This window comes from Gilliamella sp. wkB7 (assembly GCF_001693435.1).
In the GTDB taxonomy this organism is placed as follows: domain Bacteria; phylum Pseudomonadota; class Gammaproteobacteria; order Enterobacterales; family Orbaceae; genus Gilliamella; species Gilliamella apicola_N.
In genome coordinates this window covers 230,686-346,028 of sequence record NZ_CM004509.1, presented here as the reverse complement: position 1 = coordinate 346,028, position 115,343 = coordinate 230,686, and the positions used below count along the sequence as shown (strand labels likewise).

Below are 115,343 nucleotides of genomic sequence, written 5' to 3'. Positions count from 1 at the left end.
CTAAAAGAATCCGTGAAGTAATTTTAAAGTGATTATAAATTAAAACTAAATAAACAATTCAATTATTAGTTACAAAACTTGCAAACTGTATTCAATTAATCAAAGAAAACTTTTTTCAGTTATCTGTGTAATTTAGGATTATTATTAATAAGTGTTATGACTAATTCTCACATTAACTCATACGGCGCTAAAATTAACTCTCATCTTATCGATATCGTTTTATCATGTTGTTTAAGGGGCATACCGAAAGAAAATCAACGAGAGTACATAAACGATTAAAAAGAAAAATATAATTCAGAGATTAAATCACTATATGTTTTTTTGTAAAAATTATTCAGGAGTCTATACCGTTTCAATGTTAATTCTAAATCCATTTTATTATTAAAATTGAAATGTTTTATACATGAAGACAGTCTATTTAGATTATAAAGAATTGTTTTTACTTTTAAGAAGATTAATCGAAAGCAGATTCGTTGATGATTCTAATTTTAAAAGATTTTTTATCTAACTTAACTAACTTTTTTACAGTTAAATAAAAAACCGCTTGATAGTTGGGTATCAGGTGGTTTGATTCAATTTTATAAAGTTAAATACTTTCTTAGAATAAAGCGCGTTATCAAAAAACTCCGTTATTATTGAGGGGGGTGATTTTTTCTACGTTTCTTTGAGTTACGTTCCAATGTTCTACTATATTTATGCATTTTCAATGCAAAATATTATTCATTAATTGATAAAAAAATAATAGATTGATTCAAATGTTATTAGATGTAAAGAGCATTATTAACCGCTTTCTATCAATGATGAAGTAGGGCGGATAGCAAATCAAAACTATCATGAATCATCTCATCATAAAGTGATTTATTTTCTTTATAAACGACGCTGATATTGATTAATCCTTCTAATATCACCATTAGTTGGTTGGTTAAAGTTGTCCGTTGTGGCGTTTTGGGCAGTTGGTCATGGATCAGTTTGCGGATAAATTCTTTATGCTCAATCACCAGTTGTTGTACAGCTTTATCGTTATGAATTTCTTCTTTAGCTCTAACAAATAAGCAGCCATTAAAATCGTCTTGATTAAACCAATCGAGATGCCATTTGAATATTTGCATAATTGACTCATAGTGATCAAGATCAGCAATTGCTTCAGTGAGTTTTTGTTTAAAACGTGAATCTCTTATTTTCAATATTTCAAAAATTAAATTATCTTTATTACCAAAATATTTATATAGCGTTGTTTTAGAACAACCTGATTGATCTCTAATTTCATCAACCCCAACATTGCCAAATCCTTTTTGATAAAAGAGTTGCTCGGCGGTGTCCGCTATTAATTTAGATGTTTTTTTCATTTTTTATCCAAAGTGTTTGATATGTGAACAGATCTGTACTAATATAAAAAGTGAACAGAGTTGTTCATTTTTAGTTTTGCACTCTTACTTTCACTCCTCGAATAGGATAAAGAATAATGAAATCATTTTTTTTCAGCAAGGAAAAGTTGCCGCCAAAGCCCAAAAATATTGAATTATTACAGAGCTTAATTGGTGGTTTTGTTTCTATATTGTTTCTTATTGGTTTTAGTCAGTTAACTCATTACACCTTTATAATGGCGCCTTTTGGGGCAAGTTGCGTAATTTTGTTTGCGGTATCTCAATCACCATTAGCTCAACCCAGAAATGTCATTTTTGGGCATTTAATTGCTGCTTTTGTTGGATTAGTTTTTCTTAAACTATTTGGTAGTAATATCATTATTGCAGCATTAGCAGTTGGAATTGCAATTGTTTCTATGCAATATTTTCGAACGGTACATCCACCTGCGGGTGCTAATCCTTTAGTCATTTTATTAACTGCAGATAAAATAGATTACGATTTTAGTTTTCTATTATTTCCGGTATTATCTGGATCAGTAATATTGGTTATGATTGCTTATTTGATTAATAATCTTTTCAATAAAACTCATTGGCCTATCTATTGGTTGGCTTTATTTAATAGAAAAAAAGAATCTTAACCTTTCCATAATGATTTAATTATTAAAAATAAAATTAAAATTCTTTAATTAAATTTAAATGATTTTTTATTATTATAAATAGAGTCAATAATATATTTATGGTATGCGATGGTTGCTTACCATAAAATTTTTTAAAGTTTTCTGTTCTATCCAAGTAATTTTTGATGATGTTATGCTTAAAAGAGGTTAATTTTCGCGATCTGCTATTTTAATAACACACTGTTTATCTAAGTAAATAGCTCTAGAATGTACAATAATAAGTTTTAATGTGGGATATCAAGATCGTCATAGACAATTTTTATCTTTAACCATTTCATCAATAGACGACAAAATAACGTTGATATTAAAACCAATCGCTAAAAAAGGGTTTTGATAAATATTTTCTTGACCGATAGGGTATCATTTTCAAGTAATAATCATAAGAAATAGAGGTTATTATATTGATTATTAATATTAAAATAATTAAATATGGTCTTAAAATTTTTTCTTTATCATTTAAGAAATCGATAGTTTTTATTATTCACATTTTTTTTAAATCGGATTTAGAGTAAACTAATATTGCTTTCATTAAAGTTCAAGTCACTATCCAAAAATTAATAATCATTTATTTCCAATAGATAAAAATTTAGTTTGCTCCTGATACTTATTTTTTAACTGTCATTTATCTGCTTATACCTTGTTGCAAAACTTTTTATAGATTTTAAACGGATATATTCTGGGAGGTTAGAAATGTATTTACTTGAAATGGCACCAAAATTTTTAGTTGCTCTTATCATTTTACTTATTTACGTCAAATTATCGGGCAAAAGCCAAATAGCCCCTATGTCACAATTGGATCAAGTTGGTAGTATGGTTATTGGTGCATTAGTTGGGGGAGCACTTCTTAATTCTAATGTTTCAACATATCAATCCGCGGGTTTAATTATTATTTGGGCAGGGCTGCTTTTATTAGTTCGACTCATTAAATCTAAAAATTCACGATTAAGAGATGCCATTGATGGAGAACCGATTCAACTTGTTAAAAATGGTCACTTAATTAGTGACAACTTTATTAAAGCCAATTTACCCGTTAGGGATTTTGAGACGCTCATCAATATTCAAGGTATTTGTGCTTTTAATGAATTGAAACAGGTTTGGTATGAATTAAATGGTTCACTAACAATTATCAAAAAAGGGGATAAAGATATTGCTGTGCTGGTGATTGAAAATGGGACGATTAGTAAAGATAATCTTGAACAGTTACATAAAAGCGAGACATGGCTTAAGCATGAAATCAAAAAACAAGGATATGATGATATCAAGGATATTTTTTGTGCTGAATGGTTTGATAATAAATTACTGGTTTATCCTTATGACGATGTTCGCAAAAAAAGTAAAGCTCATCAATCATAAAAAATTATTTCATAAAAGAAAAGAAGAGGGAACAGACATTTCCCTCTGATTAAGATCATCGAAGTTGACTATCTTTGCTACCACGACGGTTATATAGACTCGCTGATTTGGCTATTTGTTTATCAATTTCTTGTTGACATGACAAACAATATTGTACGCCAGGCAGCGCCTCTCGTCTTGCTTGGGCAATAGCATCGCCACACTCAACACAAAAATGAGCGCTAATAGTCCCATGTTTTAATTGTCTTCTTGCCATTTCGATAGCATCTTTAATAGTGCCTTCGATTTGTTGATTAACAGCATCATCAGATGCCCATCCACTTGCCATAAAATAGACCTCCTAAAACTGTAACGCTATAGTGAAAATATGGTGTTTTTTTGATCTATTTCAAGTAATATGATTTACGTATAATTAAAAAAGCATGACTCGAACGTGTTGATACAGAATAAAAGTGAATGAATTTGTCAAAAATCATTTAATCAGGAGATTATTATGCAACAATATGAACAAGCAACATTTGCCGGTGGCTGTTTTTGGTGTATGGTAAAACCCTTTGATCAGTATGAAGGCGTGATAAACGTGGTATCAGGTTATACAGGCGGACATGTTGAAAATCCAACTTATCGACAAGTTTGTTCGGGCGCAACAGGTCATACCGAAGCTATACAAATAACGTTTGACCCTAAAGTCATTAGCTACAAAAAATTGCTTGACATCTTTTGGCAGCAAATTGATCCTACTGATGCTCAAGGTCAATTTGCTGATCGAGGCGATTCTTATCGACCTGCCATATTTTATCATAATGAATTTCAACATAAGCAAGCTTTAGCATCAAAGCAAACCCTGCAAGAAAGTGGGCGATTTAGCAAACCAATAGAGGTGGCAATTGAACCCGCGGTAACATTTTATCCGGCAGAAGATTATCATCAAAATTATTACATAAAACAACCTTTACATTATAATGAGTATTATCAACGATCAGGGCGAAGCCAGTTTATTGCTCAGCATTGGCCCAAAAATAGATAGGATACATAGTTTATGGAAAACTACCCAGAGTATAATAGCAAACAAAAATGGCTCCACTGGTTAACTTTCATACTGGTGTTTTTGGAATTTATCTTGCTAACATTTAAAGTGACTCTGTCACAGTACTTGGGGGGGATGTTTATGATTTATCTATTTCATAAATCATTTGGTGTAGTGATCGTTATGTTAACAATTTTGCGTTTCATTGTTATCACGGAAGAAGGTATGCCCGATGTTTTACCGAAAGATCGAAAATTCCAGCGCATTTTGTCAAAATCAACGCAAGGATTTTTCTATATTTTGTTGATAACTGTACCTTTATCTGGCTACTTAATGAGTAGCCGTTCACTCAATATATTTGGCATCATTTCGCTTCCCGCAATTGATATGACAAATAAAATGTATCAATTGTTTCATGTTATACACAAAGTAAGTTCATATTTATTAGCTGTTTTATTTATTTTACATATAGTAGGTGTTTCATATCATTATTTTTGGATTAAGGATAAAGTTCTACAATCAATGTTAAAAGGAAATTAGTTGTCATCGATGACTCTTAAATAAATTAAATAGGTTAGGTGATTTATGAATAATACATTAAAAGAAAAAGCGATATCACGATTAACACCCATGCAGTACTATGTAACACAACAAAATGGTACCGAACCACCACACGAAAATGAATTCAATGATAATCATCAAGAAGGGTTGTATGTCGATGTTGTATCAGGCGAACCGTTATTTACTTCATTTGATAAATTCGATTCAGGATGTGGTTGGCCAAGTTTTTCTAAATCGATAAATAACGATAACATAATTGAAAAAGCTGATCATAGTCATGGTATGAATCGTGTCGAAGTACGTTCAGCAAAAGCCGATTCTCATCTTGGGCATGTATTTAATGATGGTCCTAAAGCGTTGGGTGGCTTACGTTATTGTATTAACTCAGCAGCCTTACGTTTTATACCGAAAGAAGAACTTGCGTCAGCCGGTTATGGGCAATATTTGAATCTTTTTAAAAGTACTTAATGCATCCGTTCAATACTAAAATTGTTTAGGCTGCATTAAGTATCTATTATTTAAATTTTGACTGTTTAAATAAACTGATTATCACTATTTTTAGTAAATTCTAATGTTAGTGTTATCATCAATTAACCATTCTTAATTATTTAATAAAGAATGCCTTTATATGATTTTAACTATTTAATCATCTGTTTATTTAAAACACATCAGTATACATAAGTATGCTTAATTTTTTCTTTTAAACAAAATATAGCTAATCAAAAGAAATACTAAGCTAGTTACCATCGATCCGATTATAGGATATATCCCTATTACAATGCTGGCTTGAGCAAATAGGTTATCAGCGATATAGAAGATAAATCCAAAGCTGATACCAATAATTACTCTCACTCCCATTGATACGCTACGCAGTGGACCAAAAATAAAAGACAACGCAAGTAGCATCATAACCGCCACCGAAAGTGGTTTGATTAACTTCTTCCAAAAAAGTAAATCATAATTTTTAGTATCTTGACCTGAGCTTTTTAAATATTGCGAATATTTGTATAGTCCAGAAGCAGAAAGAGAGTCGGGATCAAACGCCACAATGCTTAATTTGTCAGGGGTAATATTGGTTTTCCACTCCATCGTAAGAACATTGCTAGTCTGAATCTTATCGAATTGAGTTAAATCGCTTTTTTCAATTTGCGATAATGTCCAAACGTTCTCATTGAATATACCCTTATCAGCATGGGTTATTGACAATAATTTATTGTTATCTACTGAATAGATATCAATGTTTGATATTGAGCTATCACCATTAACATGACCGATATAGACATAATCATTGCCATCTTTCGCCCATAGGCTGCCTTGTTGTGCCAGTAATGAACTGCCATAGAGTTTTTCTGAACGCATATTTCGTGCAGTTTGCTCACTAACAGGCGCAACCCATTCACCAATAGCCATAGTGATAAGTACTAGCGGTAATGCTGTTTTCATTACCGCTAAGGCAATTTTGAAACGGCTGAATCCTGCCGTTTCCATCACTATCAGCTCACTACGAGATGCTAACATGCCCAATCCAATTAAAGCACCAAGTAAAGCAGCCATTGGAAAAAATACTTCTAAATCTTTCGGCACCATTAATAAGGAATAGATACCCACAGCAAAAGCATCGTAGTCAACTTTTATCTTTCTAAGTTGATCAATGAAACGGATTATGCCTGATAAGCTGATTAATAAAAACAGGCTAATCCCAATAGTACTTATAATAGTTTTACCAATATAGCGATCTAAAATCGAAAACATCCTTTTCTCCTTTATGATGCAATATATTTTAAACGAAGTTTACGCATAAATAAGTTATCCCAACAATTTAAAATTATGGCAAGAATAAAATACCCTAGATTAATGATATAAAACCATAAGGCCGGATCTAAACGTCCCTTACCTGCATTAGCTTTAATTGAACTGGCTAATAGAAAATAGACCAAATAGAGCAACAATGCAGGAAGAATTTGTGCTAATCGTCCTTGTCTAGGATTCGATACGCTAAGAGGAATAACTAAAAATGCCATGAGAGGAACAGAAATAATAAGTGTTAACCGCCAATAAAACTCGGCTTCTGCTTTTGGTGTTTTTGTTTTATATAAATCTATTAAACCAAGTTGTTGAACATCAATTTTTTCATCACTATTTGAGTCAAGTTCTTTAGGTTTAATAATTCCCATATAATTATGAAAATTTGATATACGAAAATCTTTTAGTTGCGCAGTCCCTTCGTAGCGATTCGCATCTTCAAGTGTGATAATTTGATTACCTTCTGCATCATTGCTAGTCTTCCCCTTATTGGCGATAATAATTGAAGGTCGCTGATTGTTCGTAGGATTAATTTTAGCAATAAATACATTTTCTAAATTATTTTTATCGACATCACCAATATAAATCACTGAATTTCCATCTGGCGTTTGTTGAAATTGACCCGCTAACAGACCTGCTAAACTTGGATTGATTTTGGCATTTTCAACTAACAGGTCTTGTTTTAAGCTTGACCAAGGTCCAAACCAAAGACAATTAATTGTGGTTAACGCGCAAGTGAATATGCAAAGAAAAAAGACTACTTGATAGTTTAAATTCTTTTTCACACCACAGGCATGCATGGCTACCATCTCACTATCCGAATATAAACGTCCAAAGGTCACTAAAACACCCAAAAACAAGCTTAATGGCAAAATCAAATCAGCCATATTTGATACGCCTAATACTAGCAAAGGCATGATTAAATCACGTGGAATATTTCCTTCTATGGCACTAGATAAAATTCTAATTAACTTTTGAGAAAAGAAAATTAGCAATAATATAAATAATATTGCACCTTGTGTTTTTAATGTTTCTTTCACTAAATATCGACGAATTATCACATTTTACCTATCTTCAAGTTTTATAAATGGGACTATTATAATAGGATTTGCTTTGTTTAGTTATCTTTTTGTTGCTATCGCTAAATGAACGGATAGAATGTTACTCATCATCATAAATTTCATAAAAAGAGAATATCTATGGAAATTTTAATCAAAAATAGTACTTCAATTACAAAACCAAAATCAGAATGTTTAGTTATTACCGTAAATTCAGAAAAAAACCAATCAGATACAGTAAAAGAAATTGATCAGGTGACTAATGGCTTAGTCAGTCAACTGATCAAATCCGGTGATATCAGTGGCGAACTTGGTAAAACCACTTTTTTATATTCCTGTTCATCAGAATTAAAACAAGAACTTTTATTTGTTGGTTGTGGAAAATTGAAAGAATTTGACATCAACCAATCGAAACAAGTTATTGAGGCAGTAGCCAAAGAATTATTGGCAAAAAAAGTCAAAAGTGTGAATTGGGATTTGTTGACAGTTAAATCATCAGTAAATACTGAAATTGTTAAGCAACTTCCACAAATTATCAATAATATGACCTATTGTTTTGATCAATTCAAATCCAAAAAGTCTCCAATTCCAGATTTGAACAAAATTACCCTAATTTTTAATGATAAAAAGCAAAGTGAATCTTTAACAAACGTTTTATTACAAGGTCAAATTATTGCTGATGCAATTAGCACCACAAAGACAATCGCCAATATGCCTTCAAATGTTTGCAACGCGCAATATTTAGCTGATCAGGCTAAGCAATTAGGTAAAAAGCACTCATCTTTAAAAGTTTCATGCTTAGGTGAAAAAGAGTTAGCTAAACTAAATATGAATGCTTATTTAGCGGTAGGTCGTGGTTCTGCAAATGAATCGATAATGACAATCATCGAATATTATGGTGCAAAAGATAAAAAAGCCCAGCCTTATGTGTTTGTGGGTAAAGGTTTAACATTCGATTCAGGTGGTATTTCAATTAAACCTTCTGCCGGTATGGATGAAATGAAATATGATATGTGCGGAGCCGCAACCGTTTATGGTGTTATGCAGGCAGTCGCTGAGCTTAAACTACCTATTAATGTCGTAGGGGTAATGGCAGGATGTGAAAATATGCCTGATGGCAATAGCTATCGACCAGGTGATATTTTGACGACTATGTCGGGCACTACGGTCGAAGTTATTAATACCGATGCGGAAGGGCGCTTAGTATTATGTGATGCTTTAACCTATGTTGAACGTTATAAACCAAAAACTGTTATTGATATTGCAACCTTAACTGGTGCATGCATTGTTGCATTAGGTCACCACTATACAGGGGTGATGGGTAACAACAAAAATTTAGTTAATGAATTAGTGTTAGCATCCAATAATGCGGGCGATAAAGCATGGGAATTACCGATTGATAATGATTTCCAAGAGCAGATTAAGTCAACTTGTGCAGACATTGTCAATGCAGGCGGTCGTGATGGTGGAACAATTACCGCAGCGTGTTTCTTATCACGGTTTACCGAAAAATATCACTGGGCGCATTTAGACATTGCGGGTACAGCTTGGCAATCGGGTGCTAAGAAAGGTGCGACAGGTCGCCCAGTTGCGATGTTGATTGAATACTTATTAACACAATAGGTTGATCATTCATTTATATGAAAAAAGTGATTTTTTATCTTTTAGAAAACCAAAAACCGGCGAGTGAATCAGGTGTTTTATACCATGAAAAGCTCGCTTGTGAAAAAATTGCTGAAATCTGGCAAATGAATAAAAGAATCTTAGTTGCTTGCCAAGATCAACAACAAGCTGAACGTATAGATGAATACCTTTGGCAGCTCGATACCGACCATTTTGTACCACATAATTTAGCTGGTGAAGGTATGAAAGGCGGTTCGCCTGTCGAAATTTGTTGGCCACAAAAACGCAGTAATGGCAATCGGCATGTATTAGTTAATTTGCAAGAACAGTTTCCTGAATTTGCCGCAGTGTATTCTGATATTGTTGATTTTGTACCAGTAGACGAAAGATTAAAAGAGTTGGCAAGAACAAGGTATAAATTATATAAAGAAGCTGGATTCAATTTAAAAACTGTACCCGTGCCTTGCGAGTGATTTTATACCATTGCGAAATAATATAAAGGCAATGGTATAAACTTTTTAAATTTGGTAATGGATCGATATTACGCTTGGTTAATGCGGTGATGAAAAGCTAAAAAAATATTTTATTGGTTATAGGCAAAGCAAGTTTATTCTCTTTTGGAGTCTATAGAAAAGCTCTAAAATTATTTAATAGAGGTAAATTTCATCTCATCTCAACACAACAGAGTAATAATTGCCGATAAATTATAAATATTATTAATTTTATTAGAATTAATCTGATTGAATATCAGGCGGATTAGGCTATAATGCGATCTTTTTAAAAAAAGATATAATAGTAATGATTATCGGTTTTATAGGTGCAGGTAAAGTTGGTTGTACATTAGCAAAGTACTTTTCATTGTGTGGCTTTAGTATTGCTGGTTTTTATAGTCGATCTTATGAGCATGCACAAGAAGCGAGTGATTTTACGCAAAGCAAAGCTTATTCATCACTTGGTGATTTAGTTAACGATTGTGATTGCATCTTTGTTACTGTATCTGATAGTCAAATATTAGTTGTTTGGCAAGAACTTTGTCAATTACCTATTGCAAACAAATGGATAGGTCACTGTAGTGGTTTATTAACATCCCATATCTTTAGCCAAAATAAGATTGTTCACCCTTTTGCTTTTTCATTACATCCTTTATATGCCATTTATGATCGGTTTGGTTGCTATTCTGCCATGCCTGGTGTCTCTTTTACACTTGAAGCCAATCCACATGTTATTTCTCAATTGCAAGCTTTGTTTACCCCTTTAAAAAATCCTTTGGCAATTCTTTCTGCCAGTAAAAAACCTCTTTATCATGCGGCTTGTGTAATGCTAAGTAATCAAGTCATTGCCTTAGTGCAAATAGGAATAGAATTACTGAATCAATGTGAGTTCAATAGTGAATTTAGTGAACAAGCATGGCATCCGTTATTTTTAGGTAATGCCAATAATACCTGTAAGCTAGGGGTGATTAATGCTTTAACGGGACCGATTGAGCGTGGTGATATTGATACTATCAAACAACATATAATGGCTATGCCAAACGAATTAAGACCGATATATAAACAATTATCAACTATTTTACTTAATATTAGTCGACAAAAACATCCGAATAACGATTATCGACAACTGGAATTGGAGCTGTTTTCGTGAAAAAAACTATTTTAACCTTACAACAACGCAAAGAAAATCAACAAAAAATCACCATGCTAACGGCGTATGATTATACAACTGCCAAGCTTATGGATGAAAGTGGGGTCGATTGTTTACTTGTTGGTGACTCTTTAGGAATGGTCATGCTGGGCTACGAAAGTACAGTATCAGTTACTATGGAAGATATGATTCATCATTCGAAAGCAGTGGCAAAAGCGGCTAAAACAGCTTTTGTTATTACGGATTTACCATTCATGTCTTATCATACCTCCGTCTATGATGCTGTCTATAATGCAGGACGATTAATTCAAGAGGGTCAGGCGCAAGCTGTAAAACTTGAAGGAGGACAAGCGTTTTACGAACACATTAAAATGATTGCTCAAGCTTCGATTCCCGTTATTGCTCATATCGGTTTAATGCCGCAATCTGTTTTAGCCTTAGGCGGTTATAAAGTTCAAGGTAAAGATTATCAAAACGCAAAAAATATTGTACTCGACGCTTTAGCCGTTGAACAAGCTGGTGCGACGGCCATTTTATTAGAATGCGTTCCTGCCAAACTGGCTAAATTTATTACTGAGCTTGTCAATATTCCAACTATAGGTATTGGAGCGGGTACCGGATGTGATGGACAAGTCTTGGTTTATCAAGACATGCTGTCAATGTATGATGGCGTATCTTCAAAATTTGTTAAATCCTTTGCACCAATCGGGGAACAAATGAAAAAGGCGTTTGGTGATTATTGCCAAGAAGTCAAACAACAACAATACCCTGCATCGATTCATGAATTTGCAATGGATGATGAAATTATTCAAAATCTGAAAAGTGAATTTTTGAATAGCAAAAAAGGATAAAATAATGAAAGTAGTAACAACGATTAAAGAGGTGCGTGAACAAGTTAACGCTTGGCGACAGGCAGGTAATAGTATAGGTTTAGTTCCGACAATGGGATTTTTACATGAAGGCCATCAAAGCTTGATGCAAGCTGCTAAACAAGATAATCAAAAAGTTATTGTGACTATTTTTGTCAATCCTATTCAATTTGGCCCTTCAGAAGATCTTGCCAGTTATCCACGAGATTTAGAACGAGATAAAATTGCTTGTGAACAGATGAGCGTCGATCTGATTTTCTGCCCAGACGCAAGTGAAATGTATCCCCCTAATTTTAATAGTTATGTTGATGTAAATGGATTGACAGAAGCTTTATGTGGCAAAAGACGCCCAGGCCATTTTAAAGGCGTTTGTACGGTTGTGACCAAATTATTCAATATTGCTCAACCGGATCGAGCCTACTTTGGACAAAAAGATGCCCAACAATTAGCGGTAATTAAACGTATGGTAACGGATCTGAATTTTAATATTGAAATCATCGGTTGTCCTATTGTACGAGAATCAGATGGACTGGCTAAAAGTTCCCGTAATAGTTATTTGTCTGAAAGTGAAAGAACTGCTGCGGTCTGTCTTTACCAAGCAATTGAATGTGCAAAAGCTATGATTCATAAAGGTGAAAAATCAGTTAGTGTGATTACCCAAACCATGCAAGAGTTGATCGGTAAACAACCTTTGGCAAAGGTTGATTATATTGAGTTTGTCGATTTAGCTACATTAAAATCGATTGATTTACTTGCACAAGACAGTTTATGTGCTTTAGCGGTTTATATTGGTAACACACGGTTAATCGATAATTTTATTTATCAACATGATTAATTTAACTATAAATTTAAACTTTATAAATTAAAGCCGCTTTTTAATAAGCGGTTTTTTATATCAATTATCAATCTGATAAAGTTTTAATCATATATTAAATCAACGAGTTTATTACTCTGCTAATTTATTGTTTGGCTATTTTCCTGTAGAATATAAGGTATTTTTATGCCTTGAATTAGGATTTATTCATCAATTATGAAAAATACGACTTATAATCCACAAGAAATTGAACAACCTATCTATAAACATTGGGAAGAAAGCGGTTATTTCAAACCCAATGGCGATAAATCGCAACCAAGTTACTGCATTGCCATTCCACCTCCGAATGTAACAGGAAGTTTACATATGGGGCATGCATTTCAACAAACCATCATGGATGCATTGATTCGTTATCATCGTATGCAGGGTAACAATACCCTTTGGCAATCAGGTACGGATCATGCTGGTATTGCTACTCAAATGGTTGTTGAACGTAAAATTGCCGCTGAGGAAAACAAAACTCGTCATGATTACGGTCGTGAAGCATTTATTGATAAAATTTGGCAATGGAAAGCAGAGTCAGGCGGTAGTATTACTAAACAAATGCGTCGATTAGGTGATTCTGTTGATTGGGATCGTGAACGATTTACTATGGACGAAGGTCTATCCAATGCCGTAAAAGAAGTGTTTGTAAGATTATATCAAGAAGATTTGATTTATCGTGGTAAACGTCTAGTAAACTGGGATCCTAAACTTCGTACCGCCATATCAGATCTTGAGGTCGAAAACCGAGAAGTCAAAGGCTCAATGTGGTATTTACGCTATCCACTTGCTGATGGAGCTAAAACAGCAGAAGGCAAAGATTATTTAGTTGTTGCCACAACTCGACCAGAAACACTATTAGGCGATACAGGTATTGCAGTTAATCCAGAGGATCCACGTTATAAAGATTTAGTTGGTAAATATGTCATATTACCATTTGTAAATCGTCGTATTCCGATTATTGGTGATGAACATGCCGATATGACTAAAGGTACTGGTTGCGTAAAAATCACTCCTGCCCATGATTTTAATGACTACGAAGTAGGGCGTCGTCACCAATTACCGATGATCAATATTTTCACTTTTGATGGTGATATTCGTACACAAGCGGAAGTATTTGATACCAATGGCGAAGCATGCACTCTTTATGCAACAGAAATTCCAGCAGAATTCCAAAATCTAGAACGCTTTGCAGCGCGTAAAGCCATTGTTGCTCAATGTGAAGCATTAGATATACTCGAAAAAATTGAGCCACATGATCTTACTATTCCTTATGGCGATCGTGGCGGAGTGGTTATTGAGCCTATGTTGACTGACCAATGGTATGTTTGTGCCAAAGTACTTGCTGAACCCGCTATTGATGCAGTAAAAAATGGTGACATCCAATTTGTACCAAAACAGTACGAAAATATGTATTTTTCTTGGATGAATGACATTCAAGATTGGTGTATTTCTCGTCAATTATGGTGGGGGCATCGAATTCCTGCTTGGTATGATAACCAAGGTAATGTTTATGTAGGACGTAACGAAGCAGAAGTACGACGCGAGAATAACCTAGCTGACGACATAGAATTATCACAAGATGAAGATGTACTTGATACTTGGTTCTCATCTGCACTATGGACATTTTCAACCTTAGGTTGGCCAGAAAATACCGATGATTTAGCGACCTTTCATCCAACTAATGTATTAGTAACAGGGTTTGATATTATTTTCTTCTGGGTAGCCAGAATGATTATGATGACGATGCACTTTATCAAAGATGAGCATGGTAAACCACAAGTACCATTTAAAACTGTATATGTTACAGGGTTAATTCGTGATGAAGAAGGGCAAAAAATGTCTAAATCTAAAGGTAACGTAATTGATCCTTTAGATATGATTGATGGTATTTCATTAGCCGATCTGTTAAAAAAACGTACTGGCAATATGATGCAACCACAGTTGGCTGAAAAAATTGCTAAACGGACTGAAAAGCAATTTCCAAATGGTATTGAAGCCCACGGTACAGATGCACTACGCTTTACTTTAGCAGCACTGGCTTCAACTGGGCGTGATATTAACTGGGATTTAAAACGCTTAGAAGGTTATCGTAACTTCTGTAACAAATTATGGAATGCCAGCCGTTACGTATTAATGAATACTGAAGAACATGATTGTGGTTTTAAAGGCGGGGATTTAGATTATTCACTATCAGACAAATGGATCTTAGCAGAATTTAACCAAACCGTTAAAGCTTATCGTGAAGCATTTGACACTTATCGCTTCGATTTAGCTGCTAATATTTTATATGAGTTTACTTGGAATCAATTCTGTGACTGGTATTTAGAACTTACTAAGTCAGTATTAGCTAATGGCGAACAATCTGCACAACGTGCTGCTCGTCATACGTTGGTGACCGTTCTGGAAGCGTTATTGCGCCTTGCACATCCAATTATTCCGTTTATCACTGAAGCAATTTGGCAAAATGTGAAAGGGCTAATGCATATTAAAGCTGACACAATTATGCTACAGCCAATGCCAGCATTTGATGAAAAATATATTAATGAAGAAGCGGTTGCTGATATTAATTGGATTAAAGATGCTGTTATTGCTGTGCGTAATATCCGTGCTGAAATGAACATTGCACCGAGTAAGCCATTACAATTATTGATTCGCCAAGCTTCACCGACAGTTCATCGTGTTGTAAGTGATAATATTACTTTTATTAAAACGTTGGCTAGACTTTCTGAAATTGTCTTGCTTGATGAAGGTGAAAATGGTCCGTTGTCTGTAACTAAATTGGTTGATGGGGCAGAGCTACTTATACCAATGGCGGGATTAATTAATAAAGAAGATGAATTAGCTCGTCTTGAAAAAGAGATTGCTCGCATTGAGGGAGAAATAGCCCGTATTGCAAATAAATTATCAAACGCTAGTTTTGTTGACAAAGCACCTGCTGCGGTGGTTGCTAAAGAAAAGGAAAAACAGCAAGGTTACATTGATGATAAAGCAAAACTGCAAGAGCAGTATGTAGCAATTAAGAATCTATAATCTCAATATATAAAATCTCTCGTTAATTTTATTAGCGAGAGATTTTTTATTCAGCAAAGGCCTAAAATTTATAACCTACACCAAACATTGCAACCCATGGGTCTAATTTATATTTAGCTGTTACTTTAGTATTTCCTAAATGCGTTGTTGCTTTAGTTTCAATATCAATATAACGTACTTGTGCATTAATGAGCCAATTTTCATTAATAGAATAGTCTGCACCAATTTGTGCCGCTAAGCCCCAAGAGCTATCAAGGTCTAAACCATGGAATCCTGCTTTTTTAGCTTGTCCGCTGAGTTTTTCATCAAAGAAGAAAGTATAGTTTACCCCAACACCCACATACGGTTGAAATTCAAATTTCGAATCAAGAGGGTACCAAACAGCACTTAATGTAGGTGGTAAGTGTTTAATTTTACCAAGGTGAGCGCCAGCCAAGCCAGTTGAATTACCGCCGCCGAGTTTAACTTGATGGCTAAATGGTGTTGCTCCTAACAGTTCAATACCGATATTATCCGTAATCATATATTGAAAATTTAAACCAAGTTGAGTGTCATTATCGGCTTTGGCTTTTAAATCACTTTTTGCCCCACCCACTTTCACATGATCACTTTTATCTTTTGGATGAACATAGACAGGCCCACCACGGACTATTATTTCATTCGCTTGATGTGCATAAGCCATTGAACTTGCTAATCCCATTGAAATGAGCATTGCAACCGAGGATATTTTCATTTTTGTCTCCTAATACTATCTTATAACCTATAATTTAATGATTTTGAATTAGGCGTTTAATTAATTTTATTAACTAATTGTCAATTCATACTGTTATTTATGTCATATTAAGTTAATTAAAGAATTGGTTGGATAACAATAAATTCTTTAATTTTATGATAATATCACATTTAATTTGATAAATCTGAGATTTAGCTCAAAATTTATGTAAAATCTATGGCTTGCATTAATCTTAAAGGTTAGATATAATAGAAAGAATATTTTAGTGGGTTGTTAGCTCAGTCGGTAGAGCAGTTGACTCTTAATCAATTGGTCGCGGGTTCGATCCCCTCACAACCCACCATTAAAAATCATCCTATTCAGTGATATTCAAGAGTTAGTAGCTATCTAGTTTACTTATCATTTAAAAATAATACAGATATAAAAAATATAGATATAAAACTCTAGCAGGTTTTAATAATATACCTTATAAGCTTACCAAATTGAACAATTCAAGCTTTTAAACCTGATTTATTGAAAGTTAGGAATAAGACTATCGTTTTAAACAATTGTGGGTATTAGCATGAATTCATATCTTCTTCTTTTTCTAGCTATTATTTGTGAAGTGATTGCAACTTCTTCATTAAAGTTATCCAATGGCTTTACTCATTTGGTTTTTTCAATCATTACTATCATTGGATACAGTGCTTCTTTTTATGTACTTTCTTTAGCATTAAAAACTATTCCTGTCGGAATTGCTTATGCGATCTGGTCTGGCATAGGAATTGTTCTTATTAGTTTAATTGCTTGGATTTTTATGAAACAGACTTTAGATCTTGCTGCTTTAATAGGTATGGGATTTATTATGTTTGGCGTTGTCATCATTAATCTCTTTTCGAAAGTAGCAGCGCATTAGAATATAAAAAATATTCGTTAAAAGACACATTATTTAGTTTGGATCTCTTTATTTCATGTAATTATCCGGCCAATTATTTCATATTGGTAATATGACTATTTCGACTTGTGTAGGATAAAAAATTAGGATATTTACTTTAATTTTTTTCGTGGAAAATTGCTTTTTTTATTCTGAAAAAGACAATACAGGATTAATAATAAACTTTTCTTTAAATCGTATTGCATCATAAAACAGAAATTATCAGTATGTTATTTATTACATCGATAAAATTTAAACTAGGACTTTTGATCATTATTCAAATTGAATTAATTTTTCTAGCTGTCTGAATGTAAAATTGTCACTTATCTATCGTACTTAACGTTTAGGGTTAAAGCATTTGTAAAATCTTTTTTATTTTTGTGGCAATTTATTTTTACTAATAACTATTTTTAATCGTCTAATTTCATTAAGCAACTTAGAAATATCTTGTTGTGCATGTGCAATAAAATCATGCTTGGCATCTGTTGCATCAATCAGTTTGATATCTTTGTTTCGTTATTGTTCTTTTCCAATCCTGATAAAATTGTTACTACTACAATGGACATAACCCGCCAAATCCGCTTGCCCTGTAGGTTAGGTTACATTGTCACTCCTTTTTTGTATTTGATTTAATTCACTTTCTGAAAAAGTGCTAATTTGTGATATTAACTGCTTAGCAAACACAGGATAGTTTTGAGCAACTTCTGGATCATCAATGTTTTTACATCGATTTATAAACTGTTCGATTAAAAAAGAATTATTTAAATCATGCAACAATTCAGTCATTCTGCGATAGATAATCTCATCGTAATAATTGAGATCATCAATATAATTAATTAGTAATAAATTAGCGATTTTTTGATTAATATATTGATTATTTTTGTTTTTCATTAATATTTTATGTGCAATAACACTTTGTTCGTCATTGCCTTCTAAAGCAATATTAATAAGAGTGGATAGTAACTGGCTTAATTGATCATCATTCAATCCATCATCATGGATTAATGTTAATGCGTATGTTTGTTGTGATGAAGAATTGAGAGCGATTTGTAGTTGTATAAAAAAATCAGGACATTGTCGAAAATTCTGTTTCGCAATCAATAAATTTTGTTGAGCCTGATTTAAAGCAAGCCATTCATGGGCATTTGCAAGATATTTTTGCCTCAGTTTTCTTATTTCTGACGTTATCTCAAAGCAATCCTCTAGTGGTTCATCGGGTAATGCCCAATAATCAATAAGTTGCCAATGCTGAGCATAATCGTTATAAAGGATATTTAATACTTGGTGAATAATAGGTTGATTTTGATTAGGATCAGCGGTGAATAAATCATTACAAATATCGATACATAAATTCATTAATATGTGTTTTTGAAATGTTGAGTAATTATTATGAAGATATGCAGACAAATATTTAGCTAACCATTGCGGTGTTCGATATTCGTTCGCTAATTCATATTCCCAATCCTGTCCATTACCGAGTGGTACTTTTAAATCTTGGCACAGTTTTTCTAATTCATTCATAATTATGACTCAACATGATCGTTTAGCTGAATTTTTTCACATAAATTGATACTAAATTTAGGTAAAAATGAGTTGTATTAATATCCGAATTTCATAGCGTTAGTTCATCTCTTTTATTATAAAAAAACAATTTCAGCTCTATCCACCTAAGCCATTGAAATTTTTTTTATTTTAATTCTTATAACAGGTTCATTATCATCTATCATAGGGTTAATCTTGTCGTAGACTAACCACATCGAGCCTAAAATAAAATATGCATTTTATCGTTTTTCGATAATTTATTTATTTTATCGAAATAGAACTGATAACGTTAGCAGATTATAAACTCTTTTTATGTTTTAAGATCTACAAAAAAGCTCGGCTTAAGTATATACTCTTTATCAATTTAATTAGTTTAACATGGTAAGTTTTTGTTATGCGTAATTCAATTAGCCTTATTTGTTTTCATCAATTTGTAAAGGATCATTGAGTATGATTTTAGGTAATATTAATCATTTGGATTTAATCCCATATTTACCCACCAAAATTAAGCAATCAATCGAATATATTAAAGATAATGTTAACAGCAATACGCCAGTAGGACGTTATGATATTGATGGCGATAATATGTTTTTTATGGTGTCTGATAGCACTTTGCGACATATTCATGAGGCTAATCCTGAGTTTCATAAAAAATACCTTGATGTACAAATCGTATTGGAAGGGCAGGAGGGAATGGCAGTAAGCACCTTACCGCCCCACACTAAGGTGTTAGACGACAAATTAGCAGATAATGATATCGCTTTTATCGAAACACCCCCAGAAGAAACCATGTTAATATTACAGTCGAACGATTTTATCGTATTTTTACCCAACGAAGTTCACAAACCGCTCTGTACTATCAATAATAAGATTACAACGGTTCGTAAAGTTGTGGTTAAAATCGCATTGGATTATTTATAATTAGGTCAAGGATATAGGTACAATATGACTTTAAATATCGCTGTTATTGGCGAATGTATGATTGAATTGTCGATGAAACAAGATTCGACAACACGAAGTTTTGGTGGAGATACACTTAATACTTCTGTCTATTTATCACGTTTATTGCAAGGTAAAGACTTTGCAATTCACTATGTAACTGGATTAGGCACCGATCCTTTTAGCCAAGAGATGGTTGATAGTTGGCAAAAAGAGCATATTAAAACTGATTTAGTACAAAGAATGTCAGATAAGATGCCAGGACTTTACTCAATTGTCACAGATGATCAGGGGGAGCGTTCTTTTTATTACTGGCGTAATGATGCAGCAGCTAAGTTTTGGTTAAAAACCGCCGAAACAGACAAGGTAACCGAACAGATTGCTCAATGTGATTATATTTATTTAAGTGGTATCAGTATTGCAATTTTAGATGCGGAAAGTATTCTTAAATTATTAGATCTTTTAAAAAGAGTTAAAGCTAATGGTGGTAAGGTTATTTTTGATAATAACTTCCGTCCACGTTTATGGAGCAGCCTTGATTTAGCTCAAAGTGTTTACAGCGATATTCTGAATTTCACTGATATAGCATTTTTAACGCTTGATGATGAAGATTTGTTATGGGGTAAATTGCCTTATGAGCAAGTAATTGAGCGTACTAAAAACTTTGGCGTAACTGAAATCATTATCAAACGAGGTAGCGATAGCTGCATTGTTGATTGTGCTGAAGGTCGCTTTGAGGTGCCAGCTAATAAAATCGCTAAAGATAAAGTTATCGATACAACCGCAGCAGGGGATTCATTTAGTGCAGGTTATCTTGGTGCACGCTTAAGTGGGCGAGATCCTTCACAATCTGCATTACAAGGCCATTTAGTTGCAGGCACGGTCATTCAATATCGTGGTGCGATTATTCCTTTAGATGCAACTCCAAAACTAATTGATTAATATAAATGACTAAAAACGGTCGCTAAAGACCGTTTTTATTTCAGCAAATAATCTTGTCAAAAAGTTTCAGGTTAACTATACGTTTGAGTATATAATAGCAAATAATGTGTTCTATTATATATGTGGTATATTTAATCGATTATTACTGGTATAATATACAGTTTATTTCTAATTCATTTCGTTTAAAACACACAAGAAGAGATCTATGTCAATCAAAGATATCGATATTCGTGGTGCGCGAACGCACAATCTAAAAAATATTAATGTTACTATTCCAAGAGATAAGCTGGTTGTAATAACGGGTCTTTCGGGATCAGGTAAATCTTCGTTAGCATTTGATACTCTCTATGCTGAAGGGCAACGACGTTATGTTGAGTCATTATCGGCTTATGCACGTCAATTTTTATCATTGATGGAAAAACCCGATGTTGATCATATTGAAGGTTTATCACCAGCGATTTCGATTGAGCAAAAATCAACTTCGCACAATCCTCGTTCAACAGTGGGAACAATTACCGAAATTTATGATTATTTGCGCCTGCTTTTCGCTCGAATTGGCGAACCACGCTGCCCGAAACATGATTTACCGTTAGCCGCTCAAACGGTATCACAAATGGTTGATAGTATCATGGCATTACCGGCTGAAAACCGTTATATGCTACTAGCACCCGTTGTGACTGAGCGTAAAGGTGAATTTGTTAAATTATTTGAACAATTATCAGCGAGTGGTTATATTCGAGTCAGGGTTGATGGTGATGTCTATGATCTGTCTGATCCGCCGACACTTGAACTGCAAAAAAAGCATACTATTGAAGTGGTCGTTGACCGTTTTCGTATTCGTGATGATTTAAAACTGCGCCTAGCGGAATCAATAGAAACAGTACTTTCTATTACTAATGGGATTGTAAAAGTTGCCAATTTGGATGATCCACAAGCTGAAGAACATCTGTTTTCGGCTAATTTTGCTTGTCCAATTTGTGGTTACAGTATTTCAGAACTTGAGCCAAGATTATTCTCATTTAATAATCCAGCGGGTGCTTGCCCAGAATGTGATGGTCTTGGTGTACAACAATATTTTGACGCCAAACGCATCGTTCAAATGCCTGAAGTTTCGTTAGCCGCAGGTGCGATCAAAGGTTGGGATCGTCGTAATTTTTACTATTTTCAGATGTTAAAATCACTGGCTGAACACTATAAATTCGATATAGATCAACCATACGAAAAATTACCTGAAAAAGTGAAAGATATTCTATTAAATGGATCAGGTAAAACCGAAATTCAATTTACCTATTCAAATGATCGTGGTGATGTTGTTAAACGCGTTCATCCATTTGAAGGCATTATTAATAATTTAGCGCGACGTTACAAAGAAACTGAATCACAGACCATTCGTGAAGAGTTAGCTAAATATATCAGTAATCGTCCTTGTCCTTGTTGTCATGGCTCAAGGTTATGTACAACAGCAAGACATGTATTTATTAATGATACTAATCTGCCAACTATTAGTGATTTAAGTACTCAACAAGCAAAAGACTTTTTTGACAAGTTATCATTAACAGGACAGCGAGCACAAATAGCTGAAAAGATCTTAAAAGAGATCAACGACCGCTTGCAGTTTTTAATCAATGTTGGGCTCAATTATTTAACGCTTTCACGTTCTGCTGAAACTTTATCAGGTGGTGAAGCACAACGTATCCGATTAGCTAGCCAAATCGGTGCGGGATTAGTTGGAGTAATGTATGTTCTTGATGAACCTTCTATCGGTTTACATCAACGTGATAATACCCGACTTATTGATACATTAACGCATTTACGTGATTTAGGTAATACCGTTATTGTCGTTGAACACGATGAAGAAGCCATTTTAGCGGCAGATTATGTTATCGATATCGGGCCTGGTGCAGGTGTACATGGTGGTGAAGTCGTTGCACAAGGAACCCCTAAACAAATTATGACTAGTAAAACATCATTAACGGGTCAATATTTGTCAGGGAAACAAAAAATTGAAATCCCTGCTAATCGTACAAAAGTCGATAAGACAAAAATGTTATCGCTCATTGGTGCAACTGGTAACAATCTTAAAGATGTGACATTAAATATTCCTGTTGGACTCTTTACTTGTATTACTGGGGTATCAGGATCAGGTAAATCGACATTAATTAATGATACTCTATACCCATTGGCACAAAATGAACTCAATGGTGCAGAAAAAAGTGACATAGCGCCTTATAAAGCTATTGAAGGGTTGGACTATTTTGATAAAGTCATTGCGATTGATCAAAGTCCTATTGGGCGCACACCTCGCTCAAACCCAGCTACTTATACGGGATTTTTTACTTCTATTCGTGAGCTTTATGCTGGTGTGCCTGAAGCCCGAGCTCGAGGTTACAATCCTGGACGATTTAGTTTTAATGTTAAAGGTGGTCGCTGTGAAGCTTGTCAAGGTGATGGTTTAATAAAAGTTGAAATGCACTTTTTACCAGATATTTATGTACCTTGTGATCAGTGTCATGGTGCACGCTATAATCGTGAAACGCTTGAAATTAAATATAAAGGCAAATCAATTAATGAAATTTTAAATATGACGGTTGAAGAAGGTCGTGAATTCTTCGATGCTGTACCAATGATTGCCCGCAAATTGCAGACGTTGATTGATGTAGGATTGGCTTATATTACCATTGGTCAATCTGCCACAACATTATCGGGTGGTGAAGCTCAGCGAGTAAAACTTGCCAAAGAGCTATCTAAGCGCGATACTGGTAGCACTTTGTATATCTTAGATGAGCCGACCACAGGTTTACATTTCGCTGATGTAAAACAATTACTTGCACAACTTCACTCACTCCGCGATAAAGGTAATACTATCGTAGTGATTGAACATAATTTAGATGTGGTTAAAACGGCAGACTGGATTGTCGATTTAGGCCCTGAAGGGGGCAATGGTGGTGGTGAAATCATTGCAGAAGGTACGCCAGAAGAGGTCTCAAAATCGAAAAAATCGTATACGGGTCAATATTTAAAACCGTTACTTGAGAAACAGTAATGTAAACCAACGTTATTGTTATTACCTAAAAAGTGAACCAAGGAGAGCATTTTGACATTACAAATATTATTGATGATCATCATCGCTTATTTATCTGGTTCACTTTCTGGCGCTTTGATCGTCAGTCGAATGATGCATTTGCGCAATCCATTGGAGTATGGTTCACATAATCCTGGAGCGACCAATATGTTACGAATCAATGGTAAGCTTCCAGCAATGCTTGTACTAGTGTTTGATATGTTAAAAGGTACAATACCTGTTTATATTGCTTATCGGATCGGTATTTCACCTTTTTTCCTTGGTATGGTGGGCATTGCAGCATGCCTTGGGCACATTTTCCCTTGTTTTTTTGGCTTTCATGGAGGAAAAGGGGTCGCAACAGCATTAGGCATGATGATGCCAATAGGTTTAGATTTCACTGGCTGCTTTATTTTGACTTGGTTATTGGCATTATTAGTAACAGGTTATTCATCCGTTGCATCAATAGTTGGATTTCTTTTTGCCCCGTTGTATGTTTGGCTATTTAAACCAGAATTGACCTTACCCGTTACAATGCTCTCATGTGTTATTATAATTCGCCACAGTAGTAATATTATGCGACTTTTTAAAGGGGAGGAACCCAAAAGTTTGTATTTAAAAGGCAAAAATAAACATTGAAATTATTGTTAATCAGCATTTGGTAACGTTTTCTTTATTTTTGTCATTTTATCTCAATGGTTTTTCATCACAATAGATAATTAAATTGAAATAATAACGTATTTCTTGTTTTATAGATTTTTGAAACAAGGTATCATTAATACTAAATAAAATAGATGGTAACAAAATAGATTCATGCAAATTAGCCCATTATTAGACTCTCTCATGGAAGCATTACGTTGTTTACCTGGGGTTGGTCCCAAATCCGCACAAAGAATGGCTTTTCATTTATTACAACGCAATCGACAAGGTGGTATTAAATTAGCTCATGAACTTCATGAAGCGATGATTAATATTGGTCACTGTAATGAGTGTCGAACCTTTACTGAACAAGAAACTTGTACAATTTGTGCCAATGTTCGACGCCAAAGTAGTGGACAACTTTGCGTAGTTGAAACGCCCGCTGATATTGTTGCTATTGAGCAAACAGGTCAGTATAGTGGACGTTATTTTGTCTTGTTAGGTCACCTATCACCATTAGATGGCATTGGTCCAAGTGATATCGGTCTGGATTTATTGAAAAAAAAATTAGCATCAGAAGCGATTAATGAAGTGATTTTAGCGACTAATCCAACTGTTGAGGGGGATGCTACTGCTAATTATATCGCGCAAATGTGCGGTGAATTTAACGTTGTGGCAACAAGAATCGCCCACGGCGTACCTGTTGGTGGTGAGCTTGAAATGGTTGATGGTACAACCTTATCGCACTCATTTGTTGGCCGCCAAAAAATTGAATTTTAAATTGGTGATCTATAAAGTTCCTTATGGGTTACCTAAATAATTATCAATAAAATGTTTAGCTGGTTCGATAGAAAAGATAAAAGAGGAAATATATGAAGTATAAAGCTGTTGCGTTTGATATGGATGGTACCTTATTAACAACTGATCGACTTGTGTTACCTGAAACGGCCGAAATGATCAAAAAAATCAGTTCAAAAGGGGTAAAAGTTATACTAGTATCTGGTCGTCACCATAGTGTTATTTATCCTTACTATTATCAACTTCAATTATCGACACCAGCGATCTGTTGTAACGGCACCTATTTATATGATTTTGAAAAACAACAATCATTAGCAGCCAAACCAATGACCAAAGAGCAGGCTAAAACGCTACTTAACCTAGTTCATCAATATGGTATACATACCTTAATTTATACCGATAGAGTAATGACATATGAAGTGCTTGATGACCATCTTGAAGGATTTTTTAAATGGGTTCACTCATTACCAGATTATTTACAGCCTGAAATCGACAAAGTAGAGAGCTTTGAAAAGGTTATTGAAGAAGCTAAAGCCGTATACAAATTTGCAACCAGTAGTCACAACATTCCAGTGTTACAAGAGTTTTCAAAGGCAGTTGACGCGCTTGGATGTTTTTCATGTGAATGGTCTTGGTCTAATCGTGCCGATGTTGCCATAAAAGGCAATACAAAAGGTAATGGTCTAAGTCATTGGGCAGCGCTTGAGAACATCGATCTAAGCGAAATTGTTGCTTTTGGTGATAGTTATAACGATATTAGTATGTTATCTATTGCTGGATTAGGAATTGCGATGGGTAATGCCGATGAAGAAGTCAAAGCCAAAGCCAGCTATGCCATAGGTGATAATAATAGTCCGAGTATAGCAGCAGAACTAGAAAAACTGTTTTTATAATTAATACGCCGTGTTTGAAATTCTATATCAAGATAATGACTTAATTGCGATAAACAAGCCAAGTGGTTGGCTTGTGCATCGCAGTTGGTTAGATAAGCATGAAACTGTAGTGGTTATGCAAACATTGCGTGACCAAATTGGTCAACATGTGTTTCCTGTACATAGGCTTGATAGGCCTACTTCTGGGGTATTACTCTTTGCACTATCAAGTGAAATTGCTCGTTTAATGTCTGAACAATTTGCAACAAAGCAAATTGAAAAAACATATCATGCCATTGTGCGTGGTTATGTTGAAGGTGAAGCTGTTATTGATTATCCATTAGTTGAAGAACTCGACAAAATTGCGGATAAATTTGCAGACACCAATAAACCCGCTCAAGAAGCAGTTACGGCTTATCGAGGAATTAGTAAAATTGAAGTTCCAATAAAAGTGGGTAAATTTGATACTGCTCGATACAGTTTTGTTGAATTAAAACCTAAAACTGGCCGTAAACATCAATTACGCCGTCATATGAAACACATTTTCCATCCTATTTTAGGTGACAGTAAACATGGCGATTTACATCAAAACCGTGCTTTTGCCGAATTTTTCTCGATAAAACGACTAATGTTGCATGCCAGTAAGTTACAAATCACTCATCCAATTAGTCATAAAACAATTACCATAGAAGCCAGTTTAGATCAGCAATGGCAAGATATCCTTTTGAAATTTATTTAATAATATCATATTTTCATTAAAGTTAGCTTGCAAATAATTTTAGACATAGTATGATTTTGACACTTTCTTTTGATTTCTCTGTTTAAGAGAAAGTAAGCTATTAACCGAATTTATAACAATACGATTGGAAATAAAAATGAAATTATTAGTGAAATTTTTTAGTGTTTTTTTATTAGCACTTATGATAACAGCATGCTCTTCGCAAGAAGATGGACCGGAAGGCGCTGCCAAAGAATTTATGTCTGCTATGTATAAAGGCGATCTTGATAAAGTTACTAGTTTGCTTTACTTTCCTGAAGAGAAGGATTCTTCTGATATGATGTTAATGGAAGGTATGGTAAAAAGCAAAATGAAAATAGCTGTCGATCAAGCTGCTGAGCTTGGCAAAAAGCATGGTGGGGTTGATAAAATTGAATGTACTCTTGTTAACTATACCAATGAAGAAAAAACACAAGCAAAAGTTCTAGCTACTACTTATTTCAAAGATGGTACTAAAGATGAAGTACATGGTGCAACAACTGTTATAAAAGTTAATGGTAAATGGCTAGTAGCATTTAAAATTTAAATAGATAGTATATATTGATTGATATAATTGATAATAAAAGGGCAAAATAGTTTTGCCCTTTTATATTTTGGAAATTACTTTAATGAAAGTTTATCGTTTTATTCCTATTATTTTTGTTCTATTACTCAATTTAGTTTGGGCTGATGAAAGGGAGCAATTTACGCATCAACATGATAATTTATCTTATAACATCAAAGTCGGAGATTGGATTTTTAGAAAAGGCGTACAAGTAGATAGTCTAATTGCTCATCAATTTAGTGGAGGTAAATTTTCCCATATTGGGATGGTGGTATCAATCAACCCAGATATCAAAATTATTCATGCCACTACTAGTGATGATGAAAATTATCCTAATCAAGTCATTATTTCAAGTTTTGATGAATTTATCACACCAGAACTCGCTGAAAAATATGCGATAGCAAGACCCAATTTTTTATCTGAAATTCAAAACCAACAAATCGCTAATGAGCTTTTAACTAAACAAGGACAAGCTTTTGTTTTAGCTTCTCGCGAGGAACCTCATTTATATTGTACAACATTGCTTTATGACGCGATTATAAAGTACCAGCCAGACTTTTCTCTTCAATGGCAGCATACTCAATTCCCTTTCTTTAGCGGTGATTATCTATTCCCGAGTGCTTTTGCTAATCATCCTGATATTACTTGGATCTATCACTATCCAACCTTAAATTGAGATATATTTTAAAAGCAAAATAAAATGACAACCCATTGAATATTAATCGAATAAACTTTGACCGCGCTTAATACTTGGATTACACTAAGTATAAGATTTATTACTAACTAGATTCATTATGATCCCTAGACTATCAAACTCACCTCAACTTGATGAGGTTACAAAAACATATTTAATTGCTCTCAAAGAATCTGGCTTTACCGGTGATATAGCAAGCGATTATGCTTCGTGTTTGACTATGGCAACGGATAACAGTATTTATCAGTTAATGCCGCAAGCGATATTGTTTCCTCGTTCAACTGAGGATGTTCAATTAATAACGCATTTAGCCAATCAAGACACCTTTCAAACTTTAAAGTTTACACCACGAGGGGGTGGTACCGGAACAAATGGGCAATCTTTAAATAAGGGCATCGTGGTTGATCTTTCTCGTTATATGAATCGAATTTTAGAGGTCAATATTGATGAGGGTTGGGTAAAAGTTGAAGCAGGGGTGATTAAAGATCAACTTAATGAATATTTAAAACAGTACGATTACTTTTTTGCACCCGAATTATCTACCAGTAATCGAGCTACGATTGGTGGAATGATAAATACCGATGCCTCAGGACAAGGCTCGATGGTTTATGGAAAAACATCCAATCATGTTTTAAGCGTTAAAGCTGTATTAGTTAATGGTGAGATTCTTGAAACAAACAAAAAAAGTATTGCAGAAGTTGAGAATCTGACTAATGATTCAACGATTTACCGCACGGTTTATGAATATTGCAAAAATCATCGCCAACTTATTTTAAATAAATTCCCAAAATTAAATCGCTTTTTAACAGGTTATGATCTGAAAAATGTCTTCAATGATAATTTAACCGAATTTGACTTAACGCGCATTCTTACCGGTAGTGAGGGTTCATTAGCCTTTATTACCGAAGCTAAATTAAATATCATCCCCAAACCAAAATATCGTTTTTTAATGAATATTAAATACGATTCTTTTCAATCCGCATTAAGTAATGCCGCCTTTTTAGTAAATGCTGAAGCATTGTCTGTTGAAACAGTGGATTCAAAAGTTTTAGGACTCGCTAAAGAAGATATTATCTGGCAATCAATTAAAGAGTTAATTACCGATGTTATCGGGCATGATATGCAAGGTATCAATATTGTTGAGTTTGCAGGTAATGATTATGAGTTGACTAAAGGTAAACTCGATAACTTAAGTAAGCAAATTGACAAACTTATGATAAATCATTCCTTAGGTATCATCGGTTATCAAACCTGTGAAAACTTAGATGAAATTGAGAAGATCTATGCAATGCGAAAAAAAGCGGTGGGACTACTCGGTAATGCTAAAGGAACGCGTAAACCGATTCCTTTTGTTGAAGATACATGTGTGCCTCCGAAACATTTAGCAGAATATATAACTGAATTTCGTGCTTTACTTGATAGTTATCATTTGTCTTATGGCATGTTTGGGCATGTTGATTCGGGCGTATTGCATGTTCGCCCAGCTCTGGATATGTGCATTCCTGAACAAGAAAAGCTGATGAAAACTATTTCTGATCAAGTTGTCGCTTTAACTGCTAAATATGGCGGATTACTATGGGGTGAACACGGTAAAGGGTTTCGTAGTGAATACAGTCCTGCTTTTTTTGGTGAAGAGTTATATCAAGGTTTAAGAACAATTAAAACTGCTTTTGATCCCCATAATCGTTTAAATCCGGGAAAAATTTGCCCACCTTTAGGTGTTGATGAGGGCATGTTAACCGTCGATTCTACCACACGGGGCTTTTATGATCGCCAAATTCCATTAAGTGTTAAAGAAGTTTTTCACGGAGCAACAGAATGTAATGGTAATGGTCTCTGTTTCAATTTTGATGTGAATAGTCCCATGTGTCCATCGATGAAGTTATCAGGTAATCGAGTTTATTCACCAAAAGGCCGAGCAACCTTAGTGCGCGAATGGCTACGCTTAATGATTCAATCAGGCATGACAGAACAAGAACTTAATTCGTTATTACCAACAAAACACAGTACGTTAGTTGCATTTGCTAAGAAAATAGCTAATACCGTTAAAGCAAAATTTGGAGAATATGACTTTTCACATGATGTAAAAGATTCAATGAATCATTGTTTGTCATGTAAAGCATGTTCAACACAATGTCCGATTAAGATTGATGTACCTGATTTCAAAGCGCGTTTTTTGCAGTTATATCACACCCGTTATTTAAGACCTGTGCGCGATTACTTGGTGGGAAATATTGAGTCTTACCTGCCTTTAATGGCAAAAGCACCACGTTTTTTTAATTTTTTTATGAAAATGCCCGTCACAGAATATGTGACTAATAAAACCGTAGGTATGGCCAGTTTACCTATGTTGTCTGTGCCAACATTAAAAAAACAATTGGTTGGTCATAACACTGCAAATATCAAACTTGAACAACTACAGAAACTTTCACAAGAGGAGCGCGCTAAGTATGTACTTGTCGTTCAAGATCCATTTACCAGCTATTATGATGCCAAAGTGGTCTATGATTTTGTCTGTCTGATCGAAACGTTAGGATATAAACCCGTCGTTTTACCATTTGTACCCAATGGTAAAGCTCAACATATAAAAGGTTTTTTAAAGCAATTTGCCAAGACGGCACAAACAGCTGCGCAACTATTATCACAAATTGCTCAATTGGGTATACCTATGGTCGGGGTCGATCCTGCATTGGTACTTTGCTATCGAGATGAATATAAACTTATACTTCAAGATAAAGTCCTTGATTTTAAGGTATTGCTTTCACATGAATGGTTAACTAATATCGCTGACCACTTGCCAAACAGCACACAATTAAAAACAACCGATAGAGAAAAATGGTATTTGCTAGGGCATTGTAGCGAAACGACGCAATTACCCGCCAGTAATCAGCAGTGGCAACAGATTTTTAAACAGTTTGGTACTGATTTACAACCAATCCGAGTAGGGTGTTGTGGTATGGCGGGCACTTATGGGCATGAAGTTAATAATCTTACCGCATCAAAACAGTTATATGAGTTATCTTGGCAACAAGCATTGACCAACTATCCTAAAGAACGTTGTTTGACAACAGGCTACTCGTGCCGTAGTCAGGTGAAACGATTTGATAAGTTTATTATGAAGCATCCGATCCAAGCATTACTCACCATGATGCAAATAAATTAACAATAATCGGGTTAGACAAAAAACGATCAGCTTAAAAAAAGCGCAAATTATTTGCGCTTTTAAAAGAATAATTGCAATAAGTTGTTATTCTAAATAAAGGTCTTGCATGGTTTTAAAATCTTGATCTGTAAAACCTAACTCTTGCTTAATGTAATTTGCTGGTGAGCCAGCCACTTTTTTCATTGTATCAAGAATTTCCATCATAAAACTGACGCGGGTATCGATTAAACTCAATAAATAACCGAGTACATCTTCATCATCGGTAATCTTACGATAGGCAGCCATTTTGATTTTATTTCGCTCTAAACGATTATCATGAGTCAGCATATAATCATAAATAATATCGGATTCAGATACACCTAACATAATTTGGATCAATAATACACCATATCCCGTTCTATCTTTACCGCCTCGACAATGTTGAAGACTTGGGCTGTTGTCGGCATCTAAAACAGCCTTTAACATTTGTCGATAAGCATTTTTAGATTTTTCACTTAACACAAAGTTACGATATTGTTCAAGCACTTGTATGCCTTCACCATTAACTAATTCTCGAGGGATATCTCTTAATACACTTTCAATCAATGCTTGATCTTCATTACTTGGGTCAGCTGCAAATTGAGCTGCAAGTTCCGCCGTTTGAGCTGATGCATCTAAATGAAATGTCTGTTTTTCCCCAATGGATGAATTAGGACTGGTTTTAATTTCGTTAGCACTGCGATAATCAATAATTGTTTTAATATTTAATGCCGTAATATATTGTTGTGCATCGGGTTTTAAACCATGAAGATGATTGGAACGATATAATTGTCCCCATTTAACACGTTTACCGTTCGCACCAACATAACCACCAAAATCTCGGAAATTATTCAAACCTGTTATTGGTAACGTTCTTTCACCAAATATTAAGGGTGATTGACCTTCCTTTTCTAAAATGAAATAAATACGCTTTTTAGCTTGTAACGGATCATCAAAAATCACCGGACTTTGTACATTTTTGCCAATCAATGTTTTAGTTTGGGTATGGGCATTAGCCTCTTGAGTCCAATAAAGATCAACGGATTGTTGATCTAATGAATCAAATGTTATGACGATTTGTCCTTGATTATTACGCACTGCTGATACAGCTTCTTTATTTTGTTTTTCCATCGTTTTTTACCTAATTAATGTAGTATACCCAACATCGAAAGAATCACTCCAATCACCATTACTGCTATAATTAATGAAACAGTATATTTTCCTTGGAATTTTCTGACTAAATAAAACACACCTAAAGCAAAAAGGATAGTCAATAAATTTGGCATGACTTTATCAAACATTTCTTGTACTTTGATTGACTGTTCACCAACTTCTATTAATAGGGGCGTTGAAACTTTAACGGTCGTGGCAATGAGGGAGCCGAGCACCATCACCCCCACCACATTGGCTAAATTACTAATTCTTTGAATGATATTTGAATTTTTAGATTGTTCGATAAGATCAACCCCTTTATTGTAGCCGTAATGAACAAAGAAATATTTGGTGAAAATATTGACTAAATTATAAATAAAGAACATCAATATCGGTCCAATTACATTACCTTGTAAAGCAAAAGCTGCGCCGATACTTCCGCAAATAGGCATCCAAGTGAATTTTAATAAGCTATCGCCCAATCCAGCAAAAGGTCCCATCAAACCCGCTTTTAACGAAATTACCGCATCTTTTTCTTCTTCTGTGGTTTTTTCTTCCATTGCAGCCGTAACACCCAATATCAATGCACCTGCGTTAACTTGGGTATTAAAAAACTCAAAGTGACGTTTCATGGCACGGATGCGTGTTTCTTTATCGGCATCTTTATAAAGTCGATCTAAAATAGGGATCATGCAATGCGCAAAACCGATAGTTTGTAATTTTTCATAATTAAAAGAAAAAGGTATGGTTTGTATACGCCAAAAGACACTATTGAGATCTTTTTTGGTAATTTTCTTTTCGTTATTCATAGATCATACTCCTCTTCAACTGCACTATTATTTACTGTAGATTTATCCTCTGTGTTATTACTTGAATTTTCATTCTTTTTACCAGCCATAAACGCCATGTCATATAAAACCGCAAACGCCAGTGCAATGAAAGTAATTGGGATAATAGGTAATTTAAGATAACTGGTTAATACAAAACCGAGTAAAAAGAAAAACCACATGGTGCCTTTTAATAGCATGAGTAATAAAATACAGATACCCACAGCAGGAATTAATTTTGACGCAACGCCCATACCTGTAATGATATCTTTTGGAATCGCATCTAAAATGGTTTTGATTAAATCACTACCAAAATAGATTGCTAAGAAACAAGGTACAGCACGAATCAGGAACCAAACCGGTGTAGAAAAGTAATGAACTTTGACCAATCCCTTATAACTACCATTTTGAATACTTTTTTCTGCCAATGGATTTAGAAAACAAGCAAAAGATCGCCAAACAATCAATAACTGCTGGCAAAGTATTGAAACAGGAAGCGCTAATGCGACACCTGCAGCAATTCCACCTTCAGTTGCAATGCCGAGTGAAACACCAATTATCGAACCTGCAACAATATCAGGTGCGGAATAGGCACCTACATTACCAATACCCATCCACATAAGCTCAAGAGTGGCACTGATTGCAAGTCCTTGAACCAGATCGCCCATAATAATGCCAGCTATCGTTCCTGTTAATAATGGCCGACGTAGCATTTGTGGACCAACATCATCTAATGAACAGATCCCCGCCCAAATGGCGACAAGAATAGCCTGTGTTAACATAGGTTAACCTCCAAATATAATTAATAAATAGATAATTAAGATTAATTAATCAGTGTTTTGAGTAAAACAACGGGATCTTTGGGAACCATTTGAATCTCAACAATCACATTTTTTTCAATTAGATTTTTGAATGCTTGTTCTTCTTCTGGCGTAACGGAAACCGCTCTTGATAATTGATGACGTCCTTCTTGCATGCGCATTCCGCCAACGTTGAGCTTTTCAAGCTCTAATCCTCCTGATACCAGCGCATCGACATCAATGCTGTTGGTAAATAACAACATAGTGCGTTTTTTGATAGGTGTTTTTTTGAGAATTTCAATAAATTGTTGAACGCCAAATACTAAGACTTTTAATTCTGGTGGGGCAGACATGGTTAATACCGATTGTTGAACTTTATCGTTGGCAACTTTATCGTTAATCACTAGAACCTGTTCAATATTATAATTTTTTACCCAAGTAGTGATAACTTGTCCGTGAATAAGACGATCGTCGATTCTTGCTACATTAATTGGCATATTGTTCTCCTTACAAATCAGTAGATTGTTCTCGTTGAGAATTTAGTACTTGTGCAACGTCAACACAGCTTTGCGGAAAAACTTCTTCAATGGCAGATTTAACGTCGTTAAGTGATCCTTCTCGATTATTTAAAACTTCAAGTAATACGGGAATATTGAACCCACTAAATAGCAATACATCACCATGTTGAATTAATAGTTCACCGGCAAGATTACATGGCGTACCGCCCATAATATCAACGAGAATAATGACACCGTCACCTTTATTCAGACTCTGATAATTTTCAGCCATCTGCTGACGTAGATTATCAATATTGCTATCAACTAAGACCGATATTACTTTAATATCTTGTTGTTGCCCCATAAGCATCTGGGCACATTCAAGCGCACCTTGAGCAAAAGGACCATGACTGGCTAAAATAATGGGTAATTGTCGTACCATTTTTAACTTCCTTTATCCAAACTACATTTAACAAAATGTAATAATGTTACTTTAAATTAATAAATATTTAGTAATAAAATTACATCTAAGTGTCAATTAAGTCATCTTTTTTTTTAAGATTTTTAGGAATTTGTGAACTTGATCATGTTTAACTTAAAAAATCCTTGAATAACATAATGTTGTATTCATGATTTGAAAGGTTAAAATAATTTAATAAGAAAGGGAATATGACAGCATTAAAGCCTAATGAGTAAAAAACGCTAATGTATCTTTGAGTAGAAATTAAAAAAATATCTTTTAAAACCGTTAGTTATGATGAGGATATTTACGTTTTTCGCGACTTTGAGTCTGCTCAAGCAAATGTTCATCATATTTTCGGATGAATAAATTGGTCAATAACATATTCATAACCGATATTTGCGAAATTTTAGAACGAATTGGAATCAGTCGTGAAGCATGCTCCATCGAGGTAGTATGTAACACAATGTTTGCTAATAAAGATATCTGGCTTTGCCCCATTTTTGTGATTGCAATAGAGGGCACTTTTAAACTTTCGGCAAGTTTTAATAACTCCACACATTCTGGCGTTTCACCTGAATGTGAAATAATAATGATCAAATCATTTTTACCGAGCGTACTAACAATATTTCGACTAATATGCGAATCAAAATGGCAGTTGACATCTTTTTTAATTTTAATGAGTTGATACTCCAACTCTTTTCCAACTAAACCGCTACTGCCCACCCCAAAAATAACGATCTTGTTACTCGCTATAATCAAATCAATGGCGTTATCCAATGCGTTAAGGTTTACGATTGAATGGGTATCATCGATAGAGGATTTTTCCATAGCCTGAACTTTTCTATTCACATCTTGCAAGGTATCATTAAGATTAATGTCATCTTGTAAGATGTCCGTACTCAATTTTTGTGGTGATGATGAAATAAGATCAACTTTAAAATCGCTAAATCCACTATAACCGAGTTTATTACATAACCTTAAAATAGTACTGGTACTAACATAATTAAGCTTAGCTAATGTTTGAATACTCATATTTTTTACTGCTTGAGAATGGCTTATAATGTACTGCGCAACCTCTAATTCTTTTACCGACAGGTCATTTTTTACTTCCCTGAGTTTCAAATTAATCATAGCTCACCTCGAAATTGAAATACCTGAATGTCAGTATAGTAAATAAGTTCAAAAATTGAAAAATATTTTAAATTGCACACAAAGAAGGTAATAATCAACCTTGATTCAATTATTTAAACAATTAATTAAAACAATGATATTAAAATAGCAGAATTGATTAAGTACTTATCTAAAATTTATTCGGTTTATTATTAATTTAGAATAGGGAAAATAAACGATAACTTAAAGGAAAGTGAATGATAATGATGTGTTATTTTGAGAAGGTTATGGAGGCGCGTCCCGGAGTCGAACCGAGGTAGACGGATTTGCAATCCGCAGCATGGCCACTCTGCCAACGCGCCGTAGTGCTCTGTCTCAACAGGTGGCAAATAGTAGCATTGGCTTTATTAATCGTCAAGGCTTAATAGACTATAATTACAGCAGTCATAATAAATTGATTTAAAATGATGCATTTTTCTTGTAAAAAAGTTTCAGGTCATGCATGTGTTTCAGTAAAAAATCGATTTTAGGTCACAATTACTTGATATAAATTGAGTACAAAATAATTAATAAAAGTCGTAAAATCAAAATTTGATTTAAGTGGTGTAAACAAACAATGAACCCTTAGTACCATTGAGAGGAAAGCGATCGCTTATTAAACGTGCTAATTATCAAAAATTTGACTCTAGTCAGATCTAATTTTTAATCCGACTTGTTCTTATAAGCTTTTACTTGAGATGGAAAGTGTTAGGAAAATAGAGCGATAGTCAATTAACTATAACGTTAAACGATAAGAGATGCATCATATTCATCAATAATTTTTTATAGGTTTAATGTTAATTATTGAATTAATCAGATTTATCATTTTACATTCGCCTATTTCTTTATGAATGATTAAACTTTATTGACTGTTTGTCAGAATTTTATAAAAAAGAAACGGTATAGACTCCTGAATAATTTTTACAGATTTAATGTTAATTATTTAATATAATTGAATTTATCATTTAATATTTGGTTATCTATTTATGATTAATTAACCCTTATTTACTGTTTGTCAGAATTTTATAAAAAAAGAAACGGTATAGACTCCTGAATAATTTTTACAGATTTGGTGTTAATTATCTAATATAATTTAATTTATTATTTAGTCTTTGTTTATCTATTTATGAATGATAAAAATTTTATTTACTGTTTATCAGAATTTTATAAAAAATGAAACGGTATAGACTCTTGAATAATTTTTACAGGTTTAATGTTAATTGTTTGATATAATTGAATTTATCATTTAACATTCGTTTATCTATTCATAAATAATTAAACTTTATTGACTGTTTATTGGATTTAATAAAATGAACTTTTCGGAATCGATAAAGGGGTATTTTGTCATAAAGTGTAAGGTTATGCTTAGATTTCAGAAAAAAATAAATTTAAGTAAAACAGTATATTCTTTGTTCAACTTGAATGAATTAGTATTTCAACGCTTCTAAAATCAATTTAAATACATTTGAATGACCTTTTTGGCTTGGGTAATAGATATAAAATGGTTCGTAAGTCATGGCAAAATCGGCTAATAATTCCACTAATGTTCCTTCTGCTAATTCTTTTTCTACTTCTAGCCGACCCACCCAAGTAATACCTAAACCATCTAATGCCGCCTGTTTACGGAGATGATTATTAAAAATTAATTGTGATGAAGGATGATAAATTAGAGTATTACCATTATCGTTAAATTCCCATGATAATTCTGCACCATGATGAGAAGAGATTCTTAATCCTATTAATTTATGATGATCTAAATCATTAATATGCTCGGGTTTTGTTGTATTTTTTAAATAATCTGGGCTGGCAACCAATGCCATTTTTAACGGCTCTGATATTTTTACTGCAACCATATCTTTAGCAAGATCGTCACCGATACGGCAGCCCATATCAAAACCTTGTTCAACAATATCGACCCAGCTATTGTCAGCTTGAATTTCAACTTTTATTTGAGGATATTGAGTTAAAAAATAGCGCAATTTAGGATAGAGAATCATTTCTACCGCAAGACTGGTCGAATTAATTCTGATTGTTCCCGACGGCGTTTCAAGAAAATTCGCTAAGGCATTAACTTCGTCATTAATCGATTTGAATAAGGGTGCAACTTGCTTAAATAACTGTTCGCCAGCTTCGGTTAATGACATACTGCGGGTGGTACGATTAAATAATCGTAAATCAAGACGGCTCTCTAAATTACGCATACTATGGCTCAGTGCCGAGGGTGAAATTTGTAAAGATTTGGCCGCTTTTACAAAACTGCCCGCTTGGGCTATCGTTATAAAGTAATTTAGTTCATTAAAGTTATGCATATTGGGTTGGATTAATGAATTTTATTCATCATACTATAAATCAATACCCTGTTTATCTCAATAAAATTACTGTTTAAAATCAGTTTATAAAAACATTGTGATCGTTTTTTTGAAGCAATCGTTTACCTAAGTCAATTTAGCAGCAAGAAAGGAGGAAGTTATGGATTACATTAAACTTGGCACGTCGAACATTGAAGTGTCGCGATTTTGTTTAGGGTGTATGAGTTTTGGCGATCCAGCCAGTCAAATGCATGCATGGACACTTGATCCTGATCAAAGTGAAGCGATTATTAAACACGCTCTTGATTTAGGCATTAATTTTATTGATACCGCAAATACTTATTCAGCTGGTACCAGTGAAGAATATGTAGGACGAGCAATTAAAAGAAACATTGCCCGCGATAAAGTTATTATTGCAACCAAAGTTTATTTTAATGAAGGTCATCTTTCCAAAAAAGCGATCGAGACAGAGATCAATGGATCACTTAAACGCCTTGGCACTGATTATGTAGATTTATATATTATCCACCGTTTTGACTATAGCACGCCGATAGACGAAACAATGGAAGCGTTGCATAATTTGGTTAAAGCAGGAAAAGTCCGTGCATTAGGTGCGTCCGCAATGTATGGTTATCAATTTCATAATATGCAATTAGCTGCCCAACAAAACCACTGGACACAGTTTGTATCGATGCAAAATCATTATAATTTATTGTATCGGGAAGATGAACGTGAGCTCATTCCTGTTTGCAAGCAATTTAATGTTTCATTAACGCCATATAGCCCTTTAGCGGCAGGCAGATTGTCTCGTTTAGAGTGGAAAGCTGACACATTACGCAGTAAAACTGATAAGGTCGCTATCTCTAAATACGACGGTACCCAAAATACCGATGCCAATATTGTAAAAAGAGTTCATGAAATTGCCGAAAAATATAATGTAACTATGACACAAGTGGCTTTAGCATGGCAGTTTGCTAAAGGAGTTGCTTCACCAATCATTGGTGCAACTAAAACGCAATATCTTGACGACGCAGTAGGGGCATTGAAAGTTAAATTAACGCAAGAAGATGTTACTTATCTTGAGGAACTTTACATACCACATCGTATTGTGGGTGCTTTATAACTCGAATTAGGTGATTGAAATTATTACCCTTAAAATGGTTTGATATCATTTTAGGGGTAATTGTCAAAAAGCTTGAGAATAGCCTTAAGGTTTAACTCTATCTTACTTTTAATTAAATCAATATCGGTTAAATTTTAACTTGATATCAAGCCATCAAATTCAATTTAGAAAAATTTACCAGCAATTCTATAACAAAATGAAATAATTAATTTTTAATTTTGTTACGAAAATTACTCATCTTATGTCCTACTGATTTGAAAGAGTGATCATTTATCTCAGTACTATTTCGAGTTTCTTCAAACTTAACTATTTTCTATTAAATTTTGTTCGCATATAGCCAATTTGCATAATGATATAATTTTTTTGTATTAAACGATTGCTACGCTAGTCACTATAATGTTAGTGGTAAGAATAATAAATATTATTTAGATATATTTAATATACTCAAATTTAAGGATTAATGATGCGAAGGATTTTTAATTTAGCCATTTTAATGTTGAGCGGTTTATTTTTGTTTGGTTGTGAACAAAAATCAAATCCAGAACAAGCCAATAAAACTGACAAAAAAGAGATCGTTGTTGGTTTACCGCCGAGTATGCACAATATTTTGATGGAGCGAGTGGTAAAACCAGAATTAGAACAAAAAGGTTATACGGTAAAACTGGTTAATTTTAGTTCTTTAAGAGATTCGAATACTGCGTTAGTTGAAGGTAGTATTGATATGAATGCAGCTCAGCATCAAGCGTATTTAGATGTTTATAATAAAGAAACGAATAACGACTTAGTATCATTAGTCCATATTCCATCTATTTCGGCTGCGCTGTTTTCACAGTCGCATCGGTCCGTTAATGAGATTGCCCCAAATCAAATAATTGCTATTCCTAATGATCCCTCTAATACCGCTAGGGCGCTGTTATTGTTGCAAAAATTAAATTGGATCACACTTAAACCAGACACAAAATCGGGTACGGCAAATATTAATGACATTGCTGAAAATAAGTATGACTTAAAATTTAGATTGTTATTATCAGAAATCATACCCAGAACGTTAGGTGAAGTAGATTATGCCATTATGCCAGGAGGTGTAGCATGGTTAAGTAAGATACCCGCTAATAATGTTTTATTTCAAGAACAGTTATCCCCTAATTTGGAATTAATGGTCGTTGTAAAAAAAGAGAATTTAAATACGGCATGGGCTAAAGAGGTTAAAGCGCTTTATCAGTCGGATGCTTTAAAAAGATTTATTAACGAAGATTCTGATGCTAAAGGTCGATTTATTTGGCCCCAACAGTAGATTGCATTATTTAATTTTTTGCAGGAATAACGTTATTATTGATAGAAAAATATTTACTTAATCAGTTATTGTATATATTTAAAGGATAATGATTATATTCAGTTAGTTATCTCTGTAACTAATTAGATAAACTGTGATTCGAAGTAGGTCTTTATTAATATTAATACTAAAATTTGCCCACATTAATAATGATTTTAATACGTTGAAGAATATAAAATATACTTTACTTGTTACTTGGTGTTTGAGCTTGGTGGGCTGCTTTGAAAGTAGTTCACTTGATCGTTGGATAGATAACCAGGCAATTAATGAAATTAAATTAACTATTGATGGCAATGAATTAACTATTCCAGCACAATCAGGCATAGAATATAAATTTGATTATGGCAAACACACTTTAACTTATAATAATGATTCACTAAACTTTATTGTAAAACCCGCTAAATTTGGCACAACAAGCTTTATTAATTCTACGCAAAGTAATTATTTTATCAATACTGTCGTTTATTCAACTTCAAATGTGAGTCAGGAAGAGTATGATAAAATTTCACAAAAAGAGCTCAAAAATCTTTCTGTTATGGTTGATGGTGAACAAGCAGAAATAGAACTTCCAACTGTCGAGATTAATGATGTATTCATCAATAAAATGGATACTTATTGGGATTATTCGTTTGATGAACCTTTTCCTAAAAAGTTATCTCAAAAGTTAAATTTACCTAAAGACTCGTATTACTTCGAAGACAAAAGAAAACTGTATCGAGAAATGGATTTTCTTGATTATTTGAAAAATGATGGGGAGGACGAAGCAATCAGCTTCCCTTATTAACCCAAAAAATTCACCGAAATTATCAAAAATGTATTTCCAAATATTGATTTAACAGCTGTAAAATGTGAAGCTGGTCAAACGTACATGAAAGAATTATTAAATGACTGGCATCATTTATTCATACTGAAAGGTGGAGATTTTGCAAGTACTTATAATAAACTGACATCAAATGAAGCAAGTTATCATAAAGCGTTGACAGAAATTACTGATGCTATTCATGATATCCCTGATGTGCATTTTTTGGTAATTAAATCATAATGCACTGATAATTTGGGAATTGTTTAAACGATATTCTTAATTCATTAGTCATAGATAGGCATAATGTTATTTGTAATCGTATTATGCCTGAATATTTTTCTTACGTTTCTTCTTTTATTTTATGTAATGATTACTCATTAAATTTTTAAAAATGTGTTATATAAAAAATGAAAAAATTAAGACAAGCAATCAATCAACAATCAAATAATAGTATGATAAATTTTTTGTTTTTTATTAGCTAGAACCATTAAGTAACATTATAACTTTGTAAGTAATTGTGTTATAATTTACACTATCTTTTAACAATCTTAACAAAATAATGCGATGAAAAAAATCAAATCTACTTTAACTCTTATTTGTAGTTTAACTTTAGTTGGCTGTTTCGACTCTACTTTCAGCAATAGTTCTGTTGATCGCTGGATTGACAATCCTACTGCAAACGAAATAAAAGTAACTATCGATGATAAAGAACTCACCATTCCTGCAAAATCTGGCATTAAATATGCTTTTGAGTATGGCAAACACACTTTAAAATATAATGGTGATTCACTTACTTTCATGGCAAAACCTGCAATATCAAACAATACTGGATTTATTAATCCAACACAAAGTAATTATATTTTGTTAACAACCTACTATACCAACAGTGATGAAGTCTATGATCGATTGATTAAGCCTTACCTTAAACTTATTCAAGTTTCCGTAAACGGTGAACCCGCAGAGATGGAATTACCAATACAAATTTTTAATGATGTATTTATCGAAAAAAATGGTAATTCTTGGGATTATTCAGTCGATGAAGAACTACCTGATTCCGTAACGGTTCGAGGTGAGAACCAATATCAAGCACAAAAGCGTAAAATATACCGCGAAGATGATTTTCTTGATACCATAAATTCAGAAGATATCGATGAAAAAGTGAGTCTTCCTTATACGCCTAAAAAGTTTTCTGAAATCAAGAAACATGTATTACCAACTATTGATTTAGATAAAATTGAATGTCAAGAAGGACGAGAGTTTCTGGTATCACAACTTCAAGATTGGAATAAATTTTTTACCACTAAGGGCAGTGAATCAGGTGATACCTATAAACAGTTAACTTCACACGAAACTTTCAAGAAAAAACATTCACTATGTTCTGGTCAAGACCCGAAACATACTTACCAATTCGCGACCAGAGAAATTGAAGACGCAATGGATAATTTGAGACAAATAAATTTCTTTGTTACCGAATAGGTGAATCTTTATTTAATAGACCAAAGCGATTATTAAATACCTAATAAAGTTTCATAAGAACTTACTAAGTGGGCATAAAATCAGTTTAATTTTATGCCCGTATTTTTTACTCCTATTTAATCTCATGCAACGATAAAATTGTTTAGTCATTTTTTACTTCACAAGATATTCTGTAATTTAATGCCTTAAGTGAAGGTTCGGTAAGACAACCAATCATGCGTAATTCAAATAAAATTATTGAGCTATATCACACAAATTATAAAAAAAGATTTATTTATAAATCATTCAAGATAATATCTATCAAATGTGTAAATAAATGAAAGGAATATTGTATGAGTAAAACTAAATTAAAATTAGCCGCTATTATCGGTGCTATAATTCTTAGCTCTTCGACGGCTTTTGCTTCACTTGAGGATGCAAAAGATTTAAAAATCATTAGCTATAATGTCTATAATGGCATGAAATTGGATGAGTCAGAAGGAAAACAAAAATTTATTGATTGGGCGAAAATGCAAGATGCTGATATTATTGCTTGGCAAGAAATGAATTTTTTTACTCGTGAAAAACTTGAAAAATTTGCTGCAAGTTATGGTCACAATTATGCGGTATTATTAAAAGAAGCACCAGATGATCCTGCCTCTTTCCCTGTTGCGATCACGTCAAAATACCCAATTGTGAATGTAAATAAAGTCGTTGATAATTTATGGCATGGCGCCTTATATGCGGATGTGGGTAATTATCATTTTGTAATAACCCATATGAACCCATTTTGGACGTCAAAAAGAATAGATGAGATCAACTTGATTATTGATTCAATCAAATACAGTACAGATCCAAAAGGTAAATGGATTATTGCTGGCGATTTAAATTCATTCTCCCCAGCAGACAAAACGGAATATGACAACAGCAAATTATTGGAAGATATCAAAGATAAACAAAAGAAACGACCAATCTTAGATAATCTTGTGAATGGTCAATTGAGTTATACGGTACAACAAAATTTATTGGATGCGGGTTATATTGATGCTTTAAAACTGAAAAACAAACAATTTATTTCAACCGCACCGACTAAAGTATTTTATGATCAGGCATCAACGCCATTGCGATATGATTATATTTATGTTTCTCCGAAACTTAAAAAAGATGTCATTGATGTTAAAGTTTTAAAAGATGAATTCACTGATACCTATTCCGATCACTATCCAGTACAAATGATCATTCATAATGAATAAGATCAATATTACTTAACTACTTAACTACTTAACTACTTAATTAATAAGCCATGCTGTAATAGTATGGCTTTTTTATATTCATCAATTTTAATGCTAAAAGTAAGGTTGTGATAAAACTCTCAAAAACAAAATGTAATTTAAAGTAATATTACTGTTTAGCAATTTTAACTCGGTAAATCTTTTTAAAGGATAAATAACGATGAAAAAAAATTTTTGGGTAGTTAGTTTGATTGGTCTGTTTTCACTGTGTTTTAATGTTTATGCTGATGAAGATCTGGTAAAAACACAATATCAAAGTTCGCCTAATAAAGTCTATGCCGAAGGTAAACAACCGCAAATAACGGTGGCTAATTACAATATTGCTGGTGGACTTAGGAAGCATAAAGTGGATCTAGATTTAGTCGCTAATGCCATTAAAGCCATGAATGCTGATATTGTTACACTTGAAGAAGTCGATCAAAAAACCTCTCGCAGTGATGGTTTGGATCAGGCAAAAGTTTTAGCTGAAAAAACTGGAATGCATTATGTTTTTGGTAAAGCGACTGAAATGAAAGGGGGAAATTACGGCAATGCAATTTTGTCTAAGCACCCAATCGAAAAAAATAAAGTTTTTTTATTGCCATCGGGTTCTTTCGAGCAAAGGTCACTTATGCTTAGCAAGATTAATGTTCCTGGATTTGATTCTCCTATTTATATCTTCAATAGTCATTTTGATTGGCATGAAGAAGATGAAGTGAGAATGTCACAAGCTCGATTTATTAATAGCATCGTTTTTGATGATCTTGATTTAGATGATGAGTTTCCTAATTTAGCAACGGGAATTATGATCTTGCTAGGTGACTTTAATTCTGTTGAAAGTGACAGGGTGATTAAAGAACTTGATAAATATTGGAATCGAGTTAAAAAAGATGGCGTTGATACACGTACTTGGCCAGCGGGTAATCCTGGATTAGATCTTGATCACATATTTACCAGTCGTAACCAAGTCTGGAGTGTAGAGCAATTAACCATACCTAATGATGGTAATGAGTGGAACGGTATTAAATGGCCATTAGTCAGTGATCATATACCTGTTATCGCTAAGCTAAAATTATTAGAACAATAATGAATGGGCGGTATGCCCATTTTTTATAAATAAAAGAATAACCAATTTAATCGCCAAGTTTAGCAATGAAATGTATGTAAAATAATTCACTCACCAATTCAATAAGCGTTTGGGTCACAATTACCGCTGGTAATAAAGGGATTGCGTTAGGTATAGCAAGAGCTAAAGGAAGTATTACCAGTGCATTTCGTGTGCCAGCACTAAATGCTATAGAGCGACTTGCACAACTAGGCAGATGAAATAGCTTGGCTATCCTCCAACCGAGTAATGGTGCAATGATGGCAAAAATCACATAATAAGGTATCACAATCAAAGCGGTTGCTGCGGCGTTTTCAAGTTGCGGTACAATGGCGATGATCACCACAAATAATGTGAGTGCCGTTGCAGGAACTGGCATTAAATTTAGATATTGGGCAACGGTCGAGCCAATTTGATTACGCTTAGCATAATATTGAACAATAGTAGCCAAAATAAATGGCACTAGTATTAACTCAATAAAAGCATGAATAAACGGAGCAAGTTGAATTAGGCTTTTAACTTCATCCCCAATAAATAAGCCTAGATAAATTGGTAATAGTAAAATTTGCATGAATAAGAGAATTGGCGTTGACATCATCAACGATTTTGCATCGGCTTTCCCAAGATGCGAAAAAGTGACAACGTAATCAATGCATGGTGCAAGCAAAACAAATAATACGCCCAGTTTTATCAAAGGATCATGAGGTAAAAATAAAGCTAATATGCCAACAAACAGCGGAATTATCACAAAATTAGTGATTAATAAGGCTGCAATAAATCGCCCATAGAGTAGAAATCTTTTGAATTCAGTAATAGGAACTTGTAGAAAAGTGACAAATAACATAAACGCAAGCACTGGATTTATCACTATGACTAATACACTCGTACCTTGTATACAAAAAGCTAAAATAATGGCAACGACAATCGTCACAAAGTAAAGGGTAATTTGTTGTTTTTCTAATAATTCTTTGATAGTTGGCATATCAATGATAGATTTTTATTTAAAGAAGATTGTTTTACAGCTTAACAGAAAAGTAGATGTTTATCTTCATACTCATTGGTAAAGTATAGTTTGTTCGTTTTCAACTTCATTAACAGATATTTTTTACTCGTGATTATTTGTTACTGAAAAAGTTTCAACTCAAAATGATTATTATGAAAATCCATGAGGTTAAGCAAATTAACTTAATTAAAAATTTTAAACAGAAAGCACTAACTCATTTAAAAAACTCAATATTGTGAATCTCATCACATTGCACAATAAAAGTGAGCATATTCCTGAAATGATTAAATGCTTCCGTTTTTAATTACTCTTTTCTTTCCTAACTGTAAGTTAATTAAATTAAATTTACTCAATCTGGGATTTATCACGCCACATTTAATATTTCGTTTTGTTAAAACCAAAAGTATTTATTGAGGAATATGAACAAAGTAGAAACTGCTATCACGATCACAATTTATTTTTTCTAACCCGTTTATACTACTTATTGAATTTGTTAATCTTTTTCTTAAGTTTTGTTATCGAAAGTGAGGTAGTAATGAAAAAATGTATGAAAAATTGGATAACTGTGGGGATATTGTCCACTCTGTGTTTACCTATCCATTCTGTTTGGGCTAAGGATTATCAATTGTCTGGGAAGAATACGACTATTAAAATTTCGGATAGTGATAATCAAAAAAGTATTACTTCCTTAGATTTTATTAATGCTAAAAATAGTGATCAAATCAAGGTGAACACCTTGTTTGAAATTACACTGAGCTCGGGCAAAAAATTGACGGATAAAGATTTTCAATTAAAAACATTAAAACAAAATGATAATAATTTAACGTTAACCTATACTGGTCATGATCTTAATGTTGAAACGTTATTAAATTTGAATGATGATAATCATTTTGCGAGTTTTGAACTGCAAATCACCCCTAAAACTAAATCACTTTCAATGACGGCTATTTCTTTGATGCCATTTCATTCACAAGCACCTTTTGTTTATGGTTCTGTGGTGAGTTCACCCATTATTAGTGATACCTTTTTTATCATTCCTGAAAATCCGCTAACAAATACCGTTGCTTATGAAGGGGGCGTTTCGCAAAAAATTCCTCAGGAAATTCCTTTACAAGCAAATCATACTTTAAGTTATAAAACCTATATCGGTACTTTTGAAACAGGTCAGTTAAGACGCCATGTTAACCAATTTATTAATTATGTGCGTGAACGCCCTTATGCACCTTATTTACACTATAATTCTTGGCTTGATATTGGTTTTTTTAATCCTTATACCGAAAAAGAAGCATTACTACGCATCGATCAGTATGGAAAAGAATTGGTAGAAAAACGTCATGTTAAGCTCGATGGTTACCTATTTGATGATGGTTGGGATAACTTAAAAGGTAACTGGGGATTTGGCAGTAATTTTCCTGATGAATTTAATAAACTAAAAAGTGCTTCGGAAAAATATCATGCTGCATTGGGTATATGGTTGTCACCATGGGGTGGGTATAACATACCACGCGATACTCGTGTTAAAAATGCATCTGAATTTGGTTATGAAACAATGGATGGCAAATTGGCACTATCAGGACCTAAATATTATGCCAATTTTCATAAACGTATTATTGAGTTAATTAATCAGCAAAATATCAGTATGTTTAAACTTGATGGCACAGGTAATGCTGATAAGGTTATTGCAGGTAGTGAATTCACCAGTGATTTTGATGCTGCTATACATCTAATTAAAGATATGCGCAGTGCTAATCCTAATTTGTATGTCAATCTAACAACCGGTACACAAGCCACACCATCTTGGTTGTTTTATGCTGATTCCATCTGGCGGGGAGGTGATGATGTTAACTACTATGGTCCAGGTACAAAAGTTCAGCAATGGTTGACTTATCGTGATGCGGAAACCTATCGTTCAATTATTATGAAAGGTCCTTTATTTCCATTAAATTCGTTAATGTTACATGGCATTGTCTATGCTAAACAGGCCAAACATCTACAAAAAGAGAGCGACACTGATTTTGCTGATCAAGTTTGGAGTTATTTTGCAACGGGTACTCAACTGCAAGAAATGTATATAACTCCTGAATTACTTTCAACTACAAATTGGGATACTTTGGCTAAAGCCGCTATCTGGGCGCGTGATAATCAACATGTATTATTTGATACACATTGGATTGGGCAAGATCCTACCAAATTAGCAGTTTATGGTTGGGCAGGTTGGTCAAGTGATAAATCAATTATTACGTTACGTAATCCGTCTGATAAACAGCAAGTTTACTATCTTGATTTACAAAATGATTTAGAACTACCTACCAATGCCGTTCAACATTTTCAAATCAATATTGATTATATAAGTAAATCTCATGCAGATAAACCAGCCAAAATTGACAAAACTGCAATGATAACATTAGCTCCATTTGAGACAGTGATCATGTCTTTAACGCCTCAGTAATCATAAAACACCTTACCTTACTTTGTTAAGGTAAGGTGTTATCTTTAAGCGATTAAATAGAGTATTAATTAAACTTGAAGAATTAGTAATTAAATAATATTAGATACATTAGATTATCAACAATCGTTAATAACAAATTTATATACATCGACAACCTAGAAACATCCTACAACGATTTGATTACACTCAACAAAGAGTGAACAGCCATTTATATTCTTTAAAAAAGTTTGGCTAGAAAACAAAGTGAATAAAATAAAAAACTCACAATTTGCCTATTAAATTGGCAGATTATTCAGTTATCTTTAATCAGACAAGTTAACTTCAGCTTTTCTTCTGGCAAGGTAGATAGCTTTATGATTATCATTAGCCCACTTGATAAGCATATTCATTGGTTTTAAAAACGATTGTCCTAAATCGGACAAAGCATATTCAACACGGGGAGGGGCTTCGGCATAAATGGTTCGAATAATATAACCATCTTTTTCGAGTTTTTTTAATGTTCGCGAAAGCATTTGCCGAGAAATATCATTAATTTCTTTATGCAAAACACTAAAACGTATTGTTCGGTTTTCAAGGGTTTTTAAAATTAATAAGCTCCATTGGTCACCGATTCTATCAAGCACATCACGAATCGGACAGGGATGATCAAATTGGATCGACGTATCATCAAATAGTTTGGTCATTTTAACTCTATTTTCTAGTAATAATTAGATAAGTCACACCGATGTGACCTAGTTACATTCAGGTTACTTATTGTTTTAGTTCAATTTTATTGTTACCATTTAATAAGTCTACATTATAGACTAATAAAAATTGATTGCACAGATTATTGAGTTTAATTGACTATTTAGGAGTGGATATGAGTATATTAAAAAACAGTATTGTAGCAATATCATTATTATTTATAACAACTGGTGCAATTGCCAATGAAAAACCAACTCGTGATATTGCCCAAGAAGAAAAGAATAAAACATTGGTAGTTAATTTTTATAATGATTTCTTTAATAAACATCAAATAAGTAAAGCAATAAATAGTCTTACTGAGGATTATAAACAGCATAATCCTTATGTTCCAGATGGTCGAGAGGCAGTTGTTACTTACTTTTCCAAATTTTTCAAAGAACATCCTCAATCCAGTGCGCAAATTATTCGTACCGCTGTAGATGGAGATCTTGTTTGGCTTCATGTTCACTCTAAAGAAAATGAAAAAGATCTGGGTAAAGCGGTACTGGATATATTTCGAGTCAAAGACGGTAAAATTGTTGAACATTGGGATATCATTCAAAATGTGCCAGCAACTGCTGCAAATTCTAATACCATGTTTTAATGAGTATTCGCCTTAAACCAATATTATTTTAAAAGATAGGATATGTTAATTAATACGACGTTTTAGCAAATGTCCAATTTAAATAAAAGCACTTAATGAGTGCTTTTATTTATTATTCTTTCAATATTTAATTGTTTCAACTACCTAAATTTTCACTATTTAACATTTTTAGCGTATACAGAAAATACAATTTATTTGCTGGATTTATAAAAACATTATCCCTACATATGTATCAAACTGAAACAACAATAGTGAAAGCCTCTATATTTTTCTTTTCATTTTTTAATAAACCCAATATACTTGCCAACCTATTAATTGATAATAATTATCATTATTAATTGCGTGGTTAGTATTCAATAATTATCTATCACTTAACATATTGATTAATATTATGGAAGGAATCAGATATGAAACATAAAAAGACAGGCCTATTATTACTCTTTATGAGTTGCTCTCTCCACGCTGAATCATTGATAGGTGAGAACCTCACGTCTGATAAGGATGATAAGCAACAAAAAGTCACTGATAAATCTAACTCACCGAATTCAGTGAAAAATAACGCTCAAAATGATGATATTGATGATGTTATAACTGTTATTGCTCGATCGACGTCTCAAGATGAACTTAAAAAGATTAATAGTGTTATTGCAGGTCGTTCCACACTTTCTTCAAGACTAATTGAACAAAAACAAGCAGACAATGTCGCCGAATTACTCAATACATTACCGGGTGTCAGTTCTGCAGGATCAGTAAGACCAGGCGGACAAACTTTAAATATATGGGGATTTGGTAAAGTTGAAGATGTCAAAATTATTGTTGATGGTGCGCAAAAAGGCTTCCAAAAATATCAACAAGGTTCAGTATTTGTTGAGCCTGAATTATTAAAACAAGTGGAAGTCAATAAGGGTCCACACGATGTAAAGTTTGGTAATGGTGGCTTTGGTGGTGTGGTCAAAATGGAAACGAAAGATGCGATAGATTTGCTTGATCCTGACCAATATGTAGGTGCTTTGGTGAAATACAGTTTCCATTCTAATAATCATCAAAATATGGTGACGAGTGCCGTTTATGGACGAACGCAAGATGATATGTTTGATGGGCTGGTTTATTACACCAATCGCAATAGTGGTAATTTTAAGCGACCAGACGGCTCCAGATTTGTCTTTTCAGAAGATGATATGGATACCTACATGGCTAAGTTAAATTTTAGACCCAATGAAGAACATACATTCACGGTTTCAGGTATTCGTTCTAAACGTGATTCATGGCAACCATGGGCAGCTAAATATGTCGAAAAAATGACGCCCCCAACGGCTGCTCAAATTAAAAAATATGGTTATAAAGCTGCGTGGTTAAGAAAGTTAGTCAAACGCGATCAAACCGATGAATCAGCCCAATTTAAATGGAACTATCAACCAACTTATAATCCATTTATTAATTTTACTTTGCATACCACTTATTCTAAAACCAAACAGCATGATACGCGTCCGAGTAAATATAATCCCGTTTCATCATTGGGCACAATGGGTAACGAAAGTTGGGTTAGCTATACGGATAAAACAGTTGAACTTGAAAATATCAGTATTTTTTCAACGGGACCCATTGATAATGCTTTAAAAATCGGTGCACAAGTACATTTACACGACCGTGATACCTTGATGTATTATAAGGGTTATGAAAAGAAACCTAACTATAATCATGGTTATTTTCAACCTGCTTATATGCCATCTGGTAAACAACAGAATTATAGTTTTTATATCCAAGATGAGCTTTCTATTGATACTTTTGTTCTAACACCATCACTTCGTTATGATTATGTTCGTAATCATGGTAAGCAAAATTATGCCTCAGCCTACAATGACCCAGATCCTCGTTTTGGCCATGACTATTCACCCGTGAATTATTCTGGTTGGACACCAAGATTTGGAGCCTATTGGCAGACAACACAAAATATCGGATTTTTTAGTGACATTAGTTACGCATGGCAAGCACCGACAATAGATGAAACCTATGAAGTGCAATTTACCCCTAAAAATGGTGGTTCAGGTAAAATCAGTGCCACAAGCCGTAATTTAAAAAAAGAGCGTAACTTGTCAATTCGGGCAGGTAATATTCTCGATTTCAGTAATATATTATTAGAAAATGATAAATTACAAATCAGAAATACGTTATTCAGACAGCAAGTTAAAGACGAAATTTTCATTACGCGTGGCTTTAATGGTTCAATTTGTGGACCCGGTAACTCATGCCCGCTTGGTCAATCCAATTATCATAATGTTCCGGGTAAACTTGTGATACAAGGTTTTGAATTAGAAGCTTTCTATGATAGCCGATATTGGTTTGCCAGTGCCACTTACTCTATCCAAAAAGGGGAACGTGATTCAACACCGCAGGCAATATGGATGCATAACAAAACCTATGTGCCAACGATTGCTCCGCGCACGGCAACTTTAACCACTGGTTTTAAAATACCTGAATGGAATGTTCGGGCAGGTTGGAATGCTCAATTTGTGAGAAAACAAGATCGCACAGGCCTTGAAGATAGAAATCATGATGGTATTAAAGATCTGGGCGCTTACGGTTTAGGGCGTTCGTCAGGCTATTCAATTCACAATTTATTTGCAACATGGCAACCAACATTTTTACCGAAAGCGGAAGTTAAATTAGCTGTTGATAATCTATTTAATAAAGATTATAGACTCTATTTAGGTGAAAATACCTATGGATTAGCGCGTAACTTTAAAGCCAGTTTTTCATATCGATTCTAGTGTGTATATTCAAATTCTGCTAAATAATGGGCAGAATTTGAAAATTGCAATTTATTTTATTGATATCACATTATGCTTTTAAAAATTTTGTACTCCTTTAAAAAAGTAATTTTTAATTATGGATACGATTTATTTTAATCGTTGAGATAGCCGAAGTTTGACTTTTTTGCACTTAAAAAAAGCTGCGATCTGATGACTTATTTTTTCAGTTATCTTGATGTGATCAAAGAAGTGTCGAATTAAAACGAAGTTAAGCAATAAAATTGGGTAATTTATTTTTTTATGTCACAATGGGATGAATTGATGCAGTTTATCTTCAAAAATCTTTTTTTATAAAATGCATGAAATAAGCCATATAAAAGTGTTTATTCATTAACTATCTTATAAAAACAGGTTTTTATATCGTAAAATCGATTTAACTCAAGTCAAATTATCTGCCAACTAAAAAATATCAAGAGGAAAAAGTAAATGACTCAATCAAAACACACAAAAGGTCTGGAAAATATCGAATCTTTATATGGTGAAATGGGGGCCAATGGTTTAAAAACTAACGCAAAATTAGCGCCGAAATTCGATGAATATATCTGTGATTTTGCTTATGGTGATATTTATAGTCGTCAAAGTTTATCCTTGTTACAAAAACAGATCGTCACCATATCTTCGCTTATTACTCAAGGTTGTGTGCCAAAAGAGTTAAAAATGCATATTCATGGTGGCTTAAATGCTGGATTAACGGAAGAACAAATTTTAGATATTTGTGTTCATTGCTTACCTTATGTAGGCTTTCCTCGTGTTACTAATGCATTAGAAATTGCCCACCAAGCATTTGAAGAAAGAAAACCGAAATAAACCATTCAAAACAGCACACATTAATTTTAATATCACACGTCAATGTGAATGAAATGCCATAAAAATTCTATAAAAATAGTTTTTATGGCATCCCCAAGGATAATGATTAATAAATAATCTTAATGATTTCCTGATGAGTTAAAGTAAAACATAGCGTTTGGATTGTTTAATCCATATAACCAAAAACAGGGTTCGGCCTAAACTAAATAAAATATAAGAAAACCATAATCCATTATTTCCAAAGACGGGCACAGCAAAGTATTGTGCTACAAACCAAACTAATAACGCCAATAGCATTGAGTCGCGAATAGATGAGGTGTAACTGATGCCTGAAAACACGCCATAATAGATTAATCCACCTGCTGCAACAATAGGAAATACCATTAACCAAGATTGATACTGTAGCGATAGGGTGATAATCTCAATTTGATTCGTTAATAGTTTTATAATTGCAGTATCAAAGGCTAACCAAATTGCAATCAAAATTATTGGACAAATAATGCAGGCCTGTAGTGACCATCGTAAAGTTTGATTATAAAGTTGAATATTTTTATTACCTTTAGCTCGACCACTAAAGACGCTTGAAGCATTAGCAAAACCGTCAAATAGATAAGCCATCATGTAATGAATCTGAAATAGAACGGCATTGGCGGCTAATACTTCAGTATTGAATGTTGAACCAATCGAAATAAAGTGGTTAGTTACCGTTAATAAACAGATGGTGCGAATCATTAAATTAGTATTAACTAAAATGACCCCTTTTAATGATTGCCATGACAAAATAGATTTTACATCCATTTTTTGCTTATTTTTAGGTAAGTACCGATAGATAAACCAAATACCGACCAAAGTACAACATATTTGAGCAATCAATGTTGCAAAAGCCACTCCTTGAATGTCCCAATGCATCCACCAAACAAAAAGCATCGCCATTATAATATTTAGTAGATTGATAAAGACTTGTAAAAACAGCACGGCTTTTACTTTGGATATCCCCATTAACCAGCCAACTAGGACATAATTAATCAGAACAAAAGGCGCCCCCCAAATTAAAATCGAAAAATAAAGATCCGCATAATGCTGTACATCTTGATTGGGTTGGATGATGTGCATTGAGGCACTAAAAATTAACTTTTGAAAAATAATAAATATCAAACCTAAAAAAAGAGCAATAAACAGAGGTCGGATAAGAGACGATCTTAATAATAAACAATCATCCAAAGCTTGCGCAGCAAAACCAGTGGTACTGACCCTTAAAAATCCAAATAGCCAATAAATGGTATTAAATATTACTGTTCCTATGGCAATACCAGCAATAAAGGCAGGATTAGGCAAATGACCAACTAAAGCCGTATCGACTACACCCAGTAGTGGGGTGGTGATGGTTGACAGAATAAACGGAATAACTAATTTAAGATAATCTTTAAACTGATATTGATGATTCGATGTTGATGAATGGGTCATTTTTAAAAACCTAAAATTGATTCAAGTAACTGTTTAGAATAAGGATTTTTAACTTGACTTAATTGTTCTATTTTATCAATGTATTCAACGATTTCACCTTTATAAAAAAAGGCAATTTTATCACAAAGGTAAGTAATTGTGGTTAGATCATGGGTAATAAAAATACTGGTTAAATTTAGCTGTTTTCGCAAATCGGCAAGTAGTGCTAAAATTTGGGTTTGGACCGAAATATCTAATGAGCTTACTGCTTCATCAAATAAAATAAATTGAGGAGAGCAGGCTATCGCTCTTGCAATGCAGACGCGCTGTAATTGACCACCACTCATTTCATGTGGAAACCGCTCATAAAAAGAGCTGTCTAATCCTACTTGTTCTAACAAAGCATTGATACGCTGCTTTCGATCATTTTTAGATAACCTTTCATAAATATCAAGCGGTTCAGCAATAATCTGTGCAGCAGTAAAATAGGGGTTAACAGACGCATTATAATCTTGAAATACTGCACTGATATTTTTACGCATGGCGGATTTTTTCCATGCACGAGTACTAATATCTTGCCCATTAAAATAGATTTTGCCACTGTCAGGTTTTTCTAAGCCTAAAATTAGCTTTCCTAATGTACTTTTACCACTACCACTCTCACCAATAATGCCGAGACACTCACCTTGTTTTAAATCGAACGATACCCCTTTAATAACCGCCGTTTTTTTATGGCGAAACAAACCTTGGTTGGGTTGTAGAAAAGATTTTTTAACATTAGTAACTTGTAATAACGGTGGCATTAAACTGTCTCCGAGATGGAATTTAAATGCTTTGCATAAGCAACTGCATTAAATTTATTTAATAATTGCTTGCGAGTATCGATTAGATAACGAGTATATTCATGTTTAGGATGATAAAAAATCTGATCACGACTCCCCGATTCAACAATCTTTCCTTTATTCATCACAATAATCTCATCGGCAATATGATGAATGACACCTAGATCGTGAGAAATAAAGATCATGGTTGTTTTGGCTTTGATCTTTTCAAGCATTTTTAAAATATAAAACTGACTAATTGAATCTAATGCCGTTGTGGGTTCATCGGCAATAATAAGTTCAGGCTCTAGCATTAACGCCATACCAATCATTATGCGTTGTAACATGCCACCACTTAACTGATGAGGGTACTTTTTATAAATCTCTTTGGGTTTTTCGAGCCCTATATTTTCAATCATCGCTAACGTTTTAGCAATAGCATCATTTTTGTTAATAATGAGATGTGCTTGCAGGGTTTCGACCACTTGCTTACCAATGCAATAAAGTGGATCAAAAGCACTCATTGGGTGTTGTAAAATTATCGAAATGACACTACCACGAATTTGATTCAACGTCTTTTTATTCTGTTTTAATAGATCGAATGCTAAATTAGCATTTTGGGGTTTAAACAGGATTTGCCCAGTCACGCTAAAGTAGGATTCTAATAAGCCGATGATCGCTTTACATGTCAAACTTTTGCCACTGCCACTTTCCCCAACAATGCCTAAGCATTGATGATGATTGACCGTAAACGATATATCATCGAGTAGCTTATTCCCCTTATTAAGGGAAACGGTCAGTTGTTTTACGGCTAACAATGGGCTACTCATGCAGTTTTTTCCTTTGGATCTAAAATATCTCGTAAACAATCACCCAACATATTAAATGCTGCCACAACGATTAAAATGGCTATACCCGGAAAGACCATTTGCATCGGGTGCTGTGTCATAACGTTTTTTGCTTCACTTAACATTAACCCCCATTCAGCAGTAGGCGCTTGGACACCTAATCCAATAAAAGATAAAGCCGAGATATTTAAGATTACCCAACCCGTATCTAACGTTGCTAATACAACCAGTTCTGACAGTATATTAGGCAATAAATGACGACAAATGATAAAGGAATGCGGTGCACCAATGGCTCGTGAAAAAAGAATATAATTTTTTCGACTGTACTTGATCACTGAACTACGAATCATACGACTGTACCAAGCCCATTTAACGACAATATTAGCAATAATGACGTTTTCAATACCTACGCCTAATACCCCAACAATCGCCAAAATCATCACTTGGCTTGGAAATGAGAGCATAATGTCACAAAGGCGCATTATACATTCGTCAAGTTTACCTCGCTGATAACCAGAGATAAGGCCGATAATACTACCAACGATTATTGTAATGATCATAGTTAACAGCGATAAGAATAGGGTTGAGCGAATACCATACAGTAGTCGTGAAAAAATATCACGACCAAGATGATCACATCCAAGCCAATGGTCACTCGATATTGCAGCATATTTACGGACAATGCGAACTTTATTGGGATCAAACGGTGCAATATAAGGGGCTAATATCCCTAAAATAATCATTGTGGTGATAATGATCAGGCAAATTAACGCCGTTTTATTGTTAATGAATTTCTTAGTTAGATTCATATGGCACCACCATTATCACGTAATCGAGGATCTAGCCATTGATGAATAACATCTACAATAAAGTTACACACTACAAATAAAATAGCCATAATCAATATATAAGCTTGAATGACGGGATAATCGCGATTCATAATAGCTGCGATACACAAACGACCCAATCCCGGCCAAGAAAAAATATATTCAACAACAAAAGAGCCAGCGATTAATTGCGGAATAGTCATGCCTAAGGCGGTTATAGTGGTGTGCAGTGAATTAACAAGCACATGTTTAAGTATAATCGTTTTCTCTTTTAAACCTCGACAGCGAGCATAAAAGACCGAATAATTATGCATGTTTTCTAACATATTATTACGAATAAAACGGATATAAGTTGAGATATAAACAAACGATAAAGTTAAAGTTGGTAGAATCAGATTTTGCCATGTTCCATAACCATTGGTAGGCAGTAAATCTAAATAATTGGCAAACAGCCAAATAAAGAGTAAACCTAACCAATAACTAGGCATTGCCGTACCAAGAAAAATAACAATACGAACAATATGATCGAACGTTGAATTAGCAAAAATCGCACATAACACACCTAAAATTAAACTGATGATGAGAGTAAATGCAAATGATGACATTGCTAAAACTAAGGTCGGTATTAAGCTGCGGATCATCTCATCCCAAACCAGTCTGTCTCGATGAATAAAAGAACGACCAAAATCAAGATGTAAAACATCATAGAGCCAAATAAAATATCGTTCAAAAAAAGGCTTATTTAATCCAAGTTCTTGACGCATACTTTCAATAGCATCTGGGGTTGGCATGATTTCGTTTAAGCGTAATGCAACTTCAGCAGGATCAGAAGGTGCGAGATTGATAAGTAAAAAAGCGATAAAAGAGATACCGAATAATATCGGTATCATCATCGTTAAACGTTTAATAATATAATTTAACATTATTGGTCAATAATATTAGTCTTTTAAAAATGCATTTTCTCAAACGGAATATCAAATTGAGAAGGGGCGAACTCAATTCCTTTTAAAGATTTAACCGCAATCGCGCGATTACGCTCATAAGTCAACGGAATATAAACCGCTTCATTATGTAAGGTTTCTAACACATAACGGAATAGATCTTGTCGCTCTTTTTCATCCGTTGAAATTAATGCTTTACTGATACTTGCATCAATTTGTGGTTTTTCTTTTAAACCTTGTTGTGCCATGTAATCACCATATACAGGTAGTTTCATCCCTGATAAAAATGATTGTGGATCATATGGCGTACCCCATGAAATATCAAACACCATATCAAAATCACCGGCTTTTTGGCGATCACGATAACCTTGTTCTTCTTCACCATGAATATTAAGTTTTAATCCGACTTGCTCAAATTCATCTTGCATATATTGGGCAATCGTTTTTTGAGAGGCGGTATTACTGTCGTAATATAAGGTAATTTCAAAAGGTTTACCGTCTTTTTGACGATAATCTTGACCTTTAACTTTCACCCAACCGGCTTTATCAAGTAGAGTTTCGGCTAGTTTAGTGTCATATACATAAGGTTTTAAACCAAGATTTGCATAAGGAATATTAGTTGCCATTAATGTATCAGCAGGCGCTTCACTGTTATTGAAAATACCCTCTGAGATATCTTTTTTACTGATGATATGTTCAATTGCTTGGCGCACATTCACATCGCTAAGTTGGCTTCGGGTCGTATTCATTAGAACAATTCGGCTTGAAACTGGTTTAGACATTAAGGTTTGAAACTTATCCATGGTAGAAAAACGTTCAAACGAATCAGCATCAACCATATTTTTACCATAAATCAGATCGATTTCGCCTTTTTCCAATGCCATTAGTCGGCTTTGATTATCCGCGATAACTTTCATTGTCACTTTTTTTAGGATTGGTTTTGTTCCCCAATAAGTTGGATTTGCGTTAAATACCGCATATTGATCTTTCTTATGATCACCTAAAACATACGGACCGGTACCAATGTAAGACTTAACACCATTTTTAGTTTCACCGTCGATCATAGAGTTAGGTGAAATAAAACGCATTGGACGCGTTACAGCAATCTCAATCATAAAAGAGTAGTAAGGTTCAGAAAGATTAACTTGTAGCGTGTAGTCATCTACCGCTTTCACTTCAGTAATTAAGCGCACCATTTCTAACCAAGTGTGACGAACTTTATTTGATAATACCGCATCCCAGTTTAGTTTTGCACTGTGTGCATCAAATTTTGCGCCATCGCTGAATGTAACGTCTTTTCTGAGTTTGAATGTGTATGTTTTACCGTCGTTAGTGATAGCCCAGCTTTCTGCAAGCCAAGGAGAAAAAGTACCATCTTCGTTATAGTGAACTAAAGATTCATACAACATATTTTGCGCCCACATTTCACCAGAGTATAAATGCGGATTTAAATCACGAATATCACGAAAATTGGCGAAAGTAATATCATCTTTAGCAAAACAGTTAAGACTAAAGCTGCTTAAAATTAGAATAATGAGTATTTTTTTTAAATGAGGGAAATTAAAAGACATACCTATTCCATGAAATAATTATTGTCAGGGGAGGCGGATGATACAACAAATGAGAATGATAATCAATATCATTTAAGCAGGATGATTTAAAAACAGACAGAATGCGTATATTTATATTCAATTAACAAATAATACCACATTTTATGGGGTTAATCTTACTAAATATTAACATTCATTAAGACTCGCGTTGAAAAGGTAAAATAATAAAACAATTATTATCAAATTACTTTATAATGCCTATGATTATTCATCTTTCGTTTATTTTAGGAATCAATACATGTCATTTGACTCTCTTGGCTTAGATGCCGAGATTTTAAAAGCAATCCACGAACAAAACTACACCGAACCCACACCCATTCAACAACAAGCTATCCCAGTTATTTTATCAGGTAAAGATTTGATGGCCAGTGCTCAAACAGGGACAGGCAAGACAGCTGGCTTTGGCTTACCCATTTTGCAGAAGTTAGTTGAACAGCAAGCAAAGGCAAGCAATCAGTCTCAACCTAAAAAAGGTAAACGTCGATTATATGCTTTGATCTTAGCCCCAACACGTGAATTGGCTGCTCAAATTGGAGAAAATATTCGTGACTACAGCCGATATTTACCGATTCGGTCTTTAGTGGTGTTTGGTGGCGTAAGCATTAACCCTCAAATGATGAAACTACGCGGAGGGGTCGATATTTTAATTGCAACTCCGGGTCGTTTACTTGATTTAGTGCATCAAAACGCAGTGGATCTGTCGTCGGTTAAAGTGTTAGTATTGGATGAAGCCGATCGTATGTTAGATATGGGTTTTATTCATGATATTCGGCGTGTGATTGCTAAATTACCTAAAAAACGTCAAAATTTAATGTTTTCGGCGACTTTTTCAGATGAGATAAAAGCGTTAGCACAAACCATTTTAAAATCACCTGAATCTGTAGCTGTGGCAAATACGAATAGTGCATCTGAACAAATTACTCAGTATGTGCATCGGGTAGATAAGCGTCGTAAACGTGAATTGCTCTCTTATTTAATTGGTAAAAATCAATGGCAGCAGGTATTAATTTTTACACGAACCAAATATGGAGCTAACCATCTCGCTGAACAGCTAACCAAAGATGGCATTAAAGCTTCGGCGATTCATGGTAATAAAAGTCAAGGCGCTAGAACTAAAGCTTTAGCGGATTTTAAAAATGGTCAAATTAGAGCGTTGGTGGCAACTGATATTGCGGCTAGAGGTTTAGATATTGAACTATTGCCTCATGTTGTCAATTATGAACTACCACAAGTGGCAGAAGATTATGTGCATCGTATTGGTAGAACAGGGCGAGCACAAAATCAAGGGCAGGCGATATCTTTAGTTTGTATTGATGAACTTGCTCAATTAAAATCAATTGGAAAATTGATTAAAAAATCGATTCCAGAAATTTTTACTCCGGGATTCGAAGTTGATCCTAGAATTAAAGCGGAGCCTGTAAAAAAAGCGACAGCAAAGCGTGCTCCAGCAAAAAGAAGACGTGTTGATAAAACGCGAACTTCTAAAAATAACCAGAATAGTATGAAGCAATCTAGTCATCATACATATTCTAAAACGAACTAAATTATCTACAGTAGAAGGATATTATTATGGCTAAGGTTAATCGCAGTCGTCGTTTAAGAAAAAAATTACATATTGAAGAATTTAAAGAGTTAGGTTTCACGGTAAGTTGGTCATTTGACGAAGGTACCAGTGAAGAAACCATTGATAATGTTGTTGATCAATTTATTATTGAAGCAATACAAGCAAATGGTTTGGCCTATGAAGGAAGTGGTTATTTAAGCTGGAAAGGCATCATCTGTACTCAAAAATTGGGTAATTGTACTGAAGAAAATCGTGATGTTGTCACTAAATGGCTTGAAAGTCATGGCTTGAAAAATGTCAAAACCAGCGAATTAATTGATATTTGGTGGGATGAATTAGATTTCTAATTTCTAAATATTAAATAAAAATAGCCACCAATGTGGCTATTTTTTTATTAAAGATATCTTTGCGTTACTCAATTCCTTGACTACGCAAGTAATCCTCATAATTACCTGTATAATCAATCACTTTTTCTGGGGTGATTTCGACAATTCGAGTAGCAAGTGAGCTAACAAATTCACGGTCATGTGATACAAAAAATAGCGTTCCTTGATAAAGCTCTAATGCCATATTCAATGATTCAATCGACTCCATATCCAAATGGTTAGTCGGTTCATCCATCACAATAATATTTGGACGTTGCATCATTAATTTACCAAATAGCATACGTCCTTTTTCACCACCAGAGAGGACTTTAACTTGTTTTTTAATGTCATCTTGTGAAAATAATAAGCGACCTAAAATACTGCGTACGGCTTGCTCATCATCGGTTGGCTGTTTCCATTGACTCATCCAATCAAACACAGTTAGATCTTGTTCAAATTCATACTCGTGATCTTGGGCATAATAACCAATATTGGCATTTTCAGACCATTTAATATCACCTTGTTCTGGCGTGAGTTCGCCCATTAAGGTTTTTAATAAAGTTGTTTTACCAATACCATTCGTCCCTAAAATAGCCACTTTTTCGCCAACTTCAACCATTAAATTTAGATTTTTAAATAGTGGTCCGTTATCAAAACCTTTAGTTAAGTTTTCAACAACTAGAGCATTACGGAATAATTTTTTGTCCTGCTCAAAACGAATAAATGGATTTTGTCGGCTTGATGCTTTAACTTCTTCAAGTTTAATTTTTTCAATTTGTCTTGCCCGAGAAGTCGCTTGTTTAGATTTTGATGCATTCGCACTAAAACGACTGACAAAAGATTGCAACTCACTAATTTGAGCTTTTTTCTTGGCATTGTCGGCTAATAAACGTTCTCTGGCTTGTGTGGATGCAGTCATATAGTCATCGTAGTTACCTGGATAGATTCGAAGCTCGCCATAATCCATATCCGCCATATGAGTACAGACCATATTTAAAAAGTGTCTGTCATGCGAAATGATGATCATGGTGCTTTCGCGTTCATTTAAGGTATCTTCCAACCAACGAATGGTATCAATATCCAAGTTATTGGTCGGTTCATCTAATAATAAGATGTCCGGATTAGAAAACAGAGCTTGAGCTAAAAGTACGCGCAATTTCCAACCGGGCGCGATTTCGCTCATTAATCCATAATGTTGCTCGATTGGAATACCGACTCCTAGCAATAATTCACCCGCACGAGCTTCGGCACTGTAACCATCCATTTCGGCGTATTGAGTTTCTAAATCGGCGACTTTAAACCCATCTTCTTCGCTCATTTCTGGAAGTCCATAAATGCGATCACGTTCTTGCTTGATTTGCCATAATTCAGTATGTCCCATAATCACAGTATCAAGAACAGTATATTCTTCAAAAGCAAATTGGTCTTGGCGTAATTTACCTAATCTCTCATGTGGATCTAATGCAACATTTCCTGATGTTGGCACTAAATCACCACCAAGAATCTTCATAAAAGTTGATTTGCCACTTCCATTGGCGCCAATTAATCCATAACGATTACCATTGCCAAATTTAACAGATATGTTTTCAAATAAAGGTTTACTGCCAAATTGCATTGTGATGTTATTTGTACTTAACACTAAACTTTTCTCTCGCTTTAAATACATTTTGCTTTAAAGATATCTATCTCTTTAAGCAAAATAGTTGAAATGTGATTTGGCGCACATTATGCCATAAAATGCCTTTTTTGAGGATCTTTCATTTTTTAACTGTATCAGTTATCCGTTAGGCGATTATGTTTTAAGGTAGGATTTATTGATATTACAAATTATTAATATCTATATTTAAAAAAATAATAAATAGATGGATAGAGTGATTAATCCTTTTAACCATTGTAATCAATTTATATTTCAAAAGGTTTACAACTGATAGATGAATTGTTACGATGCGTGCCTATTTATTACTATTTAACTCATTTTATTATGTTTTATCTTATCTTTGTGACTTTGGTTTGGTCATTCTCATTTAGTTTTATAGCGGTCTATTTAAGTGGACAGGTTGATACTTGGTTTGCGGTTGTAATGCGTGTTTTACTTGCCTTTATTACTTTTCTGCCTTTTTTACGTTTTAGAAACATTCAACTAAACACGATGTTACTTTTAATGGGCGTTGGGGCTTGTCAATTAGGTATCATGTACTTTTTTTATTATAACTCTTTCCAATATATTTCAGTGCCTGAAGTGTTGCTGTTTACTATTTTTACACCGATTTACGTCACGGTTATTTATGATTTATTGCAACATCATCCGTTACGGTTGAGTTATCTTTTTACTGCCATTATAGCCGTAATCGGAGCGGCTATTATTCGTTATGACCATATTAGTACAAATTTTATCATTGGATTTTTATTAATTCAGGGAGCCAATATCGTTTTTGCTTTAGGGCAGGTTGGTTATAAAAGAATTATAGAAGTTTACCCATTACCACAACATCAAGCTTTTGCATGGGTCTATTTAGGTGCAGTCATTGTTGCAACAATAGGTTGGCTATTATTTGGTGATGCATCCAAATTGCCAACTACTAATGTACAATGGGGCATTATTATTTGGCTTGGCGTAATTGCTTCTGGATTATGTTATTTTTTATGGAATTATGGTGCGACTAAAGTTGATTCTGGAACATTAGCAATTATGAATAATGTGGTCATTCCAACTGGCATTATTGTTAATGTAGTGATTTGGCATCAGTCACTTGATTGGGGGCGTTTTATATTAGGTAGTGTAGTCATTATTTTAGCATTAATCCTACACTACAAAATTAAAAATCGTTCTTCTAACTAATAAGGTAAATGGGTCATGATGGATAATATCAATGGTGTTGTCACAGATGATAATGCCGTTGATATTAGTAAACTTGATGCAATAGGACCTTGCAATACCTCAAATTGTCTTGCCATCATATAACAATTGATGGCAATAGATACCGAACTTAATAATACGACAACTTGTAACTCTAAAGTTGGTAATCCCAAAAGTTTGCCAACTATATAGGTTACAATTGGTAAAATCGCCAATTTTAAAATACAGATCGAACCAGTAATTAAAAACTGGTCGCGGATTTTATACTCCGCAAGTCCCATACCTAATACAATAAGTGATAAAGGTGCGGTCATATCACTGACCATTTTCGTTGACTGATTAATAAAATTGGGTATTGGTAAACCGATATAATTGACGGCAATTCCTGTGAAAATACCAATAATAATCGGGTTTTTTGAGACATTTCTTAGTGCCTTTATAAAGCTGCGCCCCGAGAGTTTCCCCATTTGTACAAATTCAATTGATACCGTCGCTAATGTCCACAATATTAATGCATTGAATATAACAATGATGGCGACAATGGGGATAGCTTGATCGCCGAGTAACATTTTTATAATTGGGATACCAACAAAGACAGTATTGGTATAGATGCCTCCCATTGCAAATAAAGTGCTTTGAGAACCATTTAATTTGAATATTTTTGATGCAATTAAGCAACCAATAGCAAATACGATAAATGAACCACCAAAAAATACCAATAACAGTTTGATATCAATTTCTGACTGCTCAGAAAAGTGACTCATTATCTGAAATAGCATTATTGGAAATGCAATATAAAAGGTAAATTTAGTTAAACTATCAGTGACCGTTTTTTGCCATCGACCTAACTTTACAGCTAAAAATCCAAGCAATATTAAAATAAATAAGGGCAGAGTAGATAAAAACTGTGCCCATAATGTTATCAAAAAATTCATAGAGATTATTTTATTGGTGATTACGAATAAAGTACCAATCTAATTCAGTTGACCGTTTCGAGTCAAATTGATAACCAGAAAGATTAAAATCTTTAATATCATTACTCTTATCAATGCCATTTTTTATAATATAGCGGCTCATAAGCCCACGCGCTTTTTTGGCGTAAAAGCTAATAACTTTATATTCGCCTTTGCTTTGATCTAAAAAAATGGGCTGAATAATTGTCGCTTTCAACTGTTTAGCTTTAATGACTTTAAAATATTCATTTGACGCTAAATTGATTAAGGTCGGATGAGTGGATTTGCTGAGTTCTTTATTGAGATGATCGGTTAGATGATCGCCCCAAAATTGATAAAGATTACTGTTATTGCCGTTTTTTAAACGTATGCCCATTTCTAAACGGTAAGGTTGTATTAGGTCAAGCGGTCTTAATACACCATACAGCCCAGATAGAATTCGTAAATGTGATTGAGCAAATTGAAGATCATTATCATTAAAATCTTCTACATTAAGCCCCTCATAAACATCCCCTTTAAAAGCTAATATCGCTTGTCTTGCATTATTTAAATTAAAATCAGAATGCCAATTTTGGAAACGTTCATGATTTATCTCAGCTAATTTAGGACTAATGGACATCAGTTTAGCCAAATCATCAACCGTTAATTTTTTACAATCTGTGATGAGTTTTTCTGAATACGAAATAAATTGTGGCAAAGTATATTTTTGAGTTATTAATGGGCTTTGATAATCAAGCGTTTTAGAAGGAGAAATAATCGTTAGCATAAGCGATTGCCTATTGTAATTTGCATAGTTTGGGGTTATTTTACACCTAATCAACCAAAAGAGGAGTGATAAAATGAATCCAACCAAAAAAGATATACATGATATTCGTTCTTGGGCCAGTGTTCGTGAAACTTCTATTGAGATTGCCGAAGCTATTTTTGAATTAGCTAATGATGATGAAAAACTAGCAGAACAGATTTGGGAAGAAGGAAGCGATGAAGTATTAAAACTCGCTTTTGCTAAAACCAAAGCAGATAAGCTATTTTGGGGTGAGCAAACTATCGAACGTAAAAACGTTTGATTTATGACATAAATCACGATTTTAAATAAATTTTTGTTATCTACAGGATGTTTAAATTTATGAAAATAATAAAATTAATGACTATATTTATTATTTCTATGCCACTATTAGTTTATGCTAATTCGAAATACGCTGATTTAAACCAAAGAGAATTACGCAATTATTGTAGTAATAATACTCTTTCAGAAGCAGAACTGACTGAATGTTTAGAAAAAATTTTTTATACCAGTCAAGCTGAGTTAGATAAATCGCAGCAGAATTTTTTTAATACACTTTCAAATTGGGATGAAGACAAAGAGTATATCGTAATTTCAAAAAATAAACTTAAAAAAGCTAATAAAGAATTTATTAAATATCGTGATTTACAGTGTGACTTTGCTTATTCGTTAGGGGGCGGAGCAATTGATAATGCTCTAAATATGTATAAATTCTCTTGTCTAGCCGAACTAAATTTTCAACGAGCAAAACAACTTGATCTTTATCGGTCTAATTGATTGTTACTGTTATAGAATTTTTTTACTTATTATATCTAAGTAAAGTTAGGTATTGTTATTCTGAGTATGTAATAAGACATCCAACAAAAGATTGAAATGTTATGAAATTAACTTTTTTAGGAACAAGCGCAGGTTTACCAACCGCTGAGCGCAATGTAAGTAGTATTATGCTCGATCTCCGACAAGAGAGAGGGCGATTATGGCTTTTTGATTGTGGTGAGGCGACTCAAATGCAAATGCAGAAAGCAAAATTTAGCTTAGCCAAATTAGAGATAATTTTTATAACACATTTACATGGTGATCATCTGTTTGGTTTACCGGGTGTTTTAACTACACGTTCATTAATCCAAAATCAATCAGAACTAACTTTGGTTGGCCCCAAAGGCATCAAACAATTTATTCAAACTGTGATTGATATTAGTTATTCTTGGCTAACTTATCCTTTAAACATTATTGAACTTGAGCAAGATGGTTTAGTATTTGAAGATACTAAATTTCGGGTTGAAGCCAAATTATTAGCGCATCGAGTACCTTGTTTTGGTTATCGTGTTGTGGAAAGGGATTTGCCACCTATCTTAGATATCAACAAATTACAGCAAGATAATATTAATACGGGTTCACATTATGCCTATTTAAAAGAAGGCAAAACAGTAACACTAGCTGATGGTCGTGTCATTGATGGTCGTAATTATCTTGGTGATTTTAAGCAAGGGAAAAAATTGGCTATTTTAGGTGATACAATACCTTGTGATGCTTCAATTGAATTAGCTAAAGATGTTGATGTACTTGTCCATGAAGCAACGCAAGAAGATGCATTAGAACAAAAAGCAATTGAGCGAGGTCATTCTACCACGGTTCATGCGGCGATGATTGCTAAACAAGCCAATGTTAAAAGATTGATTATGACGCATATAAGCCCTCGATATTCCCTTAATGACAATGCCAAATTAGTTAATGAGGCTAAGAACATTTTTAACCATACAGAAATCGCAACTGATTTTGCCACGTTCCAAATATAAAAAATATGCCGACATTATCGGCTAGTTTGCTGATATTTCAGTCAGCAATAAAATTTTGCAAGAAAAGCTAATTGAGCCTAAAAATTATAGATTTTTGTGAAAAATATTCAGGAGTCTATACCGTTTCATTTTTTATTCAGAATAAAATCATTAAATACCAATTACATTAGAAAAAATTAATAAATATGCCGTATATTTATTAACTTTTTAGTCATAGTAGATTTATTTAGTAATAAGCATGAATGAACTTTAATGATCTATTTTAAATTAGCATTCCTAATTTTTTCATCCAATTCACATAATCATCTGCACTTTTATCGATATCTTTTTGTGTAATTTTATCTGGATAGTCTGGCTCATTATTTGCACCATAAATTGCAAAAATGGGTTGATAATCAGCCTGAACGTAATTTATTGTTAATTCAAAAGGGCTGAGAATTTGCTCAAGTGTATATTTATAATGTCCGGTTTTAGAATAGTCCGCTTTCTTTATACCTGCCGAAACCGCTAAACCTACTTTTTTACTTCTTAATTTATCGCCCATGGCACCAAATGCCCATCCATAGGTGAAAACTTCATCCAACCATTGTTTTAATAATGGTGGACAATTAAACCAATATATCGGAAATTGAATTACTAAATTTTGATGATTTTCAATTAAGTTTTGTTCGAAACTAGAGTCTATTTTATAAGAGGGATAGTAAGAATATAAATCATGTATGGTTATTTGTTCATGATACTGATTTAATCTATTAATCCAACATCGGTTAACACTTGAAGAGGCTAAGTGAGGATGAGCAACAATCACTAAAGTGCGTTTCATTGTTAAATATTCCTTCTATATTATTATCAATAATTAAGTCATACTAATATTAATACGATTAATTTTGAAGTACGGTAATTACCGTTATGTACTATCTTTATGGAAAGTGTCAACATGGAAAATCATCATTGTGCCGAAGAGCATTTTGAGAATAGTGGATTTAATTACACACTCTCAATGATTCGAGGTAAGTATAAAATTGTGATTCTTTATTGGTTAAACGAGAATCAGCCAACAATGCGATTCAATGAACTTAAACGAAGCATTAATAATATTTCTTTTAAAACACTGAGTAATACCCTAAAGGAGATGGAAAAAGATAAATTAATTTTTAGAAAAGAATATCCGCAAATTCCACCTAAAGTGGAATATGGGTTATTAGAACGAGGTAAATCTTTAGTTCCTATTTTAGATATGCTTTGCCAATGGGGAAATAATCATAAAGATGACCCATTATCATAATCTGAAAAAACTTTATTCGCCGACATGGTCGGCGTATTTATATGACTAAAGACAGAAATCTTTAATTAAATTTTCAATAGTTAATTTTGTCGGTTTTATAAAATCCATCGAAATAAATTCGTCAGGTTGATGAGCTTGTTCAATCGATCCTGGTCCTAAAACAATGGTTGGAGCAATTTGATTTAAATAGGGGGCTTCAGTACTGTAATTAACGGTTTGTGCTTGATGACCGACTAATTTTTCAATGTGTTGTAATGCTGGATGATCTTTTTTACACTCATAGCCTGGAATTGGTGAGACTTCATATTCTACTGCTATACGATTAGGGTATTTATCCATCACAGGTTGCAATGCTTCACATAATGCATTATAGAGCGAATCAACATCATTATTTGGTAATACCCGTATATCAATAATTAATTCACAACAGCCGCATATACGGTTTGCTGCATCGCCTCCATGAATTACACCTAAATTTAGAGTTGGGTAGGGCACACTAAAGCCTTCATTATGATATTGTTCTTTAAATTTTTGTTTAAGGAGCAATAAACGTTCAATGACTAAATGCATAATTTCGATAGCGTTAATACCTTTGTCTGGATCGCTTGAGTGACCAGATTTACCAATAACTTTAATTGAATTAGATAAAAATCCTTTGTGAGCACGGATAGGGATTAATGAGGTGGGTTCTCCAATGATGGTACAATCAGGTTGTAATTGTGTTTGTCGGGCAAAAAACGATGCGCCCGCCATTGAAGTTTCTTCATCGGCAGTGGCAAGTACATAGATTGGTTTAGTCAGTTTTTTTAGGTCTATATCTCGTAATGCATCTAAAATAAAAGCAAAAAATCCTTTCATATCAGCAGTACCAAGTCCATATAAATTGTTATTTTCTTCGGTTAATTTGAAAGGATCTTTTGTCCATTGTCCTTCATCAAAAGGGACAGTGTCACTATGGCCACTGAGTAATAATCCACCTTGTGTACTATTTTCATCATTGGTATACGTTGCCAGCATATTATATTTATCGCGAGTATTCGGAACGGGTTGTATATCGATAGTAAAGCCTAGATCCGAAAACCACGATGCTAATTTTTCGATGAGAATTTTATTGGAGTAATCTAATTTTTCATTAGTAACATTGCTAATTGTTGGGGTTGAGATAAGTTCATTATATAGTGTTAAAAAAGATGGAAGAGCCATAGAAATCACCTTAAAAAAATAGTCAATATGTCCTTTTACAAGGTGATAAGAATAGCACTTAGATGATTATTTGCATATCAGGGTATTTAAAATAATAATTTAAATTCAAATTTTTAACATTTCTTGCTGTTAACTATTGTGTTTATTTTATTTATAAAGAACTTTTGTTATTATTTAAACCATATGGATAAAGTTTACAAAAATTTATTATTCATTTAGTCTTTATAAAAAATTAATTATATTCAAACAAGGCATTATTCATGAAAAATATTAGCAAGAAATGGATCATTATCGCTCTTATCGTTGTCGCGCTTCTGGTGGTTTTGTGGCAACAATTCAAAACCGATGGTTATGGGCCCGATTTTATCAGTGGTAATGGGCGTATAGAAGCAACCGAAATCAACATATCTACAAAACTAGCAGGTAGAATTGAAAAAATTAATGTTGATGAAGGTGAATTTGTCACAGCAGGTCAGCCTCTCGTTATCATGCAAACTGATACTTTGCAAGCTAAGTTAAATGAAGCTCAAGCACAGCATCGACAAGCAATGAGTAATGAAGCTACATCAAAAGCTCAAGTTGCCTTAAAAATGAGTGATAAAGTAGCTGCGTTAGCAGGCGTTACTCAAAAAGAAAGTGATTTAGATATTGCGAATAAACATTTACAAAGAACGGCTACACTTTATCAAAAAGGTGCCATTTCAGTTCAACAATTTGATGATGATACCGCTAAAGTTAATAGCGCAAAAGCCGCTTTAGATTCCGCTAAATCCCAAGTAGCGGCTGCCGATGCAGCAATTGAAGCTGCGCAAGCAGGCGTGGAAAGTGCTCAATCAGAGATAAACGTAGCTCTAGCAAATATTAGACAAATTCAGGCTGATATCGATGACAGTACTTTAACTGCACCTGTCGATGGACGTATTCAATATCGTATCGCTCAACTTGGTGAAGTCTTACCTTCTGGTGGTAAAGTTTTGAATTTGGTCAATTTATCAGATGTTTATTTAACATTCTTTTTACCTGAAACCATTGTAGGTAAAGTCGCTATTGGTGATGAAGTTCGATTAGTTCTTGATGCTTTACCTGAAAAAGCCATTTCTGCCAAAATTTCATTCGTATCAAGTGTTGCACAGTTTACGCCTAAAACTGTAGAAACAAAAGATGAGCGTCAAAAGTTGATGTTTAGAGTAAAAGCACAATTAAGCCCAGAACTTTTAAGATGTTATATTACCTACGTTAAAACAGGTCTTCCTGGTGTTGCTTGGGTAAGACTTGATCCTAATACGGAGTGGCCTTCAGAGTTATCTGATGTTGCAAAATGCCAAACAAAATAATTGGAGATAGCAAATGTCAGAATCGGATAAAAAGGATTTAGCTTTACTTGCTGAAGGCAAAGCCCTTGATGATGCTGTAGTAAATGTTAGTAATGTAACCTTAAAATATAAAAAGACTTGTGCACTCAATGATATCAGTATTGCAATCCCACCAAGATGTATGGTGGGATTGATTGGACCTGATGGGGTAGGTAAATCCAGTCTATTATCATTGATTTCAGGAGCACATGTTATCCAAGAAGGATTAGTGTACGTTCTTGATGGTGATATGAAAGATAAATCACATCGAAAAAACGTTTGTACACGCATTGCTTATATGCCACAAGGATTAGGCAAAAATCTCTATCCTACACTTTCAGTTGAAGAAAATTTACAATTTTTTGCTTGTCTATTTGGTAATGACGCAGCGGAAAGACGACGCCGTATTGACGAATTAACTAAAAGTACGGGCTTATATCCTTTTTTATCCAGACCAGCGGGTCGCCTTTCAGGTGGTATGAAACAAAAGGTCAGTTTATGTTCTGCCCTGATTCATGACCCTGATTTACTTATTCTTGATGAACCAACTACGGGTGTTGATCCTCTTTCTCGTGCCCAATTTTGGCAATTAATCAATAAAATTCGTGAACAACGACCGCAAATGAGCGTGATTGTTGCAACGGCTTATATGGATGAAGCGCAAAACTTTGATTGGTTGGTTGCAATGTATGGCGGTAAAATTCTTGAAACAGGCACTCCACAAGCATTATTAGCCAAAACAGGTAAAAATAATTTAGATGATGCCTTTATTCAGTTAATGCCAGAAGATGCTAGGGAAGGTTATGAAGCCGTCGAAATCCCCCCATTAGCCATAAATCAAGATTTACAAGTTGCAATTGAAGCTAAAGACTTAACTAAACAATTTGGCGATTTTATTGCAGTTGATCATGTTAATTTTTCAATTAAACAAGGTGAGATATTTGGCTTTTTAGGATCAAATGGTTGCGGTAAATCAACAACCATGAAGATGTTAACTGGATTATTACCGATATCATCAGGCGAAGCATGGTTATTTGGTAAACCTGTCGATGCCAGTGATATCAATGTTAGACGTCATTTAGGTTATATGTCTCAGGCATTTTCGCTTTATAGTGAATTAACTGTTGAACAAAATCTCATTTTACATGCACGCCTATTTGGTATTGAAGAGAGCAAAATACCTGCAAGAGTTAATGAACTACTTAAACGTTTTGGTTTAGAAAATGACGTTAAAAGTTTGCCTGAAAGTCTACCTTTAGGTGTTAAACAAAGGCTTTCTTTATCGGTTGCGGTGGTTCATAATCCTGAAATTCTTATTTTGGATGAACCTACCTCTGGGGTCGATCCCATTGCTCGTGATGACTTTTGGCGTTTGATTATTGAGCTTTCTCGAAAGGATAAAGTAACCGTATTTATTACCACCCACTTTATGAATGAAGCTGCTCGATGCGATAGAATTTCATTAATGCATGCAGGTAAAGTATTAGCCAGTGATACACCTGATAATATTATTCATTCTAAAAATGCGAACACTCTGGAAGAAGCTTTTATCCGTTATTTAGTTGATGCTGGTGCAGATGATACAAATATGGATGAAAAAGAGAGTGAAACCACCAAAACCGTAACTAATGAACCCGTTAAGGTAACTCAAGATACCCATCATCTACAAGGATTTAGCTTGACTCGTATGATTGGTTGTTTATGGCGTGAAACATTAGAATTATCACGTGATCCTTTGCGTGCTTTATTAGCCTTTTTAGGTTCGGCAATCTTAATGCTGGTTATGGGTTATGGTATCACCATGGATGTACAGGATTTAAGATTTGCAGTGTTAGATCGTGATCAAAGTATTATCAGTCAAAATTACACTCTAAATCTTTCAGGGTCTAAGCGCTATTTTATCGAAAAACCACCCATCCTTGATTATGATGACATGGATCAAAGAATGAGAAGTAATGAGATCTCTTTAGCTATCGAGATACCGCCTAATTTTGGACGAGATATACAACGCGGAGATCCCGTTAACATCGGTATTTGGATTGATGGTGCTATGCCATCTAGAGCAGATACGGTTAAAGGCTATGTGCAAGGTATGCATCTTGCTTGGTTAAGTGAAAAGATAAAAACAACAACTGGAACAGAATCGAGCTCATTGGCGAACATTGAAACTCGATATCGTTATAATCCTGATGTTAAAAGTTTACAAGCAATGGTTCCGGCTGTAATTCCAATTCTATTATTAATGATTCCATCTATGTTAGCAGCCTTATCTGTTGTTCGTGAAAAAGAGATGGGATCAATCATCAATTTATATGTTACTCCTGTTACAAGAACTGAGTTTTTATTAGGTAAGCAAGTTCCTTATATTGTTATTTCGATGCTTAGCTTCTTATTACTCCTAATTATGGCTATCACCATATTTGATGTGCCGATAAAAGGAAGCTTCCTGACCATATGTTTAGCTGGATTAGCTTATTGTATTATTGCAACAGGATTCGGATTGCTTGCTTCGACAGTAACACGCAGTCAAGTCGCGGTTATATTTTTAACTACGGTTGGTACGATGTTACCTGCAATACAATTCTCAGGATTACTCAATCCAGTAGCATCTTTAGAGGGTATTGGGCGATATATTGGTGAAGTTTATCCAACAAGTCATATGCTTGTTATTGCGCGAGGTGTTTTCAATAAAGCATTAGGACTTTTTGATTTACATAACTCAATATTTGTATTACTCATTACCATTCCGATTATACTTGGTGCAAGTATATTTCTTCTCAAGAAACAAGAAGGATAGATATTATGCAAGGTTTTATTAATATTTATCGCTTAGGTATTAAAGAATTATGGGGATTAATTCGTGATCCAATCATGTTATTTTTAATCGCCTACTGTTTCACAATTGATATTTATTCTGCTGCAACAGCAACTTCTGATTCGCTTCATCACGCTTCGATAGCCGTGGTTGATGAAGATGATTCGCCTTTATCAAGGCAAATTATTGCAGCATTTTATCCACCAATGTTTAATAAACCCGTTAAATTACATTCAATGGATGTTGTCGATCGTGGAATGGATACAGACAGTTATACCTTTGCATTAAATATACCGCCTAATTTTCAACGCGATGTTTTAAATAATCAAAGTCCTGAAATTCAACTTAATGTTGATGCAACGCGAATGGGGCAGGCGTTTGTTGGAAATGGCTATATTACTCAAATTGTGAATAACGAAATAACAAAATATTTTAATCAAATTGATAAACCAACCAGTTTGCCAGTTAACATTGAAGTTCATGCTGCATTTAATCCAAATTTAACTCGGTCTTGGTTTGGTTCGGTTGTTGAAATTATTAACATTGTTACTACTTTGTCGATTATTTTGACTGGTGCTGCTTTAATGAAAGAACGTGAACATGGCACGATCGATCACTTGCTTTCAATGCCAGTTACACCATTTCAAATTATGATCTCAAAAGTTTGGTCTATGGGTCTTGTCGTTCTGGTTTCAACATGGGGAGCACTTTTACTGGTTGTTCAAGGTTGGCTTAATGTACCGATTGAGGGATCGATTACTCTATTTTTGATTGGTGCTGCTCTGCACTTATTCGTGACAACGTCACTTGGTATCTTTATGGCTACCGTCGCTAAATCAACAGCACAGTTTGCAATGTTATTCATTTTAATTCTTTTGCCGTTACAGATGCTTTCTGGGGGTAGTACGCCACGTGAGAGTATGCCTGAAGTGGTTCAAAATATTATGTTGTTTGCTCCTACTACTCACTTTGTTGAATTAGGACAAGCAATTTTATATCGTGGTGCGGGTTTAAGTGTGGTCTGGACTTCCTATGCTTGGCTATTAGCCATTGGTTGTGTGTTCTTTCTCATTGCCCTTAAGCGTTTCCGTAGTTCAATTGTCAATATGGGATCATAAGATCCCATATCTTCATAATATGACAAAATGATTTATTTTGTCTCTTTTTGACTTGTTATTCTTTTTCATCACTATTACTGCAATAGACGCATGTTTTTATGCATACAAAAGGTATCTACACAGAATAAGATTTCGGTAATATTAAATCACTACATCTAATTTATAACCATAATAAGATCTGTCATTGATTTTACAATACAGTTAAAAAAACTATAATAAATTAATTTGTTATAGCAAACTAACTCAAGCATTTTTGCATAACAAAACGTACAATATCTTTAATAAAAAATCTAAATATAACTTTTTAGAACTAGGCAATAATATTCAACATAAATAGATTATTTGAGTCTATTTCAAAAAACAATGAATCATGATTTTGAATAGAAATGTTACTTATTGATACAAATTTGAAATAAAAAGGTACAATATTTGTATCCATCTCAAATAGATGGATATGTATATTTTCTTATTAATTATCAATTAGTAAGCATTGAGAAATAGTGCAAATTTCATCATGTTATGCGACTTGTTAATCTTAATTTTAAGGTTATGTAAGTAAATTGAAATATTTTGTTAATAAAATGAATTTAATTGTGATTTTTTTCACAAAATTACTTGTTATAATTTAGCCACATATCGCAAATGAGGTTGAGTATTAAATCATACCAACATAGTAGTTTGGGATAGGGTATTTATAGTAATACTGTCATTTTATGGATATTTTGATAGTGTAAAAAAATCAGTATTAATCCTTTTAGTTTAAAAGGAATTAGTTCTAAAAGGAGTTAGTTCTAAAGGGAAATAGTTCTAAGGAAAAATATCTGATTTAATTGATATCAAAGTAAAGGTCATTTTTGGCTTATTACCCATGGATGATTGGTATCAATAAAAACCTTTGCAATTTTGCCATGGAAGGCATTATTGCAAAATCTAACATAGTTTTGTTACTGTTCATTAACTTTTTTTGTATAAATCCGAATCTCACTGATACTATTTGTATAGAATTTTGATATTAACTGTTCTTAGAATAAATAATTATAATTCTACATGAATAGGGTAATTTGTTGATAACTGATTTGCAGTTATCTATTTGTGTTTAAAAATTTATCTTTAAAAATACTGATATTTTAAAATGATAAAAATTTTTACTTAGACTAACTTTATCCAACAAATATTGTATATTAAAAAAATCCCAATTTAATGGGATTTTTTATATTAAAAAACGATTAAATTCGTTTGGTATTTTTTAATTCTTTTGGTGATAATCCAAAATAAGCTCTAAATCGTTGAGAAAATCGAGCGGTAGATGAATAGCCAACCATTGTGGCAATGTGTTCTGTTGAAAGGCTTGATGTTTGTAATAAATGAAGTGCTCGTCCCATTAACACCTTTTCTTTTATTTTTTGGATATTTTCCCCTTCAAACTTTAATTTGCGATATAAAGTCGCTTTACTCATGCAGATTTCTTTACTCACATCATCTATTGTAATTTTTTTATTGTCGTTTCTTTTAAATATTTCGATAACTTTTAGGGTAGTTTCTTTTTGACCAGGAAGGTAAGCTAAATTCGGATATCCTGAATTAGCCAATAAATTGATGATCTCTTTTCTTCGGTTTTCTATTATATCTTCTGTTGCCCAATCTAAACATTCAACAAGTTGAGATATACATTTGTATAAGGCGCTATTAGCTTTACCGAATGTGTATGTTTCAGATTTGTTAGTATTATTATTTATTAAATTATTATCAAAATCAGAAAATTCAAATTCAACGAGTACCGCAAGATAATTGGTATTGGCAGGAATATTTCGCATATTCATTGTTTGTACATCAGTAAAAAAAACAAAATTACCTACGTTACACGCGACTTTTGTTTCGTTACCAACGATTTTACAACCATTTAATACAACAACAAGCAGTGGTTTTAATATCGGTATATTAGAGAGATCCTGTTGTTGTTTTGATTTATAAGTTGAAACACATTTTTTATGATTCAGTGTAGTACTTAAAGTTTTGAGTCTTTCTATTTCTAATTCTGTATCTTTCATCCTAATCAATCCGTTCTTATGTTATGGTCACTTATTGAGGATATTCAATATCCATCGCTAGAATATATGTTACTCGTTTGCTTATTATATATAATAATGATTACTATTTTTAGTTATTTATTTCACTAATGGTAATTCATTCCAATGAGTAGTATAACGCTTGCTTAATAATTGACGTTTTATTTGCCAAGGAGCAGACTTTTGTATTCCCCCTAATTGGATCGTATTTTTACCCATTTTTTGATTAATGGTATCAATTGTTTTCATAAGTTTGTCATTTCTATGCAGCGATGGATTTATTAAAGGTGTTGTGAAAAAGTCTGGTTGAGAATGGCTGTTTTTAATTTTTAGGTCCAATAACATTACCCCTGATTTCATAAATAAAAGATCTTGCTTATATATTGCCAGCAAACCTTTTTGTGCTGCGTGAATAATTAATCGTGAGTCATCTGTTGGAAAAGAAAGTGGTACTACGATTGATGGATGATATTGATTTGAATTGTCACAAAAGCGATTCGTTTTTAAAAAGACTAGAATAGCGCTAGCGACAGATTGTTGTTGTCTAAGCTTTTCAGTTGCACGGCTTGCATGCAGACGAATCGCTTCTTGTAAATCAAATAGTGTACTCGTTAAGCGACCAAAACTGCGTGATATCATGATGTTTTTCTTCGGAGTGGATAGGTCATCTAACTCAATACAGTTAATACCTTGTAATTCTAATACGGTCCGTTCTAGTGTTACCGAAAAGTTATTTCTAATATATTTTAGATTAGCTTGACGCAGATCCCATGCAGTATGAATATTGATTCTATTTAATTTGTTTGCGATATGTCGACCTACGCCCCAAATGTTATTAATTGAAAATGTTTCTAATATATTTTTTAGTGATTTTTCATCTGTGGGTAAACAATAAACATTTTGATAAATGGCTTGTTTTTTGGCTATATGATTAGCTAACTTTGCCAATGTTCGCGTTGGAGCAATACCGATACTAACAGGAATACCTGTATCTCGTTTTACAACATTTTTTATTTTTAAACAATGTGCTGTTATATCTGTAAATCCATCTAGTTGAATAAAAGCTTCATCAATAGAATAAAGCTCAATACTCGGAGTATGGTTTTGTACAGTATCAAAGACCCGCTGGCTCATATCACCATAAAGTTCATAATTTGAACTTAGCAAAATTATTTGTTTACGAATTTTAGATGGGATCTGATAAGCCGGCATCCCCATAGGTACTAATGGTTTTAATTCATTTGAACGCGCAATAACACAGCCATCATTATTGGACAAGATCCCAATTGGTTTTCCTTCTAATTTAGGATTAAAAACGCGTTCACATGAAGCATAGAAATTATTGCAATCAATTAGGCCGATCATACATGTGCTCTTTTTCGTAATGAATGGATGGTATGTATAACAATTCCCCAAATATGAACATCTTTCCCCACTAAGGGAATTGGCGGATAAAGAGAATTACCTGACAATAAATGATGTTGGTTATCGAATATTCCAAGACATTTGCATGTTAACTCACCATCAACTGCGGCAACTACAATATCACCGATTTTAGGCTCCAAAGAACGATCAACAACTAACAAATCACCACTAAAAATACCATAATCGATCATAGAATCGCCTACGGCTTTAATATAATAGGTTGCGCTAGGATGCTTTACTAAATGTTCAGTCAAATCAAGTTTCGTTTCCAAATAATCATCTGCAGGGGATGGAAATCCAGCTCTTACTGGCGTATCAATTAAAGTTAAGTAATTTTTATCGGCAGTATTAACCATGCCAAGTACAATACAATTATTACGCAAGTACGTTCTCCTTAAAATTAACATATAAATCTATTTCGTTGTGTTATGGACATAGGGTTATAAACATATTAAAAAACGAATGCATGTATAAATATACAGTATAAAATGGCTGATTCAAAAATTTTCGACTGTAAAAAAATAGAAATTGAGCAAAAAAACGCAATTGATATTAAGCCACAGCTAACATTTTTGGGCTTTCCAATTTTTATGGGATTAAAAATAGTAGGGCAAAGATAAGCAATTTTTAAATTAAAAATAGTCCAAATGACATTATTGATTTTGTCATGTCACATAAATTGCTTACATTGTATTAATTATTCATTAATAGTTTAAAAACATAATTCACTATCTGTTATGTTAATTATTTATCTTGATAATATAAAGATCAGTAATCACGTGTTGTTGTCATGCTTTTATATAAACAAATTAAATCAGTTTTTTAACTATAAAATCAGTAGCTTTTTATTGTTAATAAAGTGCTATAAAAAGCAGCAAAACAAAAGGATTAACGGGCAAATTAACTTTTACCATAATTTAACACGTGTTTTCTCTGTGATCTTATTTGTTGATTTTTATGAAATAAAACTTCGCTGTTTAGTGGCGTCAAATCAAAATTGAATGATTTTTTATTCTTTTTAAGATAGGTTGCAGACCTTGCTTAACACAAGTTAAAAAAGAATAAGTATAATACCGCGCAATTTACAGAATTTTCCATTTGATATAACAAAGGTTGACATATTAACAATGTATTCAGTTAAGCTTACATCATGTAAAACAACATTAAGCAATATAGAATTTCAAAAAACAGACATGCACTTTTACATGTAATAAATACATTCAACTTTGTTATCCGCTTTAGCTCGGTCTAAAAAAAATCTAATCAAAAGTTACCGAACAATTACCGAATTTGTATTTCAAGTAATATTATTTTAGGAGTTTTAAAAAAATGAATCTAATCTGGTCTGCAGTTGGACAAGTTGTAAGTTCTTGTCTTCCGGTTTTTTTACTTATTTTTCTTGGTTGGCTGTGTGTACAGCAAGGAATATTTACGAAAGATTCTAAAAAATTATTATCTGGACTTGTATCTAACTTTGTATTCCCAGCATTACTATTTGTGCATACATCACACGCTAAACCATCGCAAATATTCAATGGTATTTGGATGATTGCCTTTTTCTGCACGATGTCATTTTTATGGATCGTTTGTTTCTTAGTGAATAAATACGTTCTACATAAAGATCTCAAATCAACAGCCATGAGTTCAATGTTATGCTGCTTCCCAAATATGGGTGGAATGGGGGTTCCGTTCTTAACGTTAATGTTAGGCGCCTCATCTACAATTTCTGTTGCAGTCGCTAACTTTGTTGTGGCATTGTCATTAATTCCTATGACCATTTTTCTATTAGAATTATGTGACACCAAAATATCAGGTGGTAAAGTAACGGGTGCAATGGTTTTTAGTGCAGTAAAAAGTTCACTGATGAAACCAATGTTCTTAGGTGTGATTCTTGGTTTAGTGGTGAGTGTGACTGATGGTACGACTTGGATGCCACACTTTATATTTAACACTTTCGATATCATGTCTAATGCTTGTAACTTCATTTCGTTAATTGCAGTAGGTGTGGGTATCTATGGTGTTAAATTAAAAATGTCAAAACCACTTATGATCAACGTAGTTTTGAAAAGCTTCTTTACACCAGTTGTTGCGTTAATTGCTGTACATCTATTTGGTATCACAGGAATGGAGGCAGAAGAATTAGTTTTCTTACTTGCAATGCCAACGGCATCAACAGCGGTTATTTTGGCTTATAACTGGAATGTTGAACAAGAGCATGCATCAAGCATTTTCTTTGCTTCAACCGTTTTATCAATTTTTATTTTACCAACATTATTACTCATCATGGAATATACCATTCCAGGTGTGCAATAAGCATTTATAATCGATCCGAACCGCCTCATTTAGCTTGTCTAAATGGGGCTTTTTTATTGGTTTTATTTTTTATTATCATGTTTTCAATATTAATAAAAATTGCCATTCCTTAGTTTTCTTTGTGTTTTTATTTATGTTTTAACTTCTTTATTAAAAATAAAATCCGTCTGAAAGTGATCAGAATTTTTTATCCTTTTATAATTAAAGCTAAAAGAACAACATTAAATAACAAAACATCAATGTAATCATTTTATTATTTAAAATTACGGAATAATTGTCTAACTATAAATGGATGAAGTATAGAAACGGGTATCATATATAATTTTCCCCAAAAGTTATGATTATTAACTGAAGCAATAAGATACAACATATTAGTCTTCTCCGTATTATTAATAATCCGTAAGCATAGACAAACATCAAGATGCGAGTCTTTTACCTGTAATGTGAGTTTATCTTCAGCTTGTTCAATAATTGTAAAAAAATGGAGGGTATTTGAAGTTTCAAGATTGTGATGGTGTGGCTCAGGCTTATTAAATCCATGAACAGGTTTAATTCCAACTAATCTAACTAAAAAATCTCTTATTTTAAATAGAAACTCTAACCATTTAGGCTGATAAGATGTCATTATTTTATAAGCATCAAGCGCCGTAATATTTTTTGCTATGGCTATTGTTTGATAATCTAAATAATCTATTTTTTCGCCAACTAAGGTAATATCGTTAGGCAAAACAGCTAATATTTGTTGAATATGCTTTTTTTTCATTTTTCTATATTGGATACGTTAATTTAAATTTCTAGCAAAATAACTCAATTTAAACAGTGAATTAATTTAAGAAAAATACCTAATATGGATTATGTAATATTGTTATTATGACACTATACCGTTACTTTTCCTAGCAAATGATAAATATCTTTCATTGAATTATTTCTATTCAAAAAATTCTTTTTTTCTTAATTTTGCTAATAATAACGTTAAACCTCAAATATATAAAAAAGAAGGGAGTTCTGTAATATTTTTAGAATTAAATTCAGTAGCTATTTATTAATATCATTTATAGTTATAAATTAAATTTTATGAATTTTATTTAATGAAATGGTATAGACTCCTGAATATTTTTTACAAAATCAACATTAACTTATTAATATAATTATATTTTTATATTAATTTAAATCTAATTATTCAATATTGCCTAAATTCTATTCATTATCTTAGTAATAGTTTTAAAAAATATTTTTGTTGTTATGTTGTCACTTATTTTGTCAAAAAGCTTTAGGTTATGGCTATGATTGAGTAAAAATGATTTTTTAGATACAAATCTTAATAAAAATTCGGTGCAAAATATTCAATAAAAAATCTGGAAAATCCAAGTTCTGTTAATCCTTTTTTGATCAATTTTAAGCAACAAATGTTAATTGTATTTTATGAATCATTTTAATTAGTTATCTATCACAATTAAATTTATAGCATTTTTTTAAAGATATAAAAGATTTTTTAACCGCCTGTAGTTTATACAGATTTTTAAAGAGTAATATAATAATACCTGTAGATAGATTAATGATTATCAATGATATTATGTAAAGAGTTTCAAATATTTCTTATTAATAACAAAAATAGCAATGATAGCCATTAAAGCGCTAAAGAATGCGACAAAATAGTTAAAATATTCCGCTAGTGTCATAGAGAGAGAAGAACCAATAATTTCAGAAAGTAATAGAGTACTTTGAAATACGGCGTAATCAGTAGCTGTTTGTTTGCTTTGTTTAGCATAAATCATGGTAAAGGTATAGATACTTACATTAATAAATCCTATACCAATTCCCAACAACGTCATTGATATGATAACCGTAACTGCATTAATATAACTTGGGTAATAATCCAGTACACTCCAGCTAAAAACTAACGATGTAACTAGACTAAAACCTAATTTTAAAGTATAGCTAGGGGGATGTTTTTTTAATAAATAGGCAGCGAGTATGCAACCTAATATCATTGTTAAATAACCGCCGATACCTGTATATAGTCCTACATCACTAACCGATAAGCCACGATCTAAAAGAATCAACTTAGACATGGTTAAAATAACTGAGCCAGCAAACGGTACGAGTAGTACCAGAAATAACATTGAATAAGCCTTTGGTCTTTTAAAGAAGAGGCCAATTTTAGCTCGAGGTTTAGGTTGTGAAGTGTAAAATAATTTAGGCTCTTTCCATAATAGTAGTTGTGCAATTGAAAAAATAATAATTACAACGAGTAATAAAATACTGTAAGTTTTTCCTAAGTAGTCATAACAAATACTAACACCTGCACCACCAATTAACATACCCATAATATTACCCATCACTTGAATACTATTAATTTGCGTAATGGTGTTGATTTGTGCTAAGTCAGCAGCTAAACCATCAGTAGCAATATCTTGAGTGGCAGAAATAATACAAGATAAAATAATAATACCAATTAATTGGTTGGTAGTATCTTCAGTAAATGGAGTAAAGGCAATTACGGTAATTAATATCGCTAATAAAAACTGCATAGGTAGTAGCCAAGTTTTACGATAACCTATTTTATCCAGCCAATAATTTTCTACAAAAGGCGCCCATAGAAACTTAACTACCCAAGGTATTCCTGCTAGGGGAATTATTGCAATCACAGCCAGTGATACGCCTGCATCACGCAATAAAATAGGATAAGCATCAAACGCTAAACCAACTGGAATACCTTGAATAATGTAGAGTTGGGCAATTATAAATAGAAAATAAGGCCGGCGGTTACTGCGAGTATTTTGGTTATTCATAAAGCATTTTCATAAATCTTTTATTTTTAATAAATCTATAAAAGAGGGTATTTTTACTGCTAAAAAATTATATGAAATAGTAGCTTTATTTTATTGTAAATGCAAATGATATTTGTTATCGTTTACGAGTTGTGAAGGAGCATATATGCATTTAGATGAAATATTAAAAAATTATAGGTCTGATAATCATGTCAATGGTTCTAGCTATATAGAGCTTCAGCCTGGCTTATCTGTGAGTGTGGTAACAGCAGAGCATTTAAATGCAGTAGATGTTTGTAAAAAATTTCCTAGTTGTAATAATCATGTATGTTTTAACTGCCAATTACAGGGTAAATTACAGGTGCAAATTAAAGATCGGCACTTTAGCACCCATAAAGGCGATTTAATCTTTGGTTTTACTGGTGGTGAAAACTTTTGCTTACAGCATTCTGATGATTTTTGTAATGTAGAAGTCATGGTAATGCCAAAATTATTAGAAGTATTGCTTGGCGATATCGATTTTCAATTTTCTTGTTTAGATCATAATATGAACTTTTTTTTACACCATCATAAGTTAGAGGCTAATAAAAATGTGCTATCTTCAGCAAGGCAACTGTACCATTTAATACGAAACACCGATTGTAGAGTGACTAACAGATTATTGTTGTATTCTTATGTTTTAGAGTATTTAAATTGGTATTTTCACGCCTTTAATAGTTGTCTAGGAAAACAAGAATTTACCCAAAGAGAATACAAACAAATTAATGTTGCACATGATTATTTGTTAAAAGATTTAAGCAGTCCTCCTACGATTGATTGGCTGGCAAAACAAGTAGGAATGAATCAAAATAAGCTAAAAAAAGGCTTTAAAAAAGTATTTGGTAAAAGTATTTATGCTTATTTTTTAGCCGAGCGTATGAATAAAGCTAAACAGTTATTAGTAACTAATAGCGTAACTGAGACAGCGATTATAATGGGTTACAGCAATATTAGTCATTTTAGCTCAGCTTTTCGTAAGCAATTTGGGGTACTACCAAAAGAAGTACGCCAACAAAATGCTTACACAATCAATAATAGTGACTAGTTCAGCTATTATTGACTTTATTTGCTGTTTGTTTATCGGTTATTGACTGCAAATTTAAAAAAACATCTGCTTCACCATTCGCTTTTTGATGCCAATCAATGATTAAAGGTGTTTTCGATGCAATTCTGGTAAAAGCATAATGTTCCATTTCTCGAACTAAGTTAGCTAATTCAGGGCACTCAAGTTTATTAAAAACTTCAGCATAGATACATTGATCAATATGTATTTGATAACAATCTTTTGACAACATGGTTTGGCTATAATTTAAGATTCCTAATTGTTGGTAACTGTCTAAAAATGCTAACCAATATTGATATACAGCCTCTTCTGGACTAGTTAATAAAGCAAAGGCTTCAGCTTGAGGCCATAACCATTGCATTTCCATATCACCTGTATCTAAAAACATTTTACGATAAAGTGGATAAGCGATTTCTTTTCCTACCGTTTCACGAAATAAACTATAACCTGATGTAAACATCGTTAAATCTTTGATTAATTTTTTCCATTCAATACTCTTCTGGGCATATTGCTCGAGTTGTTTTTTCTGTTTTTTCCAACGTATAAGCATTTTGATAACAAAAGAAGTTAATTGAAAACTATTAAGTTTACTTTTTAAAGACTGCCATACTTCAGATTGAAATAAAAATTGTTTTTGTAAAAAAACCATTCTTGGGTGAACTTTATCTACTGTATACCAATTTTTACCGTAATGTCGGAGTGTTTGTACATTATAAATATTGGATTCTAACCAACCAAAATAGTTGTTTTGGTGTTTTAGTGCATCAGTATCTCCTGTACGCCAAGAAATACCTCTTTGCTCAAGCATTTGCACTAAACATTCTCGGGTAGTCGTTGATAAAAATTCAACAGGATAAACACCATTTTTTTCTTTCAATTTGTTATTTAACCAACAATCGATTACCGCACATGCCATTAATGCAGTGAGATCGTATGAAGAAATGCTACCCTGTAACATTATGCCTTGCTTGGGTTGGTTATCAGGAAATATACAGATATAAGTATCCGGATCGGCTTTGGGTTTATGCTTAATAGATTGACCACTGCTATAGAACTTTTTCGCCAAAAAGTTAATAGTTTTAGTACTAGGATTAAAGTTAGCGATAGCTTTTGCCATAGCTAAAGGAAAGAATTGAATATGAAAGCGACTATCAAAAGTAGTAATTGGAGCAAGTTGTTGGTCATAACGCTCACTGCTTAAAGAAATGACTTCGGGTGTGCCGTAGGGGATCATGGCTAAAGGTTTTTCTTGACCAAAGAAATGAAATTGATAGGGATCTTTTTTCCAAGGCGTCGCGATAGTTTGTAATTTACCTTGCTGAAAAACGGTTATTTTTTTTGTAAAGTTAGCAAGCATTGAGTAGGGGCTTGTTTTACCACCACCGTAAGCAGCGCCCATATATAATCTAGAACAGTAAGTCCCAGTAGTGGATTTTTTGGCTTGAGCCAGTTGCATTAACATTAAGGACGTAATACCGGGCGATAACCCCATACCTGTATAAATACTGCACTGTTTTTTTTGAGCAGCTGTATGTAAGGCTAATATGGCTTTGCTGGCACTGGCACTGTCATTAATATCAATACAATCAATTCCAGCATCTAAACACAGTTGATGAGGAGCATCTAATAAACGTTCCATAGGTCCCATTGCTAAAATAGCCAAATCGTAATTTTTTAATAGCTCTATGGTTTGTTGTTTATTATTAATATCAAGGGTAACAAAAGGGATATCCTTTTGGGTTAAAGTGTTTTGACGGCTTGCGCAATTTATGGAAATATCAGGATAACTTTGTTTTAAGTATTTTAAAATACGTTGTCCAGTTTCGCCGGTACCACCAATTACAATAATCTTTTTTGCGTGAGTGATAAAAGAAGAGATTGTCATCAAATTGCCTCCGTTGCAGTTAAAGTATTATGAGTTGTAGTACTAATCTGAATAATGTTTTCAGCTAGCAATTGATTGATAATAACTTCGCTAGGGATAGCTTCATGCAGGCTATAAGCACCTGCAACTACCGTATTTTCTAATAAATATTTAGCTGTGATAGCGATCACAGTACCCGTTGCAAGATAGGTATCGCCTGTTAGTAAATTGCCTTCAATAATTCTGCCGTCAACTAATTTAATATTACATTTAATAGAATAAATAGGTGATAGTTTAAGCATATCTTTGGCAGAAGCAGAGGCTAGCCTTTTCGCTGCTTTAGTGATTTTTTCTGGGGTTTTATAGTAACCAAACAATTTGGCGATGGCACAACTAAAAGCCGCTTTAGGACCAATATTTGCCCCCCATACTTTAAGGTTTGGAATTTTATAATGATTGGTTAATCTACGCAGTTCTTCTGAATAAATTAGCATAGTACTTACTTTACCAATAGGTTCAGCAAAAGTTTGTTTATTGGCGGCTTTAAAAAAAGGAACTTTAATCAATTTATTATTAGCGATATAGCAAAAGCCACGATTTTCGCCAAAATCACCTAAGCCGACAATAATATCCCATGCTGAGTTATAGCTCCAAGCATCACGACCAGCATAACAAACTTCCAAATTTTCGATAAGTTGCTTATCAGAATAATGAGTTATTAGATAATTGGGATAGACTCCTGATAAACCTGGCAGTAATCCTGCATTAATAATAAGTGGAACAGTTGAAGGTTTCGCCATTACTAATTGACTTAGATACTTTAATAATGGATCGTAACCACCAGCATCAATATAAGGCGTTCCCGTTTGATAACATATATCTGCAACAGTCGATCCCACTATTTGTGACGGACCAATGCAAGAAATCACCAAGTCAGCTTGTTTGCAATGATGGCTAAGTAGCTTTTTATCTAATGCATCAAATTGTAAACTTGTTAATCGGTTATTATCTAAAGATAATTGAGTGTTTCGAGTCACAACACTAATTTGACATTGGCTATGTTTTAGTAAATAGTCAATGACTGTTTTTCCTACTTTACCTGTACCACCTAGAATTAAAACATTAGAATAATTATTTTGCATAAATCATTTCCTGTTTGGTACTAGTCGGTTTATTAGCCGACTAGTTAAATTTAGTATCAGTAGCTATAAGCAAAACCAATCCCAACAGTTCTGCCTCTACCAGGTGAACCAATAGTTGCATCTGGTCCCCCAGCATACATAGCAGGTATGTAATATCCCCAAAGATCATAAGTTTTATTCAGTAAATTATCCCCCCAAATATAGACTTGTGCGTTAGTACTTTTAATACTAATTCGAGCATCTAGCTTGTTGTAAGGTTTCAAACCAAAGGTATTTTGTACATCGTTTTTGCGTGAACCAATATAGCGATTGCTAATTCTGGTTTCTAAATCTAATCCAGCAATATTAAGTGGCATGGTATGTCGTAACGTAATATTTGCATTCCATTTAGCTGTATCTGGAATAGAGTTATGCTTTTTTACCTCAGCCAGACTTTTATTTGGTGTGCCTACAATTTTGGCGTTGGTATAACCTAAACCACCAATAAGTTCTAAATTCCAAGGTGTTTTCCAAAAACCATCTAACTCAACTCCATAACTTCGGGTATCATAGTTTTCGACAACCGATACAAAAGTCGCAGGGTTGTATGCCATTAAGTGTTCGCGCTTAGTATTATTATGAAAAATAGCCGTATTTAATCCCAAAGTACTGCTATCATTTTCTAACTTTAATCCTGTTTCATAGGCGTTAACATAGGCAGATTTATAAGCTTGATCTGCTACTCCTAACGTTGCAAAGTCGGTACCTTGATCATTAAATCCTCCTGTTTTATAGCCACGCGAATAAAGTGCATAGAGAGTGGCATTGTCATTTAATATAAAGTTAAATCCAAAGCGTCCTGTTGTGTAGTGATCGGTTATTTTTTGTTTATCTAAAGCCGTTGCTGGCATGTTTGGTGCTGCGTTTTTGTAAATAGAGTTTGCATACCATTTTGCTCGGTAGTTTTTCTTTTCATAAGATTGGCGAATACCTGCTGTTAGTTTAAATTTATCCGTAATGGGGTAGCTTATCTCTCCAAATATGCCAACATTATCGGTTTCGAATTTTCTATGAATATCGGCATTTAAAGGATTAACCGGATAAAAAACATCAAAAACATCATAGGTATTGCGGTGACGGTCGTTCTTATAATAGTTAATACCCGCTACCCAAAAAATAGAGTCCTCTTGTTTAGATGAAATTCTAAATTCTTGGTTAAACAAATTCTCATGAGTGATAAACGACCAATTTGAAGGGGGTCTCATACCTATTAAATGATTATAAAGATCACCTTCATAAATCGGTGATTGAGTATCAATTTTTGTATGCGAATAGCCTGTAATAGACGTAAGCACACTGTTTTCTAATTCGTGCTCTACTTTGAAATTAAAACGATAGATTTTTTTATCACTTTTATCGCTGCTATTAGGGATATCTATTTTCGGATGATGACCATAGGGACGCATCATATACATATCATCCATACCCATAGCATCTTCAACTTCTGTAATAAATAGGATCGAAGTATTTTCAGACGGTTCCCATAGTAATGAACCTCTTGCCATCTTATTTCTGAGAATACTAACCGGTTCATTATCATAACGATTATCAATAATACTATCGGTTTCATCATAAAGTACGGCCAACCGTCCACTTAGTGTATCGGATAAGGGACCACTAATAACACCTTGAGTTAATTTATGGTTATCTTCGCCAAATTCTGTTTTAAAGTCTGCTTCCAAATAAAGGGTTGGTTTTTGAGAAATGATATTAATCGCACCCGCTTCACTATTTCGACCAAATAATGTACCCTGTGGACCTTTGAGCACTTCAACACGTTCCACATCTAATAAATTTAAAGTGGTGTTTTTAATCGATTGAGGCATACCATCAACAATAATACTTACTGAACTATCATCACCGCTCATGGGTAGCACCGAACCGACACCACGCATTCGAATTGATTTTGCACCGCCCATATTACTGATAACCTGTATTCCTACTGTATCATTTAAGGCTTTTTCTAGCGTGTTTTCTTGTTGTTCGACAATCTGTTTGTTATCAATCACATTAACCGTAAAAGGAATATCTTTGGCGGATTCTTTAACATGTCTTGCAGTGACTGTCATTGTATCTACTGATGCTTCTCCGTCGGCGGGAGTATTTTCCGCGGTAGCGCTAAAGGATAAGCATAAAGCGCTAGCCAATAGTAATTTATTATTAATATTATAATTAACAGCGATTAATGGCACAGAGGACAGATTGTTTCTTAGAGTGGGTTGGCGTTTCATATTTATTTCCTAAAATTACAGATTAAATCAATTAACTAATTATTTTTTTAAGGTGTTATCATCGATTGGTAATGAGCTCTCATTTGTTGCTTCGCTATTTTTACTAGTGCTTGAATAACTTTTGCTTGTTCTTTAATAAGATAAAAATGGTTACCCTGAAAATGTTCACAATGAAAGTGTTGTGTTGTCTGTTTTTCCCATGCAAGTGCTTGTTCTTCAGTAAGTTCAGTATCTTGTAATGCCATAAATATGCTTATAGGAATATCAAACAGGTGAGGGTTAGTTTTTGGCTGCCATGATTCAATAAGTTGATAGTCATTTCTAATAATAGGTAATAACATTTGTGCTAACTCAGGATGAGTCGCTAAAGAAAAAGGCATACCATTGAGTTTTTCAATTTCATCAAGAAGTATCTCATCAGTCTCAAGATGTAAGGTGCTATAATTTTTATGGGAAGGCGCTTCGCTAGCAGAAATTACCAACTGATAGGGATTGGGTAAGTTGCGTGCTCGTAGTGCAAGACAAAGCTCATATACTACATATCCCCCCATGCTATGCCCAAACAGTAAATAAGGTTTATCAAGTAATCGTTGTTGGATTAATGCCTCAATCAATCCATTAATTAACTCATCCATATTATTAATTAGCGGTTCGGCCAACCGCTCTTCTCGACCAGGATATTGAATCGCTACCAACTCAATAGAGCTTGGTAAGGTAATTGGCCAACGTTTAAAGAAACTTGCACAGCCACCCGCATGGGGTAGGCAAATGAACCGCTGTTTAGCCAGTGGCCGGGGTTGATAAATACGACACCAAGAAGCATTGTTGTTGGTTACATTGGCTGATAGTGCACTATTCATTGGTTCTCCTTATTGCTAAACTTCTGAATTAGTGGTCTAAAATAATCTTTACTTACTTTGAAAGAATGAACATTAAATGGCTCAAGCGCTGTTAATAAGTTATCTATTGCATATTGATGATGACCGCCATTATTCATACCTTCTTTAAAATAAAGATTAACAAAACCAGCAACAAAATTATCTTGTAACTTCTGTTGCCACTCTGTAAATTCAAAGCCTTTTAATTGACAGCCTAATTCAATAAACCAATGGTAAATTTGTTCGACATTTAAACTGTCGGTTGAAACTAAATGGAAGTTTTTGCTGGTGCCATAATGGGTTTGAGTGATAGCACAAATGCTTTGTGCCACAAAATCAACCGGTACCACATTTACTTTTAAAGTTGAATGTGGATACGCTGCAATATCTAAGCAGGCTTTATAGAACTTTAAAAAAGCATCATCATTAATAAAAGGATCTTCTGTCGTTGCCCAAGTAATAGTAGCTGGACGCATGATATTGATAGGAACGCCCCGATCTCTTGCCTGATAGAAAAGATTTTCTGCCATTATTTTTGATTGTTCATAAGTTAAATCAAGATCTCGCCAACGAGTAATTGTTGTAATTTCAGGAATGGGTTCATCTTCATCGTGATCTATTAATGCATGGTGAACGGCAATAGTAGAAACATAATTCAGTTGTTTAATCTTATTAGCGATTGTTAATTTAAGAATATTAAGCGCACCTTGTACATTAGTGGGAAATAAGCTACTGAGGGGATCCATTAAATTAATAATAGAAGCGTTATGAATAATTATGTCGATTTCATTCGCTAATTGTTGATATTCCGATTCGGTTAATCCCAAATTATCTTTATCCACAGCACCACAAAAAACCTTAATGCGCTGTTCGGCTTGTGGAAGGGATACACCTTTTTCTGTAGCCGCTTTAAATAACCGATTAAAGCCTTGCTGTTCATCTTCTGCACGTAATAAACAGTAGATGTTATAGGAAGTTTTATGCAGTAACGTACTCAAGATATAGATACCTAAGTAACCATTAGCGCCTGTTAGTAATATATTTTGTGGGTGATGATCGTTATCAAATGCTTTAGCATGAGTTAAACCGACCATTGCTTGTTCAGCCATAGTGACTAAATCAATACTTTCTAACCATTTATTTTTTGAGTCATTACTGCTTTTTAATGCGGTTGCCATCTTAACAAATATACTGTTATTAAAAATTAACTCTAAGGTGGCGGGGTAACCTTTAGCCAGTAAAATGCTGAGTAGATTAATCGCTGATAAGCTAGAACCACCTACTTGGAAAAAATCATCATTTCTAGAAACCTGACTGATTTTCAATAAATCTTGCCAAATAGTTAATAGATCCTGTTCTACAGGATCTGCCGTTGGTTCTTCAAAATCTTGGCTAGTAATAGTATGGGTTTCTTCAAATAATCGACTTAATTCTTTACGATCTACCTTGCCGTTACTGCTAAGTGGTAATTGCTGAAAGACATCAATTCGTTCTGGAATCATATAATCAGGAAGATTATTCGCTAATTGCTGTTTAACTTGGACAATAAATTCAGTTTCACTTTTATCTTCTAAATTGTTTACGACAATAGCTGCAGCTAGACTGCTGGTATTATTAATTGCAATAGCTACGGCTTGTTTAATTGTAGGGATATGATTGAGTGCAGCTTCTATTTCTCCTAGTTCTATACGATATCCTCTGATTTTAGTTTGATTATCTTCACGTCCTAAAATCTCAATTATTCCTTGTGTAGTGTAAAAACCGATATCACCTGATTTATAGAGTCGTTGCCCTGTGACAGGATGATTGATGAAACGATAGGCTGTTTGTTTTTCATCAGCTATATAGCCCGTTGCTAAACCATGTCCGCCGATATACATTTCGCCAATTACATAATCAGGACATTGCTCAAGGCGCTCATTTAAAATATAAATTTGATGATTAGCTAAGGGTTTACCATATGGAATGCGTATGGTGTATTTATCACACACATTATTGATTGGATAACTCACGCACCAAATAGACGTTTCTGTTGGACCACCTAAACTAATTAACTGTAAATTAGGTAAATGTTGATTTATTAAAACCGGTAGGGTAACGGGGATTTTATCACCCGATAAAAAGGCTGTTTGTAAACTGCTTAGATTTAGTTGGTCATCCCATTCTAACCAATTAATTAACATCTGCATTTGTGCAGGAACCGAATTCCAACGAGATATTTGATGTTGCTCAATCAGATGTCCCCAATGTTCTGGATTTGTTTTTTGTTCAGCATCAGGTAATACTAAGCAACCACCTGCGGCTAAAGTACCGAAAATATCCCATACAGATAAATCAAAACTAAAACTTGCTAAACCTAGTGTTTTATCACGATGAGTTAAGCCAAAACGTCTATTGATTTCAGTTACCGTATTCCATGCTGCGAAGTGGCTAACCATTACCCCTTTAGGTCTACCTGTAGTGCCGGAGGTAAAAATAATATAGGCCGTACGATGGGTCTCTTCTGATTGTTGTTGATAACGATTAATAAACTGTTTAAAAGTGTTTGTTATGCTTGATGAATCAATATCATCAATTGCTTTCGGTTTATTAATTAATAAAATTTTTACTGAACTTAACAAATTTTCACGAAGATGGGGGTTATCAGTAATAACTAATTTTATTGCTGCATCTTCTAATATAGTCTGTTTTCTTGATGTAGGTTGTTGGCTTTCAATGGGTACATAGGTGGCATCGGCTAATAAAACACCTAATATAGCAGCTATTTGACTGGCTGATTTATTCATTATAATTGCAACATTATCACCAGATTGGCAACCTGCTTGTTGTAACTGTTGACAAATACTCAAAGCAAATTCTGCCAACTGCAAATAATTTAGATGATAATCACTCGCAATGATTGCTGGGGCATTAGGTCGGATTAGAATTTGTTGGCAGAAATCATGATGTAAGAACTGTGGTTGATAAGCAGTAAATGTATCATTGTCCTCTGCTTGACGTTGTTGCATAGCCATTGGCAATTTGATAATAACATTACTTTCCCATAGTCTTTTGTCATCAGCTAGATCATTTAATAATTCGCTTAAAGAGGCAAAAGCTGCCTCAGCCATTCCCTCAGGAAATATTCCTTGTCTGATATCCCAATCTAATTGTAATGTGCCATAGCGTTCAGTCGTTTGGCAATCTAACCATACTTGAGGTGTTTGAGTAATACCATAATGTAATTTAGCATTACGCATAAATTCATTGTCTGCAAGGTTATCGCCTTTGACGCCGAGGGTACTGGTATAAACCACGGGAACCAATATATTAGCTTGATTTTTTTGATTCATTACCCGTAATACATCAATACCTGTAAACTCATTGTGTTCTAAGTCTTGCCAAAGTTGTTCTTGTAACGCTTGACTACGCTGTATGAAAGAATGCGTTGGATTATTTCTAATGCCCAATACATTGACTGCAATAAAATCACCTACAATGTTATGTACCCCTATGTAATCAGTAGGTCGATTAAATAAAGTTAAGTTAATACAAAAATCTGGATGACGAGACCAACGCGCTAACACATCCGTAAAAGCGGTTAACACCACACTTGATGGTGTTAGTTTATGGCTAGTCGAAATTTGACAAAGTGCTCGCCAACGTTCTTTAGTCAGAGTAAAGTTAAATCTTTCAAACGTTACAATTTGGTTTTGTTGCTTGCTAATTGTTGGTAACTCTGGAGGCAATGGCATCGTTTCGAGTTGTTTTAGCCAATACTGTTTGTGTCTTTCATAGCGTTCTTGATAAAGAGGATTATTAAAAGCTTGTTTTTTGGCTAATACCACATCACGGAAAGTAATAGGGAGTTCGGCTAAACTCATTACACCATGATGGTAAGCTTCACCAAGTTCAGCTAATAAGATTTGAATACTAGCAAAATCAGCAATTAATAGATCAATAGAAAAATGTAAAATTGCTCCATGTGCGATATGGCTTAGCTGTAAATCAAATAAAGGCCATTGATTAGGATCGTAGCAACGATGCGATAGTTGCTTTCTTATGGCTAATAGCTGTTGCTCTGCCTGTTGTGCATCTAATTGACTAAAATCATTTTCGATAAGTGAAGGTAAAATTACTTCTGATTGTACTTGCTGTGTACCATCTTTTAGTATAACAGCTCGTAACATATCATGACGCATAATCAATCCATGCCAAGCTGCTTCTAATTGTTTGCCATTAGTTTTAGGTAATTCTAATTCAATATAACTATGGCAACCAACATCACCATATTCATAAAGATTACTACGACCCACCATATAAGCTAGTTGCAGATCAGTAAGTGGAAATGGTTGATAGCGTCCATGAGCATCATGTTCAATACGGTTGTTATTAACTAATGATAAATACTCAATAATTTGTTGCTTATTCTCTTTTAAATACGCTTTATATTGTTCGGTTATTACCCCAGCAGGTGCTTTAAATTTTAACTGATCACCTTCTGACCAAAGTAATACACCTTGTGAGGATAATTCGTTCAATAAAGTTTCTATAGTTATTGCTTTATTCATAGTGTACCTTCTTCAAATAGAGTGCTTTCATTAATAGCTATTGATGAGTTGGTCTGCCATTGTTGTTTGATATAATCACTTAAACTAGCAACTGTAGGTGCTGTGAATAATGCTCTAAGTGGAATAAGCTCAGGGGTAATATGTCGTTTATGGAGAAGTTGTATGATTTGAGTCGCAGTCAAACTATCACCACCACTTAAAAAGAAATCATCATCTCGAGACAGAGCAGGGCATTTCAGAACTTCTTGCCATAATTCTGCTAATTGGTGTTCCAATTCATCTCGAGGTGGTTCTTTATCTACAACGTTAGTTGTATGAGTAGCAAGTTCACTAATAATGGTTTTACGATCTACTTTACCATTAGCATTTAAAGGCAGATTTTGGTAAATGACCAAGCTGGTAGGTACCATATAATCAGGTAATAGTTGTTGTAACGATTGTTTAATATCGTGTTCAGTTGTGGTTACCCCTTGTTTTAATTGGATTGCAGCAGCCAATTGAGGTGGCATGCCGACTGTTACAGCAACAGCACGAGCAATTTCAGGTAAACCCGCTAAGGCCGATTCAATTTCACCTAATTCAATACGATGACCTCGCACTTTAACTTGGTGGTCCTGTCTGCCTAAAAACTCCAGAGTACCATCAGGCCAATAACGACCTCGGTCGCCGGTTCGATACCAACGCATTCCATTGAGTTCAACAAATCGTTCAGCCGTCAACTCAGGTGCACCACGATAACCTAGCGCAACGCCGGCACCGCCAATCCATAATTCACCTGCTACATAATCCGGGCAATCTCGACCTAACGAATCGACGACACGATAGCATTGATTTGTTAAAGGATAACCATAAGGAATGGAAGACCATTGTTCAGGTAAAGGTAAAGTAACTTCAAAGGCATTAGACCAAATACTGCCCTCTGTAGCACCGCCCATTGCCACCAATTTAGGTAGCTTGCCACAACATTGAGCAAGACGAACAGGTAAATCTAACCCTATCCAGTCCCCAGAAAGTAATACCGTTTTTAAAGGGAGTGTACGTGTATCGTGAGTCGCTACAACCAATAGCATATCTAATAAGATAGGTACAGAGTTCCATACACAAACGTCATGTTCAAAAATTAATTGTAACCAGCTGGCAGCATCTCTACGCTCTTCATCACTAATTAATACTAAACGGCCCCCCACACCCAGTAGACCAAAGATATCAAATACAGATAAATCAAAATCGAGAGAAGAAACCGCCAGAGCACAACTTGAGTTATCAATATGGTAACGCTGACAGATATCAACAATCGTATTTAAAGCCGCCTGATGACTAATCTCAACCCCTTTAGGCTCACCGGTCGAGCCGGAAGTAAAGATAATATAAGCTAAAGATTTATTATCTACTTTTACCGGTTCGGCTAATGGCTTTAAATCCATAGCAAATAGAGGTGAAATAAATTCAAATTGACTGTCTTCAAATAAGGGTTGATTACAAAGAACTAGGCGAATTTCAGCAGTATTAAAAATCTTTTGCTGACGCGAAGTTGGTTGCGTAATCGATACTGGCACATAAGCACCGCCAGCAGCTAATACCCCCAATACTGCCATGATTTGCATGGGTCCACGAGGCAGTGAAACGGCGACAGGCTCCCCAGTTTTTAATCCTTTACTGACTAACAGGCTGGCTATTTTAAGAGCTTGTGTTGTTAACTCTTTATAAGAAATCTCTTGTTCATTGTATATCAAAGCAATGGATGTTGGATTAGCTTTGGCATACGCAAAGATTGGCTCAATTAGAGTAGTGGAGGGTAAAGGCGCAGTAACTGCGTTAACCTGCTTTCTAATTAACTGTTGTGCAGTAGGTAATAGAGTAACGATAGGTTGTTGCCAATCTTGTTCAATAAATTGATTTAATAGTTGGATATAACTATTAAACATTTGATCGAGTAATCCCACAGGGAATAGGTCTTCTACTGCATCCCAAGATAATAATAAACCTCCGTCTAATTGGTATAATTGATGATCTAACCATACCTGTGGAGTTTCTGATAAACCAGAGCCAGTTAGCTGTAAAAATCCTTGTTGTTCACTATCTTGTAATAATTCATCGGCAATTCCTAATGTACTCGTAAAGACAATCGGTAGGGATCCAGAATTAATTCCCTTATTGCGGGCTAGCTCTCTTTGTACCCAAATAGAAGATATTTCACGGTGATCGAGTGCTGTAGCCAGTTCTTCTTGCAAACACTGGGCTTGATTTAATAATGATTTTGTTGCATCAGGTGCGTAAGCAATAGGTAATAATGAAGTAAAATCACCTGTAATTTGATAGATTTCTGGATGTACTGGTTGTCTATCGAACAGAGTCATATTAATCGTAATAGCTTGACCACCACTGTATTGACTGAGTACCTCAGCATAGACCAACATAATAATAACTGAAGGTGTTAAACTATGATTTTTAGCAATATTACATAAAGCAGCAAAAGTTTGTTGATTCAATTTGGCCGTTTTACGAATAAACTTAGATTGTTTAATTTGTTGTGGATCAATTCTTACCGGTAATGGTGGGGCGGCAGGTAAAGTTGCCATACGGTTGCGCCAGTATGTTTCTGCTCTCTGTAAGGCATCGGTTGAATAGCTAACTTGAGTAACATAATCTCTAAACGATAAAGTGAGTTTAGGTAATTGTAAATCTGGATTTTGATAGAAATCAGCTAATTCTTTTAGTACTAACTTAATACTAAAACCATCTAAATTCATGTAATTAAATATGATAGCTAAATAATTGCGGTTATCAGAATAGTTAAAGCTGTGTATGGCAAAAGGTAAGCTATACTTTTCATTTTGCTGTTGTTGCCACCATCCGGCAACACTCTTTTTTACTTCTAATAGATTGTCATGTTGTGTTTGGGTAATGGTATAAACAGGCCATTCTGGTAAAATTTGCTGTTCTGCTTGTTCTGTAACGATCGTATGCAACATATCATGACGTTCTACTAATTTATTCCAAGCTACCGTTAGTCTTTGTAAATCAATTCTTTCTCCATCTAGTTCGACTAAATAGTGAGTACCACAATTTAGAGGTAGACCGGGTGCTTGTCCCATCCAGTAAGCACGTTGTACTTCAGTTAAAGGGAATGGTTGATAGCGATTTTTTAAATCAGCTACGACTTGTTGCTCTATTTTTTGTTCGGTTTCGGTTAAAGTAGCAGCAAAATCAGCTAATTTAGGTTTAGCAAACAGTTGACGTAAGGGTTGTTCGGTATCTAACCCTAATTGTTTTAAGTGTGAAATGACTTGGGTAGCTAATAAACTGTCACCGCCTAATGTAAAGAAGCTATCCGTGCGTCCTACTTGATCTACTTTTAAAATAGTTTGCCAGACTTGAGCCACTTGTTGCTCAATGATTGTTTGAGGCGCTTCAAAAATAGCTTCGGTATTATTTATTTGATTAGCAAGTTCACTAATAATGGTTTTACGATCTATTTTACCATTAGCATTTAAAGGCAGATTTTGGTAAATGACTAAGCTGGTAGGTACCATATAGTCAGGTAATAGTTGCTGTAACGATTGTTTAATATCGTGTTCAGTTGTGGTTACCCCTTGCTTTAATTGGATTGCAGCAGCCAATTGAGGTGGCATGCCGACTGTTACAGCAACAGCACGAGCAATTTCAGGTAAACCCGCTAAGGCCGATTCAATTTCACCTAATTCAATACGATGACCTCGCACTTTAACTTGGTGGTCCTGTCTGCCTAAAAATTCCAGAGTACCATCGGGCCAATAACGACCTCGGTCGCCGGTTCGGTACCAACGCATTCCGTTGAGTTCAACAAATCGTTCAGCCGTCAACTCAGGTGCACCACGATAACCTAGCGCAACGCCGGCACCACCAATCCATAATTCACCTGCTACATAATCCGGGCAATCTCGACCTAACGAATCGACGACACGATAGCATTGATTTGTTAAAGGATAACCATAAGGAATGGAAGACCATTGTTCAGGTAAAGGTAAAGTAACTTCAAAGGCATTAGACCAAATACTGCCCTCTGTAGCACCGCCCATTGCCACCAATTTAGGTAGCTTGCCACAACATTGAGCAAGACGAACAGGTAAATCTAACCCTATCCAGTCCCCAGAAAGTAATACCGTTTTTAAAGGGAGTGTACGAGTATCGTGAGTCGCTACAACCAATAGCATATCTAATAAGATAGGTACAGAGTTCCATACACAAACGTCATGTTCAAAAATTAATTGTAACCAGCTGGCAGCATCTCTGCGCTCTTCATCACTAATTAATACTAAACGGCCACCCACACCCAGTAGACCAAAGATATCAAATACAGATAAATCAAAATCGAGAGAAGAAACCGCCAGGGCACAACTTGAATTATCAATATGGTAACGCTGACAGATATCAACAATCGTATTTAAAGCCGCCTGATGACTAATCTCAACCCCTTTAGGCTCACCGGTCGAGCCGGAAGTAAAGATAATATAAGCTAAAGATTTATTATCTACTTTTACCGGTTCGGCTAATGGCTTTAAATCCATAGCAAATAGAGGTGAAATAAATTCAAATTGACTGTCTTCAAATAAGGGTTGATTACAAAGAACTAGGCGAATTTCAGCAGTATTAAAAATCTTTTGCTGACGCGAAGTTGGTTGTGTAATCGATACTGGCACATAAGCACCGCCAGCAGCTAATACCCCCAATACCGCCATGATTTGCATGGGTCCACGAGGCAGTGAAACGGCGACAGGCTCCCCAGTTTTTAATCCTTTACTGACTAACAGATTGGCTATTTTAAGAGCTTGTGTTGTTAACTCTTTATAAGAAATCTCTTGTTCATTGTATATCAAAGCAATTGATGTTGGATTAGCTTTGGCATACGCAAAGATTGGCTCGATTAGAGTAGTGGAGGGTAAAGGCGCAGTAACTGCGTTAACCTGCTTTCTAATTAACTGTTGTGCAGTAGATAATAGAGTAACGATAGGTTGTTGCCAATCTTGTTCAATAAATTGATTTAATAGTTGGATATAACTATTAAACATTTGCTCAAGCATACCAATAGGGAATAGTTCCTCCACTGCGTCCCAAGAAAGATCCAACTCACCATCAAATTCATAAAGCTGATGGTCTAGCCATACCTGTGGTGTTTCTGATAAACCACCACTTACAAAAGCAGGAAAACTTTGGTTTTGCGTTACAAATAAATCTTGTCCTAAACCAAGAGTACTTGTAAACACTACAGGTAAGGCAGCAGTAGCCATGCCCATCGTTTTAGAACGCTCTCTTTGTATCCAAATAGAAGATATGGTTTTATGCTCTAATGCGTCGACAATTTCTTGTTGCATTGCTTTAGCTTGCTCAATAACAGAATGTGCACTATTGGGGTAATAACCCACTGGGGCAAGAGTAGTGAAATCGCCTGCAATTTGATTAATCTGTGGATGAATATTTGGTCTATCAAAAAGAGTTAAATTGATCGATAGAGGTTGGTTTGCAGACCATTGTGCAAGAATATGAGCATAGGCAGTCAACAAGATAACCGAAGGGGTTAGCTGGTGTTGTCGTGCTTTAGATTTTAGTTGTGACCACTGATTAGCTGATAACCGATGACTATAACGTTTAAAAATAACTTGATTAAGTTGTTCCGGTTGTTTTGCTATTGGTAGTTGTGGCGCTAAAGGTAATGTATTTAGTTTTTCTAACCAAAAAGTTTTATCATTATTTTTTGTTCTATTGTCAGTTTCTATTTGAGTGACAAAATCTCTAAATGATAAATCTAAAGCTGGCAGGGTTGTATTACTATTTTCATATAGCATAGCCAGTTGTTGCAGAATCAGTTTAATGCTGAAACCATCTAAGGTCAGGTAGTTAAAAATAATGCCAATACGACAACGTTGCTGACCATATTTAATAGCATAGAGGTGATGATTATAGTTCTTAGTTAAACGTTGTTGTTGCCAATAATCATGAATGATTTGTTGGGCCTTTGCGGCTGAATTTGTGTTCAGAGAAATAGTATATAATTCGACAGGAACAGCATGTTGTAAGATAGTTTGGTTACCTTCTGTATCTATGGTAACCCGCATCATTTCATGGTATCTAACTAATTGATTCCATGCTTGATTAAACTTTGTTAGATCAACATTGGTGCCATCTAGCTCTACTAAATAATGAGTACCACAATTTAGAGGCAGACCGGGTGCTTGTCCCATCCAGTAAGCACGTTGTACTTCAGTTAAAGGGAATGGTTGATAGCGATTTTTTAAATCAGCTACAACTTGTTGCTCTATTTTTTGTTCGGTTTGAGTTAAAGTAGCCGCAAAATCAGCTAATTTTGGTTTAGCAAACAGTTGACGTAAGGGTTGTTCGGTATCTAACCCTAATTGTTTTAAGTGTGAAATGACTTGGGTAGCTAATAAACTGTCACCGCCTAATGCAAAGAAACTATCCGTGCGTCCTACTTGATCTACTTTTAAAATAGTTTGCCAGACTTGAGCCACTCGTTGCTCAATGATTGTTTGAGGCGCTTCAAAAATAGCTTCGGTATTATTTATTTGATTAGCAAGTTCACTAATAATGGTTTTACGATCTACTTTACCATTAGCATTTAAAGGCAGATTTTGGTAAATGACTAAGCTGGTAGGTACCATATAATCAGGTAATAGTTGTTGTAACGATTGTTTAATATCGTGTTCAGTTGTGGTTACCCCTTGTTTTAATTGGATTGCAGCAGCCAATTGAGGTGGCATGCCGACTGTTACAGCAACAGCACGAGCAATTTCAGGTAAACCCGCTAAGGCCGATTCAATTTCACCTAATTCAATACGATGACCTCGCACTTTAACTTGGTGGTCCTGTCTGCCTAAAAACTCCAGAGTACCATCAGGCCAATAACGACCCCGGTCGCCGGTTCGATACCAACGCATTCCATTGAGTTCAACAAATCGTTCAGCCGTCAACTCAGGTGTACCACGATAACCTAGCGCAACGCCGGCACCACCAATCCATAATTCACCTGCTACATAATCCGGGCAATCTCGACCTAACGCATCAACGACACGATAACATTGATTTGTTAAAGGATAACCATAAGGAATGGAAGACCATTGTTCAGGTAAAGGTAAAGTAACTTCAAAGGCATTCGACCAAATACTGCCCTCTGTAGCACCGCCCATTGCCACCAATTTAGGTAGCTTGCCACAACATTGAGCAAGACGAACAGGTAAATCTAACCCTATCCAGTCCCCAGAAAGTAATACCGTTTTTAAAGGGAGTGTACGTGTATCGTGAGTCGCTACAACCAATAGCATATCTAATAAGATAGGTACAGAGTTCCATACACAAACGTCATGTTCAAAAATTAATTGTAACCAGCTGGCAGCATCTCTACGCTCTTCATCACTAATTAATACTAAACGGCCACCCACACCCAGTAGACCAAAGATATCAAATACAGATAAATCAAAATCGAGAGAAGAAACCGCCAGAGCACAACTTGAGTTATCAATATGGTAACGGTGACAGATATCAACAATCGTATTTAAAGCCGCCTGATGACTAATCTCAACCCCTTTAGGCTCACCGGTCGAGCCGGAAGTAAAGATAATATAAGCTAAAGATTTATTATCTACTTTTACCGGTTCGGCTAATGGCTTTAAATCCATAGCAAATAGAGGTGAAATAAATTCAAATTGACTGTCTTCAAATAAAGATTGATTACAAAGAACTAGGCGAATTTCAGCAGTATTAAAAATCTTTTGCTGACGCGAAGTTGGTTGTGTAATCGATACTGGCACATAAGCACCGCCAGCAGCTAATACCCCCAATACCGCCATGATTTGCATGGGTCCACGAGGCAGTGAAACGGCGACAGGCTCCCCAGTTTTTAATCCTTTACTGACTAACAGGCTGGCTATTTTAAGAGCTTGCGTAGTTAACTCTTTATAAGAAATCTCTTGTTCATTGTATATCAAAGCAATTGACGTTGGATTAGCTTTGGCATACGCAAAGATTGGCTCGATTAGAGTAGTGGAGGGTAAAGGCGCAGTAACTGCGTTGACCTGCTTTCTAATGAACTGTTGTGCAGTAGGTAATACCTGAAATGGTGATTGCTGCCAAGCATTAGCGTCTTCACTTAAAGCTATTAACAACTGACAGTATGCATCAAACATGACATCAATTAAACCATTAGGAAAGAGTTCTTCGACACTATCCCAAGCCAGAAGTAGACCATCATTGATTTCATAGACTTGGTGATCTAACCAAACTTGTGGAGTTTGTGAAATCATATAATGCAGATCACCTAACGTTTGCGAGGTTGCCATATCCAGTAGTGGTGTACCGAGATTACATGCAAATACCACTGGCGCAATGATACCTTGTTGGTTATTGAATCGTGCCATTTCTCTTTGTATTTCTACTGCAGAGTAAGTGGAATAGGCAACATTTTTATGAAATTGTTGTTGAAGCTGAATAGCTTGTTCAGCAAAGCTGTGTGATTGACTATAGTCACAATCTAATAATAATAAATTGGTAAAATCCGCTACGACATGTTCAATATCAGGCTCTTCTACATTACGGTCAAATAAGGGGATATTAAGTAAAAAGTTTGTATGGTTACTCCAACGAGCTAACACATAACCATAGGCACAGGCCAGAGTCATGGCAGGGGTAATTTTATGTTTAGCAGCTTGTTGTTTGAGATTTTGCCATTGATTATGGTTAAGAACAAAAGTTCGCCTAGTAAACTCTGGTTTAGTTATTTGTTTACTGAGAACGGGTAATTGTGGCCCTACTGGTAATTCTGTTAAACGTTGATTCCAATAGTTTTTGGATGTTTGGTAATTAGCTTGTTTGCGTTGTTGTTCTTTAGCTAGATAATGGGCAAAACTCCAATCATTAGGAGCTTTTAAAGGGAGTTCTTGCCTATAAAGTTGTGCTAAATCTCTTAAAATAATATTTAAACTTTGTACATCAGCCACAAGTAAATCAATATCGAAATGAAGTCTGGATTTACTGTTAGCTAATAACGAAAGTTCAAGACCTATAACTTGGCCATGCTCAATTGCTAATTTACGATGGGAAAGTCGTTTCCGAATTTCTGCTAAACGTTGTGTACATTGTTCAGCAGTTAGTTTTCGTAGATCGTGTACTATTAATGGAGCATTATTATTAGCTGCTTTGATTTGTTGTTGGCCATTTTCAGTAAAGCTTGCTCTTAGCATCGGGTGATGTTGAATTAATTGGCTAAATGCTAAATTTAATTGCTCTGGATTATTAAGGTGACCATCAATTTCTAAATAAGCATGGCAGGCAACTCCACCTAGTTCTCTATTATCGTCACGACCAATCCAATAAGCATATTGAACATCGGTTAAAGGAAATGGTTCATTTTTAACTTGATCTATCGCAGTAGCTGAACTGGTAACAGAGGTAATCTCACTAAAAGACTTTAATAATAATGTTTGCCATTGTTGTAAGGTTGGATGCTCTATTAGTTCAGCAAAGGTGATATTATAGCCAGATTTACGCCATTGACTAACCAAACGCATAATATGTAATGAGTCGAGCCCACTTTCAATGAGGTTATCCGTATCTTTAATCTCACCTGTTCCATGTGGTAATAATTTCTTTATTTGATCATAAATTTCGTCATAACTAATATCCGTTACTGATAGAGACATCATTATCCCTCCATCCTCGTCACTGGTTTTTGTTCTCTAACCACTAAATAGCGTGATATGCAACTAAGCTTTTCGATGGTTTCTTCTAGTTCTCGTTCAGGTAATGATTGATCAATAATGCCAGCACCTGCTTGCAACCAAACTTGTCCGTTTTGTTGATAAAGACTTCGCAATACAAGAGCTGCATCTAAACTACCATTGCTATCAACAATCATTACGCTACCACTATAAGCCCCGCGTTTGTTTGCCTCATGATATCGAATGGCGGCTAAAGCTTCACGTTTGGGTATACCAGATGCAGTTACAGCAGGAAAGAGTGATTTAAAAGCATGCCAAGAAGTTAAATTAGGTTTTAATTTACCTGTAACACGTGACGCTAGATGTTGTACTGTGCCACGTTTGGATACTGTCATAAATTTTGGAATAACAACGGTGTGTTTTTCGCAAACACGTTCTAATTCTTCAAAAGCAAGTTTTACAGATACGGCATGTTCGGCGATTTCTTTAGTATCATTAATTAACTCGTCATAAAGTTTTGCTGACTGTTCTGGATCATCTTGTTTTAAGGCTCTAGTGCCGGCTAAAGGTTGAGTGCTTACTATGCGTTCTTTATTAACTTCTAATACTGTTTCTGGGCTAAAACCAATAAGTTTTAGATCATTAAAATTAAGTACAAAAGAGCGAGCAGGGGTATTATGTTTGCGACCAAGTTGATAGCTGGCCACAAGATCGATATCAGCCGGAATCGGAACTTTTCTGGATAAAATAATCTTTTGGTATTGACCTGCTTTAATTTCATTAACTGCGATTGCTACTTTTTCTTTATAAAGTTCAGCATTAGTTGAACGAATGATCGCTTCATTTTCTTTGAATGTATTATTAATTTTTGGATCGGTATGATTAAGTTGATCTAACTTTGTTACAACAGCATGCAGTTGTTGTAAGCCTTCCTCTGTTATACTTCTAAGTAATGCTTGGTTATGAGTAAATCTAACTTCTTGACTAGGAATAAATAGTTGTAATAATGTTTCATCATTATTACTTATATAATCTGGATCGTGGAAGATATGAGCTAATTCAAACTTACTCGCACCATAAGCACGCCAATCGGCAATGGGTAAAGAAGCTAATGCCGCATTAATATTGTCTATAATCTCAGCTTGGTCCCAATACTGTTGTTGTTGGTTATAACAAATGATCGCTTTGTCTGCAGAAACTGTAAGTTGTGCAATATTACCCAAACCAACTGACCATTCACCATTATGCTCATAGACTGCATATTGTTCATTTAGTTTTTCGTTAATCAACGCAACAGCAAGATCTAATGGCTGATTATTAATGCTAATTAATTGTTCAAAGTAAGTTTGTTGTTGATTATTTCTCATTTGTTGTTCACCTATAATAGATAAGCTGCGTTTGTCAATTTTTCCTACAGAGGTTAATGGCCATTTAGTCAAGTGTTCTAATTGATCAGGCAATTTGTAAAAAGCTATACCTTGTTGTTTAAGAAAATTTCTAACATCGCTTAAAGTTATTTGTTTATTAGAGGAAATAATGAAAGCACAACTTCGCTCTCCTAACCGACTATCTTTAACGGGTACTACGGCACAGCTTTCTATAGAGGGGTACTCAATAAGCTTTTGTTCTATTTCTGCCGCCGCAATTTTTTCACCTGCACGATTGATCTGTTCTTTGATACGTCCTTCAACAATTACATTACCTGTGCTGGTAAATTTCACTAAATCCCCCATACGGTAATAATTATCTTTGGTAAAACTAGTTTTATTTTGTTCGGTTGCTCGATAATAACCATGAATGGTGTAAGGGCCTTTGGTAATCATTTCCCCAGTAGCACCGATTTTTAAAGGTTGATCATTTTCATCAACGATTAATACTTGATCGTGCGGAGAAATAGGACGGCCTTGAGTATTGAAAATAACTTCATCACTATCATCCAATCGGGTACAGCAAATCAGACCTTCCGCGGTACCAAATACTTGTTGCAGTTGACAATGCATAGCTTGTTTAATTTGTTTTGCAATACTTGCTTCTAATCGAGAGCCTCCTATTTGAATCAGTTTCAAGCTAGTAATATCAGTATCATCCCATTCCCTTGCATTAGCCCATAATTGCGCAAGGGGAGGAACAAGAGCAGTAATGGTAACTTTGTGTTGTTTAATGAGATTGAAACCTTCATCAAAACTGGTTGTTTTACTCAGTACTACGCGTCCTCCTTTTGATAAAACACCCAATAAACCAGGGCAAGATAAAGAGAAGTTATGAGCAATGGGAAGTACGTTAAGATAAACGCTATTGCTATCAATCTTACAAATTTCCGCCATAGCTCTCGCGTTATAACAGTAGTCAGCATGTGTACGAGGAATTAGTTTAGGTGTGCCTGTTGTACCGCCAGATAATAATAAAATAGCAGGATCTAAGTAATGAGGCTCACTAACTGTGAAAGGCGTAGAGTGATAATATTGACTTAACGTAAAGTCTGGATCTTGTTCATTATCAATGTTGATCACTCTAGTATTAGTAAAGTGAGTAGTGATATCATCAATCAAAGGTTGGTAATTAGTGCCTAAAAATCTATTAGGTACAATATAAAGTTTGGGTTCAGCTAATTTACATAAGGCGTGAATGTCTTGCTGCCTTTGTGATGGCATAGCTAAGATAGGTAATGCCCCTAACCGAATTAAGGCAAAAAAGCTAATTATAAAACCGATACAATTAGGTAATTGCAATAAAACACGATCGTTAGGGCGTACCTTAAGATGATAAAATCCCGCTGCCAATAACTCTACTTGTTGATTGAGCTCTTGATAAGTAAGTTTTTTATTACCAGAAATAATAGCTATATTACTACTATAGCATTTACACCAATTATTGAGTTCAGCACCAATTGATAGTTTGTGCCAATATCCCAGTTCTAAATATTGCTTTTGTTCTTCTATACTCCAAGTTGCTGTTTCAGAATTTGTCATTGCATTAACCTTTTTTAGTAAGTCATAATTTAATTAAACTTCCATTCGATTATGCTAATTAATATGTTTATAAATAAGAATGATTATCATTCATAAGTTAAACGTTTAATTTAAAAACTTCTCCCCTTATCGGTTAAAAATAACCCTATCAGATTTATTTTTTTAGAATTTTTCTGATTTTTATAGATAACTATTTATTTTTTAACAAATAAAAAATCATGAGATGATTTAATAAATAAGAAATTTTTTGATCAGGGTAATGTTGATTTGTTTAATGCATTTACTATCTGTTTAAAATTGAGTGACCAGCAAAAGTTCTTTATTTTTAATAATAGTCTATGCATAAGAACTTTTTGCGCACTAACTTTGGTCATGCCGAGTAACAAAGGTTGAACAAAGTGAGTTGAAGTGAATATTTAATAGTGTGTCGCTAATTTAGGACTATAAGAGATAAAAATAAAATTGAGTACCTAATAAGCTAATTGAACTTTAGCTCGATGTCATCGTTGTTATGGAAGTTGCTTCAAGTACATATAAAGTGTCTGATTATTAAGATACTTGGGGTAAACATAATGGTGGGATTATATCTTTGTGTTGGATATTTAGGTTACAAAGTCTGCTTATAAAACGCCATAATGATAAATAACATTAGCAATATCGCAAGATAAACAGGTATATATTGAAAATTATTGATATTGATTAGGGTGGAGTTTGATAATAATATTTGAATAATTGAAAGTGCATTTTAAATTTAGATTACTTATATATTTTTGATAAAATTCAATATTTTTATGCTTATTAATTAAATCATTTTGGGCATTTAAAGATGATATAAGGCTTGCTTGCAAATAAGAAAAAAATATTTTTTTGTATTATATAAGAAAATTCCTTGTAATAAATATAATGTATATTCACCAAATGACTTAAAAATCTTTTAAAAATAAATAGTTTTTCAAAAAAATCAGAGTAAATTATAAAAAATGTAATATTTTCAGTTTTTGTTGAGAAATAAATAAACTGTATTTTTACATTGTATTTGGAACTAAGCTTTTTTTCTTCTATCAAATATTTATATACAGAATAGTTTATAAGTTGTTTAAATCTTTTATATCAAAAAAATAAAGGGGAAAATTATGAATAAGGTAACAGCAGGAAGAGATGTTTTAGGCGAATTTGCACCTAAGTTTGCAGAGCTTAACGATGATGTATTATTTGGTGAAGTCTGGTCTAGAGAAAAAGAGCTATCAGCAAGAGATAGAAGTTTAGTAACGGTTACTGCACTGCTTGCAAGTGGTATTTTAGACAGTTCTTTACAATTTCATTTACAGACGGCTAAAACCAATGGCATTACAAAAGAAGAAATAGCAGAAGTTTTGACTCATGTAGCATTTTACGTTGGCTGGCCTAAAGCTTGGGCAACGTTTCGTTTAGCTAAAGAAATTTGGAACGATTAATTTTTAAAAAGTGTTTATTGCATATTATAAGTTAAAACAGAAAACTCAATTTAAAAAAAATGGCTAAATCTGCTCGTTAAAAAAAGCTGATTAAATTGCGTTGTCCAAAATACATACACAATTTGCTTCAATCTAGCAATAAACATAGATTTTTGTATTATCTTAATTAGTATTCTTCAGATAAAACTATAAAAAATAATTTAATTACATCTTATCCAACCCATAAAAAGAGTTAATATAATGCTAAATTTTTCATATTTATCTGATACTGATGGAAGTAAACCATCAGTAGTTTTAAACGACAAAAATGTTGAATTGTTAACTGATGCTTTTTTTCATTTAGAGAAAAAACTGGAATTTATATTGATCCCTATGGTACAACAAAAGTTTATCCTGACCATCAAAAAATCTTAATTAATTATTTATCAAATAATAACGACAATGAAATAAAAGAATTATTAGTTTATTTTAGAGAAGCAGTTTCTCAAGATGGAATAATACTAGCTGAAGGGGATTAAGAAATGAGTAATTATTCAAAAAATATTAAAATAGGATAGGTAGTCTGCTTATTAAACGCCATAATTATCATTAAAAATAATGTTAACGATATCCCAAACTAGACAAACAAATATATACATAAATTTTATTAATGGTGATTTAAAGAGGGGAGTTTGATAATAGTACTTTGTAAAGCTCTATATTTATTAATTAATAATAGATTTAAGTTTTTTTCTACCTTTCGGCGTAATTGTCAATTCGCGATTATTATCATTTTGTTTAAACCATTCTTGTTGTAGCATTGATTGAAGCAATGAAGCTCCTAATGGACCTCCAATATGATCTCTATGTTCAGAAAAATCGATACAGCGCTTTCCAACAAAAGCTGTATTTGACACATTAACTAATAATTTATGTTCATTAAAAAAATTTTTACCATTCTCGGTAACCTCAAAAAAATTATTTTGTATATCAATAAATCCATTATTAATAAATGATTGGGTTAGTGCAACAGACCATGAACCGGCTAAATGTTTATAGCATGTTCTTGCCTCTTTAAATTTTTCATTAGTTTTGACATTGGGTAAAAATAAACAATCTTTAGGGGGAATAACTTTAAAAGTTGATTCAATAAACATTGCTGTTTCTTGATTTTTTATTTTATAGTAGCGATGTTTACCACACGTTCTGTGTTCGATAAGTTCAACATCTTCTAATTTTTTTAAATGAAAACGAGTAGCTTGTGGTGACAAATTCAATCGATTTGCTAACCAAGAGGCTGAAAGAGCTCTACCATTCATTAATTCACTAATAATTATAACTCTATTAGAGTCAGACATTGCATCCGAAAATCGTATTAAATCCTCACAATATAATTTATTCACTCTTAAGAATCTCCCTGAAAGATCAATAATATTGCTAATTATTATTCAATCTTAAATAAATTTAACAGAGAATATTAATACACTTTTTAGATAACTTATTTAAATTTATTTTTAAACATAACCCTTAAAAAGTAAATAAGCTAATTAGATATTTTATTCACAAAAACAAAAGAGAAAAGGCATTGAATCTATAGAAAAATCAATATTCAATTATTGCAACTTCTGACGGTTGGTTACGGGTAAAATCACTTTCTTCTGTAGGAAGTCAGCTAATAGTTTAATTATATTAAGATAAGGCCTATAAATGACAAAAGTAGCAGATAGTTCTAAACCTATATTTTCAATTTATATTATATGTTGCTTAGGATTGTTTTTATCTACCCTAGATACCGGTATTATTAACTTGGCGCTCAATACATTTTCTATCAATTTTGACGTTTCTTTGGAATATATCGGATTATCTGTTACTTTATATTTATTATTTTTAATTATTTTTCTCATTCCTAGCGGTTGGCTTGGTGACTTTTGGGGACAAAAAACAGCCTTAACACTGGGTTTCTTGCTTTTTGGTATAACCTCATTGATTGCTGGATTTTCAGAGTCTGCAAATCAGCTTATTTTATCAAGGTGTGGTCAAGGAATAGGTGCCGCATTATTGCAAGCAAATTGTTTGGGATTGGCTGGTTTACAATCAAGTAAACAGAAAATAAGATTAAATTCTTTCATAATGTTGGCGATAAGTTTAGGCCCAATTTTAGGACCTTCTTTTGGTGGTATTATTTTAAAATTATGGGGGTGGCAATTATTGTTTCTAATTAATGTTCCCTTGTGTATTTTGGGTTGTTTTTTTTGTTTAAAAATAAATAATGCAGTAAACAGACTAATGAGAAAGACTTTCGATTTAAAAGGAATGATACTATTTTTCATAATGTTAGTCGGTTGTGTTTCTCTTATTTATTCTAATAGTTTAAATCTGTCGTTAGTTGAAACAAATTTCATTGGTATTTCTACTTTAATCATATTTTTATTTTTTTGGAGGATAGAGTCAAAATGCTCCAATCCTTTTTTTCCTGTTAAATTATTATTAACCTCGTCAATTAGATACATTTCAATTGGCAGTTTGGTATTTGGAGTCACCGCGGGCATTATATTTTCGGCATCACCTATCATATTTATTAGAGAAACTAGTTATCATATTGACGATATAGGATTAATTTGTACAGCTTCACCCATTGGCGTTATTTTAAGTGTGTTTGTAAAAAAAGTAATAAATTCAAATTATGAAAAAATTATACTAATTTATGCTTTACCACTTATGCTATCTGGTTTTGCCTTGCTTTTCTTGGTTAGTTTTAATATTTCAGTCTTTAATTATGTTATAGCTGCTTTGTGCTACGGACTAGGTGGCGGACTGTTTCAAAGTTCATTAATTCAAATAGCGATGGATCAAAAAAAAGATAAACAATCATCAATTGGAGGCTTGTTAAGGCTTTTTCAAAATGGAGGAATTATTATTGGATCAGCAAGTTCTTTAGCTTTGTTAGAAATAGATATTTCTCCTTTAGAATACATTTCTACCTATCAAAAATTATGGGGCATCACTTTTAGTGTACTCTCTATCATGTCGGTATATTCATATTTTTCTTTATTTAAAATGAAAAATAAATAAAATCTCATTGGCTAGCAATCCAATGACGACTGTTGATTCCGTATTTACCATATTTTTCATAAAAATCTTCATAAAAAAATAACAGCGCAACCATTCAACTGTAAAAACAAAATCCACATAACCAAAAAAAGATCATTTTTACTTTAATTTATCCTAAAAAAGGAGAGTTAATAATCATCAAAGCTACCAAATTCATATAATAAGAAGATTAGCCTATATTTCAGGCAATATTTTTCAAATTTAAATTTTAAAAGAAGTTTTATGAGTATCGAGCAAATATCACCACATAATTAAAAATATAGCATTTACCTTTAATAATATTAATGGCAGAAGGCAGTATCATTTATTACTTCGTGTAATAAATGATATTACAGTCGTAATAATGATCTTTTCCTAAAAAAATATTATAAAAGTCAATGAAATAAATAATAAGCAAAATAAGGCTGACTTTTATGAAAGATATTCGAATAGAAAATTATAGATATACATTATATTTATTAGTTACTGTATTTGGCTGGGGTATTATGTATCCCGCCTCAAAACATGCTGTATCATCTGGCTTAGATGGTTATTATCTTACTTTTATTCGCTACGTTCTTGGTGCTTTTCTTGTAAGCTTTGTTCTACTTATCATCGAGGGTAAAAAAAGTTATAAAACGGAAGGGAACACTTTTCAATTGTGGTTTTTTGGAACAATAGGTTTTGCTGGATTAAACTTCCTTACTTTTATTGGTATTGGTTTTTCTTCTGCTGAACATGCAACAATCATATTGGCGTTAATGCCGATGTTATCAATGATTTTATCATCTATCCTTAACCATAATATACCTCACATTAAAACAATTTTATTTACAGTATTAGCTTTTGTTGGAATTATTTTGGTTATAACGAATGGAGATTTTAATAATTTGATAGCCTCATCAAGCTTTCTAGGTGACTTATTATTGTTGGCTGCTACAACCTGCTGGGTTATTTATACCTATTTTGCAAATATGATGATTACAAAACACAAGTGG

89 protein-coding genes and 2 tRNA genes (2 of these 91 only partly in view) are annotated in these 115,343 nt (G+C 33.9%); 51 read left to right on the top strand and 40 right to left on the bottom strand.

Features of this window, described 5'->3' with window-relative positions; translation table 11 throughout:
• On the top strand, positions 1–32 hold the 3' portion of the coding sequence (locus A9G17_RS01495; RefSeq protein ID WP_065737175.1) for an alpha/beta fold hydrolase. The gene continues 841 nt to the left of window position 1, outside the view; 32 of the gene's 873 nt are visible here — the last part of the coding sequence; its start codon lies off the left edge, out of view; it ends in the stop codon at positions 30–32.
• 762 nt (positions 33–794) lie between these two features.
• On the opposite strand, the gene A9G17_RS01490 is transcribed toward A9G17_RS01495, so the two are convergent.
• Positions 795–1,346: a TetR/AcrR family transcriptional regulator gene (locus tag A9G17_RS01490; protein WP_065737174.1), complete on the bottom strand. Its 552-nt coding sequence runs from the start codon at positions 1,344–1,346 to the stop codon at positions 795–797.
• 116 nt (positions 1,347–1,462) lie between these two features.
• Here A9G17_RS01490 and A9G17_RS01485 point away from each other — a divergent pair, with 116 nt between their 5' ends.
• Both A9G17_RS01485 and A9G17_RS01480 read left to right on the top strand, forming a co-directional pair.
• A complete protein-coding gene (locus tag A9G17_RS01485; RefSeq protein ID WP_065737173.1) occupies positions 1,463–2,002 on the top strand; it encodes an HPP family protein in 540 nt (179 codons plus the stop codon).
• 729 nt (positions 2,003–2,731) lie between these two features.
• Positions 2,732–3,394, top strand: a complete 663-nt coding sequence (locus A9G17_RS01480) for a DUF421 domain-containing protein (protein ID WP_065737172.1) — start codon at positions 2,732–2,734, stop codon at positions 3,392–3,394.
• 55 nt (positions 3,395–3,449) lie between these two features.
• Here the strand turns inward: A9G17_RS01480 and A9G17_RS01475 are convergent, their stop codons facing one another.
• A complete protein-coding gene (locus A9G17_RS01475; protein ID WP_065737171.1) occupies positions 3,450–3,722 on the bottom strand; it encodes a DksA/TraR family C4-type zinc finger protein in 273 nt (90 codons plus the stop codon).
• 165 nt (positions 3,723–3,887) lie between these two features.
• Between A9G17_RS01475 and msrA the strand changes: the two genes are divergently transcribed.
• The 3 genes from msrA to msrB are packed head-to-tail and all read left to right on the top strand — an operon-like array spanning position 3,888 to position 5,450.
• On the top strand, positions 3,888–4,421 hold the full coding sequence (msrA, locus tag A9G17_RS01470; RefSeq protein WP_176714238.1) for a peptide-methionine (S)-S-oxide reductase MsrA: 534 nt from the start codon (positions 3,888–3,890) through the stop codon (positions 4,419–4,421).
• A gap of 12 nt (positions 4,422–4,433) precedes the next feature.
• A complete protein-coding gene (locus A9G17_RS01465; RefSeq protein WP_081301633.1) occupies positions 4,434–4,961 on the top strand; it encodes a cytochrome b in 528 nt (175 codons plus the stop codon).
• Between the two features lie 45 nt (positions 4,962–5,006).
• Positions 5,007–5,450 carry a peptide-methionine (R)-S-oxide reductase MsrB gene (msrB, locus tag A9G17_RS01460; protein WP_065737168.1) on the top strand — a complete coding sequence of 148 codons (444 nt, stop codon included), beginning with the start codon at positions 5,007–5,009 and terminating at the stop codon, positions 5,448–5,450.
• Positions 5,451–5,669: 219 nt separating this feature from the next.
• Here the strand turns inward: msrB and lptG are convergent, their stop codons facing one another.
• The gene (gene lptG, locus A9G17_RS01455; RefSeq protein ID WP_065737167.1) at positions 5,670–6,734 is read right to left on the bottom strand and encodes an LPS export ABC transporter permease LptG; all 1,065 of its coding nucleotides are present in this window, start codon (positions 6,732–6,734) and stop codon (positions 5,670–5,672) included.
• Positions 6,735–6,745: 11 nt separating this feature from the next.
• Positions 6,746–7,846: an LPS export ABC transporter permease LptF gene (gene lptF, locus A9G17_RS01450; protein ID WP_065737166.1), complete on the bottom strand. Its 1,101-nt coding sequence runs from the start codon at positions 7,844–7,846 to the stop codon at positions 6,746–6,748.
• 138 nt (positions 7,847–7,984) lie between these two features.
• Between lptF and A9G17_RS01445 the strand changes: the two genes are divergently transcribed.
• The 6 genes from A9G17_RS01445 to A9G17_RS01420 all read left to right on the top strand — a co-directional run bounded on the left by A9G17_RS01445 (position 7,985) and on the right by A9G17_RS01420 (position 15,865).
• Positions 7,985–9,466 (top strand): leucyl aminopeptidase, encoded by a 1,482-nt coding sequence (locus tag A9G17_RS01445; protein WP_065737165.1) that lies wholly within the window; start codon positions 7,985–7,987, stop codon positions 9,464–9,466.
• 17 nt (positions 9,467–9,483) lie between these two features.
• Positions 9,484–9,939 carry a DNA polymerase III subunit chi gene (locus A9G17_RS01440; protein WP_065737164.1) on the top strand — a complete coding sequence of 152 codons (456 nt, stop codon included), beginning with the start codon at positions 9,484–9,486 and terminating at the stop codon, positions 9,937–9,939.
• A gap of 325 nt (positions 9,940–10,264) precedes the next feature.
• Positions 10,265–11,107 carry a Rossmann-like and DUF2520 domain-containing protein gene (locus tag A9G17_RS01435; protein WP_065737163.1) on the top strand — a complete coding sequence of 281 codons (843 nt, stop codon included), beginning with the start codon at positions 10,265–10,267 and terminating at the stop codon, positions 11,105–11,107.
• A complete protein-coding gene (panB, locus tag A9G17_RS01430; RefSeq protein WP_065737162.1) occupies positions 11,104–11,958 on the top strand; it encodes a 3-methyl-2-oxobutanoate hydroxymethyltransferase in 855 nt (284 codons plus the stop codon). The genes A9G17_RS01435 and panB overlap by 4 nt, the downstream gene beginning before the upstream one ends.
• A 4-nt stretch (positions 11,959–11,962) precedes the next feature.
• The gene (gene panC / locus A9G17_RS01425; RefSeq protein ID WP_065737161.1) at positions 11,963–12,811 is read left to right on the top strand and encodes a pantoate--beta-alanine ligase; all 849 of its coding nucleotides are present in this window, start codon (positions 11,963–11,965) and stop codon (positions 12,809–12,811) included.
• A 195-nt stretch (positions 12,812–13,006) separates the two neighbouring features.
• Positions 13,007–15,865 carry a valine--tRNA ligase gene (locus A9G17_RS01420; RefSeq protein ID WP_065737160.1) on the top strand — a complete coding sequence of 953 codons (2,859 nt, stop codon included), beginning with the start codon at positions 13,007–13,009 and terminating at the stop codon, positions 15,863–15,865.
• Between the two features lie 61 nt (positions 15,866–15,926).
• Here A9G17_RS01420 and A9G17_RS01415 read toward each other — a convergent pair whose 3' ends face one another.
• On the bottom strand, positions 15,927–16,598 hold the full coding sequence (locus A9G17_RS01415; protein ID WP_065737159.1) for an OmpW/AlkL family protein: 672 nt from the start codon (positions 16,596–16,598) through the stop codon (positions 15,927–15,929).
• A 267-nt stretch (positions 16,599–16,865) separates the two neighbouring features.
• Here A9G17_RS01415 and A9G17_RS01410 point away from each other — a divergent pair.
• Positions 16,866–16,941, top strand: a tRNA-Lys gene (locus A9G17_RS01410).
• A gap of 219 nt (positions 16,942–17,160) precedes the next feature.
• Positions 17,161–17,493 carry a DMT family transporter gene (locus A9G17_RS01405; RefSeq protein WP_039128022.1) on the top strand — a complete coding sequence of 111 codons (333 nt, stop codon included), beginning with the start codon at positions 17,161–17,163 and terminating at the stop codon, positions 17,491–17,493.
• Between the two features lie 612 nt (positions 17,494–18,105).
• Here the strand turns inward: A9G17_RS01405 and A9G17_RS13020 are convergent.
• Positions 18,106–19,032, bottom strand: a complete 927-nt coding sequence (locus A9G17_RS13020) for a hypothetical protein (RefSeq protein WP_065737158.1) — start codon at positions 19,030–19,032, stop codon at positions 18,106–18,108.
• A gap of 471 nt (positions 19,033–19,503) precedes the next feature.
• Between A9G17_RS13020 and A9G17_RS01395 the strand changes: the two genes are divergently transcribed.
• The 10 genes from A9G17_RS01395 (at position 19,504) to ydiJ (ending at position 31,483) form a co-directional block, all read left to right on the top strand.
• Positions 19,504–19,974 carry a NanQ anomerase/TabA/YiaL family protein gene (locus A9G17_RS01395; RefSeq protein WP_065737157.1) on the top strand — a complete coding sequence of 157 codons (471 nt, stop codon included), beginning with the start codon at positions 19,504–19,506 and terminating at the stop codon, positions 19,972–19,974.
• A gap of 24 nt (positions 19,975–19,998) precedes the next feature.
• Complete coding sequence (locus A9G17_RS01390) at positions 19,999–20,934, top strand: 2-dehydro-3-deoxygluconokinase (RefSeq protein WP_065737156.1); 936 nt, start codon at positions 19,999–20,001, stop codon at positions 20,932–20,934.
• A gap of 211 nt (positions 20,935–21,145) precedes the next feature.
• Entirely contained in the window at positions 21,146–23,977 is a 2,832-nt protein-coding gene (gene uvrA / locus A9G17_RS01385) for an excinuclease ABC subunit UvrA (protein ID WP_141677601.1), read from the top strand.
• Between the two features lie 51 nt (positions 23,978–24,028).
• Positions 24,029–24,634 (top strand): glycerol-3-phosphate 1-O-acyltransferase PlsY, encoded by a 606-nt coding sequence (gene plsY / locus A9G17_RS01380; protein ID WP_141677531.1) that lies wholly within the window; start codon positions 24,029–24,031, stop codon positions 24,632–24,634.
• Between the two features lie 174 nt (positions 24,635–24,808).
• Positions 24,809–25,414 carry a recombination mediator RecR gene (recR, locus tag A9G17_RS01375; protein ID WP_065737154.1) on the top strand — a complete coding sequence of 202 codons (606 nt, stop codon included), beginning with the start codon at positions 24,809–24,811 and terminating at the stop codon, positions 25,412–25,414.
• Between the two features lie 92 nt (positions 25,415–25,506).
• Entirely contained in the window at positions 25,507–26,325 is an 819-nt protein-coding gene (locus A9G17_RS01370) for a pyridoxal phosphatase (RefSeq protein WP_065737153.1), read from the top strand.
• A gap of 10 nt (positions 26,326–26,335) precedes the next feature.
• Positions 26,336–27,043, top strand: coding sequence for a tRNA pseudouridine(65) synthase TruC (gene truC, locus A9G17_RS01365; protein ID WP_065737152.1), 708 nt, complete (start codon positions 26,336–26,338; stop codon positions 27,041–27,043).
• Positions 27,044–27,179: 136 nt separating this feature from the next.
• Positions 27,180–27,608: a DUF4878 domain-containing protein gene (locus A9G17_RS01360; RefSeq protein WP_065737151.1), complete on the top strand. Its 429-nt coding sequence runs from the start codon at positions 27,180–27,182 to the stop codon at positions 27,606–27,608.
• Positions 27,609–27,690: 82 nt separating this feature from the next.
• Complete coding sequence (locus A9G17_RS01355) at positions 27,691–28,302, top strand: YiiX/YebB-like N1pC/P60 family cysteine hydrolase (RefSeq protein WP_065737150.1); 612 nt, start codon at positions 27,691–27,693, stop codon at positions 28,300–28,302.
• A gap of 118 nt (positions 28,303–28,420) precedes the next feature.
• Entirely contained in the window at positions 28,421–31,483 is a 3,063-nt protein-coding gene (gene ydiJ, locus A9G17_RS01350) for a D-2-hydroxyglutarate dehydrogenase YdiJ (protein ID WP_065737149.1), read from the top strand.
• Between the two features lie 84 nt (positions 31,484–31,567).
• On the opposite strand, the gene A9G17_RS01345 is transcribed toward ydiJ, so the two are convergent.
• From A9G17_RS01345 to A9G17_RS01310, 8 genes are all read right to left on the bottom strand, one after another.
• Complete coding sequence (locus tag A9G17_RS01345) at positions 31,568–32,632, bottom strand: tyrosine-protein phosphatase (protein WP_065737148.1); 1,065 nt, start codon at positions 32,630–32,632, stop codon at positions 31,568–31,570.
• Between the two features lie 14 nt (positions 32,633–32,646).
• A complete protein-coding gene (locus A9G17_RS01340; RefSeq protein ID WP_065737147.1) occupies positions 32,647–33,462 on the bottom strand; it encodes a PTS system mannose/fructose/sorbose family transporter subunit IID in 816 nt (271 codons plus the stop codon).
• On the bottom strand, positions 33,459–34,262 hold the full coding sequence (locus A9G17_RS01335) for a PTS mannose/fructose/sorbose/N-acetylgalactosamine transporter subunit IIC (RefSeq protein WP_065737146.1): 804 nt from the start codon (positions 34,260–34,262) through the stop codon (positions 33,459–33,461). The genes A9G17_RS01340 and A9G17_RS01335 overlap by 4 nt, the downstream gene beginning before the upstream one ends.
• 41 nt (positions 34,263–34,303) lie before the next feature.
• Positions 34,304–34,777 carry a PTS sugar transporter subunit IIB gene (locus tag A9G17_RS01330; protein ID WP_065737145.1) on the bottom strand — a complete coding sequence of 158 codons (474 nt, stop codon included), beginning with the start codon at positions 34,775–34,777 and terminating at the stop codon, positions 34,304–34,306.
• A 10-nt stretch (positions 34,778–34,787) separates the two neighbouring features.
• Entirely contained in the window at positions 34,788–35,219 is a 432-nt protein-coding gene (locus A9G17_RS01325; RefSeq protein ID WP_065737144.1) for a PTS sugar transporter subunit IIA, read from the bottom strand.
• 306 nt (positions 35,220–35,525) lie between these two features.
• A complete protein-coding gene (locus A9G17_RS01320; RefSeq protein ID WP_065737143.1) occupies positions 35,526–36,371 on the bottom strand; it encodes a MurR/RpiR family transcriptional regulator in 846 nt (281 codons plus the stop codon).
• A gap of 267 nt (positions 36,372–36,638) precedes the next feature.
• A tRNA-Cys gene (locus A9G17_RS01315) sits at positions 36,639–36,712 on the bottom strand.
• Positions 36,713–37,816: 1,104 nt separating this feature from the next.
• On the bottom strand, positions 37,817–38,698 hold the full coding sequence (locus A9G17_RS01310) for a LysR family transcriptional regulator (RefSeq protein ID WP_065737142.1): 882 nt from the start codon (positions 38,696–38,698) through the stop codon (positions 37,817–37,819).
• A gap of 160 nt (positions 38,699–38,858) precedes the next feature.
• Here A9G17_RS01310 and A9G17_RS01305 point away from each other — a divergent pair, with 160 nt between their 5' ends.
• The 7 genes from A9G17_RS01305 to A9G17_RS01280 all read left to right on the top strand — a co-directional run bounded on the left by A9G17_RS01305 (position 38,859) and on the right by A9G17_RS01280 (position 45,769).
• Complete coding sequence (locus A9G17_RS01305) at positions 38,859–39,821, top strand: aldo/keto reductase (protein WP_065737141.1); 963 nt, start codon at positions 38,859–38,861, stop codon at positions 39,819–39,821.
• A gap of 463 nt (positions 39,822–40,284) precedes the next feature.
• Positions 40,285–41,115 (top strand): MetQ/NlpA family ABC transporter substrate-binding protein, encoded by an 831-nt coding sequence (locus A9G17_RS01300; RefSeq protein WP_176714237.1) that lies wholly within the window; start codon positions 40,285–40,287, stop codon positions 41,113–41,115.
• 202 nt (positions 41,116–41,317) lie between these two features.
• On the top strand, positions 41,318–41,938 hold the full coding sequence (locus tag A9G17_RS01295) for a hypothetical protein (protein ID WP_141677530.1): 621 nt from the start codon (positions 41,318–41,320) through the stop codon (positions 41,936–41,938).
• A gap of 84 nt (positions 41,939–42,022) precedes the next feature.
• Positions 42,023–42,196 carry a hypothetical protein gene (locus A9G17_RS13015; protein ID WP_176714236.1) on the top strand — a complete coding sequence of 58 codons (174 nt, stop codon included), beginning with the start codon at positions 42,023–42,025 and terminating at the stop codon, positions 42,194–42,196.
• A 324-nt stretch (positions 42,197–42,520) separates the two neighbouring features.
• Positions 42,521–43,432, top strand: coding sequence for a hypothetical protein (locus A9G17_RS01290; RefSeq protein ID WP_065737138.1), 912 nt, complete (start codon positions 42,521–42,523; stop codon positions 43,430–43,432).
• Between the two features lie 332 nt (positions 43,433–43,764).
• On the top strand, positions 43,765–44,664 hold the full coding sequence (locus A9G17_RS01285) for an endonuclease/exonuclease/phosphatase family protein (RefSeq protein ID WP_081301632.1): 900 nt from the start codon (positions 43,765–43,767) through the stop codon (positions 44,662–44,664).
• A gap of 199 nt (positions 44,665–44,863) precedes the next feature.
• On the top strand, positions 44,864–45,769 hold the full coding sequence (locus A9G17_RS01280; RefSeq protein ID WP_065737137.1) for an endonuclease/exonuclease/phosphatase family protein: 906 nt from the start codon (positions 44,864–44,866) through the stop codon (positions 45,767–45,769).
• Positions 45,770–45,815: 46 nt separating this feature from the next.
• On the opposite strand, the gene A9G17_RS01275 is transcribed toward A9G17_RS01280, so the two are convergent.
• A complete protein-coding gene (locus A9G17_RS01275) occupies positions 45,816–46,769 on the bottom strand; it encodes an arsenic resistance protein (RefSeq protein WP_065737136.1) in 954 nt (317 codons plus the stop codon).
• Between the two features lie 568 nt (positions 46,770–47,337).
• Here A9G17_RS01275 and A9G17_RS01270 point away from each other — a divergent pair.
• A complete protein-coding gene (locus A9G17_RS01270) occupies positions 47,338–49,239 on the top strand; it encodes an alpha-amylase family protein (protein ID WP_065737135.1) in 1,902 nt (633 codons plus the stop codon).
• Positions 49,240–49,541: 302 nt separating this feature from the next.
• On the opposite strand, the gene A9G17_RS01265 is transcribed toward A9G17_RS01270, so the two are convergent.
• Positions 49,542–49,922 carry a winged helix-turn-helix transcriptional regulator gene (locus tag A9G17_RS01265; RefSeq protein ID WP_065737134.1) on the bottom strand — a complete coding sequence of 127 codons (381 nt, stop codon included), beginning with the start codon at positions 49,920–49,922 and terminating at the stop codon, positions 49,542–49,544.
• Between the two features lie 176 nt (positions 49,923–50,098).
• Between A9G17_RS01265 and A9G17_RS01260 the strand changes: the two genes are divergently transcribed.
• The 3 genes from A9G17_RS01260 (at position 50,099) to A9G17_RS01250 (ending at position 54,183) form a co-directional block, all read left to right on the top strand.
• A complete protein-coding gene (locus A9G17_RS01260; protein ID WP_176714235.1) occupies positions 50,099–50,566 on the top strand; it encodes a nuclear transport factor 2 family protein in 468 nt (155 codons plus the stop codon).
• Between the two features lie 407 nt (positions 50,567–50,973).
• The gene (locus A9G17_RS01255; protein WP_065737133.1) at positions 50,974–53,334 is read left to right on the top strand and encodes a TonB-dependent hemoglobin/transferrin/lactoferrin family receptor; all 2,361 of its coding nucleotides are present in this window, start codon (positions 50,974–50,976) and stop codon (positions 53,332–53,334) included.
• Between the two features lie 468 nt (positions 53,335–53,802).
• Positions 53,803–54,183 carry a carboxymuconolactone decarboxylase family protein gene (locus tag A9G17_RS01250; RefSeq protein WP_065737132.1) on the top strand — a complete coding sequence of 127 codons (381 nt, stop codon included), beginning with the start codon at positions 53,803–53,805 and terminating at the stop codon, positions 54,181–54,183.
• A gap of 138 nt (positions 54,184–54,321) precedes the next feature.
• Here the strand turns inward: A9G17_RS01250 and A9G17_RS01245 are convergent, their stop codons facing one another.
• The 6 genes from A9G17_RS01245 to nikA are packed head-to-tail and all read right to left on the bottom strand — an operon-like array spanning position 54,322 to position 60,634.
• Positions 54,322–55,647, bottom strand: a complete 1,326-nt coding sequence (locus tag A9G17_RS01245; RefSeq protein ID WP_065737131.1) for an MATE family efflux transporter — start codon at positions 55,645–55,647, stop codon at positions 54,322–54,324.
• Positions 55,648–55,649: 2 nt separating this feature from the next.
• Complete coding sequence (locus tag A9G17_RS01240) at positions 55,650–56,429, bottom strand: ABC transporter ATP-binding protein (RefSeq protein WP_065737130.1); 780 nt, start codon at positions 56,427–56,429, stop codon at positions 55,650–55,652.
• Complete coding sequence (locus A9G17_RS01235) at positions 56,429–57,277, bottom strand: ABC transporter ATP-binding protein (RefSeq protein ID WP_065737129.1); 849 nt, start codon at positions 57,275–57,277, stop codon at positions 56,429–56,431. Before A9G17_RS01235 ends, A9G17_RS01240 begins: the two co-directional genes overlap by 1 nt.
• A complete protein-coding gene (opp1C, locus tag A9G17_RS01230) occupies positions 57,274–58,104 on the bottom strand; it encodes a nickel/cobalt ABC transporter permease (RefSeq protein ID WP_065737128.1) in 831 nt (276 codons plus the stop codon). Before opp1C ends, A9G17_RS01235 begins: the two co-directional genes overlap by 4 nt.
• A complete protein-coding gene (opp1B, locus tag A9G17_RS01225) occupies positions 58,101–59,045 on the bottom strand; it encodes a nickel/cobalt ABC transporter permease (protein WP_065737127.1) in 945 nt (314 codons plus the stop codon). Before opp1B ends, opp1C begins: the two co-directional genes overlap by 4 nt.
• 23 nt (positions 59,046–59,068) lie before the next feature.
• Positions 59,069–60,634, bottom strand: coding sequence for a nickel ABC transporter substrate-binding protein (gene nikA, locus A9G17_RS01220; RefSeq protein ID WP_065737126.1), 1,566 nt, complete (start codon positions 60,632–60,634; stop codon positions 59,069–59,071).
• A 277-nt stretch (positions 60,635–60,911) separates the two neighbouring features.
• Between nikA and rhlE the strand changes: the two genes are divergently transcribed.
• Complete coding sequence (gene rhlE / locus A9G17_RS01215) at positions 60,912–62,216, top strand: ATP-dependent RNA helicase RhlE (protein WP_081301630.1); 1,305 nt, start codon at positions 60,912–60,914, stop codon at positions 62,214–62,216.
• A 26-nt stretch (positions 62,217–62,242) separates the two neighbouring features.
• The gene (locus A9G17_RS01210; RefSeq protein ID WP_065737125.1) at positions 62,243–62,584 is read left to right on the top strand and encodes a YggL family protein; all 342 of its coding nucleotides are present in this window, start codon (positions 62,243–62,245) and stop codon (positions 62,582–62,584) included.
• Between the two features lie 64 nt (positions 62,585–62,648).
• Here A9G17_RS01210 and A9G17_RS01205 read toward each other — a convergent pair whose 3' ends face one another.
• Positions 62,649–64,268: an ABC-F family ATPase gene (locus A9G17_RS01205; RefSeq protein WP_373271509.1), complete on the bottom strand. Its 1,620-nt coding sequence runs from the start codon at positions 64,266–64,268 to the stop codon at positions 62,649–62,651.
• 315 nt (positions 64,269–64,583) lie between these two features.
• Between A9G17_RS01205 and A9G17_RS01200 the strand changes: the two genes are divergently transcribed.
• Entirely contained in the window at positions 64,584–65,441 is an 858-nt protein-coding gene (locus A9G17_RS01200; protein WP_065739052.1) for a carboxylate/amino acid/amine transporter, read from the top strand.
• On the opposite strand, the gene A9G17_RS01195 is transcribed toward A9G17_RS01200, so the two are convergent.
• Together A9G17_RS01195 and yaaA are read right to left on the bottom strand one after the other, a co-directional pair.
• Positions 65,438–66,394 (bottom strand): AEC family transporter, encoded by a 957-nt coding sequence (locus A9G17_RS01195; RefSeq protein ID WP_065737124.1) that lies wholly within the window; start codon positions 66,392–66,394, stop codon positions 65,438–65,440. The two genes, A9G17_RS01200 and A9G17_RS01195, sit on opposite strands and share 4 nt — an antisense overlap.
• Positions 66,395–66,404: 10 nt before the next feature.
• Positions 66,405–67,178, bottom strand: coding sequence for a peroxide stress protein YaaA (gene yaaA, locus A9G17_RS01190; protein ID WP_065737123.1), 774 nt, complete (start codon positions 67,176–67,178; stop codon positions 66,405–66,407).
• Between the two features lie 73 nt (positions 67,179–67,251).
• Between yaaA and A9G17_RS01185 the strand changes: the two genes are divergently transcribed.
• The 3 genes from A9G17_RS01185 to rnz all read left to right on the top strand — a co-directional run bounded on the left by A9G17_RS01185 (position 67,252) and on the right by rnz (position 68,992).
• On the top strand, positions 67,252–67,479 hold the full coding sequence (locus tag A9G17_RS01185; protein ID WP_025315495.1) for a YccJ family protein: 228 nt from the start codon (positions 67,252–67,254) through the stop codon (positions 67,477–67,479).
• A gap of 59 nt (positions 67,480–67,538) precedes the next feature.
• The gene (locus A9G17_RS01180) at positions 67,539–67,973 is read left to right on the top strand and encodes a lysozyme inhibitor LprI family protein (RefSeq protein WP_065737122.1); all 435 of its coding nucleotides are present in this window, start codon (positions 67,539–67,541) and stop codon (positions 67,971–67,973) included.
• Between the two features lie 101 nt (positions 67,974–68,074).
• The gene (gene rnz, locus A9G17_RS01175) at positions 68,075–68,992 is read left to right on the top strand and encodes a ribonuclease Z (RefSeq protein WP_065737121.1); all 918 of its coding nucleotides are present in this window, start codon (positions 68,075–68,077) and stop codon (positions 68,990–68,992) included.
• A gap of 262 nt (positions 68,993–69,254) precedes the next feature.
• Here the strand turns inward: rnz and A9G17_RS01170 are convergent, their stop codons facing one another.
• Entirely contained in the window at positions 69,255–69,815 is a 561-nt protein-coding gene (locus A9G17_RS01170; RefSeq protein WP_065737120.1) for an NAD(P)H-dependent oxidoreductase, read from the bottom strand.
• A gap of 114 nt (positions 69,816–69,929) precedes the next feature.
• Here A9G17_RS01170 and A9G17_RS01165 point away from each other — a divergent pair, with 114 nt between their 5' ends.
• Entirely contained in the window at positions 69,930–70,277 is a 348-nt protein-coding gene (locus tag A9G17_RS01165) for a winged helix-turn-helix transcriptional regulator (protein ID WP_025315499.1), read from the top strand.
• Between the two features lie 45 nt (positions 70,278–70,322).
• Here A9G17_RS01165 and argE read toward each other — a convergent pair whose 3' ends face one another.
• A complete protein-coding gene (gene argE, locus A9G17_RS01160; RefSeq protein ID WP_141677600.1) occupies positions 70,323–71,486 on the bottom strand; it encodes an acetylornithine deacetylase in 1,164 nt (387 codons plus the stop codon).
• Positions 71,487–71,740: 254 nt separating this feature from the next.
• On the opposite strand from argE, the gene A9G17_RS01155 reads away from it, so the two are divergent.
• The 3 genes from A9G17_RS01155 to A9G17_RS01145 are packed head-to-tail and all read left to right on the top strand — an operon-like array spanning position 71,741 to position 76,765.
• Complete coding sequence (locus tag A9G17_RS01155) at positions 71,741–72,814, top strand: HlyD family secretion protein (protein ID WP_065737118.1); 1,074 nt, start codon at positions 71,741–71,743, stop codon at positions 72,812–72,814.
• 13 nt (positions 72,815–72,827) lie between these two features.
• On the top strand, positions 72,828–75,629 hold the full coding sequence (gene rbbA, locus A9G17_RS01150) for a ribosome-associated ATPase/putative transporter RbbA (RefSeq protein WP_065737117.1): 2,802 nt from the start codon (positions 72,828–72,830) through the stop codon (positions 75,627–75,629).
• A gap of 5 nt (positions 75,630–75,634) precedes the next feature.
• Positions 75,635–76,765, top strand: coding sequence for an ABC transporter permease (locus tag A9G17_RS01145; RefSeq protein WP_065737116.1), 1,131 nt, complete (start codon positions 75,635–75,637; stop codon positions 76,763–76,765).
• Positions 76,766–77,991: 1,226 nt separating this feature from the next.
• Here the strand turns inward: A9G17_RS01145 and A9G17_RS01140 are convergent.
• The 3 genes from A9G17_RS01140 to A9G17_RS01130 form a co-directional block, all read right to left on the bottom strand.
• Positions 77,992–78,813, bottom strand: a complete 822-nt coding sequence (locus A9G17_RS01140) for a helix-turn-helix transcriptional regulator (RefSeq protein ID WP_065737115.1) — start codon at positions 78,811–78,813, stop codon at positions 77,992–77,994.
• Between the two features lie 117 nt (positions 78,814–78,930).
• Positions 78,931–80,196: a Y-family DNA polymerase gene (locus A9G17_RS01135; protein WP_065737114.1), complete on the bottom strand. Its 1,266-nt coding sequence runs from the start codon at positions 80,194–80,196 to the stop codon at positions 78,931–78,933.
• Entirely contained in the window at positions 80,193–80,639 is a 447-nt protein-coding gene (locus A9G17_RS01130; RefSeq protein ID WP_198228313.1) for a LexA family protein, read from the bottom strand. Before A9G17_RS01130 ends, A9G17_RS01135 begins: the two co-directional genes overlap by 4 nt.
• A 946-nt stretch (positions 80,640–81,585) precedes the next feature.
• Here A9G17_RS01130 and A9G17_RS01125 point away from each other — a divergent pair.
• Positions 81,586–82,569: an AEC family transporter gene (locus A9G17_RS01125; protein ID WP_025315506.1), complete on the top strand. Its 984-nt coding sequence runs from the start codon at positions 81,586–81,588 to the stop codon at positions 82,567–82,569.
• Positions 82,570–82,822: 253 nt separating this feature from the next.
• Here A9G17_RS01125 and A9G17_RS01120 read toward each other — a convergent pair whose 3' ends face one another.
• Both A9G17_RS01120 and A9G17_RS01115 read right to left on the bottom strand, forming a co-directional pair.
• Positions 82,823–83,332, bottom strand: a complete 510-nt coding sequence (locus A9G17_RS01120) for a DUF2867 domain-containing protein (protein WP_081301628.1) — start codon at positions 83,330–83,332, stop codon at positions 82,823–82,825.
• An 808-nt stretch (positions 83,333–84,140) separates the two neighbouring features.
• The gene (locus tag A9G17_RS01115; RefSeq protein WP_065737113.1) at positions 84,141–85,361 is read right to left on the bottom strand and encodes an MFS transporter; all 1,221 of its coding nucleotides are present in this window, start codon (positions 85,359–85,361) and stop codon (positions 84,141–84,143) included.
• 145 nt (positions 85,362–85,506) lie between these two features.
• On the opposite strand from A9G17_RS01115, the gene A9G17_RS01110 reads away from it, so the two are divergent.
• The gene (locus A9G17_RS01110; protein WP_065737112.1) at positions 85,507–86,424 is read left to right on the top strand and encodes a helix-turn-helix transcriptional regulator; all 918 of its coding nucleotides are present in this window, start codon (positions 85,507–85,509) and stop codon (positions 86,422–86,424) included.
• Between the two features lies 1 nt (position 86,425).
• Here the strand turns inward: A9G17_RS01110 and A9G17_RS01105 are convergent, their stop codons facing one another.
• The 7 genes from A9G17_RS01105 to A9G17_RS01075 are packed head-to-tail and all read right to left on the bottom strand — an operon-like array spanning position 86,426 to position 109,822.
• Positions 86,426–88,327 carry a saccharopine dehydrogenase NADP-binding domain-containing protein gene (locus A9G17_RS01105; protein WP_065737111.1) on the bottom strand — a complete coding sequence of 634 codons (1,902 nt, stop codon included), beginning with the start codon at positions 88,325–88,327 and terminating at the stop codon, positions 86,426–86,428.
• Positions 88,327–89,448 carry a saccharopine dehydrogenase NADP-binding domain-containing protein gene (locus A9G17_RS01100; protein WP_065737110.1) on the bottom strand — a complete coding sequence of 374 codons (1,122 nt, stop codon included), beginning with the start codon at positions 89,446–89,448 and terminating at the stop codon, positions 88,327–88,329. The genes A9G17_RS01105 and A9G17_RS01100 overlap by 1 nt, the downstream gene beginning before the upstream one ends.
• Before the next feature lie 56 nt (positions 89,449–89,504).
• A complete protein-coding gene (locus A9G17_RS01095; RefSeq protein ID WP_081301627.1) occupies positions 89,505–91,718 on the bottom strand; it encodes a TonB-dependent receptor in 2,214 nt (737 codons plus the stop codon).
• A 47-nt stretch (positions 91,719–91,765) separates the two neighbouring features.
• A complete protein-coding gene (locus A9G17_RS01090) occupies positions 91,766–92,578 on the bottom strand; it encodes a thioesterase II family protein (protein WP_065737109.1) in 813 nt (270 codons plus the stop codon).
• Positions 92,575–97,146, bottom strand: coding sequence for a non-ribosomal peptide synthetase (locus A9G17_RS01085; protein WP_065737108.1), 4,572 nt, complete (start codon positions 97,144–97,146; stop codon positions 92,575–92,577). The genes A9G17_RS01090 and A9G17_RS01085 overlap by 4 nt, the downstream gene beginning before the upstream one ends.
• Positions 97,143–106,838 carry a non-ribosomal peptide synthetase gene (locus A9G17_RS01080; protein ID WP_065737107.1) on the bottom strand — a complete coding sequence of 3,232 codons (9,696 nt, stop codon included), beginning with the start codon at positions 106,836–106,838 and terminating at the stop codon, positions 97,143–97,145. Before A9G17_RS01080 ends, A9G17_RS01085 begins: the two co-directional genes overlap by 4 nt.
• Positions 106,838–109,822, bottom strand: coding sequence for a salicylate synthase (locus A9G17_RS01075; RefSeq protein WP_065737106.1), 2,985 nt, complete (start codon positions 109,820–109,822; stop codon positions 106,838–106,840). Before A9G17_RS01075 ends, A9G17_RS01080 begins: the two co-directional genes overlap by 1 nt.
• Positions 109,823–110,955: 1,133 nt before the next feature.
• Here A9G17_RS01075 and A9G17_RS01070 point away from each other — a divergent pair.
• Together A9G17_RS01070 and A9G17_RS13130 are read left to right on the top strand one after the other, a co-directional pair.
• On the top strand, positions 110,956–111,276 hold the full coding sequence (locus A9G17_RS01070; RefSeq protein WP_065737105.1) for a carboxymuconolactone decarboxylase family protein: 321 nt from the start codon (positions 110,956–110,958) through the stop codon (positions 111,274–111,276).
• 240 nt (positions 111,277–111,516) lie between these two features.
• Positions 111,517–111,690 carry a hypothetical protein gene (locus A9G17_RS13130; RefSeq protein ID WP_218059738.1) on the top strand — a complete coding sequence of 58 codons (174 nt, stop codon included), beginning with the start codon at positions 111,517–111,519 and terminating at the stop codon, positions 111,688–111,690.
• A gap of 290 nt (positions 111,691–111,980) precedes the next feature.
• Here A9G17_RS13130 and A9G17_RS01060 read toward each other — a convergent pair whose 3' ends face one another.
• Positions 111,981–112,658 (bottom strand): winged helix-turn-helix domain-containing protein, encoded by a 678-nt coding sequence (locus tag A9G17_RS01060; RefSeq protein ID WP_065737104.1) that lies wholly within the window; start codon positions 112,656–112,658, stop codon positions 111,981–111,983.
• A 304-nt stretch (positions 112,659–112,962) separates the two neighbouring features.
• Here A9G17_RS01060 and A9G17_RS01055 point away from each other — a divergent pair, with 304 nt between their 5' ends.
• Together A9G17_RS01055 and A9G17_RS01050 are read left to right on the top strand one after the other, a co-directional pair.
• The gene (locus A9G17_RS01055) at positions 112,963–114,327 is read left to right on the top strand and encodes an MFS transporter (protein WP_065737103.1); all 1,365 of its coding nucleotides are present in this window, start codon (positions 112,963–112,965) and stop codon (positions 114,325–114,327) included.
• A 452-nt stretch (positions 114,328–114,779) separates the two neighbouring features.
• Positions 114,780–115,343: the 5' portion of a DMT family transporter gene (locus A9G17_RS01050; protein WP_065737102.1), read on the top strand. It continues 366 nt past the right edge of the window; only the first 564 of its 930 coding nucleotides appear in the window; the start codon lies at positions 114,780–114,782; its stop codon lies off the right edge, out of view.

Excerpts from the sequence above, each read along its gene's own strand:
- A9G17_RS01325 (WP_065737144.1), bottom strand. The coding sequence starts at position 35,219 with ATGGTACGACAATTACCCATTATTTTAGCCAGTCATGGTCCTTTTGCT.
- ydiJ (WP_065737149.1), top strand. The coding sequence starts at position 28,421 with ATGATCCCTAGACTATCAAACTCACCTCAACTTGATGAGGTTACAAAA.
- A9G17_RS01305 (WP_065737141.1), top strand. The coding sequence starts at position 38,859 with ATGGATTACATTAAACTTGGCACGTCGAACATTGAAGTGTCGCGATTT.
- rhlE (WP_081301630.1), top strand. The coding sequence starts at position 60,912 with ATGTCATTTGACTCTCTTGGCTTAGATGCCGAGATTTTAAAAGCAATC.
- A9G17_RS01135 (WP_065737114.1), bottom strand. The coding sequence starts at position 80,196 with ATGATCGGCCTAATTGATTGCAATAATTTCTATGCTTCATGTGAACGC.
- A9G17_RS01085 (WP_065737108.1), bottom strand. The coding sequence starts at position 97,146 with ATGAATAAAGCAATAACTATAGAAACTTTATTGAACGAATTATCCTCA.
- A9G17_RS13020 (WP_065737158.1), bottom strand. The coding sequence starts at position 19,032 with ATGAATGAATTAGAAAAACTGTGCCAAGATTTAAAAGTACCACTCGGT.
- A9G17_RS01345 (WP_065737148.1), bottom strand. The coding sequence starts at position 32,632 with ATGGAAAAACAAAATAAAGAAGCTGTATCAGCAGTGCGTAATAATCAA.
- opp1B (WP_065737127.1), bottom strand. The coding sequence starts at position 59,045 with ATGTTAAATTATATTATTAAACGTTTAACGATGATGATACCGATATTA.
- A9G17_RS01275 (WP_065737136.1), bottom strand. The coding sequence starts at position 46,769 with ATGCCAACTATCAAAGAATTATTAGAAAAACAACAAATTACCCTTTAC.
- A9G17_RS01280 (WP_065737137.1), top strand. The coding sequence starts at position 44,864 with ATGAAAAAAAATTTTTGGGTAGTTAGTTTGATTGGTCTGTTTTCACTG.
- A9G17_RS01195 (WP_065737124.1), bottom strand. The coding sequence starts at position 66,394 with ATGAATTTTTTGATAACATTATGGGCACAGTTTTTATCTACTCTGCCC.
- A9G17_RS01095 (WP_081301627.1), bottom strand. The coding sequence starts at position 91,718 with ATGAAACGCCAACCCACTCTAAGAAACAATCTGTCCTCTGTGCCATTA.
- A9G17_RS01360 (WP_065737151.1), top strand. The coding sequence starts at position 27,180 with ATGAAATTATTAGTGAAATTTTTTAGTGTTTTTTTATTAGCACTTATG.
- A9G17_RS13130 (WP_218059738.1), top strand. The coding sequence starts at position 111,517 with ATGCTAAATTTTTCATATTTATCTGATACTGATGGAAGTAAACCATCA.
- A9G17_RS01310 (WP_065737142.1), bottom strand. The coding sequence starts at position 38,698 with ATGCATAACTTTAATGAACTAAATTACTTTATAACGATAGCCCAAGCG.
- A9G17_RS01205 (WP_373271509.1), bottom strand. The coding sequence starts at position 64,268 with ATGTATTTAAAGCGAGAGAAAAGTTTAGTGTTAAGTACAAATAACATC.
- A9G17_RS01320 (WP_065737143.1), bottom strand. The coding sequence starts at position 36,371 with ATGATTAATTTGAAACTCAGGGAAGTAAAAAATGACCTGTCGGTAAAA.
- panC (WP_065737161.1), top strand. The coding sequence starts at position 11,963 with ATGAAAGTAGTAACAACGATTAAAGAGGTGCGTGAACAAGTTAACGCT.
- A9G17_RS01265 (WP_065737134.1), bottom strand. The coding sequence starts at position 49,922 with ATGACCAAACTATTTGATGATACGTCGATCCAATTTGATCATCCCTGT.
- A9G17_RS01250 (WP_065737132.1), top strand. The coding sequence starts at position 53,803 with ATGACTCAATCAAAACACACAAAAGGTCTGGAAAATATCGAATCTTTA.
- A9G17_RS01245 (WP_065737131.1), bottom strand. The coding sequence starts at position 55,647 with ATGACCCATTCATCAACATCGAATCATCAATATCAGTTTAAAGATTAT.
- A9G17_RS01120 (WP_081301628.1), bottom strand. The coding sequence starts at position 83,332 with ATGAAAAAAAAGCATATTCAACAAATATTAGCTGTTTTGCCTAACGAT.
- A9G17_RS01055 (WP_065737103.1), top strand. The coding sequence starts at position 112,963 with ATGACAAAAGTAGCAGATAGTTCTAAACCTATATTTTCAATTTATATT.
- A9G17_RS01290 (WP_065737138.1), top strand. The coding sequence starts at position 42,521 with ATGAAAAAAATCAAATCTACTTTAACTCTTATTTGTAGTTTAACTTTA.
- opp1C (WP_065737128.1), bottom strand. The coding sequence starts at position 58,104 with ATGAATCTAACTAAGAAATTCATTAACAATAAAACGGCGTTAATTTGC.
- A9G17_RS01080 (WP_065737107.1), bottom strand. The coding sequence starts at position 106,838 with ATGATGTCTCTATCAGTAACGGATATTAGTTATGACGAAATTTATGAT.
- A9G17_RS01155 (WP_065737118.1), top strand. The coding sequence starts at position 71,741 with ATGAAAAATATTAGCAAGAAATGGATCATTATCGCTCTTATCGTTGTC.
- A9G17_RS01420 (WP_065737160.1), top strand. The coding sequence starts at position 13,007 with ATGAAAAATACGACTTATAATCCACAAGAAATTGAACAACCTATCTAT.
- A9G17_RS01475 (WP_065737171.1), bottom strand. The coding sequence starts at position 3,722 with ATGGCAAGTGGATGGGCATCTGATGATGCTGTTAATCAACAAATCGAA.
- A9G17_RS13015 (WP_176714236.1), top strand. The coding sequence starts at position 42,023 with ATGAAAGAATTATTAAATGACTGGCATCATTTATTCATACTGAAAGGT.
- A9G17_RS01435 (WP_065737163.1), top strand. The coding sequence starts at position 10,265 with ATGATTATCGGTTTTATAGGTGCAGGTAAAGTTGGTTGTACATTAGCA.
- A9G17_RS01390 (WP_065737156.1), top strand. The coding sequence starts at position 19,999 with ATGACTTTAAATATCGCTGTTATTGGCGAATGTATGATTGAATTGTCG.
- A9G17_RS01100 (WP_065737110.1), bottom strand. The coding sequence starts at position 89,448 with ATGCAAAATAATTATTCTAATGTTTTAATTCTAGGTGGTACAGGTAAA.
- msrB (WP_065737168.1), top strand. The coding sequence starts at position 5,007 with ATGAATAATACATTAAAAGAAAAAGCGATATCACGATTAACACCCATG.
- A9G17_RS01255 (WP_065737133.1), top strand. The coding sequence starts at position 50,974 with ATGAAACATAAAAAGACAGGCCTATTATTACTCTTTATGAGTTGCTCT.
- A9G17_RS01355 (WP_065737150.1), top strand. The coding sequence starts at position 27,691 with ATGAAAGTTTATCGTTTTATTCCTATTATTTTTGTTCTATTACTCAAT.
- A9G17_RS01070 (WP_065737105.1), top strand. The coding sequence starts at position 110,956 with ATGAATAAGGTAACAGCAGGAAGAGATGTTTTAGGCGAATTTGCACCT.
- A9G17_RS01490 (WP_065737174.1), bottom strand. The coding sequence starts at position 1,346 with ATGAAAAAAACATCTAAATTAATAGCGGACACCGCCGAGCAACTCTTT.
- rnz (WP_065737121.1), top strand. The coding sequence starts at position 68,075 with ATGAAATTAACTTTTTTAGGAACAAGCGCAGGTTTACCAACCGCTGAG.
- yaaA (WP_065737123.1), bottom strand. The coding sequence starts at position 67,178 with ATGCTAACGATTATTTCTCCTTCTAAAACGCTTGATTATCAAAGCCCA.
- A9G17_RS01485 (WP_065737173.1), top strand. The coding sequence starts at position 1,463 with ATGAAATCATTTTTTTTCAGCAAGGAAAAGTTGCCGCCAAAGCCCAAA.
- rbbA (WP_065737117.1), top strand. The coding sequence starts at position 72,828 with ATGTCAGAATCGGATAAAAAGGATTTAGCTTTACTTGCTGAAGGCAAA.
- A9G17_RS01210 (WP_065737125.1), top strand. The coding sequence starts at position 62,243 with ATGGCTAAGGTTAATCGCAGTCGTCGTTTAAGAAAAAAATTACATATT.
- A9G17_RS01185 (WP_025315495.1), top strand. The coding sequence starts at position 67,252 with ATGAATCCAACCAAAAAAGATATACATGATATTCGTTCTTGGGCCAGT.
- A9G17_RS01170 (WP_065737120.1), bottom strand. The coding sequence starts at position 69,815 with ATGAAACGCACTTTAGTGATTGTTGCTCATCCTCACTTAGCCTCTTCA.
- A9G17_RS01235 (WP_065737129.1), bottom strand. The coding sequence starts at position 57,277 with ATGAGTAGCCCATTGTTAGCCGTAAAACAACTGACCGTTTCCCTTAAT.
- A9G17_RS01465 (WP_081301633.1), top strand. The coding sequence starts at position 4,434 with ATGGAAAACTACCCAGAGTATAATAGCAAACAAAAATGGCTCCACTGG.
- A9G17_RS01075 (WP_065737106.1), bottom strand. The coding sequence starts at position 109,822 with ATGACAAATTCTGAAACAGCAACTTGGAGTATAGAAGAACAAAAGCAA.
- A9G17_RS01370 (WP_065737153.1), top strand. The coding sequence starts at position 25,507 with ATGAAGTATAAAGCTGTTGCGTTTGATATGGATGGTACCTTATTAACA.
- msrA (WP_176714238.1), top strand. The coding sequence starts at position 3,888 with ATGCAACAATATGAACAAGCAACATTTGCCGGTGGCTGTTTTTGGTGT.
- A9G17_RS01140 (WP_065737115.1), bottom strand. The coding sequence starts at position 78,813 with ATGAAAGATACAGAATTAGAAATAGAAAGACTCAAAACTTTAAGTACT.
- nikA (WP_065737126.1), bottom strand. The coding sequence starts at position 60,634 with ATGTCTTTTAATTTCCCTCATTTAAAAAAAATACTCATTATTCTAATT.
- A9G17_RS01145 (WP_065737116.1), top strand. The coding sequence starts at position 75,635 with ATGCAAGGTTTTATTAATATTTATCGCTTAGGTATTAAAGAATTATGG.
- A9G17_RS01105 (WP_065737111.1), bottom strand. The coding sequence starts at position 88,327 with ATGACAATCTCTTCTTTTATCACTCACGCAAAAAAGATTATTGTAATT.
- A9G17_RS01285 (WP_081301632.1), top strand. The coding sequence starts at position 43,765 with ATGAGTAAAACTAAATTAAAATTAGCCGCTATTATCGGTGCTATAATT.
- A9G17_RS01415 (WP_065737159.1), bottom strand. The coding sequence starts at position 16,598 with ATGAAAATATCCTCGGTTGCAATGCTCATTTCAATGGGATTAGCAAGT.
- A9G17_RS01090 (WP_065737109.1), bottom strand. The coding sequence starts at position 92,578 with ATGAATAGTGCACTATCAGCCAATGTAACCAACAACAATGCTTCTTGG.
- A9G17_RS01300 (WP_176714237.1), top strand. The coding sequence starts at position 40,285 with ATGCGAAGGATTTTTAATTTAGCCATTTTAATGTTGAGCGGTTTATTT.
- A9G17_RS01125 (WP_025315506.1), top strand. The coding sequence starts at position 81,586 with ATGAATCTAATCTGGTCTGCAGTTGGACAAGTTGTAAGTTCTTGTCTT.
- recR (WP_065737154.1), top strand. The coding sequence starts at position 24,809 with ATGCAAATTAGCCCATTATTAGACTCTCTCATGGAAGCATTACGTTGT.
- A9G17_RS01240 (WP_065737130.1), bottom strand. The coding sequence starts at position 56,429 with ATGCCACCGTTATTACAAGTTACTAATGTTAAAAAATCTTTTCTACAA.
- A9G17_RS01165 (WP_025315499.1), top strand. The coding sequence starts at position 69,930 with ATGGAAAATCATCATTGTGCCGAAGAGCATTTTGAGAATAGTGGATTT.
- A9G17_RS01405 (WP_039128022.1), top strand. The coding sequence starts at position 17,161 with ATGAATTCATATCTTCTTCTTTTTCTAGCTATTATTTGTGAAGTGATT.
- A9G17_RS01335 (WP_065737146.1), bottom strand. The coding sequence starts at position 34,262 with ATGTTAACACAGGCTATTCTTGTCGCCATTTGGGCGGGGATCTGTTCA.
- A9G17_RS01340 (WP_065737147.1), bottom strand. The coding sequence starts at position 33,462 with ATGAATAACGAAAAGAAAATTACCAAAAAAGATCTCAATAGTGTCTTT.
- A9G17_RS01330 (WP_065737145.1), bottom strand. The coding sequence starts at position 34,777 with ATGCCAATTAATGTAGCAAGAATCGACGATCGTCTTATTCACGGACAA.
- A9G17_RS01395 (WP_065737157.1), top strand. The coding sequence starts at position 19,504 with ATGATTTTAGGTAATATTAATCATTTGGATTTAATCCCATATTTACCC.
- lptG (WP_065737167.1), bottom strand. The coding sequence starts at position 6,734 with ATGTTTTCGATTTTAGATCGCTATATTGGTAAAACTATTATAAGTACT.
- A9G17_RS01270 (WP_065737135.1), top strand. The coding sequence starts at position 47,338 with ATGAAAAATTGGATAACTGTGGGGATATTGTCCACTCTGTGTTTACCT.
- A9G17_RS01110 (WP_065737112.1), top strand. The coding sequence starts at position 85,507 with ATGCATTTAGATGAAATATTAAAAAATTATAGGTCTGATAATCATGTC.
- A9G17_RS01180 (WP_065737122.1), top strand. The coding sequence starts at position 67,539 with ATGAAAATAATAAAATTAATGACTATATTTATTATTTCTATGCCACTA.
- A9G17_RS01260 (WP_176714235.1), top strand. The coding sequence starts at position 50,099 with ATGAGTATATTAAAAAACAGTATTGTAGCAATATCATTATTATTTATA.
- A9G17_RS01115 (WP_065737113.1), bottom strand. The coding sequence starts at position 85,361 with ATGAATAACCAAAATACTCGCAGTAACCGCCGGCCTTATTTTCTATTT.
- A9G17_RS01480 (WP_065737172.1), top strand. The coding sequence starts at position 2,732 with ATGTATTTACTTGAAATGGCACCAAAATTTTTAGTTGCTCTTATCATT.
- A9G17_RS01445 (WP_065737165.1), top strand. The coding sequence starts at position 7,985 with ATGGAAATTTTAATCAAAAATAGTACTTCAATTACAAAACCAAAATCA.
- A9G17_RS01200 (WP_065739052.1), top strand. The coding sequence starts at position 64,584 with ATGTTTTATCTTATCTTTGTGACTTTGGTTTGGTCATTCTCATTTAGT.
- A9G17_RS01440 (WP_065737164.1), top strand. The coding sequence starts at position 9,484 with ATGAAAAAAGTGATTTTTTATCTTTTAGAAAACCAAAAACCGGCGAGT.